This is a genomic window from Pseudomonas parasichuanensis (assembly GCF_021601385.1).
GTDB lineage: Bacteria > Pseudomonadota > Gammaproteobacteria > Pseudomonadales > Pseudomonadaceae > Aquipseudomonas > Aquipseudomonas parasichuanensis.
The window spans coordinates 54631-168977 of the sequence record NZ_BQHO01000008.1; the positions used below are offsets into that span (position 1 = coordinate 54631).

The 114347-nt window shown below is 65.1% G+C and carries 99 protein-coding genes and 3 pseudogenes (2 of these 102 only partly in view); 48 read left to right on the plus strand and 54 right to left on the minus strand.

Going from position 1 to position 114347, the window contains the following annotated elements:
- The 9 genes from L6D77_RS08930 to L6D77_RS08970 form a co-directional block, all read left to right on the plus strand.
- Positions 1 to 36 carry the final stretch of a fumarylacetoacetate hydrolase family protein gene (locus L6D77_RS08930; protein WP_232881337.1) on the plus strand. It extends 639 nt beyond the left edge of the window, so the window shows 36 of its 675 coding nt (coding positions 640–675); the start codon falls outside the window, past its left edge; its stop codon occupies positions 34 to 36.
- Positions 33 to 803, plus strand: coding sequence for a fumarylacetoacetate hydrolase family protein (locus tag L6D77_RS08935; RefSeq protein ID WP_232881350.1), 771 nt, complete (start codon positions 33 to 35; stop codon positions 801 to 803). Before L6D77_RS08930 ends, L6D77_RS08935 begins: the two co-directional genes overlap by 4 nt.
- 2 nt (positions 804 to 805) lie before the next feature.
- A complete protein-coding gene (hpaE, locus tag L6D77_RS08940) occupies positions 806 to 2266 on the plus strand; it encodes a 5-carboxymethyl-2-hydroxymuconate semialdehyde dehydrogenase (RefSeq protein WP_232881361.1) in 1461 nt (486 codons plus the stop codon).
- Positions 2267 to 2409: 143 nt separating this feature from the next.
- Entirely contained in the window at positions 2410 to 3333 is a 924-nt protein-coding gene (gene hpaD, locus L6D77_RS08945) for a 3,4-dihydroxyphenylacetate 2,3-dioxygenase (protein WP_232881363.1), read from the plus strand.
- Positions 3334 to 3343: 10 nt separating this feature from the next.
- On the plus strand, positions 3344 to 3754 hold the full coding sequence (locus L6D77_RS08950; RefSeq protein ID WP_232881365.1) for a 5-carboxymethyl-2-hydroxymuconate Delta-isomerase: 411 nt from the start codon (positions 3344 to 3346) through the stop codon (positions 3752 to 3754).
- 8 nt (positions 3755 to 3762) lie between these two features.
- Positions 3763 to 4566 carry a 2-oxo-hept-4-ene-1,7-dioate hydratase gene (hpaH, locus tag L6D77_RS08955; RefSeq protein ID WP_232881366.1) on the plus strand — a complete coding sequence of 268 codons (804 nt, stop codon included), beginning with the start codon at positions 3763 to 3765 and terminating at the stop codon, positions 4564 to 4566.
- 9 nt (positions 4567 to 4575) lie between these two features.
- Complete coding sequence (gene hpaI, locus L6D77_RS08960; RefSeq protein WP_232881368.1) at positions 4576 to 5379, plus strand: 4-hydroxy-2-oxoheptanedioate aldolase; 804 nt, start codon at positions 4576 to 4578, stop codon at positions 5377 to 5379.
- A 578-nt stretch (positions 5380 to 5957) separates the two neighbouring features.
- Complete coding sequence (locus L6D77_RS08965) at positions 5958 to 7256, plus strand: NAD(P)/FAD-dependent oxidoreductase (protein ID WP_232881370.1); 1299 nt, start codon at positions 5958 to 5960, stop codon at positions 7254 to 7256.
- A gap of 29 nt (positions 7257 to 7285) precedes the next feature.
- The gene (locus tag L6D77_RS08970) at positions 7286 to 7651 is read left to right on the plus strand and encodes a cupin domain-containing protein (protein ID WP_232881380.1); all 366 of its coding nucleotides are present in this window, start codon (positions 7286 to 7288) and stop codon (positions 7649 to 7651) included.
- A gap of 95 nt (positions 7652 to 7746) precedes the next feature.
- Here L6D77_RS08970 and feaR read toward each other — a convergent pair whose 3' ends face one another.
- The 7 genes and pseudogenes from feaR to L6D77_RS09005 all read right to left on the minus strand — a co-directional run bounded on the left by feaR (position 7747) and on the right by L6D77_RS09005 (position 14504).
- Positions 7747 to 8712: a transcriptional regulator FeaR gene (gene feaR, locus L6D77_RS08975; protein WP_232881382.1), complete on the minus strand. Its 966-nt coding sequence runs from the start codon at positions 8710 to 8712 to the stop codon at positions 7747 to 7749.
- A gap of 260 nt (positions 8713 to 8972) precedes the next feature.
- Entirely contained in the window at positions 8973 to 9554 is a 582-nt protein-coding gene (locus tag L6D77_RS08980; RefSeq protein WP_232881385.1) for a DUF3156 family protein, read from the minus strand.
- Positions 9535 to 11034 carry an APC family permease gene (locus L6D77_RS08985; RefSeq protein ID WP_232881387.1) on the minus strand — a complete coding sequence of 500 codons (1500 nt, stop codon included), beginning with the start codon at positions 11032 to 11034 and terminating at the stop codon, positions 9535 to 9537. Before L6D77_RS08985 ends, L6D77_RS08980 begins: the two co-directional genes overlap by 20 nt.
- A gap of 196 nt (positions 11035 to 11230) precedes the next feature.
- Positions 11231 to 11464: pseudogene (locus tag L6D77_RS08990) on the minus strand (methyl-accepting chemotaxis protein); the annotation flags it as partial.
- 54 nt (positions 11465 to 11518) lie between these two features.
- Positions 11519 to 12187 (minus strand): annotated as a pseudogene (locus L6D77_RS27340) (PAS domain-containing protein); the annotation flags it as partial.
- A 102-nt stretch (positions 12188 to 12289) separates the two neighbouring features.
- On the minus strand, positions 12290 to 13216 hold the full coding sequence (locus L6D77_RS09000; protein WP_232881389.1) for a p-hydroxyphenylacetate 3-hydroxylase reductase component: 927 nt from the start codon (positions 13214 to 13216) through the stop codon (positions 12290 to 12292).
- A gap of 118 nt (positions 13217 to 13334) precedes the next feature.
- The gene (locus L6D77_RS09005) at positions 13335 to 14504 is read right to left on the minus strand and encodes a p-hydroxyphenylacetate 3-hydroxylase oxygenase component (RefSeq protein ID WP_232881391.1); all 1170 of its coding nucleotides are present in this window, start codon (positions 14502 to 14504) and stop codon (positions 13335 to 13337) included.
- Positions 14505 to 14829: 325 nt separating this feature from the next.
- On the opposite strand from L6D77_RS09005, the gene L6D77_RS09010 reads away from it, so the two are divergent.
- The 6 genes from L6D77_RS09010 to L6D77_RS09035 all read left to right on the plus strand — a co-directional run bounded on the left by L6D77_RS09010 (position 14830) and on the right by L6D77_RS09035 (position 20881).
- Positions 14830 to 16317: an aldehyde dehydrogenase family protein gene (locus L6D77_RS09010; protein WP_232881393.1), complete on the plus strand. Its 1488-nt coding sequence runs from the start codon at positions 14830 to 14832 to the stop codon at positions 16315 to 16317.
- Positions 16314 to 16970, plus strand: a complete 657-nt coding sequence (locus tag L6D77_RS09015) for a helix-turn-helix transcriptional regulator (RefSeq protein WP_232881395.1) — start codon at positions 16314 to 16316, stop codon at positions 16968 to 16970. Before L6D77_RS09010 ends, L6D77_RS09015 begins: the two co-directional genes overlap by 4 nt.
- A 76-nt stretch (positions 16971 to 17046) precedes the next feature.
- Positions 17047 to 17865, plus strand: coding sequence for a molybdenum cofactor biosynthesis F family protein (locus L6D77_RS09020; protein ID WP_232881397.1), 819 nt, complete (start codon positions 17047 to 17049; stop codon positions 17863 to 17865).
- Positions 17862 to 18653, plus strand: a complete 792-nt coding sequence (locus tag L6D77_RS09025; RefSeq protein WP_232881398.1) for an SDR family NAD(P)-dependent oxidoreductase — start codon at positions 17862 to 17864, stop codon at positions 18651 to 18653. The genes L6D77_RS09020 and L6D77_RS09025 overlap by 4 nt, the downstream gene beginning before the upstream one ends.
- Entirely contained in the window at positions 18650 to 19417 is a 768-nt protein-coding gene (locus L6D77_RS09030; protein WP_232881400.1) for an SDR family oxidoreductase, read from the plus strand. The genes L6D77_RS09025 and L6D77_RS09030 overlap by 4 nt, the downstream gene beginning before the upstream one ends.
- 150 nt (positions 19418 to 19567) lie before the next feature.
- Positions 19568 to 20881: an alginate export family protein gene (locus tag L6D77_RS09035; RefSeq protein ID WP_232881402.1), complete on the plus strand. Its 1314-nt coding sequence runs from the start codon at positions 19568 to 19570 to the stop codon at positions 20879 to 20881.
- Positions 20882 to 21081: 200 nt separating this feature from the next.
- Here the strand turns inward: L6D77_RS09035 and gntR are convergent, their stop codons facing one another.
- Positions 21082 to 22101: an HTH-type transcriptional regulator GntR gene (gene gntR, locus L6D77_RS09040; RefSeq protein ID WP_232881404.1), complete on the minus strand. Its 1020-nt coding sequence runs from the start codon at positions 22099 to 22101 to the stop codon at positions 21082 to 21084.
- Positions 22102 to 22309: 208 nt separating this feature from the next.
- On the opposite strand from gntR, the gene L6D77_RS09045 reads away from it, so the two are divergent.
- The 3 genes from L6D77_RS09045 to L6D77_RS09055 all read left to right on the plus strand — a co-directional run bounded on the left by L6D77_RS09045 (position 22310) and on the right by L6D77_RS09055 (position 24717).
- Positions 22310 to 22849 carry a gluconokinase gene (locus L6D77_RS09045; protein ID WP_232881406.1) on the plus strand — a complete coding sequence of 180 codons (540 nt, stop codon included), beginning with the start codon at positions 22310 to 22312 and terminating at the stop codon, positions 22847 to 22849.
- 114 nt (positions 22850 to 22963) lie between these two features.
- A complete protein-coding gene (locus L6D77_RS09050) occupies positions 22964 to 24316 on the plus strand; it encodes a GntP family permease (protein WP_125464219.1) in 1353 nt (450 codons plus the stop codon).
- 107 nt (positions 24317 to 24423) lie between these two features.
- Entirely contained in the window at positions 24424 to 24717 is a 294-nt protein-coding gene (locus L6D77_RS09055) for a hypothetical protein (RefSeq protein ID WP_232881408.1), read from the plus strand.
- 149 nt (positions 24718 to 24866) lie between these two features.
- Here L6D77_RS09055 and L6D77_RS09060 read toward each other — a convergent pair whose 3' ends face one another.
- The 4 genes from L6D77_RS09060 to L6D77_RS09075 all read right to left on the minus strand — a co-directional run bounded on the left by L6D77_RS09060 (position 24867) and on the right by L6D77_RS09075 (position 30215).
- Complete coding sequence (locus tag L6D77_RS09060) at positions 24867 to 26294, minus strand: sigma-54-dependent transcriptional regulator (protein WP_232881410.1); 1428 nt, start codon at positions 26292 to 26294, stop codon at positions 24867 to 24869.
- A complete protein-coding gene (locus L6D77_RS09065; protein WP_232881412.1) occupies positions 26263 to 27756 on the minus strand; it encodes a sensor histidine kinase in 1494 nt (497 codons plus the stop codon). Before L6D77_RS09065 ends, L6D77_RS09060 begins: the two co-directional genes overlap by 32 nt.
- A 278-nt stretch (positions 27757 to 28034) precedes the next feature.
- Entirely contained in the window at positions 28035 to 29453 is a 1419-nt protein-coding gene (locus L6D77_RS09070) for a sensor histidine kinase (protein WP_232881414.1), read from the minus strand.
- 147 nt (positions 29454 to 29600) lie between these two features.
- Positions 29601 to 30215 carry a lytic transglycosylase domain-containing protein gene (locus L6D77_RS09075; RefSeq protein WP_232881416.1) on the minus strand — a complete coding sequence of 205 codons (615 nt, stop codon included), beginning with the start codon at positions 30213 to 30215 and terminating at the stop codon, positions 29601 to 29603.
- A gap of 174 nt (positions 30216 to 30389) precedes the next feature.
- On the opposite strand from L6D77_RS09075, the gene gspG reads away from it, so the two are divergent.
- Together gspG and L6D77_RS09085 are read left to right on the plus strand one after the other, a co-directional pair.
- Positions 30390 to 30815 carry a type II secretion system major pseudopilin GspG gene (gene gspG / locus L6D77_RS09080; protein ID WP_232881417.1) on the plus strand — a complete coding sequence of 142 codons (426 nt, stop codon included), beginning with the start codon at positions 30390 to 30392 and terminating at the stop codon, positions 30813 to 30815.
- 11 nt (positions 30816 to 30826) lie between these two features.
- Entirely contained in the window at positions 30827 to 32017 is a 1191-nt protein-coding gene (locus tag L6D77_RS09085) for a type II secretion system F family protein (protein ID WP_232881418.1), read from the plus strand.
- Positions 32018 to 32174: 157 nt separating this feature from the next.
- Here the strand turns inward: L6D77_RS09085 and L6D77_RS09090 are convergent, their stop codons facing one another.
- Positions 32175 to 33089 carry a site-specific integrase gene (locus L6D77_RS09090; protein ID WP_232881419.1) on the minus strand — a complete coding sequence of 305 codons (915 nt, stop codon included), beginning with the start codon at positions 33087 to 33089 and terminating at the stop codon, positions 32175 to 32177.
- Between the two features lie 210 nt (positions 33090 to 33299).
- On the opposite strand from L6D77_RS09090, the gene L6D77_RS09095 reads away from it, so the two are divergent.
- Together L6D77_RS09095 and L6D77_RS09100 are read left to right on the plus strand one after the other, a co-directional pair.
- Entirely contained in the window at positions 33300 to 34481 is a 1182-nt protein-coding gene (locus L6D77_RS09095) for an NnrS family protein (RefSeq protein ID WP_232881420.1), read from the plus strand.
- 175 nt (positions 34482 to 34656) lie between these two features.
- A complete protein-coding gene (locus L6D77_RS09100; RefSeq protein ID WP_232881421.1) occupies positions 34657 to 35304 on the plus strand; it encodes a DUF1345 domain-containing protein in 648 nt (215 codons plus the stop codon).
- Here the strand turns inward: L6D77_RS09100 and L6D77_RS09105 are convergent.
- Positions 35230 to 36459: a pyridoxal phosphate-dependent aminotransferase gene (locus L6D77_RS09105; RefSeq protein WP_232881422.1), complete on the minus strand. Its 1230-nt coding sequence runs from the start codon at positions 36457 to 36459 to the stop codon at positions 35230 to 35232. The two genes, L6D77_RS09100 and L6D77_RS09105, sit on opposite strands and share 75 nt — an antisense overlap.
- A 297-nt stretch (positions 36460 to 36756) precedes the next feature.
- On the opposite strand from L6D77_RS09105, the gene L6D77_RS09110 reads away from it, so the two are divergent.
- The gene (locus L6D77_RS09110) at positions 36757 to 37020 is read left to right on the plus strand and encodes a DUF1652 domain-containing protein (RefSeq protein WP_151030276.1); all 264 of its coding nucleotides are present in this window, start codon (positions 36757 to 36759) and stop codon (positions 37018 to 37020) included.
- Here L6D77_RS09110 and L6D77_RS09115 read toward each other — a convergent pair whose 3' ends face one another.
- The gene (locus tag L6D77_RS09115) at positions 37021 to 39099 is read right to left on the minus strand and encodes a putative bifunctional diguanylate cyclase/phosphodiesterase (protein ID WP_232881423.1); all 2079 of its coding nucleotides are present in this window, start codon (positions 39097 to 39099) and stop codon (positions 37021 to 37023) included. It lies immediately after the preceding gene.
- A gap of 339 nt (positions 39100 to 39438) precedes the next feature.
- Between L6D77_RS09115 and L6D77_RS09120 the strand changes: the two genes are divergently transcribed.
- A complete protein-coding gene (locus L6D77_RS09120) occupies positions 39439 to 39726 on the plus strand; it encodes a hypothetical protein (RefSeq protein ID WP_232881424.1) in 288 nt (95 codons plus the stop codon).
- Between the two features lie 4 nt (positions 39727 to 39730).
- Here the strand turns inward: L6D77_RS09120 and L6D77_RS09125 are convergent, their stop codons facing one another.
- From L6D77_RS09125 to L6D77_RS09185, 13 genes are all read right to left on the minus strand, one after another.
- Positions 39731 to 40414, minus strand: a complete 684-nt coding sequence (locus L6D77_RS09125) for an alpha/beta hydrolase (protein ID WP_232881425.1) — start codon at positions 40412 to 40414, stop codon at positions 39731 to 39733.
- Positions 40415 to 40538: 124 nt separating this feature from the next.
- Entirely contained in the window at positions 40539 to 41345 is an 807-nt protein-coding gene (locus tag L6D77_RS09130) for a substrate-binding periplasmic protein (RefSeq protein WP_232881426.1), read from the minus strand.
- Between the two features lie 318 nt (positions 41346 to 41663).
- The gene (locus L6D77_RS09135) at positions 41664 to 43154 is read right to left on the minus strand and encodes an efflux transporter outer membrane subunit (protein WP_232881427.1); all 1491 of its coding nucleotides are present in this window, start codon (positions 43152 to 43154) and stop codon (positions 41664 to 41666) included.
- On the minus strand, positions 43151 to 46261 hold the full coding sequence (locus tag L6D77_RS09140) for a multidrug efflux RND transporter permease subunit (protein WP_232881428.1): 3111 nt from the start codon (positions 46259 to 46261) through the stop codon (positions 43151 to 43153). The genes L6D77_RS09135 and L6D77_RS09140 overlap by 4 nt, the downstream gene beginning before the upstream one ends.
- Positions 46258 to 49356: an MdtB/MuxB family multidrug efflux RND transporter permease subunit gene (locus L6D77_RS09145; RefSeq protein ID WP_232881429.1), complete on the minus strand. Its 3099-nt coding sequence runs from the start codon at positions 49354 to 49356 to the stop codon at positions 46258 to 46260. The genes L6D77_RS09140 and L6D77_RS09145 overlap by 4 nt, the downstream gene beginning before the upstream one ends.
- A complete protein-coding gene (locus L6D77_RS09150) occupies positions 49353 to 50642 on the minus strand; it encodes an MdtA/MuxA family multidrug efflux RND transporter periplasmic adaptor subunit (RefSeq protein ID WP_232881430.1) in 1290 nt (429 codons plus the stop codon). Before L6D77_RS09150 ends, L6D77_RS09145 begins: the two co-directional genes overlap by 4 nt.
- A 208-nt stretch (positions 50643 to 50850) precedes the next feature.
- On the minus strand, positions 50851 to 51351 hold the full coding sequence (gene tpx, locus L6D77_RS09155; RefSeq protein ID WP_232881431.1) for a thiol peroxidase: 501 nt from the start codon (positions 51349 to 51351) through the stop codon (positions 50851 to 50853).
- 168 nt (positions 51352 to 51519) lie between these two features.
- Positions 51520 to 52800 (minus strand): serine/threonine transporter, encoded by a 1281-nt coding sequence (locus L6D77_RS09160; protein WP_232881432.1) that lies wholly within the window; start codon positions 52798 to 52800, stop codon positions 51520 to 51522.
- Between the two features lie 283 nt (positions 52801 to 53083).
- The gene (locus tag L6D77_RS09165; protein ID WP_232881433.1) at positions 53084 to 54280 is read right to left on the minus strand and encodes an amino acid aminotransferase; all 1197 of its coding nucleotides are present in this window, start codon (positions 54278 to 54280) and stop codon (positions 53084 to 53086) included.
- 117 nt (positions 54281 to 54397) lie between these two features.
- Positions 54398 to 55327, minus strand: coding sequence for an aliphatic sulfonate ABC transporter substrate-binding protein (locus tag L6D77_RS09170; RefSeq protein ID WP_232881434.1), 930 nt, complete (start codon positions 55325 to 55327; stop codon positions 54398 to 54400).
- A 3-nt stretch (positions 55328 to 55330) separates the two neighbouring features.
- On the minus strand, positions 55331 to 56374 hold the full coding sequence (mgrA, locus tag L6D77_RS09175) for an L-glyceraldehyde 3-phosphate reductase (RefSeq protein ID WP_232881435.1): 1044 nt from the start codon (positions 56372 to 56374) through the stop codon (positions 55331 to 55333).
- Positions 56375 to 56376: 2 nt separating this feature from the next.
- On the minus strand, positions 56377 to 57711 hold the full coding sequence (locus L6D77_RS09180) for an LLM class flavin-dependent oxidoreductase (RefSeq protein WP_232881436.1): 1335 nt from the start codon (positions 57709 to 57711) through the stop codon (positions 56377 to 56379).
- A 115-nt stretch (positions 57712 to 57826) separates the two neighbouring features.
- The gene (locus tag L6D77_RS09185; protein WP_232881437.1) at positions 57827 to 60031 is read right to left on the minus strand and encodes a TonB-dependent receptor; all 2205 of its coding nucleotides are present in this window, start codon (positions 60029 to 60031) and stop codon (positions 57827 to 57829) included.
- 240 nt (positions 60032 to 60271) lie between these two features.
- Between L6D77_RS09185 and L6D77_RS09190 the strand changes: the two genes are divergently transcribed.
- Positions 60272 to 61318 carry a LacI family DNA-binding transcriptional regulator gene (locus L6D77_RS09190; protein WP_236170037.1) on the plus strand — a complete coding sequence of 349 codons (1047 nt, stop codon included), beginning with the start codon at positions 60272 to 60274 and terminating at the stop codon, positions 61316 to 61318.
- Positions 61319 to 61338: 20 nt separating this feature from the next.
- Here L6D77_RS09190 and L6D77_RS09195 read toward each other — a convergent pair whose 3' ends face one another.
- Complete coding sequence (locus tag L6D77_RS09195; RefSeq protein WP_232881439.1) at positions 61339 to 62361, minus strand: Ldh family oxidoreductase; 1023 nt, start codon at positions 62359 to 62361, stop codon at positions 61339 to 61341.
- Positions 62362 to 62503: 142 nt separating this feature from the next.
- Here L6D77_RS09195 and L6D77_RS09200 point away from each other — a divergent pair, with 142 nt between their 5' ends.
- From L6D77_RS09200 to L6D77_RS09225, 6 genes are all read left to right on the plus strand, one after another.
- A complete protein-coding gene (locus tag L6D77_RS09200; protein WP_153788801.1) occupies positions 62504 to 63379 on the plus strand; it encodes a MurR/RpiR family transcriptional regulator in 876 nt (291 codons plus the stop codon).
- 26 nt (positions 63380 to 63405) lie between these two features.
- Complete coding sequence (locus L6D77_RS09205) at positions 63406 to 64158, plus strand: transporter substrate-binding domain-containing protein (RefSeq protein ID WP_232881440.1); 753 nt, start codon at positions 63406 to 63408, stop codon at positions 64156 to 64158.
- A gap of 142 nt (positions 64159 to 64300) precedes the next feature.
- Positions 64301 to 65020, plus strand: coding sequence for an ABC transporter permease (locus tag L6D77_RS09210; RefSeq protein WP_232881441.1), 720 nt, complete (start codon positions 64301 to 64303; stop codon positions 65018 to 65020).
- Positions 65017 to 65727 carry an ABC transporter permease gene (locus L6D77_RS09215; RefSeq protein WP_232881442.1) on the plus strand — a complete coding sequence of 237 codons (711 nt, stop codon included), beginning with the start codon at positions 65017 to 65019 and terminating at the stop codon, positions 65725 to 65727. Before L6D77_RS09210 ends, L6D77_RS09215 begins: the two co-directional genes overlap by 4 nt.
- A gap of 16 nt (positions 65728 to 65743) precedes the next feature.
- Positions 65744 to 66988, plus strand: coding sequence for an NAD(P)/FAD-dependent oxidoreductase (locus L6D77_RS09220; protein WP_232881444.1), 1245 nt, complete (start codon positions 65744 to 65746; stop codon positions 66986 to 66988).
- A gap of 24 nt (positions 66989 to 67012) precedes the next feature.
- Positions 67013 to 67804, plus strand: coding sequence for an amino acid ABC transporter ATP-binding protein (locus L6D77_RS09225; protein WP_269807370.1), 792 nt, complete (start codon positions 67013 to 67015; stop codon positions 67802 to 67804).
- A 30-nt stretch (positions 67805 to 67834) separates the two neighbouring features.
- Here the strand turns inward: L6D77_RS09225 and L6D77_RS09230 are convergent, their stop codons facing one another.
- The 3 genes from L6D77_RS09230 to L6D77_RS09240 form a co-directional block, all read right to left on the minus strand.
- Entirely contained in the window at positions 67835 to 69937 is a 2103-nt protein-coding gene (locus L6D77_RS09230; protein ID WP_232881445.1) for a putative bifunctional diguanylate cyclase/phosphodiesterase, read from the minus strand.
- A gap of 125 nt (positions 69938 to 70062) precedes the next feature.
- Positions 70063 to 70563 carry a GNAT family N-acetyltransferase gene (locus L6D77_RS09235; protein ID WP_232881446.1) on the minus strand — a complete coding sequence of 167 codons (501 nt, stop codon included), beginning with the start codon at positions 70561 to 70563 and terminating at the stop codon, positions 70063 to 70065.
- Between the two features lie 212 nt (positions 70564 to 70775).
- Positions 70776 to 71189: a RidA family protein gene (locus tag L6D77_RS09240; RefSeq protein ID WP_232881448.1), complete on the minus strand. Its 414-nt coding sequence runs from the start codon at positions 71187 to 71189 to the stop codon at positions 70776 to 70778.
- A gap of 186 nt (positions 71190 to 71375) precedes the next feature.
- Between L6D77_RS09240 and L6D77_RS09245 the strand changes: the two genes are divergently transcribed.
- Positions 71376 to 72386 carry a GlxA family transcriptional regulator gene (locus L6D77_RS09245; RefSeq protein WP_232881452.1) on the plus strand — a complete coding sequence of 337 codons (1011 nt, stop codon included), beginning with the start codon at positions 71376 to 71378 and terminating at the stop codon, positions 72384 to 72386.
- A gap of 4 nt (positions 72387 to 72390) precedes the next feature.
- Here L6D77_RS09245 and L6D77_RS09250 read toward each other — a convergent pair whose 3' ends face one another.
- Both L6D77_RS09250 and L6D77_RS09255 read right to left on the minus strand, forming a co-directional pair.
- The gene (locus L6D77_RS09250) at positions 72391 to 72945 is read right to left on the minus strand and encodes a thioredoxin family protein (protein WP_232881454.1); all 555 of its coding nucleotides are present in this window, start codon (positions 72943 to 72945) and stop codon (positions 72391 to 72393) included.
- Positions 72935 to 73210, minus strand: a complete 276-nt coding sequence (locus L6D77_RS09255) for a DUF2790 domain-containing protein (protein ID WP_232881455.1) — start codon at positions 73208 to 73210, stop codon at positions 72935 to 72937. Before L6D77_RS09255 ends, L6D77_RS09250 begins: the two co-directional genes overlap by 11 nt.
- A gap of 217 nt (positions 73211 to 73427) precedes the next feature.
- On the opposite strand from L6D77_RS09255, the gene L6D77_RS09260 reads away from it, so the two are divergent.
- Together L6D77_RS09260 and L6D77_RS09265 are read left to right on the plus strand one after the other, a co-directional pair.
- Positions 73428 to 74168, plus strand: coding sequence for a response regulator (locus L6D77_RS09260; protein WP_232881456.1), 741 nt, complete (start codon positions 73428 to 73430; stop codon positions 74166 to 74168).
- Positions 74165 to 75451: a sensor histidine kinase gene (locus tag L6D77_RS09265; protein ID WP_232881458.1), complete on the plus strand. Its 1287-nt coding sequence runs from the start codon at positions 74165 to 74167 to the stop codon at positions 75449 to 75451. Before L6D77_RS09260 ends, L6D77_RS09265 begins: the two co-directional genes overlap by 4 nt.
- A gap of 36 nt (positions 75452 to 75487) precedes the next feature.
- Here the strand turns inward: L6D77_RS09265 and ptrR are convergent, their stop codons facing one another.
- Complete coding sequence (gene ptrR / locus L6D77_RS09270) at positions 75488 to 76366, minus strand: putrescine utilization regulator PtrR (protein ID WP_232881460.1); 879 nt, start codon at positions 76364 to 76366, stop codon at positions 75488 to 75490.
- Positions 76367 to 76472: 106 nt separating this feature from the next.
- Between ptrR and L6D77_RS09275 the strand changes: the two genes are divergently transcribed.
- Both L6D77_RS09275 and panB read left to right on the plus strand, forming a co-directional pair.
- Positions 76473 to 77858, plus strand: a complete 1386-nt coding sequence (locus L6D77_RS09275) for an aldehyde dehydrogenase family protein (RefSeq protein WP_232881462.1) — start codon at positions 76473 to 76475, stop codon at positions 77856 to 77858.
- 153 nt (positions 77859 to 78011) lie between these two features.
- Entirely contained in the window at positions 78012 to 78827 is an 816-nt protein-coding gene (panB, locus tag L6D77_RS09280; RefSeq protein ID WP_232881463.1) for a 3-methyl-2-oxobutanoate hydroxymethyltransferase, read from the plus strand.
- Here the strand turns inward: panB and L6D77_RS09285 are convergent.
- Positions 78815 to 80212 (minus strand): aminotransferase-like domain-containing protein, encoded by a 1398-nt coding sequence (locus L6D77_RS09285; protein WP_232881464.1) that lies wholly within the window; start codon positions 80210 to 80212, stop codon positions 78815 to 78817. The two genes, panB and L6D77_RS09285, sit on opposite strands and share 13 nt — an antisense overlap.
- A 283-nt stretch (positions 80213 to 80495) precedes the next feature.
- Entirely contained in the window at positions 80496 to 81404 is a 909-nt protein-coding gene (locus tag L6D77_RS09290) for a helix-turn-helix domain-containing protein (protein ID WP_232881466.1), read from the minus strand.
- A 151-nt stretch (positions 81405 to 81555) separates the two neighbouring features.
- Between L6D77_RS09290 and L6D77_RS09295 the strand changes: the two genes are divergently transcribed.
- From L6D77_RS09295 to L6D77_RS09320, 6 genes are all read left to right on the plus strand, one after another.
- Positions 81556 to 82914 (plus strand): glutamine synthetase family protein, encoded by a 1359-nt coding sequence (locus L6D77_RS09295; protein ID WP_236170038.1) that lies wholly within the window; start codon positions 81556 to 81558, stop codon positions 82912 to 82914.
- A gap of 166 nt (positions 82915 to 83080) precedes the next feature.
- Positions 83081 to 84169 (plus strand): polyamine ABC transporter substrate-binding protein, encoded by a 1089-nt coding sequence (locus tag L6D77_RS09300; RefSeq protein WP_232881470.1) that lies wholly within the window; start codon positions 83081 to 83083, stop codon positions 84167 to 84169.
- Positions 84170 to 84182: 13 nt separating this feature from the next.
- On the plus strand, positions 84183 to 85478 hold the full coding sequence (locus L6D77_RS09305) for an NAD(P)/FAD-dependent oxidoreductase (RefSeq protein WP_232881472.1): 1296 nt from the start codon (positions 84183 to 84185) through the stop codon (positions 85476 to 85478).
- 449 nt (positions 85479 to 85927) lie between these two features.
- A complete protein-coding gene (locus L6D77_RS09310; RefSeq protein WP_232881473.1) occupies positions 85928 to 86605 on the plus strand; it encodes a DUF3313 domain-containing protein in 678 nt (225 codons plus the stop codon).
- Positions 86606 to 86955: 350 nt separating this feature from the next.
- Positions 86956 to 87549 (plus strand): DUF1842 domain-containing protein, encoded by a 594-nt coding sequence (locus tag L6D77_RS09315; protein WP_232881475.1) that lies wholly within the window; start codon positions 86956 to 86958, stop codon positions 87547 to 87549.
- A gap of 19 nt (positions 87550 to 87568) precedes the next feature.
- Positions 87569 to 88024 (plus strand): DUF1842 domain-containing protein, encoded by a 456-nt coding sequence (locus L6D77_RS09320; RefSeq protein ID WP_232881477.1) that lies wholly within the window; start codon positions 87569 to 87571, stop codon positions 88022 to 88024.
- Between the two features lie 64 nt (positions 88025 to 88088).
- Here L6D77_RS09320 and L6D77_RS09325 read toward each other — a convergent pair whose 3' ends face one another.
- Together L6D77_RS09325 and L6D77_RS09330 are read right to left on the minus strand one after the other, a co-directional pair.
- Positions 88089 to 89396 carry a serine/threonine transporter gene (locus L6D77_RS09325; protein ID WP_232881479.1) on the minus strand — a complete coding sequence of 436 codons (1308 nt, stop codon included), beginning with the start codon at positions 89394 to 89396 and terminating at the stop codon, positions 88089 to 88091.
- Positions 89397 to 89648: 252 nt separating this feature from the next.
- Positions 89649 to 91025, minus strand: a complete 1377-nt coding sequence (locus L6D77_RS09330) for an L-serine ammonia-lyase (protein ID WP_232881481.1) — start codon at positions 91023 to 91025, stop codon at positions 89649 to 89651.
- Positions 91026 to 91171: 146 nt separating this feature from the next.
- On the opposite strand from L6D77_RS09330, the gene L6D77_RS09335 reads away from it, so the two are divergent.
- From L6D77_RS09335 to L6D77_RS09345, 3 genes are all read left to right on the plus strand, one after another.
- A complete protein-coding gene (locus L6D77_RS09335; RefSeq protein ID WP_232881483.1) occupies positions 91172 to 92119 on the plus strand; it encodes a LysR substrate-binding domain-containing protein in 948 nt (315 codons plus the stop codon).
- Between the two features lie 149 nt (positions 92120 to 92268).
- Entirely contained in the window at positions 92269 to 92514 is a 246-nt protein-coding gene (locus tag L6D77_RS09340) for a hypothetical protein (RefSeq protein ID WP_125858502.1), read from the plus strand.
- A 197-nt stretch (positions 92515 to 92711) separates the two neighbouring features.
- Entirely contained in the window at positions 92712 to 93467 is a 756-nt protein-coding gene (locus L6D77_RS09345; RefSeq protein ID WP_110992647.1) for a hypothetical protein, read from the plus strand.
- A 37-nt stretch (positions 93468 to 93504) separates the two neighbouring features.
- On the opposite strand, the gene L6D77_RS09350 is transcribed toward L6D77_RS09345, so the two are convergent.
- From L6D77_RS09350 to L6D77_RS09410, 14 genes and pseudogenes are all read right to left on the minus strand, one after another.
- Complete coding sequence (locus tag L6D77_RS09350; protein ID WP_232881485.1) at positions 93505 to 94281, minus strand: hypothetical protein; 777 nt, start codon at positions 94279 to 94281, stop codon at positions 93505 to 93507.
- A gap of 165 nt (positions 94282 to 94446) precedes the next feature.
- Positions 94447 to 95865, minus strand: coding sequence for an undecaprenyl-phosphate glucose phosphotransferase (locus L6D77_RS09355; RefSeq protein ID WP_232881494.1), 1419 nt, complete (start codon positions 95863 to 95865; stop codon positions 94447 to 94449).
- Positions 95866 to 96252: 387 nt separating this feature from the next.
- Positions 96253 to 97026, minus strand: coding sequence for a WecB/TagA/CpsF family glycosyltransferase (locus L6D77_RS09360; protein ID WP_232881497.1), 774 nt, complete (start codon positions 97024 to 97026; stop codon positions 96253 to 96255).
- Complete coding sequence (locus L6D77_RS09365; protein WP_232881499.1) at positions 97026 to 98213, minus strand: glycosyltransferase family 2 protein; 1188 nt, start codon at positions 98211 to 98213, stop codon at positions 97026 to 97028. Before L6D77_RS09365 ends, L6D77_RS09360 begins: the two co-directional genes overlap by 1 nt.
- Positions 98210 to 99412 carry a glycosyltransferase gene (locus L6D77_RS09370; protein ID WP_232881501.1) on the minus strand — a complete coding sequence of 401 codons (1203 nt, stop codon included), beginning with the start codon at positions 99410 to 99412 and terminating at the stop codon, positions 98210 to 98212. The genes L6D77_RS09365 and L6D77_RS09370 overlap by 4 nt, the downstream gene beginning before the upstream one ends.
- Positions 99413 to 99486: 74 nt before the next feature.
- On the minus strand, positions 99487 to 101157 hold the full coding sequence (locus tag L6D77_RS27345; protein ID WP_309295652.1) for a glycosyltransferase family 4 protein: 1671 nt from the start codon (positions 101155 to 101157) through the stop codon (positions 99487 to 99489).
- A gap of 357 nt (positions 101158 to 101514) precedes the next feature.
- A pseudogene (locus tag L6D77_RS27350) lies at positions 101515 to 102453 on the minus strand (DUF535 family protein); the annotation flags it as partial.
- 7 nt (positions 102454 to 102460) lie between these two features.
- Complete coding sequence (locus tag L6D77_RS09380; RefSeq protein ID WP_232881514.1) at positions 102461 to 103438, minus strand: glycosyltransferase family 2 protein; 978 nt, start codon at positions 103436 to 103438, stop codon at positions 102461 to 102463.
- A gap of 37 nt (positions 103439 to 103475) precedes the next feature.
- Positions 103476 to 104000, minus strand: a complete 525-nt coding sequence (locus L6D77_RS09385; RefSeq protein WP_232881516.1) for a serine O-acetyltransferase — start codon at positions 103998 to 104000, stop codon at positions 103476 to 103478.
- Between the two features lie 8 nt (positions 104001 to 104008).
- Positions 104009 to 104965 carry a glycosyltransferase family 2 protein gene (locus L6D77_RS09390; protein WP_232881518.1) on the minus strand — a complete coding sequence of 319 codons (957 nt, stop codon included), beginning with the start codon at positions 104963 to 104965 and terminating at the stop codon, positions 104009 to 104011.
- Positions 104958 to 105575, minus strand: coding sequence for an acyltransferase (locus L6D77_RS09395; protein ID WP_232881520.1), 618 nt, complete (start codon positions 105573 to 105575; stop codon positions 104958 to 104960). Before L6D77_RS09395 ends, L6D77_RS09390 begins: the two co-directional genes overlap by 8 nt.
- 132 nt (positions 105576 to 105707) lie before the next feature.
- Positions 105708 to 107174: an FAD-dependent oxidoreductase gene (locus L6D77_RS09400; protein ID WP_232881521.1), complete on the minus strand. Its 1467-nt coding sequence runs from the start codon at positions 107172 to 107174 to the stop codon at positions 105708 to 105710.
- Entirely contained in the window at positions 107171 to 107389 is a 219-nt protein-coding gene (locus L6D77_RS09405; RefSeq protein ID WP_232881523.1) for a hypothetical protein, read from the minus strand. Before L6D77_RS09405 ends, L6D77_RS09400 begins: the two co-directional genes overlap by 4 nt.
- Before the next feature lie 85 nt (positions 107390 to 107474).
- The gene (locus L6D77_RS09410) at positions 107475 to 108851 is read right to left on the minus strand and encodes an oligosaccharide flippase family protein (protein ID WP_232881525.1); all 1377 of its coding nucleotides are present in this window, start codon (positions 108849 to 108851) and stop codon (positions 107475 to 107477) included.
- 95 nt (positions 108852 to 108946) lie between these two features.
- Here L6D77_RS09410 and L6D77_RS09415 point away from each other — a divergent pair, with 95 nt between their 5' ends.
- The 3 genes from L6D77_RS09415 to galE all read left to right on the plus strand — a co-directional run bounded on the left by L6D77_RS09415 (position 108947) and on the right by galE (position 114138).
- Positions 108947 to 110473 carry an O-antigen ligase family protein gene (locus L6D77_RS09415; protein WP_232881527.1) on the plus strand — a complete coding sequence of 509 codons (1527 nt, stop codon included), beginning with the start codon at positions 108947 to 108949 and terminating at the stop codon, positions 110471 to 110473.
- A gap of 7 nt (positions 110474 to 110480) precedes the next feature.
- A complete protein-coding gene (locus L6D77_RS09420; protein ID WP_232881529.1) occupies positions 110481 to 113081 on the plus strand; it encodes a glycoside hydrolase 5 family protein in 2601 nt (866 codons plus the stop codon).
- Between the two features lie 94 nt (positions 113082 to 113175).
- Positions 113176 to 114138, plus strand: coding sequence for a UDP-glucose 4-epimerase GalE (gene galE / locus L6D77_RS09425; RefSeq protein ID WP_232881531.1), 963 nt, complete (start codon positions 113176 to 113178; stop codon positions 114136 to 114138).
- 27 nt (positions 114139 to 114165) lie between these two features.
- Here the strand turns inward: galE and L6D77_RS09430 are convergent, their stop codons facing one another.
- On the minus strand, positions 114166 to 114347 hold the final stretch of the coding sequence (locus L6D77_RS09430; protein ID WP_232881533.1) for a CpsD/CapB family tyrosine-protein kinase. 616 nt of this gene lie beyond the right edge of the window; 182 of the gene's 798 nt are visible here — the last part of the coding sequence; its start codon lies off the right edge, out of view — the gene reads right to left on this strand; it ends in the stop codon at positions 114166 to 114168.

Consider the following 114347-nt stretch of genomic DNA (forward strand, 5'->3'; position numbering starts at 1 on the left):
AACCACCTCGTCGCCGAACAAGGACTCGCCCCATGAAACACGCCCGTATCCAGTTCGACGGCCAGGTCCACGCCGTCACGGTCGAAGACGACCACCTGCGCCTGGCCGATGGCCGCCTGGTGCACCAAGACCAGGTGACCTGGCTGCCGCCGGCTACCGGCAGCATGTTCGCCCTGGGCCTGAACTACGCCGACCACGCCGCCGAGTTGGCCTTCACCCCGCCCACCGAGCCGCTGGCGTTCATCAAGTCGCCCGGTACCTACACCGGCCACGACCAGGTCACCTGGCGCCCCGACAACGTCAAGTACATGCACTACGAGTGCGAGCTGGTGGCGGTGATCGGCAAGCCGGCGCGCAACGTCAAGCGCGAGGACGCCCTCGCCTACCTGGCCGGCTACACGGTGTGCAACGACTACGCCATCCGCGACTACCTGGAGAACTACTACCGGCCCAACCTGCGGGTGAAGAACCGCGACGCCACCACCCCGGTTGGCCCGTGGATCGTCGATGCCGCCGATGTGCCAGACCCGTCGAACCTCACATTGCGCACCTGGATCAACGGCGAGCTGAAACAGGAAGGCACCACCGCCGACATGATCTTCGACATCCCTTACCTGATCGAATTCTTCTCCAGCTTCATGACCCTGCAGCCCGGCGACATGATCGCCACCGGCACGCCGGAAGGCCTGGCCGACGTGGTGCCGGGCGATGAAGTGGTGGTGGAAGTAGAAGGCGTCGGCCGCCTGGTCAACCGTATCGTCAGCGAAGCCGAGTTCTTCGCCCGTAAAACCCAAGAGGCATGAGCATGATCAAGCACTGGATCAACGGCCGCGAAGTCGAGAGCCGTGACACTTTCATCAACTACAACCCGGCCACCGGTGAAGCCATCGGCGAAGTGGCCAGCGGCGGTGCCGAGGAAGTCGCCCAGGCCGTTGCTGCGGCAAAAGAGGCCTTCCCGAAATGGGCCAACACCCCGGCCAAGGAACGCGCCCGGCTGATGCGCCGCCTGGGCGAGCTGATCGACCAGAACGTGCCACAACTGGCCGAGCTGGAAACCCTGGACACCGGCCTGCCGATCCACCAGACCCGCAACGTGCTGATCCCCCGTGCCTCGCACAACTTCGACTTCTTCGCCGAAGTGTGCACGCGCATGGACGGCCACACCTACCCGGTCGACGACCAGATGCTCAACTACACCCTGTACCAGCCGGTGGGCGTGTGCGGGCTGGTGTCGCCGTGGAACGTGCCGTTCATGACCGCCACCTGGAAGACCGCACCGTGCCTGGCATTGGGCAACACGGCGGTGTTGAAGATGAGCGAGCTGTCGCCACTGACCGCCAACGAATTGGGCCGCCTGGCGGTCGAGGCCGGCATCCCCAACGGCGTGCTCAACGTGATCCAGGGCTACGGCGCTACTGCCGGTGATGCCCTGGTGCGCCACCCGGACGTGCGCGCCATCTCCTTCACCGGCGGCACCGCCACCGGCAAGAAGATCATGCAGACCGCAGGCCTTAAGAAGTATTCGATGGAGCTGGGCGGCAAGTCGCCGGTGCTGATCTTCGAAGACGCCGACCTGGACCGTGCCCTGGACGCCGCGCTGTTCACCATCTTCTCGCTCAACGGCGAGCGTTGCACCGCCGGCAGCCGCATCTTCATCCAGGAAAGCGTGTACCCACGCTTCGTCAGCGAGTTCGCCGCCCGCGCCCGACGCCTGATCGTCGGCGACCCGACCGACCCGAAAACTCAAGTAGGCTCGATGATCACCCAGCAGCACTACGACAAGGTCACCGGCTACATTCGCATCGGCATCGAGGAAGGTGCGCGCCTGGTGGCCGGTGGCCTGGAGCGCCCGTCGGGCCTGCCGCCGCACCTGGCCAAGGGGCAGTTCATCCAGCCAACGGTGTTCGCCGATGTGAACAACCGCATGCGCATTGCCCAGGAAGAGATCTTCGGCCCGGTGGTGTGCCTGATCCCGTTCAAGGACGAAGCCGAGGCGCTGCAGCTGGCCAACGACACCGAATATGGTTTGGCGTCTTACATCTGGACCCAGGACATCGGCAAGGCGCATCGTCTGGCCCGTGGCATTGAAGCCGGCATGGTGTTCATCAACAGCCAGAACGTGCGCGACCTGCGTCAGCCGTTCGGTGGGGTGAAGGGTTCCGGGACTGGTCGCGAAGGCGGACAGTACAGCTTCGAGGTGTTTGCCGAGATCAAGAACGTGTGTATTTCCATGGGTAGCCACCACATCCCGCGCTGGGGCGTGTAAAGCGGGGCTGCTGTGCAGCCCATCGCCGGCAAGCCGGCTCCCACAGGGATCACCGCACACTGTGGGAGCCGGCTTGCCGGCGAAACGAGGGCGAAGCCCTCGCCATGGACACCCAGAACAACAACCTTTAACAGGAGATTCCCATGGGCAAACTCGCTCTCGCCGCCAAGATCACCCACGTGCCGTCGATGTACCTGTCGGAACTGCCCGGCCCGCGCCAGGGCTTTCGCCAGGCGGCCATCGACGGCCACCTGGAAATCGGCAGGCGCTGCCGCGCACTGGGCGTCGACACCCTGGTGGTGTTCGACACCCACTGGCTGGTCAACGCCAACTACCACATCAACTGCGCCCCGCACTTCGAAGGCCTGTACACCAGCAACGAACTGCCGCACTTCATCGCCAACATGAACTACGGCTTCCCCGGCAACCCGGAACTCGGGCGCATCCTCGCCGAGGAATGCAACCGCCTGGGCGTGGAAACCATGGCCCACGACGCCACCACGCTCGCCCCGGAGTACGGCACCCTGGTGCCGATGCGCTACATGAACACCGACCAACACTTCAAGGTGGTCTCGGTCTCGGCGCTGTGCACTTCGCATTACCTCAACGACAGCGCCCGCCTGGGCTGGGCCATGCGCAAGGCGGTCGAGGACCACTACGACGGCACCGTGGCCTTCCTCGCCAGCGGCTCGTTGTCGCACCGCTTCGCCCAGAACGGCCAGGCCCCGGACTTCGCCACCAAGGTCTGGAGCCCGTTCCTGGAAACCCTCGACCACCGCGTGGTGCAGATGTGGCAAGACGGCGACTGGGCCGACTTCTGCGCGATGCTGCCGGAGTATGCGGTCAAGGGCCATGGTGAAGGCTTCATGCATGACACCGCCATGTTGCTTGGCGCGCTCGGCTGGTCGAAATACGACGGCAAGGCCGAAGTGGTCACGCCGTATTTCGGCTCGTCCGGCACCGGCCAGATCAACGCGATCTTCCCGGTCACCCCGCAGGATGGCAGCACCATCCCCGCCGCCCAGGCCTCCAACCCGGCCGGCGTCACCTCCACCAGCCGCCTGTAAGGAGCGCGCCATGCCCCATCTGGTTCTGCTCTACAGCCCGGACATCGAAGCCGACGGCAACATGCCCGGCCTGTGCCGCGCCCTGGCCGACTGCATGCTCGAACAGCGCGACGAAAACGGCCGCCAGGTATTCCCCACCGGCGGCACCCGGGTGCTGGCCTACCCCGCCGCCCACGCGGCCATCGCCGATGGCCAGGGCGACTACGGCTTCGTCTACGCCAACCTGCGCATGGGCAGCGGGCGCAGCGCCACGGTGCACCAGCAGGTCGGCGACAACCTGCTGGCTGTGCTGCGCCGCCACCTCGACCCGCTGCTGGAGCAGCGCCCGGTCGGCGTGACCCTGCAGATCGACGAAAGCCAGGCCCAGGTGTACGACGCCAAGCACAGCAGCCTGCACCCCCTGTTCAACCGGAACTCCTGAGGTCATCAATGCTCGACGCCCACATCATCCAGCAAGCCGCCGCCCGTCTCGACCAGGCCGAGCGCAGCCGCGAACAGGTCGGTCAGTTTTCCCTGGAACACCCCTCGATCAGCATCGAGGACGCCTACGCCATCCAGCGCGCCTGGGTGGCGCAAAAGATCGCCAGCGGTCGCAAACTGGTCGGCCACAAGATCGGCCTGACTTCACGGGCCATGCAGGTTTCCTCGAACATCACCGAGCCGGATTTCGGCGCGCTGCTCGACGACATGCTGTTCGACGAAGGCAGCGACATCCCCTTCGAACGCTTTATCGTGCCGCGGGTCGAGGTGGAGCTGGCGTTCATCCTCGGCAAGCCGCTCAAGGGCCCCAATGTCACCCTGTTCGAGGTGCTCGACGCCACCGAGTGGGTGATCCCGGCACTGGAAATCATCGACGCGCGTATCCAGCAGGTCGACCCGCACAGCGGCGCCACCCGCAAGGTGTTCGACACCATCTCCGACAACGCCGCCAATGCCGGCGTGGTCATGGGCGGTCGCGCCGTGCGGCCGGGTGATATCGACCTGCGCAAGGTGCCGGCGGTGCTCTACCGCAATGGCGTGATCGAGGAGTCCGGGGTGTCTGCCGCCGTGCTCAACCATCCGGCCAAGGGCGTGGCGTGGCTGGCCAATAAACTGGCCGCCTATGACGTGGGCCTTGAGGCCGGGCAGATCATCCTCGGTGGCTCGTTCACCCGCCCGGTGGCGGCCCGCCCCGGCGACACCTTTCATGTCGACTACGACCAGCTTGGCTCGATTGCCTGCCGTTTCGTCTGAGGACTGCCCATGGACATGCCCATCAACACCTTCAAGCAACGCCTGCGCAGCGGCCAGGCGCAGATTGGCCTTTGGCTCGGCCTGGCCGACCCGTATTGCGCGGAGCTGGCGGCCAACGCCGGTTTCGACTGGCTGCTGCTCGACGGCGAACACGCGCCCAACGACCTGCGCAGCCTGCTCGGCCAGTTGCAGGCCGTGGCGCCCTACCCCGGTCAGCCGGTGGTGCGCCCGGTGGTTGGCGATACCGCATTGATCAAGCAGTTGCTGGACATCGGCGCCCAGACCCTGCTGGTGCCCATGGTCGAAAGCGCCGAGCAGGCCCGCCAGCTGGTGCGTGCGGTGCGCTACCCGCCTTACGGTGTACGTGGTGTAGGGAGTGCGCTGGCCCGGGCTTCGCGCTGGAACAGCATTCCCGGTTACCTGGACCTGGCCGACGAGCAGGTGTGCCTGCTGGTGCAGATCGAGAACCGCGAGGGGTTGGCGAACCTGGACGAAATCTGCGCCGTTGAAGGTGTGGATGGTGTGTTTATCGGCCCTGCCGACCTGAGTGCGGCCATGGGGCACCGGGGCAACCCGGGGCATCCCGAAGTGCAGGCGGCTATCGAAGACGCCATCGTCCGGATTGGCCGGGCGGGCAAGGCGGCGGGGATTCTCAGTGCTGACGAGACGCTTGCACGGCGCTATATCGAGCTGGGGGCGGCGTTTGTTGCCGTTGGGGTGGACACCACCGTGTTGATGCGCGGGTTGCAGCGGTTGGTGGGGGCGTTCAAGGAAGGGGTGGTAGGTACGACTGCCCAGGGCGGGGTGTACTGACAGCAGCAATCACCCGGCGGCATTCCGGGCCCCTGTGGGAGCGGGTTTACCCGCGAAGCAGCCAACAAGGTAGATGGCACCGGCTTCGCCGGTGTTCGCGGGTAAACCCGCTCCCACAGGAGTTGCACAGCCCAAATGCTAGTCTGTCGCCAACAGCTCCTAGCTCAATGCGCCATCCCCAGCTCCACATCATCCATCAACGCCTTGGCCTGCGCACTCAGGTAGTGCGCAGGGAAAAAAGGCGCGCGCAGCATCTATGGGAAACGGACTACAAGAAAGTAGAAAAATCCGAGCTTTCCCCACTGTAGGAGCGGCCTTGTGCCGCGAAAGGGCCGCGCAGCGGCCCCGCAATTTCGGCGTCTACGCATCAATCGCCGGGGCTGCTTTGCAGCCCTTTCGCGGCGCAAGGCCGCGCCTACAGAAAAGCGCGGGTCCTGACCAAAGGCAACGTCACACAGAATCAAATCCCTGGCACACTCAGGCAAGACACCTACCGCGCGTTAGGTGCCCAATAGCTGCCACAGCCAGCGCTTGTGCAAGCCCTGCTTCCTAACAATTCCAACTGTCCAGGCTGCGCCATGATCAACATCGAAACGCCCACCTATTACACCGCGACCAAAAAATACAACCTCAGCTTCCCCACCCTTGAAGCCGACATCGAAGCCGATGTAGTCGTGATCGGCGGCGGTTTCTCGGGCATCAACACCGCCCTGGAAATGGCCGAAAAAGGCATCACCAATGTCGTCGTGCTCGAAGCCCGCTACCTGGGCTTCGGCGGCACCGGGCGCAACGGCGGGCAGATCATGGCCGGCATCGGCCACGACCTGGAGAAGATCAAGAGCAGCGTCGGCGAACAAGGCCTGCGCGAGATCTTCGAAATCAGTGAGCTGGGCGCCGGCATCATCAAGGACCGCATCGCCCGCTACCAAATCGACGCCGACTTCTGCCACGGCTACGGCTACATGGGCTTCAACGCCCGCCAGGAAAAAACCCTGCGCGCCTGGGAGAAAGACTTCAAGGCCATCAACGGCAAGGATGAAATCCGCTTCCTGGGGGGCTCCGAGGTCAAGCAGATCATCGGTTCCGACGCCTACAGCAGCGCCCTGCTGCACATGGGCGGCGGCCACGTGCATTCGCTCAACCTGCTGCTCGGCGAAGCCCAGGCTTTGGTGGGCCATGGCGCACGGATCTTTGAGCACAGCCCGGCGCTGGAAGTGCACTATGGCGAGCGCATCACCGTGCGCACCGGCCGTGGCTCGGTCAAGGCCAGCAAGCTGCTGTGGGCCTGCGACAGCTTCCTCAACAAGCTCGAACCCGAGCTGCATGCGCGCACCGTCAACACTTACGCCTTCCAGTTGATGACCGAGCCGTTGTCGGATGAACTGATCCAGCGCATCAGCCCGATCCGCGGCGCCTACAGCGATATCCGCCCGGTGATCGACTACTACCGCGTCACCCGCGAGAACCGCCTGCTGTTTGGCGCCGCCACGCCTTTCGTGGAGCACATCCCGAAAGACCTCAAGGCGTGGAACCGCAACCTGATGCTGAAGATCTTCCCGTACCTCAAGGACGTGCGCATCGACCTCGCCTGGGGCGGCCCGATGGCCACCAGCGCCAACCTGTTCCCACAGCTCGGCACCCTGAGCAACCGCCCCAATGCCTTCTACGTGCAGGGCTACTCGGGGTTTGGCGTCACCCCCAGCCACATCATTTGCAAGATCCTCGCCGAAGGCATGAGCGAAGGCTCCAGCCGCTATGACCTGATCAGCTCGGTCAAGCATGCGCGCATCCTCGGCAAGGACCACATTCGCCCACTGCTGCTGACTGCCGGTAAAACCGTGCATCAGCTGTCGGGCTTCTTCAACGGCCGCCGTTGATCTTTTTTGAACTGACCAGGAGAACCACCATGACCCTTACCGCCGTCCGCCAGGGTGTGCAATTGTCCGAACTCGACGCCTGGGGCACCGTTGCCGACCTGGGCTCGACCATCCTCGAAGGCGAGGTCAAGTGCTACGGCAAGATGACCCACGGCGCGCCGACCGACCCGGTCAGCAGCGCGTATTTTGGTACCACCCAGGGCAAGTTCCGCATGGTCTACCCGTTCAGTGAACAGGCGGTGATCGTGACGGGGGAGATTCAGTTGACTGACGAGTCCACCGGGCAGGTGACGCGCTACAAGGCGGGTGATGCCTGGTTCGTGGCCAAGGGCACGCCGGTGTTGTGGGAAGTGTTGAGCGAGACGTTTGTGAAGCATTACCTTGCGGTAGCCTGATCCATCCTCGGGGTCGCTTTGCGGCCCTTTCGCCGGCAAGCCGGCTCCCACAGGGATCGCATGACCCTGTGGGAGCCGGCTTGCCGGCGATGCTTTTAGCGCCCCGCCATCAACGCCATCGCCCGAAAGTCCTTCGGCGACTGCTCGAACTGCTTCTTGAACGCCCGGCTGAAATGCGCCGAGTCGGTAAACCCCCACTTGAACGCGATCGAGGTGATCGACTCGCGCTTGAGAAACGGGTTGGACAGGTCATCAGCACTACGCTTCAAGCGAGAACGCTGGATATAGCGGCAAACGCTGTCACCCTCCTCCTCGAACACCCGGTACAGATGCCGCACCGAGATGCTCAGCCGCTCGGCCAGGTTGGCCGGGGTCAGCCCAGGCTGGCCCAGCGACTCGTCGATGACCTTCTGCACATAGCCCCGCAGGTTGCCGCCGCCCACCCCGCCCAATGCGGCGGTATTGGGCTCGCCACGCTCGAAACCGGGCTCCAGCAGGGAAATGAACGCCGACTGCAGGGCATCGCCTTGCGCACCGCCTACGTCTTCCTCCTCGCGGCACAACTGGTCCATCAGCAAATGCAGCATGCGCCCGCAGGCGTTGGTCGAGGAGATCTTGCCGAAGGCGGCGCCCTGCCCGGTCACGTGCTTGCGCACCTGCTCGCGGGACAGCGACAGCGAGACGTGCTCGATCAGCCCGAATGGTGTGATCTCGCACGGGCCGACCGAGTCCATCAGCAGCAGGTCGCCGGGTGACAATTGCAGGCTCACACCGCCCTGGGTGATCCGCGAGTAGCCCATGCGCTGGCTGACCAGGAAGCAGTGCTGGTCGTCGTCACGGTCGGGGTTGTCGCCGAAGCGGCGGATATTGCCGGCATTGGTGCGCAGGTTGGCCAGGGCCAGGCCTGCGCGGTTGAAGGTGGCGATCTCGCCGATGAACAGCGCTCGGTTGAACGCAAGTTCAGTCTGGAAACGGCCGCACACTTGCTGCATGGCGGCGGTCCAGCGATCCAGGCCATCAGTGGCCGGCTGGGTGCTGCAGTGGGAAACGGGCTGGGGCATGGCAACCTCCACACGCGGGCATTGTTGTTATGGGTCAATTGTTAACATGTTATCCATTGACGCACAACTGTCATCTGTTGGCCGGTGTAGCGAGCAGGTTTTATGCCAAGGTGCGAGGGGTGTTCTGGGTTTGCGCATGGGTTGAGAATGCCGGGGCTGCTTTGCAGCTCTATCGCGGCACAAGGCCGCTCCTACAGGAGATCGCGTTCCCCTGTAGGAGCGGCCTTGTGCCGCGAAAGGAGCGCGGAGCGCTCCCGCTTTCAAAGCGCTAGAAGGATACGTTGCAGCGCTTCAAAGGCCTGCCAGAGATACCCGCGCTGCTCAGCGCTGAGCGGGATATAGCGGCGGAACGCTGGCACACGGTTGACCACTTCACTGGCCCCCATATGCTCCAGGCTGACCCGCCACAGGCCACCCTCGCAGCCAATGTTCAGGCGCTTGAAGTCCAGCGGCATCAATGCGGCCTGCAAGGCGCTGTCGCTGCCGATACGCGCCTGCAGCCTTTCGAACAGTGCCTTGTCACCACTGCGCTGGCGGCAAGCCAGGCCGGTGCGGCGCAATGCCCCGCGGTGATGCATCTCCAGCTGCACACTGCCCTGCCCCGAGGCAGGCACACACAGGCTGAACTCGCACATCACCAGGTGCATCAGCAGGTGGCTTTCGGTGCGTTCGCACACCTCGATCACCGGACCATCCTGCCGGTAGGTAAAGCGCAGCACCGCTGCTGCGGATTGCACATCCGTCATACCGAGGTTGCGCTGCAGCCGCGCCAGGGTCGCCCCCGACCGGTAGCCGGCCGGGGCGCGGGGCCCGGTCAGGCGTTCAAGCCAGCTTGCCGACATGCTGCACCTGCTCGCTGTGGAAGTGGCCGGGTTCGGCGCCGAACTCTTTCTCCAGCACATCCTCGACCCGCGCCGGCTTGAACGGGTTGACCTTCTGCACGCAAAGGGTCCAGAACAGCGCATAGGCCGCCGTGGCCCCCAGCATCACGGCAAACGGCACATACACATCGGCGGGGTTCATGCCCGGCGGGGTGATGAACCACATGCCCAGCAAGATGCCGATGCTGGAGACGATCTGCGGCAGCGGGAACAGTGGCGAGCGGTAGGCACGCGGCAGGTCCGGGCGGCGAATGCGCAGCACCACCACCGACAACGTCACCAGCAGGTACGCGGTGCTCCAGGCGCACACCGCGGCCAGCACCAGGTGCAGGATGTTGTCGGTGTTGCCACCCAGGTACCAGGCGTGCAGGCACGGGATCAGCGCCACCACCAGGATGCACAGCAGCGGCGTTTTGAAGTGCGGGTGCAGGTAGGTGAATACCTTGGGCAGCGCGCCGTCCACGGCCATGCCGTAGAGAATCCGCGGCACCCCGGCCATCAGCGTGTTGATGGTGGCGGCGCCGGCGAACAGGAAGCCGATGCCCAGCCACACCGGGCCGATATCGCCCATCACCTGCTCGGCGAAGCGCGGGATGGCCATGGGTGTATCCAGCAGGTGCACGCCGCTGGCGGCGTCGAGCAGCACGTTCTCCACCTGGCGTTTCATCGCCGCGCCGTAGATGAACATGCAGCTGGCCACGCCGAACAGGCCCAGGGCCATGGCCTTGGGCATCACCCAGGCCGAACGGCGCAGCTCCGGGGCCAGTGGGGTGACGAACTCGCAGCCGACGAACATGAACATGGCCATGCCCACCAGCGAGAGGATGGTCATAAGGTCCGTGCCGACCATCGACACACCGAACGGCCCCTCCAGCTGCACCGCCGGCGCGGCCAGCAGGCCGAGCACGCCGAACACCATCAGCGTGGTCCACATGCCGAAGGTCAGCACCACTTCGGCACGGCCGAAGGCACTCACGCCAAAGGCGTTGAGCACGCCGAACGCCAGCACGAAGCCCACCCCCAGCAGCCAGGAGCCACCGGCGGATTCGGCGAGGGTATTGAGGTGCTCGAAGTTCACCAGTGCCATCACTCCGGACAGAATGGTTTCGGCGGTGCCGGCGAACACATGCACGATCAGGTAGGCCGACAGGGTGCCGGTGATGGCGAAGAAGCGGCCCAGGCCGCAGTTGATGTAGTCGTACACGGAGCCGGTGGTCGGCAGGATCGCTGCCGCTTCGGCGAAGGTGGTCGACTGCGCGAGCATCATCACTGCGGCGATCACCATCGCTACGGCAAAGGCGCTGCCGCCGATGCCGAAGCCCATGGTGGCGGTGAGGATCACGGGGCTGGCCATGATCAGGCCGACGGTGCTGGCCAGCGCGGTGGGGAAGCCGACGCTGCCGCGGTTGAGGTGCTCGGTGAGCTTATTGTTGATTGTCATGGAGTGGGCCCTGGCTGGACGAGGGAAAGATGACGGCTTGCCGGGCGCGCCGCAAGTGCTGGCGATCGCCGCGAGTTCGGTAAGGGTGCCTGGCGATGGACTCGACACCACTACCCGATCACTTTGACTTTCCCCGCCACAGCGGTCTTGCCACTGCCTGCCGCCTTGCTTGTTGCTGGCTGCCAGTTCAGCCCTGCAGCATCGCCTGGATCTGCTGGGTGGCCTGGCGGGTGCTTTCGGCAAGCTTCTTGACCTCGTCGGCCACCACCGAGAAACCGCGCCCCACCTCCCCGGCCCTGGCAGCCTCGATGGCAGCATTCAGGGCCAGCAGGTTGGTCTGTTCGGCAATGCTGCGAATCACCCCCACGGCGGTGGCGATCCGCGCATAGGTGGCCTCGTTGTGCGCCTGCAATTGCTGGTGGCTGGCCTGGGCGTTGCGCTCGTCGCTGATGTCGCGCACCGCGCCCAGCACCCGCACCAGCACGCCGTGCTCGTCGCGCACCGCGCGGCCGCGTTCACGGCACCAGATGTAGCCGCGTTGCTTGTGGCGCATGCGGTACTCGAACACATACTCGCCACTGGCATGGGCGCCCAGGATCTCGCGCTCGAAGATGGCCATGATCTGCGCCAGGTCGTCGGGGTGGGTAATGCCGACCTGGGCATCCCAGCCATCGGCCAGCTCCTTGGGGCCGTAGCCCATCACCGCGCGGAAGGCATCGGACAGGCGCATGCGGCTGAGGGGGTGGTGTACGTCGCCTTGGGCAACCTCTATGTCCCAGGTGCCCTCGGTCAGGGTGGTTTGCAGCAGGCTCCAGAAATGCGCCTGGCGCTGGTGCACTTCACTGGCCAGCACCAGTTGACCCAGTTGTTCACGCAGCAGGTCGCATTCGCCTTGCAACTGCTGTTGTGCCGCTAGCTGCTGCGCGTGCATCCGTTGCTGGCTGGCCAGCGTTTCACCCAGTAACTGCAGCTCTTGTGCCTGCGCCTGCAACTGCTGCGCCTGGCCTTGGCGTTGCTGCTCCACCGTTTGCAGGGCCTGCAACAAGGGCGGGTGGCGGCGCACCTCCACCAGGCTTTCGGCAATCTCGCCCTGGCCAAAGCGGGTCAGCGCCTCGGCCAGCGCGGCCACCCAACGTTCATTGCGAAACAACATGCGCGCCCCCTTGAGCCGTCGAACAAAAGCGCGAGTTCAACCCAAGTCGTCGGCCGTCGTCTTGCGCCGGCCTGCCGTTGGCTTGACCTTGGCTGCCAGGGTTCAGTGGCTGATGATCGCCTTGAGCACGGTCTTGAAGGTTTCCAGCTGCGCCTCGCTGAACTGGCCGAACACCTGGTCCTGCTGGGCCTTGGCAATGCTCCACAGCCCTTCGGTCTCTTCACGCCCGGCCTCGGTCAGGCACACCCGGCCGTTGTCGTCGGTGACCAGCCCCTTGCGGGTCAGGTTGGCGATGGCTTCGCTCACCTCGCGCTCGGGCATCGCCACTTCGCCCAACAGCTCGGCCTGGGCCAGCCCAGCATCGTGTTCCAGCACCATCAGCATGCGTGCCTCGCTGGTGCGCAGGCCGGTGGCCAACTGGCGCGGCTGGTAGCTGGCCTGGTAGGCGCGCAGGGCCTGGGTCATCAGGTAGTACAGGTTGTGCTGCAAGCGGCCCTGAAAATGGCTGCTGGCCGGCGCGCCTTCGGCACGGCGGGTCATGCGCGTATGCGGCAGGACCATGGAATAGGCGCCCTGGTGGTACAGCAACGGCGAGCGGCCAAGGTCGTCGAAGGCCAGCACCTTGCCGACCAGGATCCAGTGGTCACCGCCGTCCAGTTGCTGGAATTTCTGGCAGTGGAAGCGCGCCGCGCAGTCGGGCAGCAAGGGCGCGCCGCCCTCGCCTGCCTGGTAATCGATACCGGCAAAGCGGTCGTCACTGGGGCGGGCGAAGGTGTTGGACAGGTCGATCTGGTCGGCGGCCAGCACGTTGACGGCGAAGTGCTCGGCGGCGTCGAACACGGCGTGGCTGCTGGAGCGTTTGTCGATGCTCCAGAGAATCAACGGCGGGTCGAGGGATACCGAGTTGAAGCTGTTGGCGGTGACGCCGACCTTGTTGCCGGCGGCGTCGGCGGCGGTGATCACGGTCACGCCGGTGGCGAAGTTGCCCAGGGCGCGGCGGAAGGCACGGGTATCGAAGGGGGTAGTCATGCAAGGCTCCGGTTCTTGTTATTGGGCTGAGGGCCTCATCGCTGGCAAGCCAGCTCCCACAAGCTACAGCGCAGCCCTGTGGGAGCCGGCTTGCCGGCGATGGGGGCGACACGGTCGATCAGGTCATCGCCGGATCCGGCTCCAGGCCCATCAGCTCACGGCCGAGGATCTGCGCGCAGACGTCGTAATCGGTGTAGGCATGGGCGCCGGTCATGTGCGCGTCGCGGAACAGCCGCTGCATCTCGCTGCTGTCGAACCAGGCGCCGCCACCGGCGGCTTCCATCAGCCGGTCCACGGCCTGGATGCACAGCTTGACCGCATAGCCCTGGTTGGTGCGCCAGTAGGCCAGCTCGGTACGAGTCGGGTACTGGTGGCGTGCGCTGTAGTCGGCGATCTGCTCCCAGCTTTTCTCCAGCAGCGCACGGGCCGCAGCGACCTGGTGGGTGGACTCGGCCAGGCGCATCAGCGCCGGGGTGGCCGCGCCGAGGGCTGCGCCGGTGTAGGCCCGCACGCGATTGCGGGTCTTGTCCTTGAAGGCTTCGAGCATGCGCTCGGCGATGCCGAGGCTGACGGTGGAAAAGCCACTGGCGAAGTACGGGCGGTACGGGTTGAAGTAGATCGCGCTGTCCGGGTACAGGCCAAAGCCCGCCGAGGCGCCCTCCATCATGTCCTTGGCCTTCTGGATACGGTGCTCGGGCACGAAGGCGCGCTCGACGATCAGCGTGCGGCTGCCACTGGCGCGCATGCCGGCGGCGAACCAGTCGTCGCGGATCTGGTAGTCGCTGCGCGGCAGCACGGCGAAGCAGTAGTCCTGGCCGCCCTGCGCATTGGCGCGGCGAAAGCCCATGATCGCCCACTCGGCGTGGTCGCAACCGCTGCTCCAGCCCATCTCGCCGCTGAACAGCACGCCGCCCTCGACCTCTTCGGTACGGCCGAAGGGGGCAATGCTGCTGCTGGCGGTGGCGTGCGGGTTGTCGCCCCAGACTTCGTCCTGTAGTTGCTTGGGGAACATTGCCAGTTGATGGCTGTGGGTGCACAGCAGGCTCATGGCCCAGGCGGTGCTGGCGCAGGCGCCGGCCAGGGCGGCAATGCATTCGGCGAACTGCGGCAGGCTGATTTCCAGGCCGCCGTAGGGCTTGGGCAGGAAGGCCTGGTGCAGGCCGATGCCCTTGAGCAGGGCGATGTTTTCGGCGGGCACGGTGCGCTCGCGCTCGGCCTGGTCGGCACGGGCGGCGATGGCAGGCAGCAGGGGCTTGAGGTCTTCGAGCAGGGAGTTTGGCTTTTTCATGGTCTGGCTCATTGTTATTGGACCCTGGCGAGCGGTGCCTGGTAGTGGCGGCTCACTGATGAATGCCGGGTCAGTATGGGAGCCTGGGAACGACTGGAAAATGCAACTTCCGCACCTCGGATTGTATTTTTCATGGGGTGGATGTGTGGCTGGCAGGCAGGGTCATGGGGGTGGCAGAGGGAGGCAAGCATCGAGGGGGATCGGCATTTAATCTGCGGGGTATTGAAACTTGCCGGGGCCGCTGCGCGGCCCTTTCGCGGCGCAAGGCCGCTCCTACACGGGGGCGGCGTGTGCCGCAAGCCATTCATTGCCCGGAGCACCCCGCATGAGCGACATCCCCCTCCTCCCCAGCGTCACTGCCTTCCTTGGCCGCCACCACGGCCTGTACCTCCACGGCCAGGCCGTCGCCAGCCAGTCGAGCGCACGGATCAAGGTGGTCAACCCGGCCAATGGCGAGGCCATCGCCGAGGTGGCAGACGCCTGCCAGGCCGATGTCGAGCAGGCCGTCGACTCCGCCCGCCAGGGCTTCAACGCCTGGTCGCGCACCAGCCCCGCCGCCCGCGCCGCGGTGCTGTTCAAACTGGCCGACCTGCTGGAGGCCAACCGCGAGGAACTGGCCCAGCTGGAAACCTTGCAGTCGGGCAAGCTGATCAACATTTCCCGCGCCTTCGAGGTGGAACAGGCGGCGCATTTCTTGCGCTACTACGCCGGATGGGCGACCAAGATCACCGGCCAGACCATCACCCCGTCGCTGCCCTCTTTCGCTGGTGAGCGCTACAGCGCCTTCACCCTGCGCGAGCCGATCGGCGTGGTGGTGGGCATCGTGCCGTGGAACTTCGCCACCATGATCGCCATCTGGAAGCTGGCCTCGGCACTGACCACCGGTTGCAGCATCGTGCTCAAGCCCAGCGAGTTCACCCCGTTGACCTTGCTGCGTATTGCCGAACTGGCCACCGAAGCCGGCCTGCCACCGGGCGCGCTCAACGTGCTGACCGGCGGCGGCCTGGTGGGCAAGGCGCTGGTCGAGCACCCGGGCACTGACAAGGTGTCGTTCACCGGCTCCGTGCCCACGGGCATCGCCGTGGGCCAGGCGGCCATGGGCGCCAAGCTGACCCGCGCCACCCTGGAGCTGGGCGGCAAGAACTCGGTGGCGTTCCTGCCCGATGTCGGCATCGACAAGGCGGTGGACGGCATCATCGAAGCGGGCTTCCTGCATTCCGGGCAGATCTGCGCGGCGGGTGAGCGCTTCTTCGTCCATCGCTCGCGGATCGAGCCAATGCTCGAAGCGCTGTCGCACCGTTTGGGCCAGCTGAAATTCGGCTCGCCGCTGGACGAGAGCACCCAGTTCGGCCCGGTGGCCAACAAGCCGCACCAGTTGAAACTGGCCGAGCTGTTTGCCACCGCCCGCGCCGAAGGCAGCCGGATCATCCATGGCGGCCGCATTGGCGACGGCCCGGGCTGCTTTGTCGAGCCCACGGTGATCCTCGCCAACAGCGCCGGCGACACCCTGCTCAACCAGGAAACCTTCGGCCCGGTGGCAACCTTCCTGCCCTATGACGACGAAGAACAGCTGCTGCACTTGATGAACGCCACGCCCTACGGCCTCTCCGCCAGCCTGTGGAGCAACGACCTGGGCAAGGCCATGCGCCTGATCCCGGAAATCCAGGCCGGCACGCTGTGGGTGAACATGCACACCCTGCTCGACCCGGCGGTGCCGTTCGGCGGCATCAAGGCCTCCGGCATCGGCCGCGAGTTCGGCTCGGCGTTCATCGACGACTTCACCGAGCTCAAGTCTGTGATGATTCGCTATTGAACCTGCACGACAACCTGGGCCGTTACTGCCTGCAGGCGTTCAGCCAGCAGGTGCCGGCGTCGCTGGCGGCGTTCTACCGCATCGACCCAGGCCTGCAGGCCTGCGACTTTCTGTTGCAGGACCTGCAGGCGCCCATGCATGCGCGCTACCTGCAGCACTATCGCGCCTACGACCCACTGCAACCGTCGCGCTGCCTGGCCATCGGCACGCCGGTGGTGTCGCTGCGCCAGGGCCTGGCCCACCTGCCGGAGGCCCAGGGCAACACCTACCGGGGCTTTCTGGCCCGGCACCAGGTGGTGGATGTGGTGGAGATCATCGCCCAGGTTGGCGGCCGGCCGCTGGCCGGGGTCTCGCTGTTGCGCTGCGCAAGCCAGGGCGAGTTTCGCCCGGACGAACTGCAACGCCTGCTGCCATTGCACGGGCTGATGCAATTGGCGGTGGCCAGCCAGCCCTCGGCGCAAAGGCCGGCAGCAGTCGAACTCACCCCCCGTGAACGGCAGATTGCCGAACTGCTGCGCCAAGGCCACAGCAACAAACTGATCGCCCGGGCGCTGGAGGTCGGCCTGCCCACCGTCAAGACCCACCTGATCAACCTGTTCCGCAAGCTCGGGGTGAGCAACCGCACCGAGCTGGTGGCGTTGCTGTACCTGTGACTCAACCTTCCGGTTGATACCGGGCCGCAGCGCCGCGTTGCACCCTGTGGGCACCTTAACCCCAGGAGTCACGCACATGTCCAAACCCTCCGACTGGATCACCGTAGGCGCCCTCGCCGAGGGCTTCGCCCCGCAAGCCTTCATCCTGCCGCAACGCGCCGACCTGAGCGGGCGCAGCCTCACCCTGCACTTCGCCAACGGCTGGCTGATCGAACACCGCTTCGACGCCGAACAGCTGCACTGGCACGCCGCCGACGGCCACAGCCAGGGCACTGCCAGCTACCGCGCCACTTCGGTTCGCGACGGTATCTACCTGGTGGATTTCATCAAGCACGAAGGCGGCCAGGCCTGGTCGGTGTCGCTGGTGCTCGACACCCTCAGCCAATCCTTCACCGCCGTGCTTGGCCGCCTGCCCGACCAGGCCCGCACCCAGCGTGGCCTGTACGACCTGGCCCTGGCCGGTGAAGTGCTGACCGGCGTCGAGGCCACCTTCCTGCACGGCACCCTCGACCGCCCCTGGCAGGACGGCGCCTGCCCACATGTACCGACTCGCGAGCTGGTGGGCCTGCGCAACCACTACCGCTACAGCCCCACCGAGGAATACGAGCACATCTACCTCAACCCCGACTACTACAGCTGGCAGTGCCTGAAGGGCGTCGAGCAGGGGCTGTGCGACACCGACCGCGCCCATTACTACAAGATCGCCGAGCAGCTGTACCTGTTCGTCTGGTGCGAGAAGATCGTGCCGACCCTGGGGCTGGTGATGATCGACCTGCAGCAGCACCGCAGCGACGGCAAGATCTTCGGCTACGCGGGCGGCAGCTTCGATGCCCTGGCCAATTTCCCGGTGTCGTCGTATTGCCGGGTAGTCAACCGCACGGAGTACCCGCAGTGAGCCGCAGTGTGTTGATCACCGGGGCCGGCAGCGGCATCGGTGAAGCCTGTGCCCTGCGCCTGGCAGCCCAGGGCTGGCAGGTGGCACTGGTGGGCCGCCGCCGCGAGGCGCTGGAGCGCGTCGCCCGGGCTACCAGTGGCCTGGTGCTGGCGGGGGATGCGGCCGACAGCGCCACCTGGCGCGGCTTCATCGAACAGCTGGAGGCGCGGTTCGGCGGCCTGGACGCGGTGATCGCCTGCGCCGGCGGCCATGGCCTGGGCCGGGCCACCGAGACCAGCGACGAGGCCTGGCAGGCGGCAATGCGCAGCAACCTCGACAGCGCCTTCCACACGGCCCGCGCCTGCCTGCCATTGCTGATGCGCCGGCAAGGCAGCTTGGTGCTGTTGGGTTCCATCGCGTCGTTGGCGGCAGGGCCCGAGGTGTGCGGCTATACCACGGCCAAGCACGCGCTGGTCGGCCTGAGCCGTTCACTGGCCCGCGACTACGGCCCGGCCGGCGTGCGGGTGAACTGCGTCTGCCCGGGCTGGGTGCGCACGCCCATGGCCGATGAGGAAATGCAGGTATTGATGGCCCATCACCAGGAAGACCTCGACGCCGCCTACCGCAGGGTCACGGCCGATGTACCCCTGCGTCGCCCGGCCGGCAGCGACGAGATTGCCGCCGTGTGCGAGTTCCTGGTCAGCCCGGCGGCAAGCATCGTCACGGGTGCGGTAATCACCGCCGACGGCGGCGCAACCGTGGTCGATGTACCCACCCTGGCCTACACCCGTCTGGAGCCACAGCCATGAGCGCCCGTCATGACTTTCAGGGGCACAGGGTGCTGGTGACCGGCGCTGCGGGTGGCATCGGCCAGGCCATTGTCGAGGGGTTTGCCCGAGCTGGGGCGCGCGTGCTCGCAGTGGACCTTGATCCGACTGCGCTGCGGCAGATGGTCAAGGTGCAGCTCGCCTTGGGCCATGAGGTCGAGGGGCTGGCCGTGGACCTCGCTGACGAGCAGGCAATCGCAACCCTGCTGGCCGGGCTGGATCGCCTCGACGTGCTGGTGCACAACGCCGCGTATTTTCCGCTCACACCCTTCACCGACATCACCCCGGCACTGCTGCAACGCACGCTGGCGGTCAACCTGGGCGCGCTGTTCTGGCTGACCCAGGCGGCGCTGCCGCTGTTCCGTCGCCAGGGCGGCGGCTGCGTGCTGGCCACCTCATCGGTGACCGGCCCCCGGGTGGCCTACCCGGGCCTGAGCCATTACGCCGCGTCCAAGGCCGGGGTCAACGGCTTCATCCGCAATGCCGCGCTGGAGCTGGCACCGCTGAACGTGCGGGTCAATGGTGTAGAGCCGGGCATGGTACGCACCCCGGCCATGGGCAACCTCGGTGACCCGGCCCTCAATGCGCGGATCGCTGCCGGGGTACCGCTCGGGCGCCTGGGCGAACCCGCCGATATCGCGGCGGCGATGCTGTTCCTTGCCTCGGACGCGGCGAGCTACATCACCGGCCAGACCCTGATCGTCGATGGCGGCGCCACCCTGCCCGAGACCCTGGCCAGCCCCTGATCTGCCCTGGCGGCGACGTGCAAGTGCGCTGGCAGCCACGGGCAAGACCCGCCCCGGTGATCCGCGCGCTAATGGCCCGTCGCTTCAGACACCCCTGCCTCCACAACAACGCGGCACCCAAGACCGCACACAACAAACGAGGAACGATCCATGCGTCTCACTCCACGCCGCACCGCGCTGGCCACCGCCCTGGCGCTGCTGGTCAACGGCCCGGCCACCTCGGCCTACGAGCTGTATGCCGACGACGACTCCCACCTGAACGCCGATGTGCTGGCGGTGTGGGGCATGTTCAACAGCCGCCACAACTACGACGGCACGCCCGGCGGCTCGACCTGGCGCGAAGGTTTCATCAAGTACGGACTGAGCGGCGACCAGGGCCTGGCAGGCAATGGCAGCCTGTATGGCGCGTTGAACTGGGTCAGCTCCGGCGCCTGGGGCGATGGCGATGCTGCCGGCAACCAGGATGGCTCGGAGCGCACCACCAAGATCGAGGATGCGTACCTTGGCTGGCGGTCGGGTGACTTGTTCCCGCTGCTGGGCAAGGATGGCGTGGATGTTTCCGGCGGTCGCCAGGTGATCAAGTTGGGCAACGGTTTCCTGATCAACGATGACGGCCCCAACCTTGGCAAGGGCCCGGCCGATGGCCAGCTGAACCGGGGTGGTGGTTTCTACCTGGGTGCCCGTCACGCGTTTGATCGCACGGCCATGTTGCGCCTTGGGGGTAACGAGGGGCTGCACGGCAGTGTGCTGTGGTTGAAGTCCGATAACCGAGCACAGGCCGAGACTGAGCTGGCTGCCGGGACCTTGGACTACACAAACGAACTTGGCACTTTGGGGATGACTTACATCCACGGTATCGATGTTGCCGATCAGTGGGCCAGTGAGTTCCAGAAGGCCCGCGAAGGCATGGACGTTTACAGCTTGCGTGGCGAAGGTAGCGCCGGGCTTGAGAACACTCGCCTTGCCTTTGAATACGCCTGGCAGGACAAGCGCGGCGGCCACGAGACGGCCTGGTACGCCGAGGCGGGTTACACCTTTGCCGAGGCACCCTGGGCGCCGCAGTTGACCTACCGCTACACGCGTTATTCGGCGGGCTGGGATCTTCTGTTTACCGGGCTTTCCAGTGGTTATGGCACGTGGATTCAGGGTGAGGTGGCGGGTAACTATGCCGGGCCGTTCAATACCAATAGCGGGATTCACCATGTCGGGTTGAAGGCTACGCCGCGGGACAATGTCACGGTTGGGGCGTTGTTCTTTGACTTCAATACGGTGCGTACGCGGGACACGCTGAACCTTGATGCGCAGGAGCTGGATCTGTATGTGGAATGGGCGGTGAATGAGCATCTGATCGTTACGCCGCTGGTGGGGTTGTTCAAGCCGCGCAAGGATGAGAGCAATGGGGGGAATCAGGTGGGGAGTGGGACCAATGTGTATAGCCAGTTGACGGTGGCGGTGCCGTTTTGAGGGTAGTGGCTTCGGCTTTCAGAGTGTGAGTTTTGATAGATATATGCGCATTCGGCGGCGATGGCGACTTTTAGTCACCTTTCCGCCCTTGCGTAAGGGCGGAAAGGTGACTACGCGTCGACATCACAAATGAATGCGCATAAAACTATCAAAACCAACACACAACAAAGCTCATGAAACTCGAAACTTGAAAACAACGATCAAGAACTCTCCCGCTGCATCAACTCAAACCCCAGATCCTGCTGCTCAGCAACCACCCGCTTACCATCAAGCATCGCCAGCAACGCCTGCGCCGCCCCCCGCCCAACCGCCGCCCGCGGCGTACGAATCGACGTCAACGGCGGCACCATATGCGCCGAAGCCGGCAAATCGTTGAACCCGATCATCGCCACCCGCCCAGGCACCGCAACCCCCTCACGCAACGCCTGCAGCACCGCCCCCTGCGCAAGGTCATCGTTACAGAAGAACACCCCATCGACATCCGGCGCCTGCGCCAGCAACCGGCTAAACAACGCCCCCCCCAAGCCAATCGACGAAGGCTGCGGGTCGAGCAATTCCAGCTCCGGCGCCTGCAAGCCAGCCTCCGCCAACGCCTGGCGGAAGCCCTCCGCACGCTGCATCACCCTAGGGTCCAGTTGCGCCGCAATGAACCCCAGCCGCCGCCGCCCACGTGCAATCAGGTGCTGCGCCGCCGCACGCCCAGCCTGGTGCTGGGAGAACCCCACCGACAAGGCCCCGGCCTCACCCCCCAGCTCCATCATGTGCACGCAGGGCACATGGCTGGCGGCAAGCAACTGCCGCGCCCCCTCGCTGCGCTCGAAACCAGTGAGCAACATGCCGCAGGGCTGATAGGCCAGGTAGTTGCGAATCAGGTTTTCTTCCTCGGCAATATCGTAGTGATAGTTACCGATCAGCACTTCCAACCCACGCGGGCGCATCACCTCGTGAATGGCTTCAAGGGTGTCGATGAACAGCTGGTTCGACAATGACGGGATCAGCACCACCACCGATTGGCTACGCGCCGAGGCCAAGGCCCGTGCCGCCGGGTTGGCAACGTAGCCCAGGCTGCCTGCCGCCGCCACGACCTTGGCCACCAGTTCCGGTGCCACAGTGCTGACGCCGCGCAGGGCGCGGGAAGCGGTAATCGGGGAAACCCCGGAAAGCCTGGCGACTTCCGCCAGAGTGGGACGACCTGTGGTACGCGAGCCGATGCGAGACATGAATGTTGTAATTTTACTACTTGCAGGAATGGGGAACGGTCACTAAGGTAGCGCTGTCTCTGGATGCAGGCAATGCAATCTTGGTAGCAGCCATGCATGCAGCGTCCATACTGCCTAAGACAAAATCAATAACACCCGGGAGGGTGGCGCTGGCACTCTCGTTACGCCTTGGCCGAGACAGCGCTATCTCACCCAGCAGGAGGTACCGATGAACTTTCCCCTGTCCGCGATAGTGGTAATGGGCGTGGCTGGATGCGGCAAAAGCAGCATCGGTGCCGCCATTGCTGCGCGCAGCGGAGGCCGCCTGGTTGAAGGCGATGCTTTCCACCCTGCCGCCAACATCGCCAAGATGAGCGCTGGCATCCCCCTCGATGATGACGACCGCGCCGGCTGGCTGGTGCGCCTGGGCGAAGAGCTGCAGACCATCATCACGGCCGGCGAGCGCCCGATCCTCACCTGCTCGGCCCTCAAACGCCGCTACCGCGAAACCTTGCGCCAGGCCGTGCCAGAGCTGGGTTTCGTGTTCCTCGAGCTGACCCCGCAGGAAGCCGAAAAACGCGTCCTCGCCCGCCCCGGCCACTTCATGCCGGCCAGCCTGATCGACAGCCAGTTCGCCGCCCTGGAGTCGCCCCGCGGCGAACCCTTGACCCTGGCGCTGGATGCCACCCGCCCGATCGAGGCCATCGCCGAGACCGTACACGACTGGCTAAAGCCCTGCGGTGAGCGGCCACTGGCGCGGACTGCCTGACCCGGCGGTTTTCCGGCTCACCAAAGATAGCGCTATCTCGCCACCTGAAAGCGGCGAACGTGCAAAAACCAAGCTACGCCAAAACAACAACGACAAGACCGAGGCTTACGAACCATGTTCGGACTGGCTACTGATACCTTCCTGTTGCTCGACGCGATGGTCACCATCATCGGGCTGATCCTGCTGATCACCCATTTCAAGGTCCACCCCTTCGTTGCCCTGACCCTGGCCGCTGGTTTTCTTGGCCTGACCTCCGGCATGCCGGTGGCCAAGGTGATGAAATCGTTCCAGGACGGCTTTGGCGGCGTGTTGGGCTTTGTCGGCATCGTCCTTGCGCTGGGCACCATGCTCGGCAAGCTGATGGCCGACTCCGGCGGCGCCGACCAGATCGCCCAGACGCTCATTCGCGCGTTTGGCAAGCAGAAGGTGCATTGGGCAATGATGTTCGCCGCTTTCCTGGTGGGCATCCCGCTGTTCTTCGAAATCGGCTTCGTGCTGCTGATCCCCTTGGTGTTCATCGTCGCTCGCCGCTCCGGGGTATCGCTGGTGAAGATCGGCATCCCGCTGCTGGCCGGCCTGTCGGTGGTGCACGGCCTGGTGCCGCCGCACCCGGGGCCATTGCTGGCGATCGGCATCTTCCACGCCGATATCGGCAAGACCATCTTCTACGGCCTGCTGGTCGCCCTGCCCACAGCGGTCATCGCCGGCCCGTTGTTCGGTAACTTCATCTCGCGCTACATCCCCGGCAACCCTTCCCAGGAGCTGATGGACCAGATCGCCCGCGAATCCGACCAGAAGAACCTGCCCAGCTTCAGCGTGACCCTGATCACCGTGCTGCTGCCGGTGGTGCTGATGCTGCTCAAGACTTTCGCCGACGTGGTGCTGCCGGCCGAGCACATCGTACGCCAGTGGATGGACCTGATCGGCCACCCGATCACCGCCCTGCTCGCCGCCCTGCTGCTGGCCTTCTATACCTTCGGTTCGGCGCGCGGCTTCAGCCGCCAGCAGATCATGAAGATGCTCGACCAGAGCCTGGCCCCCACTGCCGCGATCGTGCTGATCGTCGGTGCCGGTGGCGGCTTCAAGCAAATGCTGGTGGACACCGGCGTGGGCAACGTGATCGGGCAGATGGCGGTGCAGGCCGAGATTTCGCCGATCATGCTGGCCTGGCTGGTGGCGGCGGTGATCCGGATTGCCACAGGCTCGGCGACGGTCGCCACCATCACCGGCGCCGGCATCGTCGCGCCGGTGATCGACCTGGTGCCGGGCGTCAACCGCGAACTGCTGGTGCTGGCCACCGGCGCAGGCTCGCTGATCCTGTCCCACGTCAACGACGCCGGCTTCTGGCTGGTCAAGCAGTACTTCAACATGACCGTGGCCGAGACCTTCAAGACCTGGAGCATGATGGAGACCATCCTGTCGGTGGTCGGCATCATCTTCATCATGTTGCTGGCCCAGGTGGTGTGACCGTTGATCAGGGTCATGGCAACTTGCTGACGAGGGCGTGGCCCAAGTGAGACAGCGGCCCTGCGCAAGCGGGGCCGATGCCTTTTGGTCGCCAAGGAGCCTTCCCGATGAGCCGTTCCTTCCTGCTCGCCGCCCTCTTCGCCTCGCCGTTGGCGTTCGCCGTCGGCACCGGCGCCACCTACCCCGACGATCCGCACAACCCGGCACCACAACCGGGCGTGGACAGCACCCTGAACCCTATCGAGAAGCCCATGCCTCGGGATACCGACCCGCGGATCAAGGGCAATGACCCGGACAGCCCGGCGGCCGAGCAGAATGATGATCGCGATCTGCCGGGGTTGGGGGACAGTGGCTCAGAGGGCATGGGGCGCCAAGGTGAAGGCGCCAGCGGCAAGCCCTAAAGACTGGGCGAGCCTGTAGGAGCGGCCTTGTGCCGCGAACGGGCCGCAAAGCGGCCCCGGCAGTCCATGAAGTGAAGCTGATATCCTGGGGCCGCTTCGCAGCCCTATCGCGGCACAAGGCCGCTCCTACACAAGCACATGCCCACGGCTCACCACTGCCGCTTGTCCGGCCTGGTAAGCCCCAGCTTTTCGATCTTGTAGCGCAGCATGTCCCGCGACAGCCCCAGCAAGCGCGCCGACTTGGTGACATTCCAGTCGGTACGGTCGAGGGTCCGGCAAACCATGTCGCGCTCCATGTCCGGCAGGCTGCCGGCGGCTTCCGGCTCATGCCGGGGCAATTCGTACACGGTCGCTGACGCCGGTTGGGCCATGGGCTCATCGACCAGGGTCAGGCACAGGTTCAGCTGGTGCGCCCCGATGACCTCGCCGGGTGCCAGCAATACCGTCTGCTCAAGCATGTTGCGCAGCTCACGCACATTGCCCGGCCAGCTGTAGCCGAGCATCAATGCCTCGGCCTCGGCGGAAAAGCGCAGGCCAGGTTTGCCATAGCGCCGCCCGTGGTGGGCGAGAAAGTGCTTGGCCAGGCGCAGGATGTCCTGGCCGCGGGCATACAGCCGCGGCACCTTGACGGCAATGATACGCAGGCGGAAGAACAGGTCGCGGCGGAACTTGCCCTGCTGCACCATCTGCTCGAGGTTGCAGTTGGTGGCGCTGATCACCCGTAAATCGACCTTGCGCTCCTTCACCGCGCCAATACGGCGAATGCTGCGATCTTCAAGCAACTTGAGCAGCTTGGCCTGCAGCACCAGGTCCATCTCGCCGATCTCGTCGAGGAACAGGGTGCCGCCATCAGCCGCCTCGACCAGGCCAACGCGGCGGTCCTTGGCATCGGTGAAGGCGCCCTTTTCGTGGCCGAACAGCTCGGCCTCCAGCAGGTTGGCCGGGATCGACGCGCAGTTGAACTCGATGAAAGGCCCCTTGGCTCGACTGCCGTCGAAATGCAGGGCGCGCGCTACCAGCTCCTTGCCGGTCCCGGTTTCACCTTCGACCAGCACGGGCGGCAGGTCGTCGCTGGCCATGCGTCGCTCGGCATCGAGCACCTGGCGCAAGGTGTGCTTGAGCTCGAGCATGGCCGGTGACTCGCCGATCAACGCCTGCAAACCGGATTTCTGCGCCTCGCGCTCCTGATAGAACGACAGCGTGCGCTCCATGCGTTCGGTAGCCAGTGCCTTTTCCAGCATCAGCTTGAGTTCGGCCAGCACCACCGGCTTGGTGAGGTAGTGGAAGGCGCCCTCCTTCATGGCCAGCACGGCGTCCTCGACGTTGCCGTAGCCGGTCATCATGATCACCTTGAGCTCCGGCACCTGGGCCGCCAGGGTGCGCAACAGGTCATGGCCACTCATGCCGGGCAATGAGTTGTCGGTGATTACAGCGTCTGGCTGAGCCCGCTTGACCTGCTCAAGGGCCAGCTCGGCGCTGTGGCACACGGTTACCTCGAAGCCTTGGAGTTTCAGGTAGGTGCAAATGTTGTCGGCGAGGATTTCGTCATCCTCGACCACCAGGATGCTGTGATCCATGGTCCCCTCCCGCTGCAAGATTGAATGTAAGGCTGACGCGGGTTCCTTCCTCTTCGCGGCTGCTCAGTTCGACCGAACCGCCAAAGCGCTCCATGATGCGTTTGACCAACGCCAGGCCGACCCCAAGGCCGCCCTGCTTGGTGGTGAAAAAGGGTTTGAACACCATGCGTTTCTGCTGCTCGGTCATGCCCTTGCCGGTGTCGCTGAGCAACAGCTGGGTCTGCTGGCCGTCCAGCGTGAGCACCTCGGCACGCAGCTCGCCGCCCAGCGGCATGGCTTCCAAAGCATTGGCAAACAGGCTGTTGAGGATCTGGGTCAGTTGCAATGGCTGGCTGGCCACCCATTGCTCGGCGGGCCCGCTGAAGCTGAACTGCACACCGTTGCGCTGGATCTGCGGGGTGAACGCCTGCCGTGCATCCTCGATGGCGGCCATCAGGTCGACCGCTTCGGGCTCGTCACTGGCCGGGCGCAGCGACACCAGCAGGTCGCGCACCCATCGGGACATACGGTCGACCTGGGTAACGATGTCACCGATATTCTTTTGCGCCGCCGGGTTGGCGATCTCCTGGGCCAGCTCGGCGCTGGAACGGATGTTGGCCAGCGGATTGCGCAGGCTATGGGCCAATGCCGAGGACATCTCGCCAAGGGCGGCATAGGTTTCGCTCGCCACCAGGCGATCCTGCTGGTGATGCAGCATGCTCGCGGCCCGGCGCACGATCCAGAACAGCCCGAAGTAGATCAGCGCCCCACCTGCCAGGGTCGAGCCCCAGATCAGCACATAGCCACGCTGGATCCGCCGCACCAGGTCCTGGGGCTCCTTGTAGATCTCGACCATCGCCAGCACCTGCTCGCCCTGGCTGTCGAACAACGGGATGTAGTTTTCGATGAACAGATGGCGCGGCTCGCGCTCGAACTTCTGTTCTTCGCGATCCTCGTCGGCCTTGTGGTAGCTGGCCGAGACCGATTTACGCGAGCGAAAGGCATGCTCAAGGTCGCCATCTTCATCGATGCGCTTGCCGATCAGTTGCACATTGGTCGACCAGACCACCGTCCGGTCCCGGGCATAGACGTTGGCCAGCAGGGTATCGGGCAGGTGCTCGACATGGTCGAGGAACTCTACCCGGGTCGACTCGGCCAGTTGCGGGGTGAACTGCAGGTGCTGCTGGTCGAGCCGTGGGTCGAGCAGCTCGCCCATGGTGATGCCCGGCGGCAATAGCGAATGGCGAACCTCGGCCTGGGCCATGGCCTGGATGAACTGCGCAGTGAGCATGGCATCGCGCTCGACGCTGTCACGCACCACGAAACGCGTCGACACATAGCCAAGGCCAATGGCCACTGAAGCGATGATCAGCAGGCTGACCAACGAAAACCAGCGCAGCAGGTTGAACTCGCGTAGCGGCACAGCCAGGCCGGTCGAGGGCACAGCGGATTTGTCGGGGGCTTCGTCCTGCAGTGTCTGCATCGCCTGGTTCCCGCCTGAATGCTGCTGAGGATTGCCCCGCTACGCGCGGTAGCACATTGATAACCGCCGACCGTGACACTGGCCCTAGCCGACGGTTATTCAAAGGAAAAGCAAGATTTTGGCCAGCACTTTATATTATTAAATAATCGTTGTTTTTCAGGTGTTTATTAAATATTCATAATGTAGATTCAAGATATATTCCCCACATTTGGGTAATCTTCACCCAACATTTAACCTCAACACATCCACTGCTTTGTGAAACCCTGCCGGTATCGATGTCATGACTGGGCCAGGCGAAAACTCAACGACACCCGGGTGCCGACCCCTTCGTAGCTGCTCAACCTCACCGAACCGCCAAAGCGCTCCATGATCCGCTTGACCAGCATCAGCCCCACCCCCAGGCCACCCTGCTTGGTGGAAAAGAACGGCCGGAAGGCCAGGCGCTGTTGCTGCTCGCTCATCCCCCGGCCGGTGTCCGAAAGGCGCAGCGTCAGGCTGCGGCGGTCGTGCCGCACCAGCTCCACGCGCAGCTCGCCACCCTGCTCCATCGACTCCAGGGCATTGGCGATCAGGCCGTTGAAAATCTGCACCAGCAGCACCGGCTGCCCCAGCACCTGCACCGTCGGCAACTCGGCCAGGCGCACCTGCACGCTGCTGCGCCGCAGCGCCGCGTCGTAGGCTTGCAGGCTGGTCTGCAGGGCCTGGCCCAGGTCTACCGGCACCGCTTCTTCACTCAACGGGCGCAGCGACTGCAAGAGCTCGCGCACCCAGTGGGACATGCGGTCGACCTGCTGGATGATGTCGTTCACGTGGGTTTGTGCCGGGCCCTCGTCAAACGCCTGGGCCAGCTCGGCGCTGGAGCGGATGCTGGCCAACGGGTTGCGCAGGCTGTGGGCCACCGCCGAGGACACCTCGCCCAGCGCCACGAAGGTTTCGCTGCCGATCAGCCGCTTCTGCTGCACGGCCATCAAGCGGGCAGCCCGACGCATGATGCCGTACAGCCCGGCATAGACCAGCCCGGCCCCCACCGCGACGGCCAGCCAGATCAACAGCAGGCCATGCTCGATGCGCACGATCAGGTCATGGGGTTCCTTGTAGATTTCCACCATGGCGGTGACCTGATCGTTATCGGCATCGAACAGCGGGATGTAGTTTTCGATGAACAGCTGCTCAGGCGGGGTGACGAACTTCTGCTCACTGCGTGCCTTGTCGAAATCGTGGTAACTCGCCGACACCCGCATCTTGTACTCGAAGGCCCGGTCGAGGTCGTCGTCGCCCTCGATCAACTTGCCCATCAGCGCCGGATTGCTCGACCAGATCACCGTGCGGTCGGGGGCGTAGATGTTGGCCAGGAGCATGTCCGGCAGGTGGGCGATATGGTCGAGGAACTCGCCTCGGGCCTTGCGCCGGGCCTCGGGGTCGACATCCGGCATGCCGTGGTCGGTACGCGGGTCGAGCAGCTCGCCCATGGTGCGCACATTGGGGATCGACACATGGCGCACCTCGGCGTCGGCAATCGAGGTGATGAACTGGGCGGTCAACAACGCATCGCGCTCGACGCTCTCGTCGATGATGTAGCGGCTGGAGATCAAGCCCAGCCCCACGGCCACCGAAACGATGATCGCCAGGCTGACCCAGGCATACCAGCGCAGCAGGTTGAATGGCCGGCGCGCCGTGCTGGCCTCGGTGGCGGGCATGAGTGTGTCGGGACGGGGGCGAGGTCCATGGCGGGCTCCGCGGCTGGGCACCTGTTTCAAGGTTATAGCCCAGAGTTGGGGACACCATGATGGTTTTACGCCACTGCCCGGCGCTTTCGCGACCAAGGGGCCGGCCAGGCCTACCGGCTACAGCGGCGAATCTTCGGCCAACCCCCGCAACAGGCGGTAATCACGCAGCACGTTGGGCACATAACGCCGGGTCTCGGCGAACGGCGGCACCACCTTGCCGCGGCTGAGCACCGCTTCGGGGCCGGCGTTGTAGGCTGCCACGGCCAGGGTGATGTCGTTGTCGAACAGGGTCAGCATGCGTTTGAGGTAGCGTGCCCCGCCCTGCACATTGGATTTTGGGTCAAGCACGTCCTTGACCCCCATCTCTTTCGCCGTGTCCGGCATCAATTGCATCAGCCCCGCCGCGCCCTTGGGCGAGCGCGCCTTGGGGTTGTAGCCTGACTCGGCCTTGATCAGCGCATGCAGCAGGGCCTGGGGCACATCGTTGGCCAGGGCGGCGGCGGCCACCAGGTCGGCATAGGGCCGGCCGGTGACCAACTGCGCGTTGACCGGCCCGCCGACCGCCGTCGACTCGCTGATCACCCGCTCGTACTGCCGGCCTGGCCGGTGCACATTGGACAGGATGAAACCGCCTTTGCCGTCGCTGGCGATATAGATGTCGGCCACGGCATCCGGCACCACCGCCGCCGCCATCAATCCCGCCGCCAGCCCAAGAAGATTCAGTCCACGCATGCCGATCGCCTCCCACCGTGGCCCCCGATGTGGGGGAAATGCCCCGGAAAACCCGGGTGTGCACAGCACGACGCAAGCAGCGTGCCGCTTGCCATCCCGCATGGCGCAAGGCCCCGGCGCAGACGTGCACGGCTGTTGCATGGAGGCTGTGCACACGCAACGGAGGGTTTCCCCATGCAGCGCAGAATCCATGCACAACACGGTTTCACCCTGCTCGAACTGCTGGTGGTGCTGGTAGTGCTCGGCCTGTTGGCCGGTATCGTCGCGCCCAAGTACTTCAGCCAGCTCGGCCGCTCCGAGGCCAAGGTGGCGCGCGCACAGATCGAGGGCCTGGGCAAGGCCCTGGACCTGTACCGCCTGGAAGTCGGCCATTACCCCAGCAGCGAACAGGGCCTGCAGGCGCTGACCGTGGCCCCCAGCGGCGAGGCGCGCTGGTCCGGGCCGTACCTGCAGAAAGCCGTACCGCAGGACCCATGGGGTCGCCCCTACATTTACCGGCAACCCGGCGAGAACGGCGGCGAGTACGACCTGCTGTCGATGGGCAAGGACGGCCAGCCCGGCGGCGATGGTGAAAACGCCGAGATCACCAGCTGGCAATGAGGAGCCCGGCCATGCGCTATCAGCTCAAGGCCCTGGGCAGCCAGGGCGTGGTGCAACTGCAGGTGGAGGCCGAAGACCTCGAACAGGCACGCCGCCAGGCCGAGGACCAGGGCCTGCGGGTACTCAGCGCGCGCAGCATGGGCCTGGGGCTGCGCGCCCTGCCCTGGCGCCGCGCGCCGGCGTTCGACCTGGTGCTGTTCAGCCAGGAGCTGACCACCCTGCTCAATGCCGGCCTGCCACTGATCGACGCCCTGGAGAGCCTGGCCGAGAAGTCCCCCGCAGGCAGCGCGCGCAAGACCCTGGAGCTACTGGTGCGCCAATTGTATGAGGGGCGTTCGCTGTCCCAGGCCCTGGGCCAGCAGCCACGGGTGTTCCCCACGCTGTATGTGGCGCTGGTGCAGTCCAGCGAGCGCACCGGGGCACTGGGCGATGCCTTGACGCGCTATATCGGCTACCGCCAGCGCCTGGACCTGGTGCGCCAGAAGCTGGTGGGCGCCTCGGTATACCCCCTGCTGCTGTTGCTGGTGGGCGGTGGCGTGGTGCTGTTTTTGCTCGGCTACGTGGTGCCGCGCTTCAGCCTGGTGTTCGAGGGGATGGGCACCGAGCTGCCGTGGCTGTCACGGGTGCTGATGCAGGTCGGCCTGTTCCTGCACGCGCAGCAATTGCCCCTGGGGCTCGGCGCGCTGGGCGGCATCACGCTGCTGGTCACCCTGCGTCGCCACCCGGCCGTGCGCCGTTGGGCCAGCCGCCAGCTGCGCCGTGTCCCGGCCCTGCACCAGCGCCTGGTGATGTACGAACTGGCGCGTTTCTACCGCTCGCTAGGGATTCTGCTGCAAGGCGGCATCCCCATCCTCACTGCCCTGGGCATGGCCCAGGGGCTGCTGGGCAGCGCTGCCGCCGAGGGCCTGGCGCAAGCCAGCCGGCGCGTGGCGGAGGGTTTGCCGCTGTCCGATGCACTGGAGGCCGGGCAGCTGGTGACCCCAGTGTCGCTGCGCCTGCTGCGGGCGGGCGAGCAGTCGGGCAACCTCGGCGAAATGCTGGAGCGCTGCGCCGACTTCCATGACCAGGAGATCGGACGCTGGGTCGAGTGGTTCGTCAAGCTGTTCGAGCCGCTGCTGATGACCTTCATCGGCCTGCTGATCGGGTTGATCGTGATCCTGATGTACATGCCGATCTTCGAGCTGGCTTCAAGCATTCATTAAGGAATTGTCTTGTTGTAGGAGCGGTCTTGCCGGGGCGCCGGACCGGTCGGAAAGGGCTGCGCTGCAGCCCCGGTGATTACTGTAGCGTTGCTGAAAATATGGGGCCGCTTCGCGCCCCTTTCGCGGCACAAGGCCGCTCCTACAATGGAGCAACGCCTCAATAGTCGAAACGCTCCACCGCCCGCCGCCGCTCGTTGTCATCGCGCCGGTCATAGATGGCCGTGGTTTGGATATTGGCGTGGTGCGCCAGCTTCTGGGCGATAGACAGGTCGTGCTCCTCGATCACCCGGGTGATGAACGCCCGGCGAAAGTCGTGGGGCATGATCTTCACCCCCACCTGCGCCCCGCGCTGGCGGGCGATGTAGTAAATGGCGTGCTTGGTGATACGCGCGCGGGTGATGTGGTTGCCACGGCGGATGCGATTGAACAGGAAACTGTCGTCACGCTCCCCGGCCGGCAGCTGCTGGCGGCGCAGCTCGAGCCAGGCCGAGAGCTTGTCGAAGGCCCAGGCCGGGGCGTACTTGAGCAACTGGCGGTTGCCCTTGCCCAACACCTGCACGCAGCGCTCCTGGAAGTCCACCTGGGCCAGGTCGATGTCCACCGACTCCGACTTGCGCATGCCAGTGCCGTACAGCAGCGCGAGGATCGCCGCATCGCGCACGCCCTGGGGCCGCGGGTCGGCGGCGCAGACCTCCATCAGTTCGCGGATCAGGCTACGCCGCAGGTTACGTCCCGGGGGCAGGCGGCTGCCGCTGGCGGGCTTGACCTCGCGAATCTTCAGCAACCGCTCATGTTCGATCAGCTCCAGCCGCCAAGCCTCGTTCATCACCCCGCGCACGGCATTGACGTACAGCGAAGAGGTGTTGGGGGCGTAGCCGTCGGCCCGCAGGGCGGCGACCAGGGCGATCACATGGCCGGGCTCCAGGTGGTGCCACGGCACATCGGCAATGTCGGCATCGACGAACCCCAGGCGGTCGGCAGCGTCCTGGAGGATATAGCGCATGGTCAGCTGGCTGGACGGCGCCAGGCGGGCCAGGTATTGCAGCAGCGGGTTGCGCGCAAGGTCAATCACAACGGGGATCCTGTAGCGAAGCCTGGCCTGGGGTGAGGCAAGGCGCGTAGCGAGTCGTTATGACACGAAAAGATGTCACAACGACAACAAAATATTCTGGTCCATATGACTCGGTTAAGTGCCATCACCTTGATATTCAAGGGTTTGAGCGCTGGCACGGATCCTGATGTTACCCCATTCAACCTCTCCGATCGAACCAAGGGTCCCGCCATGCTAGTCCAGCCGATTGCCGCCCGTCCGCGCCAGGCCCTCTGGGCCCTGGCTTTTCGTCCGTTCTTCCTCGGCGGCAGCGTGTTCGCGCTGCTCGCCCTGCTGCTGTGGGCCGGCGTGCTCACAGGCGCCGTGCATACCGCAGCCCCTGGCGGCATGCTCGCCTGGCACCGGCACGAGATGCTGTTCGGCTTTGCCGGGGCCATCGTCGCCGGCTTCCTGCTCACGGCGGTACAAAACTGGAGCGGCCTGCCCGGCTTAAGCGGCCGCTGGCTGCAAGGGCTGTTCCTGCTCTGGCTGCTGGGCCGTGCCAGTTGGTTCCTGCCGCTGCCGGCAGCGCTGCTGGTAGCCGTGCACGGCGCATTCCTGCCACTGGTGGCGCTGGCCCTGGCCCGGCCAATCATCCAGCGGCGTTTGCGCAACAACTACCCGATCGTGGCGCTGGTGCTGCTGCTCGCCACCTGCCAGTGGATCACCCTGCTCGGCTGGCTGAACCAGGATGAGACGTGGCAACGGCGTGGCGTGCTCGCCGGGCTGTGGCTGGTGGCGGCGATGATGAGTGTGATCGGCGGGCGGGTCATCCCGTTCTTCACCCGCCGCGGCCTGGGCAACATGAGCCCCGCCCCGGCCCGGCCCTGGCTTGACCGCGCCTGCCTGCTGGGCAGCGTGGCCCTGCCGGTCAGTTATGTGCTCGGCCTCAATGACACACCGCAACCCGCAATGGCAGTGCTGTTCGGCGCCCTCGCCGTATTGCACGCGGTACGCCTGACGCAGTGGCATGACCGTGGCTTGTGGCGGCTGCCGCTGTTGTGGTCGCTGCACCTGGCCTATGCCTGGCTGATCCCGGCCTGCCTGGGCCTGGCCCTGTGGCATACGGGCGTTGCGCTCAATCCCAGCCTGCCAGCCCATGCGCTGACGGTGGGGGCGATGACCGGGCTGATCGTGGCGATGATGGCGCGGGTCAGCCTGGGGCATACCGGGCGGCCCTTGCAGGTGCCGCGCAGTATCGGCTGGGCGTTTGCCTTGATCCAGTTGGCCGCGGTTGCACGGGTGCTGGTGACACCCTTCACATCTCTGGGGCTGGGGCTCTCGGTGCTGTTCGGCTGCGCGGCGTTGCTACTGTTCGTTTGGCACTACTTGCCGATGCTGCTGCGGCCCCGCGTGGATGGGATGCCGGGTTAGCCCTACTGCTGACTAGTCAAGCCAAATTGGGGCTGCCCGCGAAGGGCCGCAGAGCGGCCCGAATGCACATGATGGCGCACTGACTGATCAGCATTAGGACCAAGACTGAATTTGCCCCGCGAGCGCCACTGGGTGGGCTACAGTTGCACGCATCCCACTTCAGCAACGAGACCGCATGGCCTTCCACCACCTCACCCGCACCCACCCCCGCCTCACCTTCGCCACCTTGGCCGGCCTGGCCGGCGCCTGGCTGATCCCGGCCGACGACACCGTGCAGCACATCCTCGCCGGCTGGAACCTCGGGGTTTGGCTGTACCTGCTGATGGTCCTCTGGCTCAGCCTGCGGGCAACGCCGGACAGGGTGCGCAAGGTGGCCCGGGTCGAAGACGAAAACGCCGGCCTGGTGCTGATCACCGTGAGCGTCGCCGCCATCGCCAGCCTGGCCGCGGTGACCCTGCAACTGGTTTCCAGCCGAGGGCTTGCCGGCAGCGCGCTGGCCCTGCACTACCTGTACACCGGCCTCACCATCGCAGGTTCGTGGCTGCTGATCGGCTGCATCTTCAGCCTGCACTACGCCCGGTTGTTCTACACAGGCGCAAGCCACGAGCCACCGCTGCGCTTCCCCGACGGCGAGCGCAACCCCGACTACTGGGACTTCCACTATTTCTCGTTCACCATCAGCGTCGCCGTGCAGACCTCGGACGTGGGGGTCGCCGGGCGCACACTGCGCCGGGTGGTACTGGCCCACTCATTGGTAGGCTTCGTGTTCAACACGGCGATCCTCGGTTTCACCATCAACATCGCCGCTGGCCTGCTGGGCTAGCAGGCGCCGGGCACAGGCGCCGATCCGCTGGCACACCTGCTCCAGCACCTGGGCCTCCAGTACCAGGCCCAGGCGTACATGCCCGGCGGCGCTGGGCCCAAAGGCATCCCCCGGCAGCAACGACACGCCTTCCTCGTCGAGCAGGCGCTGGGCGAAGGCCTGGGCGCTGAGCCCGGTGGCGCGAATGTCCAGCATCACGAACATGCCCCCGGCCGGCCGGTGGGCCTGCACGCCCGGGCAACCTTCGAGCACCGCGCACACCCGGTCGCGCCGCTGGCGGTACGCCTCGCGCATGCGCGCCACTTCAGGCAGTTGCTGCTGCAACGCCACACAGGCTGCCTGCATGACGAACTCCGGCAGGCCGAACAGCATGGCCATCGCCAGGTTGGTCAGGTGCTCGGCCAGCGCCGGCGGCCCGATCACCCAGCCAATCCGCCAGCCACTCATGGCATGGGTCTTGGACAGGCTGTCGATCACCACGCAGCGCTCGGCCATGCCCGGCAGGCCCAGCGGACTGGGCGCCTCACCTTCATACAGCAGGCCACGGTAGACCTCGTCGCACACCAGCCACAGGTCATGCTGGCGGCACAATTGCGCCAGGCGACGCAGGTCTGCCAGGGGAATCACCGCACCAGTGGGGTTGTGCGGGCTGTTGAGCAGCAGCCCGCGGGTGCGCGGGGTGATGGCCCGGGCCACCGCTTCGGGGTCGAGGCGAAATCCTTGCTCCGGGCGCACGGCCACCTGCACAGCCTGTGCCCCGCAGGCAGCGAGCACGCCGTGATAAGTGACATACATGGGTTCGGCGACGATCACTTCATCACCCGCCTCGAACAGGCATTGGAAGGTGGCGTACAAGGCGCATTGGGCACCGGCGGTAACCACCACCTGGTCCGGATGCAGTGCCAGCCGGCGTTGGCGCACGATCGCCTCGCGCAGGGCCAGGCTGCCGCGCACATCGCTGTAATGGGTGTCGCCCCGGCGCAGGCTGCTCACGGCGGTTTCAACCACCGCTGCGGGGGTGTCGAAGTCCGGGTCGCCCACCGACAGCAGGAATACCTCGCGGCCTTGCTTGCGCAGGGCCTGGGCCTGGTAGTGGATGTCCCAGGCGGCAGCCGCGTCGCCGGCGATACGTTGGGTGAGCGTGGCGTAACGCATGACTGTCTCCCTGTCTGCCCGGCAGCGCCGCTGGTCCGAAACGCGCTGTCGGTAAACATAGCAGAGCAAGCACCGATACCAGCCCCCGCCCCAGCGGGAAAACGTTTGCCCTGGCCGGCGGCCGCCAGCCGGTCGTCACCAGGCACTGTGACGGCCGTCATGCATTAACACATTTGTCATGTTTTGCGCAGAACGTTGCCCTGGCGGCTGCTATGGTTAGATTCCGACGGCCAGGTAAGGCCTGTCTGACTCACCACGTCGACATCACCCCGTTCAGCAACGAACAAGGAGGCTGGCATGAACAAGATGACGTTCCCCAACGCCTGCCAGGTGATGCGTTGGCATTTCCATCCATTGGGTTTCGAAGCCAGCATGGATGCGCCACGCAGCATGGTCGCCCGCCTGTTTGACCGCGCCAGCGGTGAAACCCTGCTGGCCATCGCCGGCATCCCCTGCGCGGCGATCATGGCCGCCACCGACGTCGAGCGCATCATCGAGGCGGTGGAGGCCGAGATGGAAACCTTCGACCTGCGTTTCAACGTGCTGCGCGACGCCGTGTAGTCAGTTCACCTGCTCACGCCGCGCGTCAAGCCTGCTGATGAACTGCTCCGCCGGCACCGGCTGGCCCAGCAGGTAGCCCTGCAGCGAGTCACAGCCCAGCCGGGTGAGGAAATCCTGCTGGCGGTCGGTCTCAACCCCTTCGGCGACGATCCGCAGCCCCAGCGCCTGGCCCAGTGCGACGATGGCCGAGACGATCGCGGCGTCATCGCTGTCCTGCTCCAGGTCGCGGACGAAACCACGGTCGATCTTCAGCTCGTTGGCCGGCAGGCGCTTGAGGTACATCAGGCTGGAGTAGCCGGTGCCGAAGTCATCGATGGACAGGTCCACGCCCATGTCCGACAGGCGCTGCAGCACCATCAGGCTGGCATCGGCGTCGCGCATGGCGGTGGTTTCGGTGATTTCCAGGGTCAACCGGTTGGCCGGCAGGCCGTTGGCGGCCAAGGCCTGGGCGACGCTGTCGACCAGCCCGGCATGGCAGAACTGGATCGCCGACAGGTTGACCGCGATACGCCAGTTCTCCCGCCCCTCACCCAGCCATTGGCGCATCTGCCGGCACGCTTCGCCCAGCACCCATTCGCCGATGGGGATGATCAGCCCGGTCTTTTCGGCCAGGCCGATGAAGCGGTCCGGCAGCATCAGGCCATGTTGCGGATGCTCCCAGCGCAACAGTGCCTCGGCACCGATGGGCTGGCGTGCGACGGCATCGAACTTGGGCTGGTAATGCAGGCGGAACTGGCCATGCTCCAGCGCCGAGCGCAGGTCCTGAAGCAATTGCAGCTGCTGGCGTGCGTTGCTGTTCATCGACGCGTCGAAGAAGCTGTAACCGTTCTTGCCGGCGCTCTTGGCGTGGTACATCGCCGCATCGGCATTGCGCAGCAGCTCATGCTGGTCCAGTCCGTTGCCCGGGTAGAGCACGATGCCCAGGCTGGCCGACAGCAGCAGGTCATGCTCGGCCACCCGGAATGGCTTGGCCATCAGGTTGACCTGCTTGGCCGCGACGTTCATGGCATCGTCCGGCTCGCCGAGCTCGACCAACAGCACGAACTCGTCACCGCCGATGCGCGCCAGGGTGTCCTGGCTGTGCAGGTGGCCGCGCAAGCGAGCCGCCACCGCCTTGAGCAGCAGGTCGCCGACATGGTGACCAAAGGCATCGTTGACCGGCTTGAAGCCGTCCAGGTCGATGAACATCAGGGCGAAGCAGCCGCCTTGCTCCGCCACCCGGCCGATGGCCTGCTCGATGCGGTCGGCCAGCAGTGTGCGGTTGGGCAGCCCGGTCAGGGTGTCGTGCAGGGCCAACTGGGTCAGTTCCTGGTTGGCCAGCGTCAGCGAGCGCGCCAGCTCCGCCGTGCGCGCCTCCAGGCGCGCATCCAGCACCGAGGTGAGCAGCGCCACGGCCAGTACCGCCAGGGTGGTGATCAGCACCAGGTAGTCAAGGCCGTCCCCCGCCAGGCCATCGGCCAGCGCACCGCAGAAGCTGCCCTCGGGGAAGTTCGCCGCGGCCATGCCGGTGTAGTGCATGCCGACGATGGCGACCCCCATCACCACCGCCGCCACACCCCGCACCTGCCGTACATACGGGGTGTGCTGGCGCAGACGGAAGGCGATCCACAGGGCCGCCGCCGAGGCGCCCACCGCTATGGCCAGGGAGGCGCCGAACAGGGCCGGGTCGTAGTCGATCCCAGGCTCCATGCGCAGCGCGGCCATGCCCATGTAATGCATGCAGGCGATACCGGTGCCCATGATCAACGCACCGAAGCCCAGTTGCAGCCACGGCAGCTTGGGCTGGCTCACCAGCCACAGGGCAAAGCCCGACGACAGCACCGCGATCAGCAAGGACAGCGCCGTCAACCCAGTGTCGTAGCCCAGGCTGATCGGCAGGCTGAAGGCCAGCATGCCGATGAAGTGCATCGACCAGATGCCGATACCCATGGCCAGTGCCCCACCCCCCATCCACAGATACACCGCACGCCCCTTGGCCGTGGCGATGCGCCCGGTCAGGTCGAGGGCCGTATAAGAGGCAAGAATGGCCACGCACAGCGAGATCAACACCAGCGAGGAGGAGTAACTACCGATCAGCATGTGCACTTCCAGGAGCAGGGCGAGGGAGGGCCCGGAAAAGCCGATGATTGTACTCAAGCTTTGACGAAACGCACGGGGTTTTCGCGAATGGGAATGGATCCAATGGAGAGCTGAAAGCCGCGTGATCACTGCACCAGAGCTTTTCAACCAGCAGATACCGGCAGATTGCCACTGGTCGCATGCTGCACCACGTCCATTGCCAGGCCAAAACCTTCCGCCATTCCCGGGCTTGCCCGTGGCGGCGTTGGCCGGGCAACCTCGAACCCGCGCCAAGCGGAACGACTGCGGCTAATCTTTACAAGCCGACACAACCCACTACCACTGATTCAGGAGCTCGCGATGGCCACCCGGTCCGGGCACATACCTTTGCTCGCCCTCCCCCTGCTCGCCCTGAGCCTGGCATTCACTGGCGGCTGCTCGAGCAAACACACCAATACCCGCTACGCCACCCAGGGCGCCAACTGCTACGCCAAGGCCATGCCCCAAAGGGGCGAAGGCGGCCTAGCCTTCGGCCCGACCCTGGCCACGGCCAGCCGCAAGTCTTTGGACAACTGCATGCGCTACGCCGGCCGCTCCGGCGGTGCCCCGAACACCTGCCAGGTGGTGGTGGCCAAGTGCAAGAGCTGAACGGTTAGCTCAACGCCTCTTCGATCAGCGCAGCCACCTCCCGCGCGTGGGACGCCAGCGAGGCATGGCTGGCGGCGAGGGTGATGACCTTCCTGGCCTTCATCCGCGCTGACATCATCTGCTGATTGGCCGGTGCGATCATGTGGTCCTGGCTGGAAATCTGGTACCACGCTGGCTTGTGCTTCCACGCCGGGTCGCTGATGGTGTCGCCAAAGGTACTGGCCAGCGGCGCCTTCTGCGTCACCGCCATCACCAGTGCATCCTCTGCCGACAGGTCCTGGCAGAAGCTCTCGTGAAACTTGTCGGCCTTGATCCACAGGTAGCCATCGCTGTCCGGCGCAAGGTTCGGCGCCGCCACCGGCAGGTGCTGTTGCGTGAGGCCGCCGGGGCTCTCCCCGGCATCGGGGGCGAAGGCAGCGATATACACCAGCCCCATCACGTTCGCTGCATTACCCGCCTCGGTTATGACCGCCCCGCCATAGGAATGCCCCACCAGCAGCACCGGCCCCTGTACCTGCGCAACCATCTTGCGTGTGCGCTCGGCGTCATCGGCCAACGAGGTCAGCGGCAGCTCCACGGCCCGCAGCTCGCTGATCCCTTTGCGTGACAGTTCGACGATCACCCTGCCCCAATGGGCGGCGCCGCCCCAGAAACCGTGGACAAGAACGACTGTAGGCCTGGTGCTCATGGGCTTGCCTCTTCACTGATTGATCAAGGGACTTGGATATAGCTGGAACAGCATAGGCGACTGGCAGCCACGCTTTAGACCAAAGGTAACAGCCGCCAGCGCGGCTCATGACCAAAGCGCTGCTTCACTCCTCGGCCTGCTGGCGTTTCCAGCGCTCCAGGTTCTCGGTCATGAGTTGCTCGGGCAGCGGCCCTGCAACCAGCGCCTTGAGCTTGAGCGCCAGTTGCTCACGCAACTCGGGCGTGTTGCAGGGGGACTTGTGCGACAGCGCCAGGTACAGCCCTTCGCTGGAGACTGGCGGTTCCAGTACCTCCAGCTGCTGTTCCTTGCCCAGCGTGCGGGCCAGGGCCAGGCCTGGGTAACGCTCGAAAATCACGTAGTCGTTGCGTTTGCGCAGCAGCTTCTCGAAGGCCTGGGTGGCGCTGGGCACCGCTTCGAGGTTGAGCTGTGCGCGGGCATAGTCGTCGAAGGCCTGGCCATGGCTGTTGTTGACCAACGTCCCACCGCGCCGCCCCTTAAGGTCCGACCAGTCGCTATAGGCGAAGCCCTCGCCCTTGCGGACCCAGACCACACTGGAGTTGAACAGGAACGGCGGGCTGACGTAATCCACCCACTGCTCGCGCGCCTGGGTATGGAAGTAGCCGGCCATCAGGTCGATACGCCCGGTGTTCAGCTCCTCCTGGGCCCGCGACCAGGGGCCGGTGTAGAGGAGCTCCACCGTGAGTCCAAGTTCCTTTGCCACCTGCTTGAGCAGGTCGGCATTGGCGCCGATCAGTTGCTGGGGATTGTGTGGGTCACGCCAGAGGTAAGGGGGGTATTCCGGGTTGCCGGTGGCGGTAAGTTGCCGGCACGGCTCATCGGCAAGGGTGAAGGTCGGCAGCAAGGCCAAGGCGAGCCATAACACCGACCGGTACCGACGTTGTGCGCTCATTGCGACCCTCTCGCTCCTGCGTGCCTGACAGAAATGGCCCTGTGGCGCTCCCTGCGCCGGCCTGGTCAATGCGCCCTGACTGCAGTGGCAGCAAGTCAACACTGGCTCGATACAGTGTGCACCAGAAATGGCAGATCGCCACGCATTCATTTGGATTGGCGGGGGGTTCCAGACTTGATGGAGCTGGAGGCTGCCAGGTGTTCGCCGCTAGAGGTTTGGCGCCTATGGGATCGAGCGCCGCGCGGGCGGCGCTCGATCTCCAAGTCGCTGCCGCTCGCCCGTCATGCACCAGGAAGCAGTCCCTTTACTGCGATCAACTCAGTCCCCTTGGTCCGCGAGCGCCTGCCGCTCATCCCAACCCCCACCCAACGCCGCAATCAACTGCACACTCGCCAACAACCGCCCCTGCAGCAGCGTCAGCACACTGCGCTCATTGCTCAGCGCCGTGGTCTGCACGCTCACCACATCCAGGTAGCCGATCAACCCGGCCTTGTACTGGTTCTCGGTCAGGCGCAGCGATTCGCGGGCCGCGTCCAGCGCTTCCTGGCGCACCACGGCCTCGTCGCCATACACCTTGAGCTGCACCAGGTAGTTTTCCACTTCCTTGAAGCCATCCAGCACGGTCTGCCGGTACTGGGCCACGGTCTGGTCATACACCGCCACGGTGCGGTCCACTTCGGCGCTGCGCTTGCCGGCATCGAACAGCGTCAACGCCAACTGCGGCCCCACCGACCAATAACGGTTGGGCAGCTCGATCCAGTTGTTGAAGCTGCTGCTGGAGTAACCGCCGTTCATGCTCAACGACAGGTCGGGGAAGTAGGCCGCGCGGGACACGCCGATGTTCGAGTTGGCGGCCATGACCTTGCGCTCGGCCGAGGCGATGTCCGGGCGGCGCTCGAGCAGTTGCGACGGCAGCGACACAGGGACCTCGGGCAATGCCGGGATGTCGTTGCTCGCCGCCAGGGCGAAATCGGCCGGCGCCTTGCCCATCAGCACGGCAATGGCGTTCTCATACTGCGCCCGCTGCCAGGCCAGGTCGATCAGGTCGGCCTGGGTGCTCTTGAGCTGGGTGCGGGCCTGGGCCACGGCGTCGGGCCCGGCGACGCCTGCGCGGTACTGGTTTTCGTTCATCTTCAATGAACGCTCATAAGCGGCGACAGTGGCTTCGAGCAGGCGCTTCTGCGCATCGATCACCCGCAGCTGCAGGTAGTTCTGCACCAGTTCCGACTGCTGGCTGAGGCGGATCGCGGCCAGGTCGGCGAGGCTGGCCTGGGCGCTGGCCTCGTTGGCATTCATGGTTTCGCGCAACTTGCCCCACAGGTCGATCTCCCAGCTGACACCGAGCTGGGCGTTGTAGGTGTCGCGGATGCCGCTGCTGTTGTTCGACAGGCTGGAACTGGAGCTGCCGGTGCCCTGGGCCGAACGGTTCTTGCCAACGGTCAGGTCCAGCGACGGGAACAGCGACGCCCGGCTGCTGCGCACCAGGGCCTGGGCCTGGCGGTACTGGGCGGCCGATTGCGCCACGGTCTGGTTGCTGCGGTTGAGCTCCTCGACCAGCGCATTGAGCTGCGCGTCGCCGTAGATCTCCCACCAGGCGCCGCGGGCGATGGCGTCGGACGGCTTGGCCTGGGTCCAGCCTTCGGCCTGCTTGAACTGCGCCGGGGTGCTCATTTCGGGGCGGTGGTAGTCGGGGCTCAGGGTACAGGCGCTGAGCATCGCCACGCACAGGCCGGCGCCAACCAGGCGCGAACCGCGCCCCTGGGTCAGGCGCATGAGGGCACGGTGCAGGCGGGTATGGGCAAAGTTCATAGCGGGGTATCCAGGGCAGCGTCGGTGCGCACGCCGCGCCAACGGTTGAAACGGTGGCGCAGGCGGTCGAGGTACAGGTAGACCACAGGCGTTGTGTACAGGGTGAGCATCTGGCTGAAGACCAGGCCACCGATGATGGTCAGGCCCAGCGGCTGGCGCATTTCGGCGCCTTCGGCCTGGCTGAGCAACAGTGGCAGCGCGCCGAGGATGGCCGCCAGGGTGGTCATCAGGATCGGCCGCAGGCGCAGCAGGCAGGCGCGGCGGATCGACTCTTCAGGCGACAGGCCGTCGTTGCGCTCCAGCTGCAAGGCCAGGTCGATCATCAGGATGGCGTTCTTCTTCACTACACCAATCAGCAGGAACAGCCCCAGCAGCGAGATCAGGCTGAACTCGCCGCCGGTCAGGTACAGCGCGAGCAACCCGCCGACGCCGGCCGAGGGCAAGGTAGACAGAATGGTCAGTGGGTGAATGTAGCTCTCGTACAGGATGCCCAGCACCAGGTACACCAGCACCAAGGCGCCGAGAATCATCAGCGGTTGGCCCTCGGTGGTCTTGGTGAAGGCGTCGGCAGTACCACCGAGCTTGGCGATCACCGACTCCGGCAAGCCCAGCTTGGCCACCGCGCGCTCCAACGCAGCCAAGGCCTGGTCGGGGCTGTAGCCTTCGGCGACGTCGAACGAGATGTCTTCGGAGGCGAACTGGCCTTCGTGGCTGACGCGGTCGTTGGCCAGGCTGTTCTCGTAGCGGGCGAAGCTGGACAGCGGCACACGGGCACCGTCGGCGGTGATCACCTGCACCTGCTCCAGGGTGCTCGGGTCCCAGGCGTATTTGGGGTTGATCTCCAGCACCACCTGGTACTGGTTGAGGCTGTCGTAGATGGTCGAGATCTGCCGCTGGCTGTAGGCGTTGTTCAGCACCGAGGTGACCATGCTCATGTCGATGCCCAGGCGCTTGGCCTGGTCCCGGTCCACCACCAGGGTCACCTGCTGGGTGCCGGCGCCGTCGCGGGCGTCGATGGCGGTGAGCTCGGGCAGCTTGCGCAGCTCGGCGGCCACCTTCGGGAACCACTCGCGCAAGGCGGCCAGGTCACCGCTCTGCAGGGTGTAGAGGTACTGCGAGGTACTTTGGTCGCGGCCACCGCCGCCCAGTTGCAGGTCCTGGTCGGCCATCAGATACAAACGCCCGCCGGGCACCTTGGGCATTTCCTTGCGCAGGCGTTCGATGACTTTTTGCGCGTTCTCCTTGCGCTGGGCGATGGGCTTGAGCCGCACCAGCATGAAGGCGTTGTTGGTGCCGCTGTTGCCGCCGATGAAGCCGGCGACGCTCTCCACGGCCGGGTCCTTGAGCAGCGCGCGGCGGTAGATCTCCATCTTCGGCTGCATCACGCTGAACGACAGGCCGTCGTCGCCGCGCACAAAACCCTGCAACTGGCCGGTGTCCTGCTGCGGCATCAGCGTCTTGGGCACCACCACATACAAGGCGACGTTGAGGCCGATGGTGGCCAGCAGGCTGAACAGTGTCAGGCGCTTGTGACGCAGCGCCCAGCCCAGGCTGCGATCGTATCCGGCGACCATGCGCTGGTGGATGCGGTCGCTCAAGCGCTGCAGGCGGGTCTGCTGCTGCGGGCCGTGCGCCTTCAGCCAGCGCGAGCAAAGCATCGGCGTAAGCGTGAGCGACACCACCAGCGAGACGATGATCGCCGCCGCCAAGGTGATCGAGAACTCCTTGAACAACCCGCGCACGATGCCGCCCATGAACAGGATCGAGACGAACACCGCCACCAGCGAGACGTTCATCGACAGCAAGGTGAACCCGACCTCCTGCGCGCCCTTGTAGGCAGCGCGCAGGGGGTTCTCGCCGTTCTCGATATGCCGGGAGATGTTCTCCAGCACCACGATGGCGTCATCCACCACCAGGCCGGTAGCGAGGATCAGCGCCATCAGCGACAGGTTGTTCAGCGAGAAGCCGCACAGGTACATCACCGCGAAGGTGCCCACCAGCGATACCGGCACGGCCAGGCTTGGGATCAAGGAGGCGCGGAAGTTGCCGAGGAACAGGTACACCACCAGGATTACCAGCGCCACGGCAATCAGCAGGGTGTGCTCGGCCTCCTTGAGGGTGGCCTTGATCACGGGTGAGCGGTCCATGGCCACGTCCAGCTTGACGCTGGCCGGCAGCAACGACTGCAGGGCCGGCAGCTCGGCCTTGATCTGCTCGACGGTCTGGATGATGTTGGCGCCGGACTGGCGGTTGACCACCAGCAGCACCGCGCTCTGGTCGTTGAAGAAGCCGCTGTTGTAGCGGTTCTCCACGCCATCGGTGACCTTGGCCACGTCGGACAGGCGCAGGATCGCGCCGTTCTGCTGGCGGATCACGATCGGCTTGTAGTCTTCGGCTTTTTCCAGCTGGTCGTTGGCGCGCACCTGCCAGTTGCGCTCCTTGTCTTCGACAAAGCCCATGGGCCGACGCTGGTTGGCATTGGCCACGGCGGTGCGCACATCGTCCAGGGCCAGGCCGTACTGGTTGAGCAACTGCGGTTCCAGCTCGATGCGCACGGCGGGCAGCGAACTGCCGCCGATCTGCACCTCCCCTACCCCGCTGACCTGGGACAGGCTCTGGGACAGGATGGTATCGGCCAGGTCGTACAACTGCCCCTTGGACAGCACTGAGGAAGTCAGCGACAGCACCATGATCGGCGCTTGCGAAGGGTTGATCTTCTTATACGTGGGCATGCTGCGCATGCCGCTGGGCAACAGGTTACGGGTGGCGTTGATCGCCGCCTGCACTTCGCGCGCGGCGCCGTCGATGTCACGGCCCAGGTCGAAGCCGATGATCACCCGGGTCGAGCCCTGGTTGGAGCTACTGGTCAGGGTAGTGACACCGGCAATCGCACCGAGCTTGCGCTCCAGTGGCGTGGCCACGGTGGAGGCCATGACCTCGGGGCTGGCGCCGGGCAGGCTGGCCTGCACCACGATCACCGGGAAGTCCATCTGCGGCAGCGGCGACACCGGCAACAGGCCAAAGCTCACGCCGCCCAGCAGCATGATCGCCAGGCTCAGCAGCATGGTCGCTACCGGCCGGCGAATGAACGGACCGGACAGGTTCATGCGTCGGCCTGCTGTGCGTCAGCCGCTGGGCGCCAGCGGCGGGCCAGGCGATCGAAGTACAGGTAGATCACCGGGGTGGTGAACAGGGTCAGCACCTGGCTCACCAACAGCCCGCCGACCATCACCAGGCCCAGCGGCTGGCGCAGTTCGGCGCCGGAGCCGGTGGCGAGCATCAGTGGCACGGCGCCGAACAGCGCGGCCAGGGTGGTCATGAGGATCGGCCGGAAGCGCAGCAGCGCCGCCTGGTAGATCGCATCGCGCGGGCTCATGCCCTGATGGCGCTCGGCCTCCAGGGCGAAGTCGATCATCATGATCGCGTTCTTCTTGACGATACCGATCAACAGGATGATGCCGATGATCGCGATCATGCCCAGGTCATTGCCGCTGAGCAGCAATGCCAGCAAGGCACCCACCGCCGCCGACGGCAGCGTGGAAAGGATGGTCACCGGGTGGATATAGCTCTCGTAGAGCACGCCCAGCACGATGTACATGGTCACCACGGCGGCCAGGATCAGCAGCAAGGTGCTCGACAAGGAGGCCTGGAACGCCTCGGCCGCACCCTGGAAGCGGGTCTGCACGCCAATCGGCATGCCGATCTCCTGCTGCACCTGCTCGATCACCTGCACCGCCTCGCCCAGGGACGCGCCATGACCGAGGTTGAACGACATCATCACCGCCGGGAACTGGCCGATATGCGAAATGGCCAGCTGCGCCTGGCGCTGCTCGATGCGCGCCAACGCCGACAGGCGCACCTGGCCGCCGTCGGTGGCCTTCACGTGGATCGACTCCAGGGCCTGCGGGCCAAGGCTGGCGGCGGTCTGCGACTGCAGCACCACGCGGTACTGGCTGGCCTGGGTGTAGATGGTCGAGATCTGCCGCTGGCCGAAGGCGTCGTACAGCGCGTTGGTGATCTGCGACACACTGATACCCAAACGGCTGGCCATGTCGCGGTCGATCACCAGGTACACCTGCAGGCCCTTGTCCTGCAGATCGCTGGCCACGTCCTGCAATTCGGGGCGCTGCTGCAGGGCCTGCACCAGCTTGCCGCTCCACTGCGCGAGCAGCTCGGCGTCGGGTGAGCTCAGGCTGAACTGGTACTGGGTCCGGCTGACCCGGTCCTCGATGCTCAAGTCCTGCACCGGCTGCATGAACAGGCGGATCCCCACCAGGCGGTCGAGCTGCGGCTGCAGGCGGCTGATCACCTGGCTGGCGGTGACGTCGCGCTCGCCGTGGGGCTTGAGGTTGATCAGCAGGCGGCCGCTGTTGAGGGTGGCGTTGTCGCCATCCACGCCAATGTAGGAGGACAGGCTCTGCACCGCCGGGTCCTTGAGAATCACGCTGGCCAGGGACTGCTGGCGCTCGCTCATGGCGGCGAACGAGGTGGACTGCGGGGCTTCGGAGATGCCCTGGATCACGCCGGTGTCCTGGGCCGGGAAGAAGCCCTTGGGCACCATCAGGTACAGCACCACGGTCAGTGCCAGGGTGGCCACCGCCACCAGCAAGGTCAGCGGCTGGTGTTTGAGCACCCAGGTCAGGGCGCTGCCATAGTGCTTGATCAGCCAGTCGATCCAGGCGCCGCTGGCACGGTAGAAGCGGCCCTGCTCTTCTTCCTTCGGCTCGTGCTTGAGCAGGCGCGCGCACATCATCGGCGTCAGGGTCAGCGATACCACCAGGGAAATCAGGATGGCCACCGCCAGGGTGATGGCGAATTCGCGGAACAGCCGGCCGACCACATCGGCCATGAACAGCAGCGGGATCAATACCGCGATCAGCGAGAAGGTCAGCGAGATCAGGGTGAAGCCGATCTGCTTCGCGCCCTTGAGCGCCGCCTGGAACGGTGTATCACCCTCTTCAATATGCCGGGAGATGTTCTCCAGCATGACGATGGCGTCGTCCACCACGAAACCGGTGGCGATGGTCAGGGCCATCAGCGTGAGGTTGTTGACCGAGAACCCGGCCAGGTACATCACCCCGAAGGTGCCGATCAGCGACAGCGGCACAGCAATGGACGGGATGATCGTGGCGGAGACCCTGCGCAGGAACAGGAAGGTGACCATCACCACCAGGGCGATGGCGAACAGCAGCTCGTGCTGCACATCGCGCACGGCGGCGCGGATGGTCTGGGTGCGGTCGGTGAGCACCATCACGTCCAGGCCCGCCGGCAGGTTGTCGGTGATCGACGGCAGCAGTTCCTTGATCCGGTCGACCACTTCGATGACGTTGGCCCCAGGCTGGCGCTGGATATTCAGCAGCACCGCCTCGTTCTGGTTGGCCCAGGCGGCCAGGCGTTCGTTTTCGGCACCATCGACGATCTCGGCGACGTCCCTCAGACGCAGCGGTGCACCGTTGGTGTACTTGAGGATGAGGTTGGCGTACTCCTCGGGCGAGCGCAGCTGGTCGTTGGCGTCGAGCATCGACACCCGGGTGGGGCCGTCGAAGTTGCCCTTGGGCTGGTTGACGTTGGAGGCGCCGATCAGGGTGCGCACGTCATCCAGGTTCAGGCCGTTGGCGGCCAGGGCATCGACGTTGACCTTGATCCGTACCGCCTGGCGCTGGCCGCCGGCGATGCTGACCATGCCCACGCCGCTGATCTGGGCGATCTTCTGCGCCACGCGGGTGTCGACCAGGTCGTTGAGCTTGGGCAACGGCATGGTTTTCGACGAAATCGCCAGGGTCAGCACCGGGGTGTCGGCCGGGTTGACCTTGTTGTACACCGGTGGTGCCGGCAGGTCGCTGGGCAGCAGGTTGCTGGCGGCGTTGATCGCGGCCTGCACCTGTTGCTCGGCAACGTCCATGTTCATGTCGAGGTTGAAGCGCAGGGTGAGTACCGAAGCGCCACCGGAGCTGGTCGAGGCCATCTGCTCCAGGCCCGGCATCTGCCCGAACTGGCGCTCCAGCGGTGCGGTGACGGCACTGGTCATCACCTGTGGGCTGGCGCCGGGGTACAGGGTCATGACCCGGATGGTCGGGTAGTCGACCTGGGGCAAGGCCGCCACCGGCAGCATCTTGTAGGCGATCAGGCCGGCCAGGACGATGGCCAGCATGCTCAGCGTGGTGGCGACCGGCCGCAGGATGAACAGGCGGGAAAGGTTCATGCGCCCGCCTTGGAGCTCGATTCACCGGTCTTGGCCGCACCCTTGGCGTCCTGGCCCTGCAGATGCTGGCCGGGGGTGGTGGGCACTTGCGAGCTGTCTTCGACCACATCGACCTTGGTGCCCTCGCGCAGGCGGTCGGTGCCTTCGAGCACCAGGCGGTCGCCGGCGGACAGGCCTTCGAGGATCACGCTGTGCTGGCCATCGCTGGCCCCTACCTTGAGCATGCGGATGTTGACCTTGCTGTCCTGGTTGACCACGTAGGCGAAGGTGCCGTCGTTGCCGAACTGGATCGCCGCAGCCGGGGCCAGCACCACGTGCTTGAGGGTGTCGGCCAGCAGGCGCACGTTGACGAACTGGTTGGGGAACAGCACGTGGTCCTTGTTCTGGAACGCGCCCTTGAACTTGAGGGTGCCGGTGGTGGTATCGATCTGGTTGTCGAGGCTGCCCAGCACGCCGGTGGCCTGCAGCTTGCGATCACCACGGTCCCAGGCTTCGACCGGCAGGCTGGCGCCGCTGCGGTAGCGGGCGAGCACGGTGTCCAGTTCGGTTTCCGGCAGGGTGAAGGCGACGTTGATCGGCTCGGTCTGGGTGATCACCACCAGCGCGGTGGTGTCGTTGGCGGCGACCAGGTTGCCCAGGTCCAGCTGGCGCAGGCCCAGACGGCCGTTGATCGGTGCACGGATCTGGGTGAAATCGAGGTTCAGGCGGGCGTCGTTGACAGCGGCCTGGTTGGTCTTGACCAGCCCCTGGAACTGCGCCACCTGGGCTTCGGCAGTGTCGAGGGTCTGCTTGGCAATGCTGTCTTCGGCGTACAGGCCTTTATAGCGGGCCAGGTCGACCTGGGCGTTCTTCAGTTGCGCCTGGTTCTGCGCCAGGGTGCCTTCGGCCTGCTGCAGGGCAATACGGTACGGGCGCGGGTCGATCTCGGCGAGCAGGTCGCCGGCCTTGACCTGCTGGCCTTCCTGGAAGTGGATCTTGACCAGCTCGCCGGCCACCCGGCTGCGCACGTTGACCGTGTTGGTCGCGGTGACCGTGCCCAGGGCCTTGTAGTACAGCGGGAAGTCGCCGACACGCACCGGCTCCACGCGCACCGGTACCGGGTCGCTCGAAGCACCGAAGCCCGGGCGCCCGCCCATGCCCATGCCTTTGCCCGGGCGGCCGCCGCCGGCCGCGTCCTTGTGGACCGGCGCTGCGGGCCACAGCCACCAGGCCAGCAGGGCCACCAGCAGCAGGATCAGCAGGCCGAACAGCCAGCGACGGGGAGAACGGGAATTGGACACTTGCATGGGACGAACGAACCTTGTTCAGAGAAAGACGGCGAGAAGAGCGTGAACGATAAGCACTGGCATCGGATTAGCAAAGGAGCTTTACCCGTGCTTTACCTTTGGCTGACGTTGGCCAGGGGGGTGAACTTTAAATGAAAACGGCCTGGAGCGCTGTCCAGGCCGTTACCGGGTGTAACCCGCTGGGGCTGCTGCGCAGCCCCACTATCACTTACTTCAGAACAGCCAGCGCCGCATCGTAGTTCGGCTCGTCGGCGATTTCGCCCACCAGCTCGGCGTGCAGCACCTTGTCGTTTTCATCCAGCACTACCACCGCACGGGCAGCCAGGCCGGCCAGCGGGCCGTCAGCGATGGCCACACCGTAGTTTTCCAGGAACTCGCTACCACGCAGGGTCGACAGGTTCTTCACGTTATCCAGGCCTTCAGCGCCGCAGAAGCGTGCCTGGGCGAACGGCAGGTCGGCGGAGATGCACAGCACCACGGTGTTGGCCACGTCATTGGCCTGGGCGTTGAACTTGCGTACCGAGGTGGCGCAGGTCGGGGTATCGACGCTTGGGAAGATGTTCAGCACCTTGCGCTTGCCGGCGAAGTCTTTCAGCGAGGTGTCGGCCAGGTTGCCGGCAACCAGGGAGAAAGCAGGCGCCTGGGCGCCAACTTGCGGCAGGCTGCCGTTGACCTGAACCGGGCCGCCTTTGAGAGTCACTTGAGCCATGGGAAATCATCCTTAGTACGGGGTTGGTAAAAGACCCCGAGTTAAGCATGAAGCCGCGCAAGTGCCTATAAGCAAACATGAAATTGTTCTATTGCCAGACAATTTCTGTGGACAAGAAAATGCCCGGGTGGCGACAACCAACCCGGGCATTTTCGTTTCAGCAGCGCATTACGGGATCAGGCCGTACACCACCGAAGTCAGGGCCACCAGGCCGATGACCACTACGAACACATTGGACAGCGCGCCGCTGTACTTGCGCATCGATGGCACGCGACGGATGGCGTACATCGGCATCAGGAACAGCAGAACAGCGATGATCGGCCCGCCGAGGGATTCGATCATGCCCAGGATGCTCGGGTTGAGGGTGGCGACAATCCAGCACACCACCAGCATCAGCGCGGCAACCATGCGGTCCAGGGCCTTGGCGCCCGGGCGCAGGCCGGTCTTGACGATCATGCCCTTGAGGCCTTCGCTGGCACCGATGTAGTGGCCCAGGAACGACTTGGCGATGGCGATGAAGGCAATCATCGGCGCGGCAAAGGCGATGGTCGGCTGGTCGAAGTGGTTGGCCAGGTACGACAGGATCGACAGGTTCTGCGCCTTGGCTTCGGCCAGTTGGGCGCTGCTCAGGGTCAGCACGCAGCTGAACACGAAGAACAGTACCATCAGCACCATCAGCAGGTGGGCCCGGCGCAGGATCTGGCCGCTGCGCTCGTCGGCATGGTCACCGTAGCGGCGCTTCTGGTCGACGGCGAAGGCCGAGATGATCGGCGAGTGGTTGAACGAGAACACCATCACCGGGATGGCCAGCCACACGGTGTGCAGGAAGGCAGAACCCGACGGCACTTGCGTCGCGGTGTCGAGGATGCCGCCGGTCCAGTGCGGCACCAGGTACAGGGCCAGCAGCGCCAGGGCGACGATGAACGGGTAGACCAGCAGGCTCATGACCTTGACCGTGGCCTGCTCACCGCAACGCACGATCGCCAGCAGGCCGAGGATCAGCACGAACGACAGGATCGCCCGCGGCGGCGGCGCGATGTGCAGCTGGTGCTCCATGAAGCTGCTGACGGTGTTGGTCAGGGCCACGCTGTAGATCAGCAGGATCGGGAAGATGGCAAAGAAGTACAGCACGGTGATCAGCGCACCGGCCTTGATGCCGAAGTGCTCTTCCACTACCTGGGTGATGTCGCCGCCGCTACGCCCGGACAGCACGAAACGGGTCAGGCCGCGGTGGGCGAAGTAGGTCATGGGGAACGCCAGCGCCGCGAGGATCAGCAGCGGCCAGAAGCCGCCAAGGCCGGCGTTGATCGGCAGGAACAGGGTTCCGGCGCCGATGGCTGTGCCGAACAGGCCCAGCATCCAGGTGGTGTCGTGACGCGACCAGCTGCCAAGGGTGGCGGGGGTCGATTCTGCAAAGCGTTGTTCAACGCTTGGGGCCTGCTCATTCATTCCGGGTGAAGCTCCACTCGCAAGACTGCAACAGGCTGAGAATGGCGAAATAGACGTTTCGCCCAACTCAACCGGGGAAGAGGGGCGCGATTGTGCATGCAAAGGTTGCACTTGGGGAAGCCCCGTCCGAGGGACGGTTGCACTTGTCTTTACAAGAGGGTTGTGCTGAATGGGGGCTGCTTTGCAGCCCGTTCGCGGCACAAGGCCGCTCCTACAGGGCTACGCGAACCTTTGTAGGAGCGGCCTTGTGCCGCGAATGGGCCGCAACGCGGCCCCAGGCAGTTTACTTCTGCACCGCCGCAAACGCCTCGGCCACCTGGCGCAGGTTGGCCGGGCGCAGCCCGGACATGCACACCCGGCCGCTGTCGATCAGGTACACGCCGAACTCGTCACGCAGGCGACGCACCTGTTCGACGCTCAAGCCTGTGTAGCTGAACATGCCGCGCTGACGCAGGAAGAACTGGAAGTCCTGGCCCGGCAGCAGCTCGCCCAGCAGGTCGACCAGGCCCTGGCGCATGTCGAGGATGCGCTTGCGCATTACTTCCACTTCCGCCGCCCACTGGGCGTTGAGCGCGGCATCGCCGAGCACGCCGGCCACCAGCTGGGCGCCGAACGCGGGCGGGCTGGAATAGTTGCGGCGCACGGTGGCCTTGAGCTGGCCGAGCACGCTGACGGCGGTGGCGGCGTCGTCACAGACCACCGACAGGCCCCCTACCCGCTCACCGTACAGCGAGAAGATCTTAGAGAACGAGTTGCTGACCAGGCACGGCACGCCGGCACGGGCCATTTCGCGGATGGCATAGGCATCCTCCACCAGGCCTTCGCCGAAGCCCTGGTAGGCGATGTCGAGGAACGGGATCAGCTGGCGTGCCTTGACCACTTCGACCACTTGCTGCCACTGGCTCTGGTCCAGGTCGACGCCGGTGGGGTTGTGGCAGCACGGGTGCAGCAGCACGACGCTGTTGGCCGGCAGGGTCTGCAGGGTGGCCAGCATGCCGGCGAAGTCGACGCCACGGGTTTTCTCATCGAAGTACGGGTAGGTATGCACCTTGAAGCCCGCGCCTTCGAAGATCGCCCGGTGGTTGTCCCAGGTCGGGTTGCTGACCCAGACATCCGAGCCCGGGAAGTAGCGCTTGAGGAAGTCGGCACCGACTTTCAGCGCGCCGGAACCGCCCACGGTCTGCACCGTGGCCACACGGCCATCGGCCACGGCCGGGTGATCAGTGCCGAACAGCAGCGCCTGGATCGCCTGGCGGTAAGCGGCCAGGCCTTCCATCGGCAGGTACAGCGACGCTTCATGGGGCTGGCCGGCCAGGCGTTTCTCGACTTCGCCCACCGCCGCCAGCTGCGGCACCACGCCGGCTTCGTCGTAGTACAGGCCGATACTCAGGTTGACCTTGTCGGCGCGCGGGTCGGCCTTGAAGGTTTCCATCAGCGAGAGGATCGGGTCGCCGGCATAGGCATCGACATGTTTGAACACAGCGTGCAGCTCCTTGGGGATCAGGACAGTTCGGGAAAGGCTGCAGCGAGGATACCCGCTGTTCGCCCGCAGGAACATCACTGATCTGCAAGGGGTGACGTGCAGCGCCGCAAAGCTTCAGGGCCGGCGCCAGACGGCTGCGCTGATGTCCACCGGCCGTGGCAACAGACGGTTGGCGTAGAACAACTGCACAGTCTGTTGCTGCGCAGCGACGATCGCGTCGCTGACCGGCAGTACCGGCGAGGCCGGGCGATGGCTGAAGCTGCGCCGCACCACGGCCTCTGGCAGCCCCATGAACCCGGCCAACAACTGGATACTGCCCGCCTCGTCGCTGCGCGTCAGGGCTTCGGCGCGGCTGATCTCGTCGAGCAACTGCTGGACGAACTGCGGGTTGGCCTCGACGTAGGACCGTGCGCCGAGGGTGAAGGGCCCGATCAGCCCCAGCCCCTGGCCGTCGGCCAGCAGGCGCGCCTTGCCCTCCAGCTCGATGGCCGAATAGAACGGGTCCCAGATTGCCCAGGCGTCCACGCTGCCGCGCTCGAAGGCAGCGCGTGCATCGGCCGGGGCCAGGTACACCGGTTGCACGTCGCGAATGCTCAGGCCCGCCTTGGCCAGGGCACGCAACACCAGGTTGTGGGCGCTGGAGCCTTTCTGCAGGGCGATGCGCTTGCCCTTGAGCGCGGCCACCGTGGTAATCGGGCTGTCCTTGGCCACCAGGATCACCTCGGCCTGGGGCTTGGGCGGCTCGGCGCCGATGTACAGCAGGTCGGCACCGGCGGCCTGGGCGAAGATCGGCGGGATGTCCCCGGTCGAGCCGATGTCCAGGCTGCCGATGTTCAAGGCTTCGAGCATCTGCGGGCCGGCGGGGAACTCGATCCACTGCACCTGGGTGTTCGGGAAGCGCTGCTCCAGCAACCGATGCTGCTTGGCCAGCACCAGGCTGATCGAGCCTTTCTGGTAACCGATGCGCAGGCTGGCCGGGTCGGCGGCCTGGGCGCTACCGGCAACGGCCAGCAACAGCAGCACGGCAAGGCGTATCAAGGCCATGGTTCACTCCTTCCAGTCGGTCGAGGCTTGTTGCCACAGGTTGATGCCGCCTTCCACGGCATGCTGGTCGATCTCGGCCAGTTCCTCGGCGCTGAATGCGAGGTTGTCCAGGGCGGCGACGTTCTCGCTGATCTGCTCGGGGCGGCTGGCGCCGATCAGTGCCGAGGTCACCCGCGGGTCGCGCAGGGTCCAGGCCAGCGCCAGCTGGGCCAGGCTCTGGCCACGGCGCTGGGCAATGCGGTTCAGCGCCCGGGCCCGCTCCAGGTTGGCCTCGCTCAGGTGTTCGGGGCGCAGCGAACCGCCGCCCACACGGTTGACCCGGGCATCATCGGGGATGCCGTCGAGGTACTTGTCGCTGAGCAGGCCCTGGGCCAGGGCGGTGAACACGATCACCCCGGCGCCCAGTTCATCGGTGGCCGTCAGCAGGTCGCGCTCGATCCAGCGGTTGAACAGGTTGTAGGCCGGCTGGTGAATCAGCAGCGGCACCCTGAGTTCGTCGAGCAGTGCGGCGATCTCGCGGGTCTTGCCGGCGGAATAGGACGAGATGCCGATGTACAGCGCCTTGCCCTGGCGCACGATATCGGCCAGGGCGATGGCGGTTTCCTCCAACGGCGTGTCGGCATCGAAACGGTGCGAATAGAAGATGTCGACGTAGTCCAGGCCCAGGCGCGCAAGGCTCTGGTCGAGGCTGGCATGCAGGTACTTGCGCGAGCTGCCGCCCTGCCCGTAGGGGCCGGGCCACATGTCCCAGCCGGCCTTGCTGGAGATGATCAGCTCGTCGCGGTAGCCGCGCAGGTCTTCGCGCAGCAGGCGGCCGAAGTTGCTTTCGGCGCTGCCGTAGGGCGGGCCATAGTTGTTGGCCAGGTCGAAATGGATGATGCCTGCGTCGAATGCGGTGCGCAGCAAGGCGCGCTGGGTCTGCAGCGGGGTGGCATCACCGAAGTTGTGCCACAGCCCCAGGGACAGGGCCGGCAGCCGCAGGCCACTGCGGCCGACGCGGCGGTACGGCATGCGCGCATAGCGCTCGGGGTGTGCGGTGTAGGTCATGCTTAGCCTCGTGGGAAGAACGGATTGGCGGGCCGGGCCAGGCCCAGGTGGTCACGCAGGGTGCGGCCCTGGTACTGGGTGCGGAACAGCCCGCGGCGCTGCAGCTCGGGCACCACCCGGCGGGCAAAGTCGTCCAAGCCCTGGGGCAGGTGCGGCACCAGGATGTTGAAACCGTCGGCGGCACGCCCTTCGAACCAGGCCTGCAACTGGTCGGCGATCTGCACCGCGGTGCCAACCAGGCTGAAGTGCCCTCGCCCGCCGGCAATGCGCTGGCCCAGCTGGGCCAGGGTCAGGCGCTCGCTGCCGGCCAGCTCGGTGAGCAGTTGCTGGCGGCTGCGCTGGCCGTCCTCGGTGGGCGGCAGTTCGGGCAGCAGCCCGTCCAGGGGGTAGCCGGACAGGTCGAAGTTGCCGAGCATGCGCCCGAGCAAGGCCACCCCCACGCGCGGGTCCACCAGCGCCTGGAACTGCTCGGCCTTGTCTTGCGCCTCACCCTCGCTCTGCCCCACCACCACATACACGCCCGGCATGATCTTCAGTTCATCCTCGCTGCGCCCATAGCGCGCCAGGCGCCCCTTGAGGTCGGTGTAGAACGCCTGGGCACGGGCCAGCGACGGCTGCGCGGTGAACACCACCTCGGCGGTTTCGGCGGCCAACTCGCGGCCAGCCTCGGACGAGCCGGCCTGTACCAGCACCGGACGGCCTTGGGGTGAGCGGGCGACGTTGAGCGGGCCTTTGACCCGGAAGTGCTCGCCGGCATGCGCCAGGGTGCGTACGGCCTCGGGGTGGTGGAACTGGCCGCTGGCCTTGTCACGCACGAAGGCATCGTCCGCCCAGCTGTCCCACAACCCCTGCACCACCTGCTGGAACTCACGGGCCCGGGCATAGCGCTCGGCGTGGGGAATGTGTGCCTCGCGGCCGAAATTGCCGGCTTCGGCGGCGGCATCGGAGGTCACCAGGTTCCAGCCAGCGCGGCCAGCGGACAGGTGATCGAGCGAAGCGAACTTGCGCGCCACATGGTACGGCTCGTTGTAGCTGGTGGTGGCGGTGGCGACCAGGCCGATGCGCTCGGTCACCGCGCTCAAGGCCGACAACAGCGTCAGCGGCTCGAAGTACACCGAGCGGGCACTGTGGCTGGCCAAGGCGTCACTGGGCGCGGCCACGCTGTCGGCCACGAACAATGCGTCGAAGCAGGCACTTTCGGCGATCTGCGCGGCCCGGCGGTAGCTGCTGAAGTCCAGCGGGTCGGCCGGTACGTCCGGATGGCGCCAGGCGGCGACGTGGTGCCCGGTGGCCATGAGGAAGGCGCCGAGGCTGAGTTGGCGGGTGGCGGTGGTCATGAAGTCCCTCTTTGACGGTTAGATTGCCGGGGCTGCCGTGCAGCCCATCGCGACACAAGGCCGCTCCTACAGAGGCCGTAATCGGCTTGTGGAAGCCGCCTCTACCAGCACGCTGTTAGAAATCCTTGCGCAGCTGCACGCCGAAGTAGCGCCCGTCGTCTCGCGGCACCGCGCGGTAGATGTAGTCGCCACCGCTGGCCAGCATCTGCGCATAGGACTTGTCGCCCAGGTTCTTGCCCAGCAGCGCCACGCGCCAGCCGTCGTTGTAGTCGGCCAGGGCAATGCTGGCGTTCCAGATGCCGTAGGCGCCCTGCACGGTGTCGGGGTTCTGGTCGAGGCTGAACTGCACCGCGTCCTGCCAGCTGTAATCGCTGGACAGCTCCACATCCAGGCCGTTGTCCAGCGGGATGCTGTAGTCGGCCCGCAGGTAGGTTTTCCAGTCCGGGGTGAACGGCAGGTGGCCGCCATCGATATTGCAGTTGGCCGCCGCGCCCACCGGGCAGTTGAAGTGATCGACCCGCGCCTTGGTGTAGGCCACCGCCGCCGACAGCTTGAGCTGGCGAGTGGCCTGGAAGCTGGCGTCCAGCTCGACGCCCTGGGTCTTGACGGAGCCTGCGTTGACCAGGCGGGTCACCACCTGGTTGGCCACGGTGTCGAAGAAGTTGGCCTGGTAGTCGTCGTAGTCGGTGTGGAATACCGCAAGGTTGGCCACCAGGCGGTTGTCCAGCGCGATGCTCTTGAGGCCGATCTCGTAGGCGTCGGAGGTTTCCGGCTTGAGCGCCTCGGTGTCGCGCGGCTGCATGTTGAAGAACACGTTGTACGCCGGGCCCTTGTAGCCGCGCGAATAGGTGACGTAACCGGTGAGGTTGTCGTTGAAGTCATATTGCAGCCCGGTACGGCCGCTCCAGCCGTCCTCGTCCACCGAGCCTTCGCTGCGGGTCGAGGGCTGGATGCCGGTGACCGCCGTGGCCGAGCTCGATACCCGACGGTGGTCGTACTCGAGGTCGTCGTGGGTCCAGCGCAGGCCGAAGATCGCGCGAAAATCATCGGTGAAATTGAAGGTGTTCTCGCCGAACAGCGCCACGCTGTCATTGGTTGTGGAGTAATCGGCGCGGCCGTTGTTGGCCACCCCACTGTTGACCGACAGGCGCTGGTACACCTCGCTCGAGGTGCCGTGCATGTAGAAGGCGCCCAGTACGTACTCGTTGAACTGGCCCTTGGGCGAGGTCAGGCGAAACTCCTGGCTGTACTGGTCGTAGTCCACCGTGCCCTTGTCATGGGAGGCGGTCACCGGCAGCAGCGCCCGGCGGTCGCCGTCCTGGTACTGGGTGTTGTCCCAGCCGCGCCAGGCGCTGATCGAGGTCAGGGTGTAGTCGCCCAGTTGCCAGTCGAGCTGCGCCGACAGGCCCTGGTTTTCGTCGATGACGTGGGTCTTGTAGTCGCTGTTGATGTCGCGGTTATGAGCGCTGGGCACCACCGGGCGCAGTTGTTGGGTGAACGCCGTGCTGGCTTTGCTGATGACGCCACTGGGCAGGCTGTCCTCGCCCTTCATGTAGTCGGCGATCAGGGTCAGGCGCAGCTCGTCATTGGGCTCGAACTCCAGCTTGCCGCGCACGCCCTTGCGCTCGTAGCCGTTGACGTCATGGCCGTTGGCGACGTTCTCGACGTTGCCGTCGTAGTCGCCCCACAGGGTGCTCAACGAGCCCTTGAGCTGCTCGTTCAGGCGCCCGCCGAGGCCGAAGCGCAGGCGGTTCTCGTCGCCCCCGCCGAAGTGCGAGTAATCGACATAGCCGCGGGTCTGCTCGGGGATGGCCTTGCTGACCACGTTCAGCACGCCGGCCGAGGCGTTCTTGCCGAACAGCGTGCCCTGCGGCCCGCGCAGCACCTCGATGCGCTCGAGGTCGAGCAGGTCGAGGGTGGATTGGCCCGGGCGGCCGAATACCACGCCGTCGACCACCGTGGCCACCGTCGGCTCTACGCCCGGCGAGGTGGAGATGGTGCCCACACCGCGAATGAACAGCGACGTGTCCTTGTTCGAAGCGCCGGCACGGTAATTGAGGGTCGGCACCTGTTGGACGATGCTGGCGACATTGTTGCGGTTGTCGCGCTCCAGCTGCTCACCGTCGACCACCGAAACGGCCACCGGCACTTTCTGCAAGGGCGCTTCACGGCGGGTGGCGGTGACGGTTACCGCTTCGAGCGCTGCCGGCTCGGCCGGGGTGGCGGCCTGGGCCGCCTGGCCAATGGCGGCCAGCAATACCGCCGTGGCCAAAGGCCCACGGCGAACTGGAGGGAACGACGGATTATGGCGTTTGTGCATGATGCTGACTGCCCTGAAAGAACCAGACGGAAGATGACGCTGTGGGTGTCTGGTCTCGCTCGTGCGAGTGGCAGCCGCTTGCCAACAGCAGCGCTTGGTAGCGCTAACATGAGCGAGTATCAGAGCAGGCTGCTTAGCAGGTCAAATACTGAAAAAGCACTTTTATATGCATTAAAGCTATTTGCAAAACCTGGTGCAGTTAGCGCTAACATCGCGCCATTTCCATCCGGAGGCGGCCCCGTGAGCCAGTCCAGGGACAACCCGCGCAAGCGCCGCGGCGCCGGCCGCGTCACCCTCGCTGACGTGGCGCGGATGGCGGACGTGTCGGCGATCAGCGTGTCACGCTACTTCAACCAGCCCGAGCAGGTCTCCGGCCCCCTGCGCGAGCGGATCCAGGCGGCCGTGCAGCAACTGGGCTACGTGCCCAACCTGGTGGCCGGTGGCCTGGCCTCGGCACGCGGGCGCATCGTCGGGATGGTCATCCCGAACATCTCCGGGCCGATCTTCGCCCAGACCATCCAGGCGTTCAGCGACACCCTGGGCAAGCACGGCTACCAGTTGCTGCTGGCCTCCAGCTATTTCAGTGAGGAGCAGGAAGAAAGCGCGGTACGGGCCTTTCTCGGTTGGTCGCCGGCAGCGCTGGTGGTGACCAGCCACTTCCACAGCCCAGCCACCGAAAAGATGCTGGCCGAGGCCGATGTGCCGGTGGTGGAGATCTGGGACTACGTACCGGAGCGCGCGCCACTGCAGGTGGGTTTCCTGCACTTCGAGGTGGGCGTGCAGGCCTGCCGCTACCTGCTGGACAAGGGCCATCGGCGCATCGCCTTTGTGCAGAACAGTGCCGCCGGCGACTTCAGCGCCCTGGAGCGGCGTGACGGCTATACCCACACCCTGCGCGAGGCGGGGCTGGAGCCCTGGGTGTTCGTGCCCTCGGCGGGCACCGCACCGTTCGAGGCAGGGCGCCAGGCCATGGAGGCACTGATCCGCCGCCAGCCCCGGCCGGACGCGATCATCTTCGCCAACGACAACCTCGCCGCCGGCGCCCTGCTCGCCGGCCAGCGCGCCGGGCTGCGGCTGCCCGAGGACATGGCCGTGATGGGCTTTGGCGATTACGCCTTCGCCGAAATGCTGCTGCCCAGCCTGACCACACTGCGCCCGCCGTCACGGCAGATTGGCGAGGTGGCGGCCTTGCGCGTGCTCGAACACCTGGGTGTGCTGGAACATGACGGCGAGGTGCAGCGCCTGAACCTGCTGCACTGCGAACTGATTGCCCGCGAGAGCGCGTGAAGCGCCGCACCCCCGGTACGTCACGCCAGGGCTTTGAGCCCCTGCCACTCCTGCTCGGTCAGTGCCACCCCTTCGCGCCCGGCCACTTCACGCTCGCGGTAGCGACGCTCACCTGGCATGCGCGACAGCCCCACCGCCTGCATCTGCTCCACCAATTCCCGGCTGCGCTGGGCAAAGCGCTCGCCCTCGGCCTTGCTCGGGTCGATCACGATGATCAACTGCCCGGTCCACGGCGTCTTCGCCCCGGGGTGCCCGGACCAGTCGAACTCCCAGGAGAAGTGGCCACCGGTCAGCGCCGCCGCCAGCAGCTCGACCATCATCGACAGCGCCGAGCCCTTGTGCCCGCCAAATGGCAGCAACGCACCACCTTCGAGAATGGCCTTGGGGTCGGTGGTCGGCTGCCCATCGGCATCCACGCCCATCCCTTCAGGCAACTGCTGGCCGGCACGGGCAGCGATCTGTACGTCCCCGTGGGCCATGGCGCTGGTGGCCATGTCGAACACGATCGGGTCGTGCCCGGCGCACGGCGCGGCAAAGGCGATGGGGTTGGTGCCGAACAACGGCTTGCGCGCACCGTGGGGCACCACGCAGGTCATGCTGTTGACCACGCTCAGGGCCACCAGGCCTTCATCGGCGAACGGCTCGACATCCGGCCACAGGGCGGCGAAGTGATGCGAATTGTGGATCGCCAGCACGGCGATACCGGCGCTGCGGGCCTTCTCCACCAGCAGCGCACGCGCCGCCGCCAGGGCCGGCTGGGCAAAGCCGCCGCCGGCATCGACCCGCACATAGCCCGACGCCACGTCGGTCACCTGCGCCGAGGCCTTGCCATCGACCCAGCCGCTGGCCAGGGTCGAGACGTAGCCGGGAATACGGAACACACCATGGCTGTGGGCGCCATCGCGCTGGGCGCTGGCGCAGTTATGGGCAAGCACGGCGGCCACCGCTGCGCTGCAGCCATGGCGTTGGAGGATCGCTTGCAGCAGCGCCTGCAGCTCGGCAAAGGGCACGCGCACGGCAGGGCTGGTGGACGGTGCGGACATCTGAAGCTCCTTTCTTGGTATTGGAATGGCTACAGCGCAACGCCCTGACTTTCCCGTGAATGACAGCTATCTGTCAAATATTGACTTGATGACAGAAAACAGCCATTTTCTTCTCCACGCCAGAAATCAGCCGGAGCGCTACATGAGCCAATCGATCAAGCAACGCCTGGAAAGCAGCCTCGACAGCGCTGCCGCCTCTGGCCGCAAGATCGCCAGCTACATGCTCGCCAACCTGCACGAGCTGCCGTTCCAGACGTCGGCGAGCATCGCCGCCAAGCTGGATGTCAGCGAATCCAGTGTCGGCCGCTTCTGCCGCGCGCTGGGCTACGCCCACCTCAAGGCGCTCAAGCAGGACTTGCAGAACGACCTCGGTGATGGCCCCTGGCTGGTGGGTGATCGCCTGCAGGAGTTTCGCCAGCAACCCGAAGACGACCGCGAGCACGCCGGCAGCCTGGAGCTGGAAATGGCCGCCCTGGTGCGTGTGCACGAACACAGCCGCAGCGAGGCCTGGCGCCAGGTGGCCCGGCGCCTGGCCGATAAACCCCAGGTGTTCATCGCCGGTTTCCAGACCGAGCGCGGCATCGCCCTGTGCATGACCCACCTGCTGCAGTACCTGCGCAATGGCGTGCACTGCGTGGATGGCAGCGCCGGGCACTTCGGCGAGGTGCTGCTGGGCAAGCCCGAGGACCTCACCCTGGTGGTGTTCGAAGCCCGCCGCTACTCGCGCCACGCCCTGCAGCTGTGCCAGAAAGCCCGCGCCCTGGGCATCCCGGTGACGCTGGTGACCGACACCTTCTGTGACTGGGCCGATGCCAACGCCGACGAGGTGTTCCGCATCCCCACCGAATTCAATCTGTTTTGGGACTCCACGGCGGCGATGCTGTCGTGGGTGCACCTGATGGTCAACGAGGTCTGCAAGAAGCTCGGGCCGGATGTTGAAAAACGCTTGGAAGCAACTGCCGCTCTACATAACGAGTTCGTCGGCTACACCTCGTGGCCGGCGGGCAAACAACAATAGAAAGCGTGTAGATACAGAGGTGCGAGATGAAAAGATCCATGGCTGTGGTGGGTGCGTGCGCCCTGCTGCTGGCGGGTGCCGCCAGTGCCGAAACCCTGCGTTTTGCCACCGAAGGCGCCTACCCGCCCTTCAACTATGTGGATGCCGATAACAAGCTGCATGGCTTCGATATCGACATCACCCACGCCCTGTGCGAGCAGATGAAGGTCGAGTGCACCCTGGTGGCGCAGGACTGGGAAGGCATCATCCCGGCCCTGATGGCACGCAAATACGACGCCGTGGTGGCCTCGATGATCGACACCGAGGAACGGCGCAAGAAGATCGCCTTCACCGACCACTACTACCGCACCCCGCTGACCGTGGCCGTGGCCAAGGACAGCAAGATCACCGACGCGCAAACCGACTTCGTCGGCTACACCGTCGGCGCCCAGTCCTCCTCCACCCAGGCGATCTACGCCGAAGATGTGTACGGCAAGGCCGGCGCCGACGTGAAGCTGTACCCGACCATGGACGAAGCCAACGCCGACCTCGCCGCCGGGCGCCTGGACGGGGTGATCGCCGACAAATTCCCGCTGCACGAGTGGCTGAACAAGAACGGCCAGGACTGCTGCAAGATCCTTGGCGACGTCAAGGACACCAAGGCCGATGCGGCAATTGCCGTGCGCAAGGATGACGAGGCGTTGCGCACGCGGTTGAACCAGGCCCTGGCGGCGATCGTGGCCAATGGCACGTACCAGAAGATCGCCAGCAAGTATTTTGCCTTCGATATCTATAACTGAGGCGGTCCCTGGGGCTGCTGCGCAGCCCTTTCGCGGCGCAAGGCCGCTCCTACAAAGTGGCCGAGCTGCCCTGTAGGAGCGGCCTCGTGCCGCGAAAGGGGCGCAAAGCGCCCCCAGATTCGCCGACCCCGAGGGCTCCCACATGCTCGATCAACTGTCTCTACTGTCTTTCGCCAGCGGTGGCTGGGGCCAGGCGCTGCTGGCCGGCGCCCTGGTAACCGTGTCGCTGGCCCTGGCCTGCCTGCCCGTCGGCCTGCCACTGGGGCTGCTGGTGGCGCTGGCCGCGCGCTCGCGCAAACGCCTGCCACGGGCCTGGGCCACCACCTTCTCCACGGTGTTCCGCGGCCTGCCCGAACTGCTCACCCTGCTGATCATCTACTACGGCTGCCAGATCGCCGCGCAGAAGATCCTTGCCGCCCTGGGCTACCCGGGCGAGGTGCTGATCAATACCTTCCTCGCCGCCATGGTCGCCTTCAGCCTGGTGTTCGCCGCGTTCTCCAGCGAGATCTGGCTGATGGCCTTCAAGACCCTGCCCAAGGGCCAGCTGGAGGCCTGCTCGGCCCTGGGCCTGAGCAAGCGCACCGGGTTCTTCAAAGTGGTGCTGCCGCAGCTCACGCGCATCGCCCTGCCGGGGCTTTCGAACAATTGGCTGAGCCTGCTCAAGGACACCTCGCTGGTGTCGACCATCTCGCTGATCGACCTGATGCGCCAGACCAACCTGGCGGTCAGCGTGACCAAGGAGCCGATGTTCTTCTACGGCGTGGCCTGCCTGGTCTACCTGCTGTTCTCGGCAGTCTCGGGCCGGGTCTTCGCCTTGCTTGAAAAACGCAGCAACCGCCACCTGCAAGGAGCCCGCACATGAGCCTCGAACAACTGCTGGCCTACGTGCTCGACCCGGGCCTGCTCGAACGCTACGGCCCACGCTTCGTCGACGGCCTGCTGGTCACCGCCAAGCTGGTGGCGATCTCGTTCACCCTGGGGGCGTTGCTGGGCATGCTGCTGGCCCTGGCGCGGATGTCGCGCAACCTCGTGCTGCAGCGCCTGGCCGCCGGCTATGTGTACTTCTTCCGTGGCTCGCCACTGCTGGCCCAGCTGTTCCTGCTGTACTACGGGCTGGGCTCGCTCAAGGGCTTCTGGCAGGACGTCGGGCTGTGGTGGTTCTTCCGCGAGGCGTGGTACTGCGCCCTGCTCGCCTTCACCCTGAACACCGCGGCCTACCAGGCGGAGATCTTCCGCGCCAGCCTGCTGGCCATTGCGCCGGGGCAGTACGAGGCGGCCAAGGCGCTCAACCTCAAGCGCTCGACCACCTTCTTCAAGGTGATCCTGCCGCAGTCGCTGCTGGTGGCCATCGGCCCGCTGGGCAACGAGCTGATCATGATGATCAAGGCCAGCGCCATTGCCTCGCTGGTGACTATCTACGACCTGATGGGGGTGACCAAGCTGGCCTTCTCGCGCAGCTTCGACTTCCAGATCTACCTGTGGGCGGCGGTGCTGTACCTGCTGATCGTCGAGATCGTCCGGCGCACCCTGAAACACCTGGAGGCCCGCCTGGGCCGCCACCTGAACTGATTGAAGGATACGTTCCATGCATTGCCAAACCATCGTTCTGGGCGCCGGTATCGTCGGCGTCAGCACCGCGCTGCACCTGCAGGCGCGCGGCCGCCAGGTGATCCTCATCGACCGCGACGAGCCGGGCAGCGGCACCAGCCACGGCAACGCCGGGCTGATCGAGCGCTCCAGCGTGATCCCCTATGCATTCCCCCGGCAGTTCGGCGCGCTGCTGCGCTACGGCCTCAACCGCCAGCCCGACGTGCGCTACAGCCTGCTGCACCTGCCCAAGGCCGCGCCCTGGCTGCTGCGCTACTGGCAGCAATCGGCGCCGGGCCGCGTGGCCGAAGCCGCGGCGGACATGCTGCCGCTGGTGCAACGCTGCGTGGAGGAACACGACGCCCTGATCGAGGCGGCCGGGCTGCAAGGCCTGGTACAGGCCAAGGGCTGGATCGAGGTGTACCGCGACGCCGCGCTGTTCGAGCAGGCGAAACAGGATGTACTGGGCCTGGCGCGCTATGGCCTGAAATACGAATTCCTCGACCGTGGGCAGCTGCAAGCCCGCGAGCAGGGGCTGGACGGCGGCGTGGTCGGCGGCATCCACTGGCTCGACCCGAAGACCGTGAGCAACCCCGGCGGCCTCACCCGTGGCTATGCCGCGCTGTTCGTCCAACGGGGCGGCCAGTTCCTGCACGGCGACGCCCGCACCCTGCAACGCACCGAGGGCGGCTGGCAGGTCAACACCCAGCGCGGCGCGGTCACCGCCGACGAAGTGGTGGCCTGCCTCGGCCCGCAGTCGGGCGAACTCTATGAGCGCCTGGGCTACCACTTCCCGCTGGGGATCAAGCGCGGCTACCACATGCACTACAACACCCGCGACGGCGCCGAACTGCAGCACTCGGTCTGCGACACCCAGGGTGGCTACGTACTGGCGCCGATGGCCCGGGGCGTGCGCCTGACCACCGGCATCGAGTTCGCCGCCAGCGACGCCGCCGGCAACGAGATCCAGCTGCGCCGCTGCGAGGCCCTGGCGCGCAAGCTGTTCCCGGCGCTTGGCGAGCGCCTCGACGACAAACCCTGGCTGGGCCGCCGCCCCTGCATGCCGGACATGCGCCCGGTGATCGGCCCGGCACCACGCCATAAGGGCCTGTGGTTCAACTTCGGCCACGCCCACCACGGCCTCACCCTGGGCCCGGTCAGCGGCCGCCTGCTGGCCGAGATGATGACCGGCGAACGTCCTTTCACCGACCCTGCGCCCTACAGCGCCACACGCTTCGACTGAACCTTGAGCGGGAGAACAACAACGATGTCCGCACCTTCCAGTCTTGCCAGCCGTGCCACCGTGCAACCCACCCCCGACCTGCGCCCGGAGCTGATCCGCATCGAGGGCCTGAACAAGCACTACGGCGCGTTTCACGTGCTGCACGATATCGACCTGTCGGTGCGCGAAGGCGAGCGCATCGTGCTGTGCGGCCCGTCGGGCTCGGGCAAATCGACGCTGATCCGCTGCATCAACCGCCTGGAAATCGCCCAGCAGGGCAGCATCCAGGTGGCCGGCATCGACGTGGCCGGCACCGACCGCAAAGCCACCCAGGTGCGCAGCGAAATCGGCATGGTGTTCCAGCACTTCAACCTGTTCCCGCACATGAGCGTGCTCGACAACTGCCTGCTGGCCCCCACCAGCGTGCGCGGCCTTTCGCGCAAGGACGCCGAGGAACGGGCGCGCATGTACCTGGCCAAGGTCGGCATCGAGAACCAGGCGCACAAGTACCCCAGCCAGCTCTCCGGCGGCCAGCAACAGCGCGTGGCCATCGCCCGGGCGCTGTGCATGAAGCCGCGGATCATGCTGTTCGACGAGCCCACCTCGGCGCTCGACCCGGAAATGGTCGCCGAGGTGCTGGATGTACTGGTGCAGTTGGCCGGCACCGGCATGACCATGCTCTGCGTCACCCACGAAATGGGCTTCGCCCGCCAGGTGGCCGAGCGCGTGCTGTTCCTTGAAGGCGGGCAGATCATCGAGGACAGCCCGCCCGAGGTGTTCTTCGGCCAGCCGCGCACGGCCCGGGCGCAGGCGTTCCTCAAGCAGATCCTGCACTGAGGCCGCAGGCGCGGGGCATGCCCGCGCCGCTTATGCGCCGGTCGGCGCGAGCTGTTTAAGCCGCTCGCTGGCCGGCGCCGGGCGCCCGTACAGGTAGCCCTGGAAGTGCGAGCAGCCCTCGGCCATCAGCCGCTGCATCTGCTCCTGTGACTCCACCCCTTCGGCCGTGGTCTTGATCATCAGGCTGTTGGACAACTCGGTGATGGCGCGGATGATCGACATCGCCTCGCGGCTGTCGCACATGTCGTGGACGAACGATTTGTCGATCTTGATCCGGTCGAACGGGAACGAGCGCAGGTAGCCCAGCGACGAATAACCGGTGCCGAAGTCGTCGAGGGAGATCGACACCCCCAGGTCCTTCAGGGCGCGCAAGATGCGCACGTTCTCCTCGCTGTTGCCCAGCAGCACCGACTCGGTGATTTCCAGCTCCAGGCGTGTGGCCGGCAGCCCCGAGTCGGCCAGGGCCAGGGCCACGGTGTGGACCAGGTTGGCGTTCTTGAACTGCACCGGTGACAGGTTCACCGACACCGTCTGCTCGGTGCCCCAGCTGGCCGCTTCCTGGCAGGCCAGGTTGAGCGCGCGCACACCGAGTTCATGGATCAACCCGGTTTCTTCGGCAATCGGGATGAAGTCCATGGGCATGATCATGCCGCGCACCGGGTGCTCCCAGCGCAGCAGCGCCTCGTAGCCGGTGACGCTGTTGCTCTGCTGGTCGACCACGGCCTGGTAGTGCAGCTGCAGCTGGCCCAGGTGCAGGGCCGTGCGCAGGTCGGTCTCCACCAGGCGGCGCTGGCGTGCGGCCACGTCCAGTTCGACGTGAAAGCTTTCGTAACGGTTGCGGCCGTTGCGCTTGGCCTCGTACAGGGCCATGTCGGCATAGCCGAGCAGTTGTTCGGCGTTGTCGTGATCGTCGGGGGCAATCGCCACACCGATGCTCACGCCCACGCTGAACTGGTGGCCTTCGATATGGAACGGCGGGCAGATCGCATCGATCAGACGCTGTGCGGTGTTGCGCGCGGCCTCGCGGTTATCCAGCCCGACCAGCACCACGGCGAACTCGTCCCCCCCCAAACGCGCCAGGGTGTCGTGCTCGCGCAGCTCGCGGCGCAGGCGCTTGCCGAGGGCACGCAACAACTTGTCGCCGAAGGCGTGGCCGAGGGTGTCGTTGATGTTCTTGAAGTTATCCAGGTCCAGGCACAGGGTGGCGGTCAGCTTGCCGCTGTCCTCGCCACGCAGCAGTGCCTGCTTGAGCCGTTCATGGAACAGCGTGCGGTTGGGCAGCCCGGTCAGCGCGTCATGGTGGGCCATGTGGTGAATCTGGGCGTGAGCGGCCAGCTCTTCGGTGGCATCCTCGGCCACATACAGCACGTAGTCGCCCTGCCCGGCACGCCCCTCGCAGCGCAGGGTGCGGCTGCGCAAGGTACGTGGGCCGCTGGCGGTATCGACGCGGGTTTCGGCGACATGGCCCTTGCTGCTGCGCGCGCCGCGGGCCAGTTGCTGCTCAAGGTACTCTGCCGCTTCCGGGGCCAGGCCCTGCCCGGGCAACTGGCCAACCAGGCTGACACCCTGGCCACCGAACAAGCGCTCGGCCTGGGGGTTGGCCAGCAGGATCTGCTCGCTTTGCAGGTCCTGGACGATGACGCTGGCCGGGATGTTGCCGATTACCGAGTCGAGGAACTGCGACAGGGTGGTCATCTCCTGGCTGTATTGCTCGGCCAGTTCCTTGGCCTTGAGCAGCTCCAGCTCCTGCTGGCGGCGCTCGGAGATGTCGCGGGTGATCTTGGCGAATCCGATCAGCTGGCCGCTGCCTTCGTCGACGATCGGCTCGATCACCACGCTGGTCCAGAAGTGCGAACCGTCCTTGCGCTGGCGCAGGCCGTCGGCCTGGAAACGCCCGTCTTCCAGGGCGGTGGCCAGGCTCAAGGCCGGCAGGCCGGCGTCGCGGTCGGCGTCGGTGTAGAACACCGAGAAATGCTGGCCAACGATTTCCTCGGCGTGATAGCCCTTGGCCCGCTGCGCCCCCGGGTTCCAACTGGCGACAACACCCTCGGGGGTCAGCAGGTAGATGGCGTAGTCGACCACACTCTGGATCAACAGGCGGGACAGGGTGTCTGGGCTTGCAGCTAGCGGCATGGCATGTACCTGAGCAAGGAAGCTTCCGGACTTCGCGTCAGACAAGTCCGAAAATACGAATTGCTGGCATTATGCCGCCAGACGAACGGTTTTTGTGAAGTGCGTCACAAAAAAATCGTGGTCATTCAATGGCGATACGGCGTGACCAAAAAGTTGCGCAGCTGCGGCTCGTCGTCCAACGCGATCTCCCGTACCGGGCGCGGCAGGTCGGCCAGCACGGCCTGGCAGAAGCTCATGGCCGGGGCATCGCCGGCATAACAACGCACTAGCCAGTCGACCCGGCCGTCACACAGCAGTTGCCGGGCCACCGCGCGGCCTACGCCCTGGCGCCGATAGCGCCTGAGGATGAACAGGTCGGCCAGCTCCAGTGCATCGATGCCTGGCAGCTCGCTGCGTTCGATCAGCACGAAACCTGCGATGAAGCCATCCACCAGTACCAGGTGAGCGGCCCAGTCGGGGGACTGCCAATAGCGCTCGAAGTGCGGCTCGTGGAGGTAGAAGCGCCCGTCCACCTCGACATCCTCCTGCTCCCAATCGGACGATTCATAGGCATAGAACTGGTAGAGGTTGCGTACCAGATCGGCCTGTTCGGGGCTGGTCTGGAGCAGTTCGATGGGGGCAGGCATCACGGGCGCTCGGGCTTAAGGGAAGCGCGAGTCTAGCGCCAAGCTGGCGACTGTGCAGCACGCGGGTCTTGCACGGTCACTGTAGGAGCGGCCTTGTGCCGCGAATGGGGCGCGAAGCGCCCCCGCAACCGGTGCATGCCACACAATTGCTGGGGCTGCTGTGCAGCCCATTCGCGGCACAAGGCCGCTCCTACAGCGATCGCGAAATTCCGCTAGATCACCGCCGCCACCGCATCGATTTCCACCAGCATGCCGTCCAACGCCAGGCGTGGTACCGGGATCAGGGTGCAGGTTGGAGTCATGTTGCCGTCCCAGGCGCGGGTGGCTGCGGCCACCCACTGCTGCAGCCGGGTTTCGCTGTGGTCGACCACCAACAGGGTGAGCTTGAACACGTCCTGCAGGCTGGCACCTTTGGAAGCCAGGGCGATCTTCAGGTTGATCAGCGCCTGACGCACCTGCGCCTCGAACTGTGGCGACAGCGCGCCATCCAGGCCCTCACCGCCCTGCCCGGCCACATACAGCAGGCGGCTGCCGGCGCGTACTTCGGCGACATGGGAATAAGCGTTTGTGCTTGGGTCGTAGAGCCCTTCGGGATTGGACAGGGTGAAGGCGCTTGGCTGGGTCATGGACACGCTCCATCGTGGGGAAGAGCGGGCAAGTATCAGACCTCAGGTTAAGTCGAGGTCAAGCGAGTTCGGTGTTGCCGGGTGTTCGGCGGATGATATGCAGCGCCGTACCCCCGGCCACCCCAGTTGTCTTTACCTGCCACACCCCGCACACTCACTGCCGCCAGCCAGGAAACGGAGTCCGCAGTGCCCACGCCACGCCAGTTCAGCAAGAAGACCAGCACCAGCAACATGCTGCGGCTCAAGACCAGCGACGGCAGCGCCCAACGCCCCTATCGGGTCGACTTCGTCCTGCTCGAACATTTCTCCATGGCCAGCTTCACCGTGGCCATGGACGTGCTGGTCACCGCCAACCTGCTGCGGGCCGACAGCTTTGCCTTCACCCCCCTGTCGCTGGGCGGCGGTGACCGGGTGCTCAGCGACCTGGGCCTGGAGCTGGTGGCCAGCCCGCTGCTGCCCACCGACCTGCACGACCTCGACCTGCTGGTGATCTGCGGCGGCCTGCGCACCCCGCTCAAGTACCCATCCCTCGACCGCCTGCTCGGCGACTGCGCCGCCCACGGCATGACCCTGGGCGGCCTGTGGAACGGTGCCTGGTTCCTCGGCCGCGCCGGGGTGCTCGACGACTACGGCTGCAGTGTCCACCCCGAGCAGCGCGCCAGCCTCAGCGAATGCAGCCCGCAAACCCGCATCACCCCGGCCAGCTTCACCCTCGACCGCGACCGCCTCACCGCCGCCAGCCCCAACGGCGCCATGGAGCTGATGCTCGGCCTGGTCCGCCGGCTGTACGGCGATGCCCTGGCCGAGGGCGTGGAAGAGATCCTGTCGTTCTCCGGGGCGCGCTATCGCCAGGTCGGGCCGGGGGCGAAGAAGTCCATGAGCCTGCACCTGCGCACCATCGTCGAGCTGATGGAAAACAACCTTGAGGAAACCCTGAGCCTCGACCAGCTTGCTGCCTACTCCGGGCGTTCGCGACGGCAGATCGACCGCCTGTTCCAGGCCCAGCTCGGCACCTCGCCACGGCGCTACTACATGGAGTTGCGCATCACCAAGAGCCGGCGGTTGCTGCAGTACTCCGACCTGTCGGTGATGGAAGTGGCGGTGGCTTGCGGGTTCGTTTCGGTGTCGCACTTCAGCAAATGCTATGCGGCGTACTTCGGGTACCCGCCGTCACGCGAACAACGTTTGGGCGAGTGACCCGCTAGCCCTGCTCATCGAGCAGTTGCCTGATCACCTGCTCCTGCCCGTCGTAGTCGCCTTCGCCGAAATGCACATGCCGCACTTGCCCCTTGCGATCGACAAAGTAGTGCGCCGGCCAGAACTGGTTACCCCAGGCATTCCAGATCCGGTAGTCGTTGTCCACGGCCACCGGGTAGCCGATGCCCAACCGGTTGACCTGCTCGCGCAGGTTGGCCACATCATGCTCGTAGTCGTATTCCGGCGTATGCACCCCCACCACCACCAGCCCCTGGTCGGCATAGCGCCGCGCCCAGTCGTTGACGTGGGGCAGGCTGCGCCGGCAGTTGATGCAGTCGTAGGTCCAGAAATCCACCAGTACCACCTTGCCCTTGAGCTGTTGCCCCTCCAGCGGTGCTGAGTTGAGCCATTGTTCGGCGCCGGCCAGCGACGGCATCGGGCCGTAGCTGTCGCGTGCCAGCAGGTGGCCGGCCAGCCCCAGCCCGACCAGGGCCAGGACCACGCCGCCGGCCTTGAGCAGGCGGCGTTTGGTCCCGTTACCGCGCGGATCAGTTGTCATGGCAGCCACTGGTGGCGTAAGTACGGTACTCGACGCTTTGCGGTTTGCCGTGGGAGTCGAGGTAATCCATGCGGGTGTTGACCAGGCCACAACCGCTGCGCTGGTCATCCTTTACCGACAACACCTTCTGAATGTCCAGATGGTCGCCGTAGCGATACTGCATCACGCTGCTGTCGTTCATCGAGGTGCTGCTGGCCTGGGCGGTGATGGCACCCAGGCCAAGGATGGCGAACAGGGCAGCGCTGGTAAAAGTCTTGACGGTCATGGCATCTCTCCTGGTACGGCTTCTTGGGTGGGGAGGCGTTGCTCCCCGGTCGAGAGCCATTTCAACGCTGCCAGGTATCGCGCTTGTGTCCGCCCAGGCACCGAAGTGCTTGCGCCTGTATCTGCAGCCGCGCCAGATACACTGCAATACAAACCGCCGCAGGCAAGGCCGAACGCGCTCTGTACACTGCGCCCACACCCAAGACAAGGAGCCCCCGATGGAACACGTCGATCACATCCTGGTCGTTGACGACGACCGCGAAATCCGCGAGCTGGTCGGCAACTACCTGAAGAAGAACGGCCTGCGCACCAGCATCGTCGCCGATGGCCGGCAGATGCGCGCCTTCCTAGAGAACAACGCCGTCGACCTGATCGTCCTCGACATCATGATGCCCGGCGACGACGGCCTGCTGCTGTGCCGCGAGCTGCGTGCCGGCAAGCACCGCAATACACCGGTGCTGATGCTGACCGCGCGCAACGATGAAACCGACCGCATCATCGGCCTGGAAATGGGCGCCGACGACTACCTGACCAAACCCTTCTCCGCCCGCGAACTGCTGGCACGGATCAACGCCGTGCTGCGCCGCACGCGCATGCTGCCGCCCAACCTGACCATCAGCGAAAGCAGCCGCCTGATCGCCTTCGGCCCCTGGCGCCTGGACACCACCTCGCGTCACCTGCTGGACGCCGAAGGAACGCTGGTGGCGCTGTCCGGCGCCGAGTACCGGCTGCTGCGGGTATTCCTCGACCACCCGCAACGGGTGCTCAGCCGCGAACAATTGCTCAACCTTACCCAAGGCCGCGAGGCCGACATCTTCGACCGCTCCATCGACCTGCTGGTCAGCCGCCTGCGCCAGCGCCTGGGCGACGACGCCCGCGAGCCCACCTGCATCAAGACAGTGCGCAGCGAGGGCTATGTGTTCTCGCTGGCGGTGCAGCTGCTGGAGTCGCCGGCATGAAATGGCCCCGCACCCTCGCCTCGCGCCTGGCGCTGATCTTCTTCACAGGGCTGGTGCTGGCGTACGGCCTGTCGTTCAGCCTGCAGGCGTATGAGCGCTACGTCAGCAGCCGCTCGATGATGCTCAGCAACCTGGAGCTGGACGTGTCCACCTCGGTGGCCATCCTCGACCGCCTGCCCGCCGCCGAGCGCCCGGCCTGGCTGCCGCGCCTGGAGCGGCGCACCTACCGCTACCGTCTCGACGACGGGTTGCCTGGTGAGGCTATGCCCACCGCTGAAGCGCCCATGGCCGCCGAGTCGATCGTCAAGGCCATTGGCGACCGCTATCAGTTGACCTTCCTCGAGATCCCCGGCCCCAACGCGCACTTCCAGGCCCACCTGCGCCTGGCCGACGGCGCGCCACTGACCATCGACGTGACCCCGGCGTCGGTGCCGGTGGCCACCTGGCTGCCGGTGGTGCTGCTGATCCAGTTGCTGGTGCTGCTGCTGTGCACCTGGCTGGCGGTGCGCCTGGCGATCGGCCCGCTGACCCGCCTGGTGCAGGCGGTGGACAACCTCGACCCGAACCACCCCGGCCCGCTGCTGGACGAAAGCGGTCCGCGCGAGGTGCGTGATGCTGCAGTCGCCTTCAACGCCCTGCAGGCGCGCATCGCGGCCTACCTCAAGGAGCGCATGCAACTGCTCGCGGCGATCTCCCACGACCTGCAAACACCGATCACCCGCATGAAACTGCGGGTCGAGCAGATGGACGACGGGCAGGAAAAGGACAAGTTGTGGCACGACCTCGATGCCATGGAGCATCTGGTGCGTGAAGGCGTGGCCTATGCCCGCAGCATGGACAGCGGCACCGAGGCACCGTGCAAGGTCAACCTGGATGCCTTCCTCGACAGCCTGGTGTTCGACTACCAGGACAGCGGTGCCCGGGTGGAGCGCCGTGGCAACACCCAAGCCACCCTGCAGGCCCGCCCCCACGCCCTGCGCAGGGTGCTGGTCAATCTGGTGGACAACGCCCTGAAATTTGCCGGTGCCGCCCAGCTTGAAGTCGGCCATGAGGGCGGTGTGACGCTGATTCGTGTACTCGACGACGGCCCGGGCATCCCTGACGCGGAGCTCGATGAAGTGCTCAAACCGTTCTACCGGCTGGAGAGCTCGCGTAATCGCAGCACCGGCGGCACCGGGCTGGGCCTGGCGATTGCCCACCAGTTGACCCAGGCCATGGGCGGCAGCCTTACCTTGCGTAACCGCGCAGAAGGCGGGCTGTGCGCGCAGGTAGAGCTGCGCTGAGCTTTACACGCGATTCTTGGGCGCTACCGTTGTCTCTCAACCCGCCACCGGCTCGGCCCGGCGCTCTTCGAGCAACTTGATGAACATGCTCAGGCTGCGCGACACCGTGCCCCGGCGCCACACCAGCCAGGTCTTGAGGTAACGGAAATCCTCGGCCATCGGCCAGGCGCTGACCGTGCTGCAACCGGGCATGTTGTCGAGCATGCTGCGCGGCATCATGGCCAGGCCTGCGCCTGCGCTGACGCAGGCGAGCATGCCGTGGTAGGACTCCATCTCGTGGATCTTGCCCGGCACCGCCTGGTCGTGAACGAACCAGCTCTCGAAGTGATGGCGGTACGAGCAGTTGGCGCGGAACGCATAGATGCTCGCCCCGTTGACGTCACGGGCACGGGTGACCGGTGCATGGTGCAGCGGCGCGATGACCATCATCTCCTCTTCGAACACCGGCATGCCTTCCAGCGTGGGATGCAACACCGGGCCATCGACAAAGGCGGCCACCAGACGCCCGGACAGCACGCCTTCGAGCATGGTCCCCGACGGGCCGGTGGACAGGTCCAGGTCCACCTTGGGGTAGCGCTGGTTGTAGGCCGCCAGCAGCGCAGGGATGCGCACCGCGGCGGTACTTTCCAGCGAGCCCAGGGCGAAGGTGCCCTGCGGGTCCTCCCCCGCCACCGTAAGCCGCGCCTCGTGCACCAGGTCAAGAATGCGCCGGGTGTATTCGAGGAAGTTCCAGCCGGCCGGCGACAGGCGCAGGCGGCTCTTCTCGCGGATGAACAGTTCGACGCCCAGGTCTTCTTCGAGCTGCTTGATACGGGTGGTCAGGTTCGACGGCACCCGGTGGATGTGCTGGGCGGCAGCGCTGATGCTGCCGTGCTCGGCCACCGCCTTGAAGATCTCCAGTTGCACCAGGTCCACAGGTCATTCTCCAAACGTGAATGTTTCGCTCATTATTATTCAGTTTTCATTAAAGCGCGCCACCACTAGTCTGGGCTCACCCCTTCAAAACAATGAGAGTCCTGCCATGAGCGAGATCAGCAGCCTGACCCACGCCATCTCCGTCGACCCCTACACCGGCGAGCAGATCGGCCACTATGCCTTCGACACCGACGCCGCACAGGAAGCGGCGCTGCAACGTGCCAAGGTTGGCTACAACCAGTGGCGCAAAGTGTCGCTGGGTCAGCGCAGCGAATACCTGATCGCCCTGGCCAATGCCCTGCAGGCCAACGCCGAAGCCTTCGCCCAGATGATCGCCCGCGAGATCGGCAAGCCGATCAGCCAGGCCCGTGGCGAAGTCGCCAAGTGCGTCGGCCTGTGCCAGTGGTACGCCGAGCACGGCCCGGCCATGCTCGCCGCCGAACCGACCCAGGTCGAGAAAGCGCGCATCGAATACCGCCCGCTGGGCCCGATCCTCGCCGTGATGCCGTGGAACTTCCCGATCTGGCAGGTGCTGCGTGGCGCCGTGCCTGCCCTGCTGGCCGGCAACACCTACGTGCTCAAGCACGCCCCCAACGTGATGGGCAGCGCCTACCTGCTGGCCGACCTGTTCAAGCGCGCCGGCCTGCCGCAAGGCGTGTTCGAAGTGCTCAACGTCACCCCTGAGGGTGTCACCCGCGCCATCAACGACCCGCGCATCGCCGCCATCACCCTTACCGGCAGCGTGCGCGCCGGCATGGCCATCGGTGCACAAGCCGGTGCCGCGCTGAAGAAGTGCGTGCTGGAGCTGGGCGGCTCGGACCCGTTCATCGTGCTGGCTGACGCCGACCTGGACGCCGCCGTGAAGGCTGCCGTGATCGGCCGCTACCAGAACACCGGCCAGGTCTGCGCCGCGGCCAAGCGCCTGATCGTCGAAGCGAGCATCGTCGAGGAATTCACCCGCAAGTTCGTCGAGGCCACCCGCGCCCTGACCATCGGCAACCCGCTGGACGACGCCACCTACATCGGCCCGATGGCCCGCTATGACCTGCGCGACGAACTCGACGGCCAGGTCCAGGCCACACTGGCCGAAGGCGCCACCCTGCTGCTGGGCGGCCACAAGGTCGAAGGCGCGGCCAACTTCTATGCGCCGACCGTGTTCGCCAACGTCACCCCGGACATGACCGCGTTCAAGCAGGAGCTGTTCGGCCCGGTGGCGGCGATCATCACTGCCCGCGACGCCGACCACGCGGTGGAGCTGGCCAACGACAGCGAGTTCGGCCTGGCCGCGACCATCTACACCGCCGACTACGCCCTGGCCGAGCGCATGACCAGCGCGCTGGACACCGGTGGCGTGTTCATCAACGGCTACTGCGCCTCCGATCCCCGTGTGGCTTTCGGTGGCGTGAAGAAGAGCGGTTTTGGCCGTGAGCTGTCGCACTTTGGTGTGCGTGAGTTCACCAATGCCCAGACGGTGTGGCTGGATCGCAACTGATCTGAGCGCTGTTCGCCGGCAAGGCTGGCTCCTACGGGGGCCGGCCTTGCCGGCGAATGCCTTCTGGGCTGCAAAATCGCCCGATCCTGTGCCTTGAATCACCCTGCATCGGGTGAATAATCGATGACCTCCCGACCACCCCGGAGGTAACCGATGAGCACACAGATCCCCACCCGCCGCTTGACCATCCCCGACCTGGCCGCCATGAAAGGCCGACAGAAGATCGTCGCCCTCACCGCCTACAGCGCGCCAATCGCCCGCCTGATCGACCCCCTGGTGGATTTCATCCTGGTCGGTGACTCGACCGCCATGGTCGCCTACGGCCGCCGCTCCACCCTGGCCATGCGCCTGGAGGAGACCATCAGCCACACCCGCACCGTGATGAACTGCACCGAACACGCCTGCGTGATCGCCGACATGCCCTTTGGCAGCTACCAGGCCTCACCTGAACAGGCCTTTCGCAACTGCGCGCAAGTGCTGGCCGAGACTGGGTGCGACGCGGTGAAACTGGAGAGCAACCTTGCGCTGGCACCGACCGTGGCGTTCCTGGTGGAGCGCGGGATCCCAGTGATGGCCCACGTTGGCCTGATGCCGCAGTTCGTCAATGTCATGGGCGGCTACAAGGCCCAGGGGCTGACCGAGTCCAGCGCAGCAGCGATCGTCGAGGACGCCCGCGCCAACTTCGCCGCCGGAGCCTTTGGCCTGTTGCTCGAAGGTGTGGCCGAACCGGTGGCACGGCGGATCAGCGAACAGAGCGCACAGCCGTGCATAGGCATTGGCGCCTCACCCGCCTGTGACGGGCAGATTCTGGTGACCGAGGACCTGCTGGGCCTGGGTGGGCCGCGCAAACCGCGCTTCGTCAAGCAATATGCCGACCTGAGTGCGGTAATCCGCTTGGCATGCGCCCGCTACGCCAATGAAGTGCGCCAGGGCGAGTTCCCCGAGCTTGAGCACTGCTACGGCAACTGAGGCGCCCGGCTGATCGCCTGGGCCAAGGCGATCAGCGCGCCCTCGATGTTCTGTTGCCAGTCGACGGTGACGCTAAGGCGCAGGTGATCGCGCCAGTGACCGGCTTGGCTGAACAGCGAGCCCGGTGCGATGACGATGCCCTGGGCCAGCAGTTGTTCGCAGACCGCGTCCATATCCACAGGCCGTGTTGCCTGCAACCACAGCGAAGCCCCCGCCACGGGCATGCTCAGGTGTAGGCAATCCGCCGCATGGCTCTTCATCAAGGCGACCATGCGTGTGGCACTGGCTGTCAGCTTCCTGGCCAGCGAGGCCTGGTGACGCTCGACGCGCCCGGAGCCGAACAATTGCGCAATAGCCCGCTGGCGGTAACCCGGCAGGCGCACGCCACGGGCATAAAAGGCTTCGGCCAAGGTCGCCGCCGCGCCACGGCACAACAGGTAGGCAAACGGGGCTTCGGCACCGATGTGCTTGTCGAAACTGGCGAACACCAGCAGGCGCAGTGGGTCGGCATAGTCGCGGCAGGCCGGCTGCCGTGGGCACAAGCCGCCGTAGCTGTCGTTTTCGAACAGCCACACCTGATGTTCAGTGAGCAACTCGCACAGGCGTTGTTTATCCGCTGCAGGCATTGCACCACCCTGAGGGACGTTCACGCGGGACGAGAACACCGCCACACGTACGGGCGTCGCAGTCAGCAACCGGGCAATTGCCTCCAGGTCCAATCGCCCCTCCCTGTTCAACGGTGCCTCGACCACGTGCAGCCCGGCAGCCTGCAACTGCCGTAACACCAACCAGGAACAGGGTGATTCGACCAGCGCCAGCGAGCCTCGCGGTACCAGTGCGGCCAGGGCAAGGTCAAGGACGCTGCGCAGGTCCGGGCCGACAAAGACTTGGTCGGCCTGCCACAGGTGATCCATGCCACGGCTGTAATGACGCGCAACGGCCTCGCGCAGTTGCGGTTCGCCCAAAGGCAGGTAAGGCGGCAGGTTGGCCTTTGGCGAGCGTCGTACCAGGTCGCGTTCGAGCATCAGCAAGGGACCGTCGAGCGAGCCCAACAGGGGCGGCGAATCGCTGCTCAAGGCCAGCATCCCCGGCTGCCTGGCACTGGCAAAGACACGGTCCAGCAGGCTGGCCGTGCTCGGCAGCACTGCGTGGGGCGCCTGGATGACGCTGAAGTAACCGACCTTGGGCCTGGCGTGGACGCGCCCTTGTGCCTCGAGCAAGGCAAACGCCTGTTTGCAGCTGGTCAGCGACACTTGCAGTTGCCGCGCCACATCGCGCAGCGATGGCAGGCGGTGTGACTGCCCCGGCGCACGGGCGTCGAGCCAGTCGCTGAGGTAGCGGTGGACTTTCTGGTAGGTGAAACGAGGGGGTTGTTCGGTATCCATACCTGACCTGGACGAGGGCTGCGGTGGGCACCCTAGCAGTTTTTACCCTGGCCAGCTGCGGTGCCCAGAACAGTGATCACATTACCTGTGGGGGCGGCGGAGTCTGGCACGGGCTACGCCCGTGTTCGCGGGCAAGCCCGCTCCCACAGGGATCCCACCAGGTCTTTGAATTGTGAGCAAGACCGTTGCTCCCACAGGGCCGGCGCTGGTACCTGTGGGAGCCGGCTTGCCGGCGATGAGGCCAGTGCAAGCAACACAACATAGTTGCTCTCACCCAGATCGGTTATGCGCGGCCTGGCCCGCGAGCACGCTTGAGCGTCTCGCTCGGCAACTCCTGGAACAACTGCCGATAACTCTCTGAAAACCGCCCCAGGTGCCAGAACGACCAGCGCATGGCCACCTCGGCCACGGTCGCATCCCCCGCCAGCAGATCCCGCCGCGCCCCGTTGAGCCTGCGCAGGCGCAGCCAGTGCGCTGGCGGCAGGTTGGTGAACCCCTTGAACGCCTGCTGCAGCTGCCGCACGGAAACCCCGGCAACCTTGGCCAACTGCACCAGGTTGAGGGTCTCGTCGGGGCAATCGGCCGCCCATTCACTGACCCTGCGCATGATCGCCCGCTCCTCGTCGCGCCGCCCCAGGGCATCGCCCTGTAGCCGCTGCCCGGCGTTGTCGAGAATGAACAAACAGTCCTCCAGCAACTGCTCCGCCAGCGCCCTGCCCTCCATCGGACAATCGGCCTGGCCCAGGCGGGTCAGCGTGGCGCTCAGCCAGTTGCCGAACAAGGCGTTCTGTTGGCAGCTCAGCGGCACCATGAACAAGCCGCGCAGGCGCTCTACATCCAGCCCGTGGCTGGCCAGGAACGGCTGCTCGAACACCACCGCCACTTCCTGGTAGTTCTCCGGGGTGATCCAGATATTGCGGCTGTCTTCGTTGAGCAGGTACAGGCTGTTCTCGCTACGGTCGAAGCAGAACGCCAAGGCGCCGCTGGGGGCACGGAAGAACTGTTCGACACGGGTGTTCAGGCGCTCCTCGTACACCTCCACGCCCTCAAGCCCCAGCCAGCGCAAGCGGCCGTCGAAATGCCCGGGGGACATCTGCCGGTACTGCTGCTGCCAGCCAGGGGTGGCGCGGGTTTGTTCGGTCACATCGGTGGTACGGAAATCCTGAACCTGCAAGGCGATTGGCGTTGTCACGCGCTGTCCTAGTTGCACTCTTTTGGTGCATTGACTGACGAAGAAAGTGGATAGATCAGCCCAGGGGGCTGCGCCCAAGATAGTCCTCAGCGTCACCTGTGGGAAGTGCCCTACGTGCTGACCACCACAACTACCCAACCAAGAGGTTTGTATGAACGCCCCCTTCGATCAGCTGTCCACCTGGCTGAAAGAACACCGGATCACCGAAGTCGAATGCGTGATCAGCGACCTGACCGGCATCGCCCGCGGCAAGATCGCGCCTACCGCCAAGTTCCTCCACGAGCGCGGCATGCGCCTGCCCGAGAGCGTGCTGCTGCAGACCGTGACCGGTGACTACGTCGACGATGACATCTACTACAGCCTGCTCGACTCAGCCGACATCGACATGGTCTGCCGCCCCGACCCCACCGCGGTGTACCAGATCCCTTGGGCCATCGAACCCACCGCAATCGTGATCCACGATACCTTCGACAAGCTGGGCAACCCCATCGAGCTGTCGCCGCGCAACGTGTTGAAGAAAGTGCTCAAGCTGTACGCCGACAAAGGCTGGCAGCCGATCGTCGCGCCAGAGATGGAGTTCTACCTGACGCAGCGTTGTGAAGACCCGGACCTGCCGCTGCAAGTGCCGCTGGGCCGTTCGGGCCGCGCCGAGAGTGGCCGTCAGTCGTTCTCCATCGACGCCGCCAACGAGTTCGACCCGCTGTTCGAGGACGTCTACGACTGGTGCGAACTGCAAGGCCTGGACCTGGACACGCTGATCCACGAAGACGGCCCGGCGCAGATGGAGATCAACTTCCGCCACGGCGACGCGCTGGACCTGGCCGACCAGATCACCGTGTTCAAGCGCACCATGCGCGAGGCGGCGCTCAAGCACAACGTCACCGCCACCTTCATGGCCAAGCCGATCACCGACGAGCCGGGCAGTGCCATGCACCTGCACCAGAGCGTGGTCGACATCGCCACCGGCAAGCCGATCTTCGCCAACGATGACGGCAGCATGAGCGAGCTGTTCCTGCACCACATTGGCGGGCTGCAGAAGTACATCCCCAAGCTGCTGCCGATGTTCGCCCCCAACGTCAACTCGTTCCGCCGCTTCCTGCCCGACACCTCGGCGCCAGTGAACGTCGAGTGGGGTGAAGAAAACCGCACCGCGGGCCTGCGCGTGCCGACCTCCAGCCCCGAGGCCATGCGCGTGGAAAACCGCTTGCCGGGCGCCGATGCCAACCCGTACCTGGCCATCGCCGCGAGCCTGCTGTGCGGCTATATCGGCATGGTCGAGAAGCTCGAGCCGAGTGCGCCGGTGCAGGGCCGCGCTTATGAACGCCGCAACCTGCGCTTGCCGATCACCATCGAGGACGCGCTGCAGCACATGGAAGACTGTGAAGTGGTGCAGCAGTACCTGGGCCAGCAGTTCGTCCAGGGCTATGTGGCGGTCAAGCGCGCCGAGCACGAAAACTTCAAGCGGGTGATCAGCTCGTGGGAGCGTGAATTCCTGTTGCTGAGTGTCTAGCCCATTGGGGGCGCTTCGCGCCCCTTTCCGGCCGGTCCGGCGCCCCGGCAAGGCCGCCCCAACAGAGGCCGCGTATTTCCTGTAGGAGCGGCCTTGTGCCGCGAACGGGCTGCAAAGCAGCCCCTACACCACCGAATTCGAAGAACAAGACCAACGAGGTGTCGACATGCGTCATCGCAAAGCCCTGATCCCCGCAACTTTCGCCCTGCTGTTCGGCGCCGCCGCCCAGGCCCAGCCAACGGTAAGCGTGTACAACTGGACCGATTACATCGGTGACACCACCCTGGCGGACTTTCAGGCCAGCAGCGGGATCAAGGTGGTCTACGACGTGTTCGACTCCAACGAAACCCTGGAAGGCAAGCTGCTGGCCGGGCGCACCGGCTACGACGTGGTAGTGCCGTCCAACCATTTCCTCGCCCGCCAGGCCCAGGCCGGCGCGTTCCTGCCGCTGGACCGCAGCCAGCTGCCGAACTGGCAGCACCTGGACCCGAAACTGCTCAAGCAGCTTGAGCAGAACGACCCGGGCAACCAGTACGCCGTGCCTTACCTGTGGGGCACCAACGGCATCGGCTACAACGTCGATAAAGTGAAGGCGGTGCTGGGCATCGACAGGATCGACTCCTGGGCCGTGCTGTTCGAGCCAGAGAACCTGAAGAAGCTCAAGCAGTGCGGCGTGGCGTTCATGGACTCGCCCGACGAACTGTTCCCGGCCATCCTCAACTACATGGGCATGAACCCGCGCAGCGAGAAGGCCGACGACTACAAGAAGGCCGAGGCGCGTCTGCTGGAGCTGCGCCCCTACATCACCTACTTCCATTCCTCCAAGTACGTTTCCGACCTGGCCAACGGCGATGTCTGCGTGGCCTTCGGTTACTCCGGCGATGTGTTCCAGGCCGCCCACCGTGCCGAGGAGGCCGGCAACGGCGTCAAGGTCGCCTACAGCATCCCCAAGGAAGGCAGCAACCTGTGGTTCGACCTGCTGGCCATCCCCAAGGATGCCAAGAACCCCGAGCAGGCCCTGGCGTTCATCAACTACCTGCTCGACCCCAAGGTGATCGCCAAGGTCAGCGCCACGGTCGGCTATGCCAACGCCAACCCGGACGCCAAGGCCGACATGGACCCGGCCCTGGTGAACAACCCCGAGATCTACCCGCCCCAGGAGGTGCTGGACAAACTGTATGTCTCCACCATGCCGAGCCCGCCGATCCTGCGGCAGATGACCCGCTCCTGGAGCAAGATCAAGTCCAACCGCTGAGTCGAGCACACCCATGCCTCACATGACTGAACATACCGCTTCCTACTACGCCGCCACGGCGCGCAAGGCAGCCCCCTACCCTGTGCTCGACCAGGACCTGCACGCCGACGTGTGCGTGGTCGGCGGCGGCCTGACCGGGGTCAACGCCGCCCTGGAGCTGGCCGAACGTGGCCTCACGGTGATCTTGCTGGAGGCCCGGCGCATCGGCTGGGGCGCCAGCGGGCGCAACGGCGGCCAGCTGATCCGCGGCATCGGCCATGACGTTTCGGGCTTTGCCCGGCACGTCGGCCAGGATGGCGTGCGCTACCTCAAGCAGGCCGGCATCGACTCGGTGGCGCTGGTGGCCCGGCGTATCGAGCAGTACGGCATCGACTGCGACCTGCGCTGGGGCTTCTGCGAGCTGGCCAACACCCCGGCGCAGTTCGCCGCCTTCGAAGACGAACAGCGCGACCTTGCCGACCTCGGCTACCGCCACGAAACCCGACGGGTTGGCGCCGACCACATGCGCGAAATCGTCGCCAGCGACCTGTATGCCGGCGGCCTGGTGGACATGGGCTCGGGCCACCTGCACCCGCTCGACCTGGTCCAGGGCGAAGCCCGCGCCGCCCATGGCCTGGGCGTGCAGATCTTCGAACAAAGCCCGGTGCTGCGCATCGAACATGGCAGCACCGTGACCCTGCACACCGCGCGCGGCAAGGTCCGCGCCCAGAGCCTGGTGCTGGGCTGCAATGCCCATCTCGACGAACTGGAACCGCGCCTGAGCGGCAAAGTGTTGCCTGCCGGCAGCTATGTCGTGGCCAGCGAACCGCTGCCCGAGCACCTTGCCCGGGCGCTGATCCCGCAGAACATGGCGCTGTGCGACCAGAAGGTCGGCCTGGACTATTACCGCCTCACCGCCGACAACCGGCTGCTGTTCGGCGGCGCCTGCCACTACTCCGGGCGCGACCCGAAGGACATCGGCGCCTATATGCGGCCCAAGGTGCTCAAGGTGTTCCCGCAACTGGCCGACGTGCGCCTGGACTACCAGTGGGGCGGCATGATCGGCATCACCGCCAACCGTTTCCCACAGGTTGGCAGGCTCAGCCAGCACCCCAATGTGTTCTATGCCCAGGGCTATTCCGGGCATGGCCTGAACACCACCCACTGGACCGCGAAACTGCTGGCCGAGGCCATCGCCACCCAGGCCAGCTACGGGTTCGATGTGTTCAGCGCGGTACCCCACCTGACCTTCCCCGGCGGCAAGGCCTTGCGCTCGCCGCTGCTGGCACTGGGGATGTTGTGGTACCGGCTGCGCGAGGCGCTGGGCTGACGGACAAGGGGGAGTACTTCGAATGTGTCCGGAGGGCCAGGCGCATGGCGGGGCATTAGCGCCGCCTGCAAAATCGAGCGCCGCCCGCGCGGCGCATCGCTGGCAAGCCAGCTCCCACATTTACTTCTGGCCAGTTACTCCTGAGCTATCTCCACTGTCCGCCTTGTTGCCATGACGCGGTATCGAGGGAAGACTGCTGGCCTCTGACAAGGCTTGAGGCATGCGCCAGGGCGGGCACCGGTACCCTCGCAGGCATGATTGGCCCGAAATAAATGTGGGAGCTGGCTTGCCAGCGATGCGCCGCGCGGGCGGCGCTCGGTCTGGCAGGCGCCGCAGCTTCCTCGGCGGACTACCCCGGCCAATTCTCGCCCCAATATCTTTCACCACTGGCCAAGTGCCAAGCACCTGCTAGCGTTGTTCTGGCCAATTCACTCATGGACACCGCCATCATGATGCAACTGCCTCGCACCACCCTGTTGTGCGCAGCCCTGCTTGCCCTGGTTGCCTGCTCCAGCAACCGCGTCGACCCCAAGGATTACTCCGGTTTTCTCAAGGACTACAGCCGCCTGAAGCCGGCCGAAAGCGTCTCTGGCGCGCCGGTGATGCGCTGGGTCGACCCGAACCTGAAAGCCAGCCAGTACACCAAGGTGTTCATCGAGCCGAGCCAGTTCTACCCCAAACCACAACCGACCGACGTGATCTCGGCGCAGACCCTGCAGGAGATCACCCGTTACTTCAACGAAGCCCTGCGCCGCGAACTGGGCAGTGTGCTGACACTGGTCAAGGAGCCTGGGCCGAACACCATCGTGGTGCGCCCGGCGATTACCGCGGTGGCAACCAGCAACGAAGGCCTCAAACCCTATGAAGTCATCCCCATCGCCCTGGTGGCCGCAGCGGTCAACACCGCCGCCGGTGGGCGTGACCAGGACGTGAACATCGCGGTAGAGGCAGCCTTCCTCGACGGCGCCAACCAGCAGGTGCTGGCCCAGGTGGTGCGCAAAGGCAGCGGCAAGGAGCTGGAAAACGACACGCAAAAGCTCACCCTGGCCGACGTCAAACCGGTTCTCGATGGCTGGGCCAGCGACATGCGCCGCAGTTTCGCGGCGCTGCAACACAAAGCCAAGTGAGCTGAACAAGGCAAGCCCCATCGCCGACAAGCCCTCTCCCACGGGTCAACGCACTTCCCGTGGGAGTCGGGTCGCCGGCGCTGGCGTCATGTAGCAACCCGCTGCAGGCACCACTCGTCGGACATGCTGCAAAAAGGCCATCATTGATGTTTTTGCCTGCTTAACTCAAGCGGGCTGCCAGGCAGGCGGCACCGCACATCAGGGATGGCTGCACAAGACGGCTGCTAACAGCCGCTCGCACCGGGCACGCCAACACTGCGCCCGTCTACTCGCCTCTTCCCCCTCTCCTCCGCCCGCCTGCGCAAGCGTTGGTCACGGTATTTCATTCATTGAATGCAACGGAGGCAATCATGTCTGTATCGCTGCCCGCACCGTCGGAAGGCCTGTTCCCGGTGTCTTACGTCATTGGTACCAATGCTCCGGGCGCCCAGCGTCTGCAGCTGGACCTGCTGGTCTATACCCCCGACCGCAGCCTGCGCGGTAACGCGCTGATCACCCAGACCACCAACCCGCCCCTCGAGCTGCACCTGGACACCTGGGGTGCCTACAGCTACCTCACTGTGCAGCCGCCGAGCGAAGGCAAGATCCTGCTCACCCTGCGCGGCAACCAGGGCGGCCCACATGCCAACTCGCCGCTGCAGCTGGAACTGCGGGTGCTGCTCGACCTCGACTGGCAGCGCGGGGTGGCCAGCTACCGCTACTTCAACGGCCAGCGCTGGCAGGAAGTGGACAACGTGCCGGTGGTGCTGCAAACCCAGCACATCCAGACCCTGGCCAATGTCGACCTGCAACGCGACCTGCATAACGCCACCCTGGACGCGGTCATCGCCACCCAGGATGTCGCGCAGCTCAAGCAGCTGGCCAGTGGCGCCGTGGGCAAGGCACTGGACCAAGCCCTTGCATCGACCAAGAGCCCGGCCGCCAAGGCCGCCAAGAAAGCCTGAGCAGACAAGGAGCATCAGCATGGCAATCGGACTTTTCCACACCCGCCTGAACGTCAGCAACGGTTTGCTCGGGGCACCTGTCCTGACCCTCGATCTGTTGGTCAATACCGTGCACAAGAAGGTCACCGGCACGGCGCGTACCTTCCAGGCGACCCACCCGGTGCAGGTGTTCAACGCCAACGTCTGGGGCAGCTACAGCGAACTGCCGTTCACCCCGGCCGGCAGCCCTTCGATCATCCTGCACCTGGACGGCAGCCCCACCGGCCCGCTCAGCCAGATCGCCCAGACCTTCCATCTGCAAGGCCTGCTCGACCAGGGCTGGAATAACGGCACCGCCAGTTACCGTTTCTTCAGCAACGGCCATTGGGTCGATCAGCATGGGCGGGTGCGCAAGGCGCCAGACATCACCCATCAGGACCAACCGCAACCTGCGGAGCGCCTGAAGGCAGCGATCAGGCACCTGGAAAGCGCCTGACCTGAATGCATCGCGGGGCACGTTGGCGCAGCGAACACTGCGCCAACGTGCCCCGCGATCTTTTTTAGGCGATGAAGCTGTAGACGATCGCCGACAGCGTGATCAAGCCAATCAACACGACGAACACATTCGACAGTTTGCCCGAGTACTGACGCAGCGCCGGCACCTTGTGCACCGCGTACATCGGCATCAGGAACAGCAGGCAGGCAATCACCGGGCCACCCAGGCCTTCGATCAGGCCAAGGATGCTCGGGTTGAGCGTGGCCACCGCCCAGCAGGTCACCACCATGAACAGCGCCGTGGCACGCTCCAGGCGTTTGGCTGGCCAGACTTTGCCACGCCCACGCAGGCTCTTGACGATCATGCCCTGGAAGCCTTCACTGGCGCCGATGTAATGGCCCAGGAACGATTTGGTGATCGCCACCAGCGCGATCAATGGCGCGACAAAGGCGATCACCGGCGTCTGGAAGTGGTTGGCCAGGTACGACAGGATCGAGATGTTCTGCGCCTTGGCCTCAGCCAGGTTCTCTGGGCTCAGGGCCAGCACGCAGCTGAAGCAGAAGAACATCACCGTCAGCACCATCATCACGTGGGCAGTGGCCAGGGTGCGGCCGCTCTTGCGGTCGGCGTCAACGCCGTAGCGATGCTTCTGGTCGACGGCAAAGGCCGAGATGATCGGTGAGTGGTTGAACGAGAACACCATCACCGGGATCGCCAACCACAAGGTCAGCAGCAGGTTCGAGGCACTGAGGCCCTCATTGGCCTGGGCGAAGAACGCGCCGTTCCAGTTGGGGATCAGGCTCAACGCCAGCAACAGCAGCGAAGCGACGAAGGGGTAGACCAACAGGCTCATGGCCTTGACGATGAGCTGCTGGCCGCAGCGCACGATGATCATCAGGCCGCAGATCAGCAGCAGCGCCAGCAGCGCCCGGGGCGGCGCGCTGATGTGCAACTGGTGTTCGAAGAAGCTGGTGAGGGTGTTGGTCAGCGCCACGCTGTACACCAGCAGGATCGGGAAGATGGCGAAGAAATACAGCAGGGTGATCAGCTTGCCGGCACCGACGCCGAAATGCTCTTCCACCACCTCGGTGATGTCCTCGCTGCCACCCTTGCGCCCGGACAGCACGAAGCGGGTCAGCGCGCGGTGGGCGAAGAAGGTCATGGGGAACGCCAGCAGCGCCAGGATCAGTAGCGGCCAGAAGCCACCGACGCCGGCGTTGATCGGCAGGAACAGGGTGCCGGCACCAATGGCGGTGCCATAGAGGCCCAGGGCCCAGGTGGTGTCGTGGCGGTTCCAGGTGGTCGAGCCTGCGGCCGTAGCCGGGGCAGCCGAATCCGCACGAAGGGTCGTGGTGCTTTGTACATCAGTCATGGGTATCGCCTTGTAGTTGTTTTTGTCGCAGGTACAGCGGGTGTTGCAGTGTGGGTGTCGCCCCTGTGGAGCAACTGTCTTGCTCAGAATCCGAAGCGCTGGCGCGTTCCCTGTAGGAGCGGCCTCGTGCCGCGAAAGGGCTGCGTAGCAGCCCCCGATATTGGCGTCACCACATAGCTCGCGGGGCTGCTTCGCAGCCCTTTCGCGGCACAAGGCCGCTCCTACAGGGTCAAGTGCTTGCCTGTACCTGTATCAGCACTCGACGAACGCCACGGCCAGGCCGCCGCGCGAGGTTTCCTTGTAGTTGGCGTGCATGTCGGCACCGGTATCGCGCATGGTGCGGATCACCTGGTCGAGGGAAATGAAATGCTCACCGTCGCCACGCAAGGCCATCTGCACGGCATTGATCGCCTTGACCGCAGCGATGGCATTACGCTCGATGCACGGTACCTGAACCAACCCGCCGACCGGGTCGCAGGTCAGCCCGAGGTTATGTTCCAGGGCAATCTCGGCGGCATTTTCCAGCTGGGGCGGCGTGGCGCCCAACACTTCGGCAAGGCCCGCGGCAGCCATCGAGCAGGCCGAACCGACCTCGCCCTGGCAGCCCACTTCGGCGCCGGAAATCGAGGCGTTCTTCTTGCACAGGATGCCCACCGCCGCCGCCGCCAGCAGGAAGGTCACCACGTCATCGTCGCAGGCGCCGGGGTTGAATTTCATGTAGTAGTGCAGCACCGCCGGGATAATCCCGGCCGCGCCGTTGGTGGGTGCGGTGACCATGCGCCCGCCTGCGGCGTTCTCTTCGTTGACCGCCAGGGCGAACAGGTTGACCCACTCCATGGCGCTGAGGGTCGAGCCGATCACGTTGGGCTTGCCCAGCTCCTGCAGGCTACGGTGCAGGCGCGCGGCGCGGCGCTTGACCTTGAGCCCGCCGGGCAGGATGCCTTCGTTGCGCAGGCCATTGACCACGCACTCGCGCATGGCAGCCCAGATGTTCAGCAGGCCTTCTCGTATCTCGCTTTCCGAGCGCCAGGCGCGCTCGTTGGCCAGCATCAGCTGGCTGACGCTCAGCCCATGCTGCTTGCACAGCGCCAGCAGCTCCTCTGCACTGGAGAACTCGTAAGGCAGTTCGACCTCGGCGTTGCCACCCTGGGGCGCGTCGATCTCGCCTTGCTCGACGATGAAGCCACCGCCGACCGAATAGTAGGTCTGGCTGAACTGGCTGCCCTGCCCGTCGAAGCTCTCCAGCGTCATCGCGTTGGGGTGGTACGCGAGGTTCTCGTCGAGCAGGCGCATGTCACGGGCGTAGTGGAACTCGATGGGGTGACTGCCGTCGAGCATCAGGCACTGCTCCTGCATCAACTGGTCGATGCGTGGCTCGATGCTCTGCGGGTCGATGCGGTCCGGCCATTGGCCCATCAGGCCCAGCAGGCAGGCACGGTCGGTGGCATGGCCAACCCCGGTGGCCGACAGCGAGCCGTACAGACGGACCTCGACCCGGCTCACCTTGGCCAGCAGGCCACGCTCGCGCAGGGCCAGGGCGAAGGTTGCCGCGGCGCGCATGGGGCCGACGGTGTGGGAGCTCGATGGGCCGATGCCAATCTTGAAAAGGTCGAAAACACTGATAGCCATGCTAATGCCTGACCGTGGCAGCCATACAACGCGCACCACGGATCTCCGGAAAAATTGAACGGTATTACAAAGTTGGGCGATACTGACGCGCTCCGGTCGGCATGACCAACGAAAATTCCTACACAAGCCTTTAGCAGGACTAAACAATGAAGGGGCCACTCAACGGCCAGGTGTATGTCTGGCTGCATGTATTCGCCTGCGCGGCCCGACACTTGTCATTCACCCGCTGCGCAGAAGAGCTGCACATCACCCCCGGCGCCGTCAGCCAGCAGATGCGCCAGCTGGAAGAGCGCCTCGGCTACCGCCTGTTCCTGCGCCGAGCCCGCGGCGTAGAGTTGTCGGCCGAGGGCCAGCGCCTGGCGCAGACCGTGGCCGAGGCCTACGGCAGCATCGAGGCCGAGCTGCTACGCCTGGCTGCCGGCGAGATCCGGGGCACCTTGCGCCTGCGCTCGATCCCGTCGTTCCTGGCCAAATGGCTCACGCCGCGCCTGCCGCGCTTCCAGCAGCGTTACCCGGACATCGAGCTGCGCCTGGTGGCCGAGGACAGCAACCAGGCTTTGCACCCGGATGACTTCGACCTGGCCATCGACCTCAACGACGGCAGCTACCCGGGCATGCTGTCCACCCCGCTGCTGGATGAACAGATCTTCCCGGTCTGCTCCCCTGCACTGCTGCGCGGCCGCCCGCCGCTGCACGGGCCGACAGACCTTGTGCACTATCCGTTGCTGCACGACATCACCGCCTGGCGCGGCAGCTCGGAATACGCCGAGTGGGAGTTCTACCTGGACGGTATCGGCGCCGGCGGGCTGGACGTTCGCCGCGGCCACACCTTCAACCGCAACCACCTGACCATCGAGGCGGCAATTGCCGGTGTCGGCGTGGCCATTGCCCGGCGCACCCTGCTCAACGATGAGCTTGAACGCGGCGCTTTGATCGTGCCGTTCGGCGTACCGATCGCCAACCACAAGCGCTACGTGCTGCACTACCCGCCCGGCGGGCTGACCCAGCCCGGCGCCCGGGCGGTGCATGACTGGTTGGTGGAGGAGGCGCAGGGGTTCAGGGCGTTGCACCCGTTGACACTGCCCCGCGCATGAGGCCACCTGGGTATCCGCCATGAAGTTACGCCCTGTTACTTCGGCGCCTGCCTTGTAACTTAAGCCCCTGCCCACCACGCGCCTACAGTGTGCCCCTCGGCCTGCGCGCCGCGCCGTGCCGAGGCTCAACCCACACAGGAGGTGTAACCATGCATTTCGTAACCGTCGAGAAGAACCAGGCCAGCGCGCCATCCGCGGAAGACCTCAAGAAAGCAATGATCCTGAGCAATGGCACGCCGGGCGAAGTCACAGGCAACAACAGCGCACGCACATTGACGTTCACCGGCGAGATCAGCCATACGACCTACGAAAACAAGCTCATCGAAGTGGCCAAGGGCAAGCGCACCAGTTGGAACTTCACCTGGGCCGACGCCAACGTTAAGAGCACGGCCTAAGCCTTGCTTGCGTACTTGCACGAGTAACAAGGGCCGCATTGCGGCCCTTGTTCATTGGAATGGGCGGCATCACAGCCACTGCCTTGTAACACCGTGATACTTCACCGGCTCTCCTGCCCTGCCTAGAGTGGCCTGGTCGACACGCCGGCACAGGCCGGAATTCGGCAATCATCACTCAACAAGGACAGAGGGACACCATGAGCAATTCGAATGCCGCAAGCAAACAACAGCTCGCCGTCGCCCAGCAGCGCCAGGAACAGGTGCAACAAGCGGTCAAGGCCCTGCTTGGCCGAACCCAGCCCCTGGAGCAAAGCCACTACGCCAATCTGTTCCGCACCATCACCGATGCCGTTACCAAATCGGTGAACATCCAGATTGCCGCCGATGACCTGCGGACTCTCAAGGACGGGAAGTACAAGCTGTGCTTCGCCAAGAAGGTCGGAGACGCTGCGTACAACGTGGTCTGGCAGTCCTACGACAAGTACCTGATGAACAACACTTTCAGCTGGACGCCCCAGTACCAGCTGTTTGGCACCAACACCTTCCAGGACAATGTCACGGTGACCACGGCCACCAATATCGTCACCATCGGCCTCGGGCAACAATCGATCCTCGACGATGCAGGCATACTCGGGGCGCCTTCCACCGGCGGACCGGAAACGGCGGTCACCTTGATCAACAAGTACGGTTCGATCCATCCGGGCGTCAACCAGCTGTCCACCGGCATCGACGGCAAGCAGGTGAGCACGCCGATCTACGTGGCCACCAGTGCGGTCGTACAGGGCAGCACCAGCCTCACGCCGAAGGAAAGCATCCTGGTGTGGTTCCAACAGGACGTGCAGACCAGCACCATGTTCAGCAGCTCACGCTCCAATGCCCAGGAGATCGACCTGACCTTCGCCAACAGCGCTACCTACATGTACTCCGACCAGAAGTGGATCATCCCTTCCTGAGCCTTGGCCGCCGGGGTACGCCCCGGCGGTTTCACCCCTAATGCCGGGTGAAGCGCACGACCAGGCTGCGGCAGATGGCCTCGGCCAGGTCCTGCTCGGTGTCGATCAGCAACGGCCCACTGCGGTCGAAGCGGGCCGACCAGAACAGGCTGCCCGCCCCCACATCCACCACCCGCACCGCCACCCGCACCCGGTTGGCTTCGGCCCTGACGCTGCCCTCCAGCACATAGGCAGGCTCATCCATCGGACCGCTTGCGACGGGCACACCACGCGGCAGGCGGACACGCACAGAGGCGTTGCCAAGCGCATGGAACAGCAGGTCGCACAACTCTTCACTCAAGCCCCTGGCAAACACACCGCCCAGACTGGTCAGGCAACTGAACGGCCTCACGTACAGCACTGCCGGCCGGCAATCGACCAAGGGCCTGTCCTGTGGCACGCAACACAAACGGTAACCGCCCGGCGGCACGCTCAGGCGCAGCGCTTCATGTACCCCAAGGGTTGCGTAATAGGCAGCGAGCTTGCGTCGCAGGCGGCCGACCTGCACCCGTACCACCGGGTCGTCGCCGGTGCAGTACACCGCCGGATCACGGCGAAACACCGCGATGCCGATATCGTATTCGCTGGGGCTATGCTCGCCTTCCTGCTGGCTGTGCTGGGCCAGGTAGCTGAGCAGGCTGCCCAGGCGTCGCGACCTGACAAACAACGGGCTGGCCAGCAACCCATCGACAGCGCCTTGCAGTTCACCGGCAAGCTTCGTCAATTTGCGCGCAGGGGTGTGCACGCAAGCCTTGTTCGTTCGCTTGATGACCATCGACCTGCGTCTCCTTGCAGGACACGGCCGGTCCAGGCTACGGACCGACCATGGTAGGGCCTTTCATCCTTGAAGGGGCGAACCGGCCAATGCAGGCAGGTCGCCATCACCGGGGCAAGTGTAGTGCTGCGTGCGCGGATGTGTGACCGGCCGCCTGCCCGTTGGTCAGTAGGCGTGCTTGCCGGTGAACGCATTGAGCGTACGCACCAGAATCACGAAGTCGAGCCACAGCGACCAGTTGTTGATGTATTCGATATCGGAGTTCACGCGCTGGACCATCTGCGCGATGTCCTTGGTTTCCCCCCTGAAACCACGCACCTGGGCCAGGCCAGTCATGCCGGGCTTGATGTTGTGGCGGGCAAAGTAGTCGACGATGTCCTGGGAGTATTGCGTGTCGTGTTGCAGTGCATGCGGGCGCGGGCCCACCAGCGACATCTCGCCGGTCAGCACGTTGAACAGCTGGGGCAGCTCATCCAGGCTGGTACGGCGGATGAAGGCGCCCACCCGGGTCAGCCGCGGGTCGTTCTTCTGGGCCTGCTGGAGCACGCCGGCCTCGGGTTGGTGCACATGCATGCTCCTGAACTTCCAGATACGGAACGTCTCGCCGGTCCAGCCCATGCGCGCCTGGCGGAAAAACACTGGCCCTGGGCTGTCGAGCTTGATTACCAGGGCGACCACCAGCAGTACCGGCGAAATGCACAGCAGGATGAGCGCCGCCAGCACCCGGTCCTCGACGTTCTTGAGGAACAGGCTCATGCCGGTCAATGGTGTTTCGGACAGGGTCAGTACCGGAATGCCGGCGATTTCGCGAACGCTGTGGTTGATCAGGCGCAGCGAGAAGATATCCGGCACCCAATTCACGGCAATGCACTTTTCCAGCAGTTTCAGGTAGATATCGTTGATCACTTCGGAGCCGCCGAGTGGCGTCACCAGGTACACCGTGCGTATGGCGTGCTGCGCGACAATCTCGTCGAGCTTGGAAATATGCCCAAGTACCGGCGGGCCCTGCTGCCCGTCCGTCCGCTGCGCTGCATCGGCTTCGTCAAACAGCACGCACCCCACCACCCGCTCGCCGAACCAGGGGTTGTTGCTGATTTTGCGGTACAGGAAATCCGCCAGTTCACCGTTGCCGATGATCAAGGCGTTTTCCATGCGGTACGCGTGGGCCATGAAGCGTTTCTGCACTTCGCGCACGGCAATGTGCAGGAATAGCTGGACGAAATAACCGATGACGAACAGCTCCCCGACCAGCAGCCGTGAATACGATTCGCTCTGTTTGGTGAGAAACGCCATCACCACCAGGAAGCAGAACGTCGCCGACCAGGCCTTGAACAACCTGAACGCCTTGACTGTCAGGCCGACGTTGGTGCGGTAGATGGCGTAGTGGTCGTAGATCACCGCCAGCGCGCCGATCAGCAACAGCAGCATGATCACGTAGTCGGAGGTGATGTAGCCAAACTGTTCGTAGATCAGGTACCAGGCGACACCGGTCACCGCAATACCGTCAAGGCCCGCCTGCACGGCGTTGCTGACGTTGCTTCTGCGCTGGAGCACGGGACGACTGCTTCTGGGTTCCAAAACCATTGTCAGGCCTCATCAATGTGAGCGTGGCGAACACCGTTGCATCAGGCTGAACACACTGGCAAAGCAACGGTTGCAGTGGCCGGCCCGCCTGGGGCATCGGCGTGGTCACTGGCAATAGCCGTCGCACCCCGGCGAGCCTGCCAGGGGTGTATTTCACTGCGGTGATTGAGGTGCCACTGGTGGCGAACGCGAGCGCGCACTGTCGATCCCTGCATGCGGCAAGACCCCCTGTGTCAAGAGCCCGCCTGAGCGTCCGGCCACCACGATGGCGTTCATTCAGGGGCTGCTACTGCTATTCGCCTGTTTATTGTTGTTGCTGTCTGGCGGCGATTGATATCACTGTAGCAGTAGTGCGCCATCGGTGCGGCACGCCACCCCTTGGCCCGCTCAGGGGTCACTGTCCGGCACACCGGAACGGGCTGTGCCAGGCTTCCTGCTGAAGGCCAGGGTACGCAATACAAACAAGGGGTTACCCAATACGTATCGGCCGAACAAGCGCCTGGGTTCCTGCAGCAGGCGGTACAGCCATTCCATGCCCAGCCGCCGTACCCAGCGTGGCGCCCGCGTCACCCCGCCCCCCAGAAAGTCCAGGATCGCCCCGCCGCACACGATCAGGCACGGCCCGGCAACGGCCATCAGCCGGGCGGCAACCAGTTCCTGCCTGGGCATGCCCATGCCCAGCACGATGAGCTCGGGTTTCTGCTCACGGGCAAGCTGCAGGTAGGTCTGCACATCGGCAAAACCATCGTGCACCGATACAGGCAGCACCCCGAAGCGGGCTTCGCAGTGCTGCGCCGCCTGGGCCAGAGCAGGCTCGCGGGTGCCCCACAGGGCTACCCGTCGGCCTTCGAAGGCCGCCAGCAGGCGGGGGATGAAATCGGTGCCGTTCATGTTCAACCCCGGGGCAAGGCCCAGACGGCGGTACAGCAGCCCCATGCCCGAACCGTCTCGCAGCAACACGTCGGCAGCCACCAGCGCTTCATGAAATTCACCGTTACCCGCCACCAGGTTCATGCCGTGGGCATTGACAAAGCCGAGTACGGTGGGCGCTTGCGGTGACGACAAGGTATCGAGCAGCCGTTGCTCATCAGCCGCGTCAGCCACCACCTGCAAATTGTCGACGACGCAGGCCCAGCGCCGTTGCCATGCACGATCTGCCATCAGCTTTCATCCCGTTTCGAACGTACCCATTCCACCTGGCGTCGGACCAGAAACCCCAGGTACAGCGGGATCTTCTTCGCCGCGTAACAGGGCGCATACAGCAATACCGAAAAGGGCATCTGCTCGCGGCAGAAGCGCGCCCAGGCCAGCAGCACCGCACTCCCCAGTAGCACCACGGCCAAGGTGGCCAGCATTGCGGGGAGCAACACGCCAAACACCGCATACGCCAACCAGGTAATGCCGAGCAATGCCATCAATGTCAGCACCAGCAGGGCCAGCGGCGGTACCAGCAAGTCCATGGCCATGGCCAGCAAGCGCCCGTTGCGCCGGGCCAGCGCGCCCAGCAGCAGCCGGGGAGCGTCGGCCAGCAGTACGCCTAGGTGGCCATGTTCCCAGCGAGTACGCTGGATGGCCAAACCTTCGTCGCTGCCTGGAAACTGGCTGTAGACCTGAGCCTGCGGGCAGAACAAGGGGGGTTTGCCGTTGCGGCACAGGTCCAGCCCCAGCTTCAGGTCTTCGACGAGGTGCCCGTTGGCCAGGTCGATCTGCGCCAGGTCGCGCCACTGGAATGCCATGCCGGAGCCCATGAGCTGGCAAGGCAGGCCCAGCCACGCCCAGCCACGCGGACGCACCAGGTTTTTTACTCGCCAGGCAAACTCGGCGATCTGTACTTTCAGCCCGGCACCCGCTGGCGCATGCATCAGGTAGAGGGCTTGCACCGGTCGCGCTGCTGCGCTGCAGCAACGCGTCAAATACTCGATAGCGCCCTTGTCCGCCAGGCAGTCGGCGTCGATTACGATCAGCACCTGCGGCGGGTCGTCCGCCAGGTGGCGCACACCGCAATCCAGTGCGTAACCCTTGCCTCGCAACTGCTCATTCTGCCGCTCGACCACCTGCGCGCCAGCCTGCAGGGCAAGCGCGGCGGTGTCATCGCTGCAGTTGTCCGCCACCACCAGCAGGCGATCACCCTCGGCCAGTTGCGGGGTAATGCTGGCGAGGGTGGCACCAATGACCGAGGCCTCGTTGTGCGCCGGTACCAGCACAGCCACCCGTGCCCGCTTGCCTGTGGCCAGCGGCAGCTGCCTGGCGGGCAGGCTGCCCAGCAACACCTGGACGAACAGCACCAGCACCGGTAACAGGATCAGCAGCGCTGCGGCGGCCAACAGCCAGCTCAGTAGGATAATCATGCGGATGCCTTGAAGTAGCTGGCCAGCCGGGCCGCTTCGGTATCGATGTCATGACGCTGCAGCACGCGCTGATACGCCGCCTCGCCCATGCGCTGCAGCACCTGCGCAGGTTGCGCCAGGCACTCGGCCATGGCCGTGGCCAGTTCCTCCACGGCCCCCGCCGGAAACAGCCAGCCGTTCTCGCCTGGGGTTACCAGCTCGGGGATACCCGCCACATAGGTGGTCAGCACCGGGCGGCGCAAGGCCATGGCCTCCATGATCACCACCGGCAAGCCCTCGGCGAAGCTTGGCAAGACCAGGGCGCGGGCGGCGAGGATCTCCTCGCGTACCTGGGCGCTGCTGATCCAACCGGTAATACGCACCTGCGCCTGCAGGCCGTGCCGGGCGATCAGGGCTTGCAGTTGCTCGCGCATTTCGCCGTCCCCGGCCAGCACCAGCTCGAACTCCACCGCCTGCGCCGCCAGCAGCCGTGCGGCCTCGAGCAACAGCAACTGGCCCTTCTGCTCGCACAACCGGCCAACGCACACCAGCCGTGGCGCGCTGGGCGCCGCCACCGCAGGCACATCATGGAAGCTGCGCTCCAGGCCGCAGTGCACCACCTTGACCTTGCCCCAGTGTTCGTGAGCCACCCAGCGAAACAACTGGCTGCGCCCATAGGAGCTGACCGCCGCGACGAACGCGGCGCGCCGCACTTTCTCGCCCACATGCAGAAACTGCGGTTTGTCGAACTCTTCGGGGCCATGCACGGTAAAGCTGTAGGCCGGCCCGCCCAAGGCTTGGGCCAGCATCACCACCTCGGTCGAGTTGGTGCCGAAATGCGCATGCACATGCACGGCGCCCGACGCCTGCAACCACTGCACCACACGGCATGCCTCGGCCAGGTAGACCAGGTGATAGGGCCACGCCCGGTCCGCCCGCCGGCCCAGGCGCAAGGCCAGTCGCAGGCTTGCGAAAAAGCGCCCGGGTTGCTGGCGCAGTACCTGCAGCGTTGGCTTGAGCAGCGCTTTCACGCCGCCTTGCAGCACGTACTGGGTCTTGCCCTGCTCACGCACATCCTCGTCATCCTGCAGTTCGGCATCCCAGCCTCGCAGGGCAATTCGCTGGATCTCGAAACCCTGGCGCTCGAGCGCGAGGATTTCGCGGCGAATGAAGCTGTGGCTGACCTTGGGGTACTGATTGATGAAGTAAGCAATACGCATAGGAACCCGAATCCATACCCGCGTGATGAATGAGCTGGCCACCCCCGGCGGCATCCAGCCTCCTGTATCAGGCTTCACATGGCTGACGGTGCCGTGTCTGCCGTTGCGTGGCCCTCGATGACGTCCGCATAGATGCCCTGGAGCTCCAGGGCCTGGTCGCTGCACAGCGTGATGCTGCCCTTGAAGGCGTTGTGTGGGTGTGCAAAGCGCTCCGGGTGCTCGAGGGCATCGGCCAGTGCCTGGCGCAGATACCGCGGATCTGAGCTCAACGGAATGATGGTGCCGTTGACCCCATCGACGATGTCCTCGACCGTGCCGCCGGCATCGGTGCTGATCACCCAGACATCGCGTACCAGCGCTTCGCGCACGGCAAGGCCGAAGGTCTCCTTCCACTGGGTCGGGAACAGCAGCACGTCGATGCCGGAAAAGAACGCATCGATGTCGTCCTGGGTGTAACCGGGGATGATGCTGACACTCCCCGGGATCTTCACGCTGTGACGGTTGAATGAGCGGAAACCCAGGTGCAGCAGGTTATCGACTACCTTGAGTTCATAGTCCGAACGGGGCAACCCGGCAAACGCCTGGGTGATCAGGTTGATGCCCTTGATCGCGGTGTTGCCCCCGACAAAACCGAAGCGCAGCAATGCCCCCGGCTGCTTGTGGTAGCCCGCACCGGGGGCCAGGATGCCGTTGCGGTTGATGCGGATCTTCGCCGCATCGAAGCCATTGGCCACGTACAGGTCCCGGGCGAAGCGGCTCGGTGCCAACAGCAGGTCGGCCTTGCGCAGGGTGGCGGCCAATGCCTGCTGGCGGTAGGCGTTCAGGGGCGCGTCGTCGACACAGGCGGCGCACACTTCGGTGCGAATGCGCGTTTGCCCGCAGTACTGGCCGTGGCCGTTGATCATGAACTGGCGCCCGCAGATCCACCACGCATCATGCAAGGTCACCACGAAGGGTATGCCCGCCCGCGCGCAGCTGTCGGCCAGCAGCGCTCCCAGCCCCTGGATCGAATGCAGGTGCACAAGGTCCGGGGCGACGCGCTCGAGCACGGCGTCGAACAGCGGCAGGGTTGCACGGTTTTCGAAGTCCTCGAGGGCCGAACGCTGCTCTGGCAGGCCGATGCCGAGCACCGCGGCCTGCTGCGCCTGGTACCTGAACAGGCTGTAGGGGGCCGTATCGGTCGGCGGTAACGATGTGAACACGAATTGCTGCCAGGGCGACGTGGCCGCCAGCAGCCGCGCCATCTGCTCGGCGACAACCGTGGCGCCACCGAAACTGCGGGGGGCGAAGAAAATGTTCGCCGACAGCAACCTGCGTGGGCGAACGCTGGCAGGTGCCGGGAAAACCTGGCCCAACTGCTGGCTGCACTCGACCACCGTGACTTGCCGGGCCCCCGCTTCTTGCATCGCCGCCGCCAGTACCGCGCTTGAGGCGATCGCGCAATCGCACGCCAACAGTGCCTGGCGGTGCAGCGCCACGGCCGCCATCAGCTTGCCCACGTCTGCGTCGCTCAAACCGTCCAGGTCGTTGCCCTGGCGATACGCCTGCGGGTCGAAGATCAGCGCGTCGGCATCCCAGCACGAGGTGACCTTGAGCCGCCTGGCCTCCTCGACCAGCGTCGCCAACTGCGGGCAATAGGGCAGCCGGTGCAAGATGACTGCGGCACAGGTTTGCAGGGCATTCAGGCACGCTTGTGGGTTGCGCCAATCCACAAGCGTGCAGGTGTAGCCAAACTCGACCAGCATTTGCCGCAGTTGCACAGGGCGGCCCTTGAGCGCCTGTGCCGGTTCAGTCTCGCTGATCAACAGAATGTGCCCGGGGAACAGCGTGGCGGCCGCCACGCCCGGGGCGTCCAGCGGCAGTTCGTGACGCTGCTCGGTGGGCGGCTTCCAAAGCAGCGCCGGGCCATGGCGCAGCAACTCCCGCCAAGCCTTTCTCAGGGTCGGGTACAGCCCGGCCTTGCGTATATACGCCACAAAACGCTGATCCGCCCGGGGCTCACGCAGGGCCTGGCGGAACAACACCGCAGCTCTGGCCAGCGATGATTGCGGTGCTGTCGGCGCAGTGGCCTCCTGCAGCGCCAGGGCGTAGCCCAGCCGTTGCCGATGTGCCTGCAACCGGCACTGGCCAGCACTGGCCGGCAGCACCGCTTCGAGTTGCGCGAACAACGCCTCGAGCAAGGCCTGGCGCCTGCGGTACATGGCCCGTTTCTTCGGTGCGATGTCCTCGGCCGCACGTTGCGCCGCCGCCAGCGGGAGGCTGAAGAAGTCTTCGCGCTCGCTGGGCTCTGCGCCATGCTCCAGCCAGATGGCGTCGTAGTTGGCGGCCAGGTCCTGGGACTTTTCGGCGCCAAAGTAAGGGTGCCGATGATGCCGATAGGCGTCGCCCACCGCATACAAGCGTTCAGCCCCCATCGCCCGGGCCATGCACTTGAGCGCCTCGAGCAGCAGGCTGCGCGGGCGCAGGCCTTCGAAGTCCTTGGTCAGGTCACGGTAGATGGCCAGCGAGCGCTCGCTGTCGATCCCCTTGTGAATCCCCTGTACCGCGCCGATGAACAGGTACAAGCCGGCCGCAGTGCGCTGCAGGGTGAAGGCCAGAGACGCCACACGCAGGTCGCCCTGGAACAGGTTCAGCACCAGCTCGCCTTCGCGCTTGAACCAGATCGGCCGGTCCAGCACCAGGGTGCAGCCGGGGGAACTGGCGGACAGGTCGCACAGCGTACGCTGCTCGTCGCGGCCCAGCAGCAACAGGCTCGGGAACTGCGCTGTCACCACCTGGTAATGCGAAGCCACGGCGTCGAGGCGTTCACGCACCGACCAGCATTTGCTGATATAGGGCCACTGCACCATGCCGATGCAATCGACACCGAGCTTGTCGAAGCCGTCCTTGCCCAGCACGGCTTCCATCTGCCGCAGGAACGGTTTGAGGTCCGCCCACTGGGTGCAGATCAGCACCAGCAACTTGAACTTGTTGTTCAACGCCCGCAATGAATAGCCGGGTTGCAGAGTGAGCACACTCTTGAGTAACGATCTGAACGCCATGGGCCTCTCACTTGTACTCGATCAACACCGTCTTGCCGGCAGTGAACCTGTTCAACAGAAACCGCACCTGCCCGACCATCTCCGGGAATTTCCCCAGTACCAGAAACCCTGCCTGCAGCCAGTTCTCGCGTACCGAACGGCCACCACGGCGCGCCAGGCGCATAGCCTGCAGCGGGTAGACCAGCAACAGCAGCAGCCCCCAGCCGCCCAGCAATGCACACGCGACCACGATCACCAGCGGTATGCCCAGCCCCCACAGCCAGGCACGATGCGACTCACGGCGCCAATGCCGCTCTGGAGGCGCGCCATGCAGGAAAGCGCCTTCGGCGAAGGCGTAGCCTGCGCGCAGGCTGCGCCGCCACCACTGGCTGAAACGGGTCATGGCGGCATCATGCAGGGTCATTTCCTCGGGCAGGCGCCAGATCTTCCAGCCGCGGCCACGCAGGCGCACACACAACTCAGGCTCTTCGCCGGCGATCAGCCCCGCGCGAAAGCCGCCAACGGCCCTGAACGCATCGGCCCGCATCAACGCATCACCCCCACAAGCCCGGGCTTCGCCCACCGGGGTGTCCCATTCCAGATCGCACAGCAGGTTGTAGACCGAATGCTGCGGGTAGCGCTCGCGGCGCCGTCCACACACCACCGCCACCTCCGCCCGCGCATCGAGAAAGGCGCACGCCTGCTGCAACCAGCCGGCCACGACTTCGCAATCGCCATCGACGAACTGCACATAGCGCAGTGTCGGCAACAAAGATTGCAGGCAGGCGAAGCCTTCGTTACGAGCACGTGCGGCGGTAAAGGGCCGGGTCATGTCCAGCGCCAGCACCTCGACACCCAGGCCCCGGGCCAGGGCTGGCGAGCCATCGGTCGAGCCCGAATCGACATAGACCACCCGCTCTGCGCAACCGCCCAGCGACGCCAGGCAGCGCTGCAGGCGCTGGCCTTCGTTGCGGCCGATCACCACTACGCCAATCCCTGTCAGCATGTCTCCCTCCCGCTGGCGTTGGTCAGTGCCGCCTGCCTCATGAGCACGGCACGGCCTCGGCCGGCTTGCGCGCCTTGACGGTCGCCGGCACACCCACCGCCAGGCAGTTGTCCGGCACGTCAACCAGCACCACGGCGTTGGAGCCGATGACCACGTTGTTGCCAATGCGGATGTTGCCCAGCACCTTGGCACCGGCGCCGATATCGACGTTGTTGCCGAACACCGGGGCGGTCGGTTCGCTGACGTTCTTCAGCCCCACCACCACACCATTGCGGATCCGGCAATCGTCGCCAAAACGCGCATAGCCGCTGATGACGATGCCGCCAAAGTGGTCGATGACGAAGTTGCGGCCAATCTGCACCTCGCAGGGCAACTCGATGCCGGTCAGTATCTGCACCCACTTGAACAGTACCTTGTAGACCAGCGACAGCGGTTTGCGCAGCAAGGCCGGGCGCACCCCGTAGCGCCAGCGGCCGAAGCGGTACACCAGCAACACCCAGAAGCCCTGGGCCCCCCAGTCACCGCCGTGGGCCCGCAAATCGGCACGAATATTCTCGAACATGGCATCACCTACCGTGTGGGTTGGCTGGCAAAACGGGTGTCGAACAGCAACGCCCAGGTGGCCCGGCAATGCCGCCAGCAGGCGCTGATGGCCGCCCGCCCCCGTCCTTTGAGCAAGGCCTTAAGCGCCAGCACCAGGTCGCCAAGGGTCACCAGCAGCATGTGCAGGATCAAACCCGGGACCCCATGGTGCTTGCGGAAATACAGCAGTTCGCTTTCGATCTGGTAGGCCGATATCTGCCGGCTGGCCGCCTCAAGCTCAGCGACCGACTTGGAGCTTTCGCCGCCGATATGCACCACCGTGGTGTGCGGATAGAACACCACCTTCCAGCCGGCCTGCTTGACCCGCTTGCAGTGGTCGACCTCCTCGTAATAAAGGAAGTAGCGCGGGTCGAACAGGCCCACCTGGTCGAGCACCTCGCGCCGTACCAGGTAGAAACAGCCAGGCAACCAATCGCACTCGCGCACCGAGCCATGGTCCCAGTTCATCTCATCGACCATTTTCAGCCCCGGAAAGAAGCGCCCGAGGCCCGTGCGTGCCACGAACACGTTCAAGGGCGTCGGGAAGTAGCGACAACTAGGTTGCAGGTCGCCGTCGCGCCCCTCCAGTCGCACGCCCAGCACCCCGCATTCAGGGTGTGCGTCCATGTATTCGAGGGTCTTGTCCAGGGTATCCCTGGCGACGAAGGCGTCGGTATTGAGCAGCAGCGCGTACTTACCGTTCAGGTGCGCCAGCAACTGGTTGTTGGCCCGACCGAAACCGACGTTCTTCTGGTTGCTCACCAGCACAGCCTCGGGGCAGACCTTGGCCAGGCGCTCGACCGAATCGTCGACCGAGGCGTTGTCCACCACCAGGTAGCTCGCCAGCTTGTCGCCGTCGGCCTGGCGCAGGGCATCGAACATCGGCTGCAACAAGCCGGCGGTGTTGAAGTTGACGACCATCACATCGACAGGTTTGCTAGCCATTGCTGCCATCCCCGAAGAAATACTGGCCTCTGGCCGCGGCCAGCGTCGGCTCCAATGCCGGGTCATAAGCCCCCTGGCGTTGCTTGACCAGGTCTATCCAGGGGTAGGCGGCGCAGCGCTCCTCGACACGCTGGATCAGCGCCTCGGTGGTGCAGATGAACTTCGCCGGGTTGCCTCCGACCACAGTACCGGGCGGCACATCCTTGGTGACCACGGCACCGGCGGCAACCACCGAGTCCGGCCCTATGGTCACCCGCGGCATGACGATCGCGCCATGGCCGATGAAACAGTTGTCGCGGATGTCGATGAAGCCCACCGAATCGAGTTGCTTGCCATAACAGATCTCGATCAGCGCAACCACGCCGTCGTGCCCGATCAGCGTGCAGTCCGAGAGCCCGACATTGCTGCCAAGGCGCACCAGCCGCGGGTCGGTGACATTGCACCCCGGGTTGATATGGACATTGCTGCCCACGGAGTAGAACTTGCCCCAACGGGTCAGGTAAGCGCCCCAGTCACGGGCATTCGGGTTGCAGAACTTCTTGTAGGTCGCGCCGCCGCGTCCGGTCGAGTTGGCGTAGTTGGCCATGGCCTTGCGTATCCATCCATACATGCTGCTAGCCTCGCAAATGAAGCAATCCTGGACTGTCCCTGAGGCGATCACGGTCTCGTTCTTGTTGATGCTGACCGCCCCGCACTCACTCCCTTGCCCGCCCTACTGTCGCCATGACACCGCGCGATACGCTCAGGCGGGCGCGCCACGTGTCGATTTCAACCTGCCATCTAGGTGATCCGCCAGCCGCAGGGCGAACTGCAACAGCGGCATGGTGGGGTTGGAGGCGCCGCCGGTGGCGAAGATGCTGCTGCCGGCGACATACAGATTGTCGGTGCCGAATACCTTGCAGTCGCGGTCGACGACACCGAACTGGGCCGAAGCGGCCATGCGCGTGGTGCCCATGTGGTGCGCGTGGGGCTCCATCTTCAGCGGTATCGCGGCGTCGTAGACGTATTCGTTCAGTCTGACGAAGCCAAGGCCCGTCTCGACGAACTGTTTGGCCAGCTCGCTGCCGATGCACTGGATGGTGTGACGATCGTTGGGGGTCAGTGCCCAATTGACGTTGGCCTTGTACACGCCCAGTTCGTCCTTTTCATCGAGCAGCGAAAGGCGGCTTTGCGCATTGGGGTACTGTTCGATCATGGTGCTGAGCACCCCTTCGCCCGGGCAGCTGAAATTGGCGATGAAATCGAATTTGTGGGCCAGGTCCATTTCGCACAACAGGTTCTCCAGGAAGTGCTTGACCTCGGCGGTGCGGCCGAAGGTGCGCACTTCATCGAGTACCGTGGCGGAAACATTGCCCTTGCCGGCCTTGTACTCGCTGACGAAGGCATCGGTGGTGTAGTACTGGCGCGGTTCGCCATCCTGGCCATCCTCGAGGATGAAGGTGCCCATCTCGACATTGAGGTGCTCCATCAGGCAGCGCCCCACCAGCCCATCGTGGGTGACCACGCCGGCCTTGCGCAGGGTTGCGCTGTTGAGCAATTGCCGGGCGTTCTCCAGTGCCCCTGTGGCCAGGATGTAGTGCTTGGCCACGAGCCGCTGGCGTTGCAGGTCATAGTCGGACACCACCGCTGCCGCCAGGCGCCCCGTGGCCTGGTCGAATTCGAGGTCGACGCAGTTGCAGTTGATGAAAACGTCCAGCCCTGGGGTGTCGTTGAGCGCCGAGGCGTATTTTTGCGCAAAGCGCGTCGGCGGGCTGAGCAGGAACTGGTCCGGTTCGAAGTCCCCCCCCTTGAGCCCTGCGTTTTCTGCCTGGAATTGCGCGCCTGGCGGCAGGTCGACGATTTCCATGGCCGCTGCCAGGTAAGGCTCGACCTCGGCATAGGCGATAGGCCACCCAGGCAGCTCACTCTGGGGCGCGACCGCGAAGTCGGACGGCGTGAAAGGCCGGCAACGGCCTGCCCAATGATTGGAGGTGCCACCCAGGTAGCGCAGACGGGTTTCCTGGGGATACATTTCGAGGCCGGTCGAGGTGCACTTGTACAGGGCCTGCGAACGCGGCGAATACTCGTGCCCGCCGCCTTCTGCCAGCACCACCTTCCAGCCAGCTTGCGCCAGGCGCAGCGCCAGCGTGATGCCTGCAGGCCCGGCGCCAATGATGCAGACGTCATAATCCTCGCGCAGGGTCTTCTGCGCCTGGTAATCGCGGATCATGCCTGCCCGTCCCGAAAATAGTGCGAAGGCAGGACCCAGCCGTTGATGACCACGAATCCACCCGGGGCGGTGCTGCCGGCAGGCTCACCTGATGAGGTGACAGGCGCTTCGGCCATCACCTTGCCGAACACCGCCGCGCCGATACCCAGCACGGCACAGTTACGCAGGAACACCCTGCGCCCCGACAGCTGTGTACAAAACAGAAGCTTGCCCATGATCCCCAGCCCCCACCATTGTTGTGCCAACACCAGGTAAACCGCTGTCGCCGACGCCTGGGCACCGCGCGTTGTTGCAAGGGGTTCAAAGCCAGTTGAAGAAACGCGTTGCCAACTCACCGAACAGCGCACCCACGGCGATCATCGGTAGCACCATGAGCTCGCGCCAGATACTGAAGATACCGAGCTTGCGGTTGACATACACAATCAGTACCAAGGTCGGGAACGTGTGCAGGGCAACCCCCCAGATAGCCCATTGCACGCCACCGATGGCCAGTAACAACGGCAACCCCAGCCACAGCGCGACAAGGCGGATGATGTTGTCCATGGCCTGGTACTTGGTCAGCCCCTGGGCGATCCAGATCTGATGCGCCAGGGTGTAGCGCAGCGTGAAGAACGACCACGACAGAATGCTGAGCATAGTGCCTGCGGCGGCATAGCGCTCGTCGTACATCCAGCCGATCAGCAGTGGGCTGGCGGTGATGAAGACACCGCAGGTGAACAGCATGGCCAGGTCCACCAGCAACCTGAAACGGTAATACAGCGCCTTGAGCCGCGCATGGTCACCTTCCCTGGCGGCCTCGCTGAACGCCGGCAGCGCCACCGTGCCGACCAGTTTCAACAGGCCGGTCTGCAGCGAGCCCAAGATCAGCACGGCGATCGAATACACCCCCAGCTCGGCGGCGCTCATGCTGGCGCCGAACCACATACGGTCGCCGTACATGGCCAGCACGCCAACGACCGAGGACAACAGGATCCAGCGACCGAACGACACCAGCTCATTCAGCGCGCCGCGGTCCCATTGCAGGCGGTTTTTCGGGCCCTGGAACACCAGGTGGCCCAGCACCGTGCCGGTCAGGGCGCCCGCCAGGCCGGCAATCACCAGCGACCAGATGGAGCGGGTGAAGTAGCCGATCACCAGCATGACGATCAGCCCGACGATCTGCGATGCCAGCTCAACCAGCACCACGCGCTTCTGCTGGAAAGTGCGCACCGCCACATCTATGTTGGTTGATTGAAAACCGTAGATGATCGCCGAAACGCCGGTCACCGCCAGTACGATTGGCAGCTCGGGCGCCGCGTAGGTGGAGTCTGCTGGCCACAGGTTGCCCAACTGGGCGAACCAGGCAGCCAGGGCCAGCAGCAAGGTCAGCGCGAAGAGCACGAAACCACGGACGATCTGCACGCTCCAGGCCGTATTGAGAAACAGCGGGTCGTCGCCACGGTGGCTCTGGATGATGTTCTGCCGCAGGCCGACATCGGAAAGCAGGTGCAGCAGTACCGAAACGGTGGTGGCGATGACCATCACCCCGAACATTTCCGGTAACAGCAAACGGGCCATGATCAGGTTGCCGCCCAGGCGCATCACCTGCGAGGCGACCAACGACACCAGGTTCCAGGCCCCGGCCCCCAATGCACGCTTGCGAAGACTCACCGATGCTGACACATCAATAGACGGCATGGCTTCAATCCCTGACTGGATGTCTAAGAAGTCACTATAGTTTCAATTAGCCATGATGCTAGCTGTCCTCCACCAGCGGATAGGTGCCGTAGCCAATGCCTGAACATTTTCGTGCGCTGATCGTCATTCTGTTCCTCGCCACCGTGGTGTTCGTGCTCGCGCGCGGCCCCGCCAGCGACCTGATCCCCGAGCGCGATTTCAAGCGGCGGCGCAACCTGTGGTTCGCCCTGACGCTGCTGGCCTTCGTCTCGTACAGCTTCTGGGTATACGCCGCGGCGGCGGCGGTCATCATGTACCTGGCGGGACGGCGCGAGCGCAACATCATGGCGCTGTTCTTCATGCTGCTGTTCGTGATGCCCCCGGCCACGGTACCGATACCCGGCTTCGGGGTGATCAACTACCTGTTCGACCTGAACCACGTCCGCCTGCTGTCCCTGTGCGTGCTGCTGCCTGCGGCCCTGTCCTTGCGCAGGCAAGCCGACACGCCCGGTTTCGGGCGCCTCTGGCCAGACCGCCTGCTGGCTGCCAGCATCGTCCTGATCGGCGCGCTGTACCTGCGCGAAACCACCGTCACCGATACTCTGCGCCAGGCCTTGTACCTGTACATCGACGTGTTCCTGCCCTATTACGTGGCCAGCCGTGCCCTGCGCCAGGTCAGCGATTTCAAGGACGCCTTGCTGGCCTTCGTGCTGGCCGGCTTCGTCCTGGCGCTGATCGGCGTGGCCGAATTCGTCCGCCACTGGCTGTTGTACAACGCCCTGCTGGAGGCCATGGGCGTGCAATGGAGCATGGCCAGCTACCTGAGCCGCGGCGGCTCGCTGCGTGCCAGCGTCACCACCGGCCAGGCGATCGCCCTGGGTTATGTGATCAGTGTGGCGATCGGCCTGTTCCTGTTCGTCCAGGGATATGTGCGCAGCACCCTGCAACGTGCCATGGGGGCGCTGTTGCTGGCGGCCGGGCTGGTTGCACCGCTGTCACGCGGCCCGTGGATCGGCGTGGCGATCATCGTTGCCGTGTTCATCGCCACCGGCAAAGGCGCAGTCAAGCGCCTCACCCTGCTGGCCCTCGCCGGCGTGCTGGCCATTCCTCTGCTGACCGTAATGCCGGGGGGCGAGAAGGTCCTCGACATGCTGCCGTTCATTGGCAACCTGGAAAAAGAGAACATCACCTACCGCGAGCGCCTGCTCGACAACTCGTGGATCGTCATCCAGCGCAACCTGCTATTCGGCTCGTTCGATTTTCGCGACACCCCGGAAATGCAATCGATGATCCAGGGCGACGGCATCATCGACATCGTCAACACCTACCTCAACCTTGCGCTCAGGGTTGGCCTGGTGGGGCTGGGACTGTTCGTGGCGTTCTTCGCCTGCGTGCTGCGGGGGGTTCGCAAAGCCATGCTGGCATTCCCGGACAAGGATGACGAACAGCGCCAGCTCGGGCGGGCGCTGCTGGCTACCCTGGTGGGCATCCTGGTGATCATCTTTACCGTCAGCAGCATCACGGTGATCCCCGTGGTGTACTGGTCCGTTGCCGGCATGGGGGTGGCCTACATCCAGATGGTCCGCAGGCTCCGCGCCACCCAGTCCGCCGGCATCCCTCAGCGCGGCCTCCAACTCAGGTAAAACGACAATGAAGTCATCTGCACTGCGCCCGTTGCTGCGGGCCTCGCTCCTGGCTGGCCTGACGATGCTGCCGCTGGTGGCATACGCTGAGGCCTGGACGGTCAAGGTGGAGGAACAGAACGGCTTGCCGACCGTGACCCGCGGTGGCGGGCCGGCGATGATTGCCAAGTTCGACTTCTGGGGCGCTGAATGGGACTGGACTGGCTTTTATGCCGCACTAAAGGTCAACGCTCCCTATCGCTACACCCTGGAGGGCAGGAACAAGGACCTGGACTTCGACCTCAAGGCGGACATCGGCAAGCCCGGCGAACGCACCCTGGCCTGGAACTTCGACCTCAATGCCCATAGCCGCAAAGCCAAGGTAGAGGGCGGTGGCGTGGTCTTTCAGTTCGACCCGGCACTGGTCGCCGGTGAGATGGGCGCTCCGCAACTGTTGCCCGGCAATCGCGGATGGTCATGGGGCAATGATGCGCAAGGGCGCCGGCTTCAGATGAGCTTCGAGCCGGCGTTGGCCAGGGTGTACTTCGAACGAGGCAACCCCAGCGAAATCCGGGCGTTCTTCTACAGTGGCGCGATAGAGCCCGGCCGCCAGCAGGTCAAGGCGCAGTTGCAGGTGAGCGGCGACATCGCCATTGCCCCGACGCCCACCGAGCGCTTCGGCCTGGCCGACCCGGCCAGCTGGCCCGACGATCAGCTCGACTGGCGTACGTCACCGGTCGACCTGTCGTTCCTCAACGCGCAGGAAATACCGGCGGGCAAGCGCGGCTTCGTCAAAGCGGTGGGCGAGCAGCTGCAGTTCGCCGATGGCACGCCGGCACGCTTCTGGGGCACCAACCTCACGGCCTACGCCCTGTTCGGCACCCCGGACGAGGAGATCAAGGTGCAGGCCAGGCGCCTCTCGGCATTGGGCTTCAACCTGGTGCGCCTGCATCATCACGACTCGCCCTGGGTCAGCCCGAATATCTTCGGCGACATGACCCGCCTGGCGAACACCCAGCAGCTCAGTGAGGAGTCGCTGCGCAAGCTCGACCTGTGGATCAAATGCCTGAAAGACGAAGGGATCTATGTGTGGCTGGACCTGCATGTGGAGCGCCCGCTCACCGCAGGTGATGGCATCGATAACTTCGATGAGCTGCCCAAGGCACACGGCGCCGCAGGGCTCAAAGGCTACGCCTATGTCAACACCAGCCTGCAGCGGGCGATGAAACGTTTCGCCGAGCAGTACCTGACCCATCTCAATCCGTATACCGGCCTGGCCTACAAGGAAGACCCGGCCGTTGCTGCGGTGCTGATTACCAACGAGAACGACATCACCCAGCACTTCGGCAATGCCCTGTTGAAAGACAAGAACGTGCCCGAGCACTACAAATGGTTCAAAGCCAAGGCCGAGGGCTTCGCCAAACGCCAACACTTGAATGTCGACGAGATCCAGATGACTTGGCTGCATGGCCCATCCAAGCTGTTCCTCAACGACCTGGAGCACCGCTTTGACGTCGACATGATCCAGCACCTGCGCGGGCTTGGTGTAAAGGTGCCGATCGTCACCACCAGCACCTGGGGTGGCAATGGCCTGAGCGCGCTGCCGGCACTGACCACGGGCGATGTGATCGACGCTCACAGCTATGGCGGCGGCGGGCAGCTGGAGCGCAACCCACTGACCAGCGACGGCCTGGTCGACTGGCTCGCAGCGGCCCAGGTGGTCGGCAAGCCGATGACGGTTACCGAGTGGAACGCCGAGCCGTTTCCCACCCCCGACCGCCACTCATTGCCGCTGTACATCGCCGGTACCGCCAGCCACCAAGGCTGGGACGGGCTGATGCAGTACGCCTACAGCCAGCAGAAGTTCATTGAAGGTTGGCGCACGGCTGACAACTGGCACGCCTACAACGACCCGGCGATGCTCGCCACCCTCCCCGCCGCCGCCCTGCTCTACCGCCGCGGCGATGTGCGCAAGGCCACCACGCGCTATGTGTTTGCGCCTACGCCCGAGACCCTCTACAACCGTGCCATCACACCAAACAGCTCGGCCCTGCTGCGCACGGCCTGGGGCCAGGGCCGGCTGCAGATCGCCATGCCAGCCACACCACAACTGCCGTGGTTGCAGGCCAGCACCCTCCCGGACGGTGCCAAGGTGCTGCTCGACCCTGACCAGCCGCTGTTGGGGGCCAACGCCAGCGAATCCGTCAGCGACACCGGCGAGCTCAAGCGTAACTGGCAGCAAGGCCTGTACACCATCGACACTGCGCTGACCCAGGTGGCCACTGGCTGGCTGGGTGGCCAGTCGATCCAGCTGAGCGACATCCAGGTGCAGTTGCAGACCCCCTACGCCAGCGTCGCGGTGCAAAGCCTCGATGCCAAGCCATTCGGCCAGTCGCGAGCGCTGCTGATCTCACTGGGCACCCGCGCCGTACCCCGCGAAGATGACAAGACACCCTTCCATGTCGAGCCCCTGAGCGGCACGTTGAGCATCAAGGCCTCGCCCGGTTTGAAACTGTTCACCCGCAACGCCGCAGGGCAGGAAACCCAGCTCCCGGCACGCTACGAGAATGGGCGGTACACCATAGCGTTCGATGGCCAACGCATGTCCAATTGGCTGTTCCTCAAATAGCCATCTAGAGTCTGCAAAGGCCTGTTGCGGCAATCGGCGAGCCCGGTTGCCGTCAAAGGACGTCCACACGGGCAGCAGCTTCCAGGAGGTTTGCATGAAGTTCTTGGTGGTCGGTGGTGCAGGCTACATCGGTTCGCACATGGTCAAGCATTTGCTGACGGCGGGGCATGACGTGGTGGTGGCTGACATCGCACCCACCCGCCCCGAGATCAAATGGGTGGAGCTCGACATTGCCGACGCGCCTGCGCTGGACGCACTGTTCGCCGAATACACCTTCGATGCGGTGTTCCATTTCGCCTCGTTCATCCAGGTGGGCGAGTCGGTCATCGAGCCTGGCAAGTACTATCAGAACAATGTGACGGCAACCCTGGTGCTGCTGCAGGCTATGGTTCGCGCCGGGGTAAGGAGGCTGATCTTCTCTTCCACCGCCGCCGTCTATGGCAACCCGCAGTATGTCCCGATCGACGAACAGCACCCCAAGGCGCCGATCAACCCCTACGGCTGCAGCAAATGGATGGTGGAGCAGGTCCTGCAGGACTTCGACCGCGCCTACGGATTGCGCTCGGTGTGCCTGCGTTACTTCAATGCCGCCGGGGCGGACCCCGAGGGTGAATGTGGCGAGCGCCACGAGCCGGAAACCCATCTGATCCCACTGATCCTGCAAGCGGCCTCGGGACGGCGCCCTGCCATCACCGTGTTCGGTCGCGACTACGACACCCCGGACGGCACCTGCATTCGTGACTATATCCACGTATCCGACCTGGCATCGGCCCATGCACTGGCGGTGGACTACCTGCTTGCCGGGGGTACCAGCACGGTGCTCAACCTGGGCAACGGCCAGGGGTTTTCCGTGCAGCAGGTAATCGACACCGTGCGCGATGTGACGGGCCGCGAGGTCTGCGTCGAGGACGCGCCACGCCGCGCTGGCGACCCTCCTCGCCTGGTGGCGGACGCCGCCAGGGCCAGGCAGCTGCTCGGCTGGCAACCGGCCTATACCTCGCTTGACGCGATCGTGCGTCACGCCTGGAACTGGGAAAAAAAATACCCCTGGGCTTGATCCCAGGGGTACGGGTCCCAACCCCATTCAGTAATAGTCTCGGGTCTCAGGCTCAGCCTTGTTCAACACGGCGCCGATCATGTTGGCGGTGGCCAGGTGGTACAGGCAGTCTTCGATATCCTTCTTGCTGTTCACCCCGTTGGCAACCACCAGCAGCACACAATCGATCTTGGGCAGTACGGTGATTGCGTCATCAGAGCTGAGCAAAG

Excerpts from the sequence above, each read along its gene's own strand:
- galE (WP_232881531.1), top strand. The coding sequence starts at position 113,176 with ATGAAGTTCTTGGTGGTCGGTGGTGCAGGCTACATCGGTTCGCACATG.
- L6D77_RS09260 (WP_232881456.1), top strand. The coding sequence starts at position 73,428 with ATGGAACACGTCGATCACATCCTGGTCGTTGACGACGACCGCGAAATC.
- L6D77_RS08935 (WP_232881350.1), top strand. The coding sequence starts at position 33 with ATGAAACACGCCCGTATCCAGTTCGACGGCCAGGTCCACGCCGTCACG.
- L6D77_RS09115 (WP_232881423.1), bottom strand. The coding sequence starts at position 39,099 with ATGCTGATCGGTAGTTACTCCTCCTCGCTGGTGTTGATCTCGCTGTGC.
- L6D77_RS09200 (WP_153788801.1), top strand. The coding sequence starts at position 62,504 with ATGAGCCAATCGATCAAGCAACGCCTGGAAAGCAGCCTCGACAGCGCT.
- L6D77_RS09000 (WP_232881389.1), bottom strand. The coding sequence starts at position 13,216 with ATGACTACCCCCTTCGATACCCGTGCCTTCCGCCGCGCCCTGGGCAAC.
- L6D77_RS09365 (WP_232881499.1), bottom strand. The coding sequence starts at position 98,213 with ATGATTATCCTACTGAGCTGGCTGTTGGCCGCCGCAGCGCTGCTGATC.
- L6D77_RS09020 (WP_232881397.1), top strand. The coding sequence starts at position 17,047 with ATGTCCAAACCCTCCGACTGGATCACCGTAGGCGCCCTCGCCGAGGGC.
- gntR (WP_232881404.1), bottom strand. The coding sequence starts at position 22,101 with ATGTCTCGCATCGGCTCGCGTACCACAGGTCGTCCCACTCTGGCGGAA.
- L6D77_RS08950 (WP_232881365.1), top strand. The coding sequence starts at position 3,344 with ATGCCCCATCTGGTTCTGCTCTACAGCCCGGACATCGAAGCCGACGGC.
- feaR (WP_232881382.1), bottom strand. The coding sequence starts at position 8,712 with ATGCCCCAGCCCGTTTCCCACTGCAGCACCCAGCCGGCCACTGATGGC.
- L6D77_RS09285 (WP_232881464.1), bottom strand. The coding sequence starts at position 80,212 with ATGGATACCGAACAACCCCCTCGTTTCACCTACCAGAAAGTCCACCGC.
- L6D77_RS09055 (WP_232881408.1), top strand. The coding sequence starts at position 24,424 with ATGAGCCGTTCCTTCCTGCTCGCCGCCCTCTTCGCCTCGCCGTTGGCG.
- L6D77_RS08965 (WP_232881370.1), top strand. The coding sequence starts at position 5,958 with ATGATCAACATCGAAACGCCCACCTATTACACCGCGACCAAAAAATAC.
- L6D77_RS09355 (WP_232881494.1), bottom strand. The coding sequence starts at position 95,865 with ATGGTTTTGGAACCCAGAAGCAGTCGTCCCGTGCTCCAGCGCAGAAGC.
- L6D77_RS09070 (WP_232881414.1), bottom strand. The coding sequence starts at position 29,453 with ATGCCCGCCACCGAGGCCAGCACGGCGCGCCGGCCATTCAACCTGCTG.
- L6D77_RS08980 (WP_232881385.1), bottom strand. The coding sequence starts at position 9,554 with ATGTCGGCAAGCTGGCTTGAACGCCTGACCGGGCCCCGCGCCCCGGCC.
- L6D77_RS09295 (WP_236170038.1), top strand. The coding sequence starts at position 81,556 with ATGAACGCCCCCTTCGATCAGCTGTCCACCTGGCTGAAAGAACACCGG.
- L6D77_RS09345 (WP_110992647.1), top strand. The coding sequence starts at position 92,712 with ATGAGCAATTCGAATGCCGCAAGCAAACAACAGCTCGCCGTCGCCCAG.
- L6D77_RS09005 (WP_232881391.1), bottom strand. The coding sequence starts at position 14,504 with ATGAAAAAGCCAAACTCCCTGCTCGAAGACCTCAAGCCCCTGCTGCCT.
- L6D77_RS09335 (WP_232881483.1), top strand. The coding sequence starts at position 91,172 with ATGAAGGGGCCACTCAACGGCCAGGTGTATGTCTGGCTGCATGTATTC.
- L6D77_RS09385 (WP_232881516.1), bottom strand. The coding sequence starts at position 104,000 with ATGTTCGAGAATATTCGTGCCGATTTGCGGGCCCACGGCGGTGACTGG.
- L6D77_RS09265 (WP_232881458.1), top strand. The coding sequence starts at position 74,165 with ATGAAATGGCCCCGCACCCTCGCCTCGCGCCTGGCGCTGATCTTCTTC.
- L6D77_RS09010 (WP_232881393.1), top strand. The coding sequence starts at position 14,830 with ATGAGCGACATCCCCCTCCTCCCCAGCGTCACTGCCTTCCTTGGCCGC.
- L6D77_RS09255 (WP_232881455.1), bottom strand. The coding sequence starts at position 73,210 with ATGACCGTCAAGACTTTTACCAGCGCTGCCCTGTTCGCCATCCTTGGC.
- L6D77_RS09140 (WP_232881428.1), bottom strand. The coding sequence starts at position 46,261 with ATGAACCTGTCCGGTCCGTTCATTCGCCGGCCGGTAGCGACCATGCTG.
- L6D77_RS09250 (WP_232881454.1), bottom strand. The coding sequence starts at position 72,945 with ATGACAACTGATCCGCGCGGTAACGGGACCAAACGCCGCCTGCTCAAG.
- L6D77_RS09330 (WP_232881481.1), bottom strand. The coding sequence starts at position 91,025 with ATGGCTATCAGTGTTTTCGACCTTTTCAAGATTGGCATCGGCCCATCG.
- L6D77_RS09065 (WP_232881412.1), bottom strand. The coding sequence starts at position 27,756 with ATGCAGACACTGCAGGACGAAGCCCCCGACAAATCCGCTGTGCCCTCG.
- L6D77_RS09030 (WP_232881400.1), top strand. The coding sequence starts at position 18,650 with ATGAGCGCCCGTCATGACTTTCAGGGGCACAGGGTGCTGGTGACCGGC.
- L6D77_RS09360 (WP_232881497.1), bottom strand. The coding sequence starts at position 97,026 with ATGGCAGATCGTGCATGGCAACGGCGCTGGGCCTGCGTCGTCGACAAT.
- L6D77_RS09205 (WP_232881440.1), top strand. The coding sequence starts at position 63,406 with ATGAAAAGATCCATGGCTGTGGTGGGTGCGTGCGCCCTGCTGCTGGCG.
- gspG (WP_232881417.1), top strand. The coding sequence starts at position 30,390 with ATGCAGCGCAGAATCCATGCACAACACGGTTTCACCCTGCTCGAACTG.
- hpaD (WP_232881363.1), top strand. The coding sequence starts at position 2,410 with ATGGGCAAACTCGCTCTCGCCGCCAAGATCACCCACGTGCCGTCGATG.
- L6D77_RS09105 (WP_232881422.1), bottom strand. The coding sequence starts at position 36,459 with ATGCGTTACGCCACGCTCACCCAACGTATCGCCGGCGACGCGGCTGCC.
- mgrA (WP_232881435.1), bottom strand. The coding sequence starts at position 56,374 with ATGACCTACACCGCACACCCCGAGCGCTATGCGCGCATGCCGTACCGC.
- L6D77_RS09045 (WP_232881406.1), top strand. The coding sequence starts at position 22,310 with ATGAACTTTCCCCTGTCCGCGATAGTGGTAATGGGCGTGGCTGGATGC.
- L6D77_RS09400 (WP_232881521.1), bottom strand. The coding sequence starts at position 107,174 with ATGATCCGCGATTACCAGGCGCAGAAGACCCTGCGCGAGGATTATGAC.
- L6D77_RS09275 (WP_232881462.1), top strand. The coding sequence starts at position 76,473 with ATGAGCGAGATCAGCAGCCTGACCCACGCCATCTCCGTCGACCCCTAC.
- L6D77_RS09240 (WP_232881448.1), bottom strand. The coding sequence starts at position 71,189 with ATGACCCAGCCAAGCGCCTTCACCCTGTCCAATCCCGAAGGGCTCTAC.
- L6D77_RS09110 (WP_151030276.1), top strand. The coding sequence starts at position 36,757 with ATGAACAAGATGACGTTCCCCAACGCCTGCCAGGTGATGCGTTGGCAT.
- L6D77_RS09225 (WP_269807370.1), top strand. The coding sequence starts at position 67,013 with ATGTCCGCACCTTCCAGTCTTGCCAGCCGTGCCACCGTGCAACCCACC.
- L6D77_RS09050 (WP_125464219.1), top strand. The coding sequence starts at position 22,964 with ATGTTCGGACTGGCTACTGATACCTTCCTGTTGCTCGACGCGATGGTC.
- L6D77_RS09410 (WP_232881525.1), bottom strand. The coding sequence starts at position 108,851 with ATGCCGTCTATTGATGTGTCAGCATCGGTGAGTCTTCGCAAGCGTGCA.
- tpx (WP_232881431.1), bottom strand. The coding sequence starts at position 51,351 with ATGGCTCAAGTGACTCTCAAAGGCGGCCCGGTTCAGGTCAACGGCAGC.
- L6D77_RS09390 (WP_232881518.1), bottom strand. The coding sequence starts at position 104,965 with ATGGCTAGCAAACCTGTCGATGTGATGGTCGTCAACTTCAACACCGCC.
- L6D77_RS09135 (WP_232881427.1), bottom strand. The coding sequence starts at position 43,154 with ATGAACTTTGCCCATACCCGCCTGCACCGTGCCCTCATGCGCCTGACC.
- L6D77_RS09340 (WP_125858502.1), top strand. The coding sequence starts at position 92,269 with ATGCATTTCGTAACCGTCGAGAAGAACCAGGCCAGCGCGCCATCCGCG.
- L6D77_RS09170 (WP_232881434.1), bottom strand. The coding sequence starts at position 55,327 with ATGGCCTTGATACGCCTTGCCGTGCTGCTGTTGCTGGCCGTTGCCGGT.
- L6D77_RS09235 (WP_232881446.1), bottom strand. The coding sequence starts at position 70,563 with ATGCCTGCCCCCATCGAACTGCTCCAGACCAGCCCCGAACAGGCCGAT.
- L6D77_RS09130 (WP_232881426.1), bottom strand. The coding sequence starts at position 41,345 with ATGAGCGCACAACGTCGGTACCGGTCGGTGTTATGGCTCGCCTTGGCC.
- hpaE (WP_232881361.1), top strand. The coding sequence starts at position 806 with ATGATCAAGCACTGGATCAACGGCCGCGAAGTCGAGAGCCGTGACACT.
- L6D77_RS09300 (WP_232881470.1), top strand. The coding sequence starts at position 83,081 with ATGCGTCATCGCAAAGCCCTGATCCCCGCAACTTTCGCCCTGCTGTTC.
- L6D77_RS09120 (WP_232881424.1), top strand. The coding sequence starts at position 39,439 with ATGGCCACCCGGTCCGGGCACATACCTTTGCTCGCCCTCCCCCTGCTC.
- L6D77_RS08970 (WP_232881380.1), top strand. The coding sequence starts at position 7,286 with ATGACCCTTACCGCCGTCCGCCAGGGTGTGCAATTGTCCGAACTCGAC.
- L6D77_RS09325 (WP_232881479.1), bottom strand. The coding sequence starts at position 89,396 with ATGACTGATGTACAAAGCACCACGACCCTTCGTGCGGATTCGGCTGCC.
- L6D77_RS09370 (WP_232881501.1), bottom strand. The coding sequence starts at position 99,412 with ATGCGTATTGCTTACTTCATCAATCAGTACCCCAAGGTCAGCCACAGC.
- L6D77_RS09195 (WP_232881439.1), bottom strand. The coding sequence starts at position 62,361 with ATGTCCGCACCGTCCACCAGCCCTGCCGTGCGCGTGCCCTTTGCCGAG.
- L6D77_RS09395 (WP_232881520.1), bottom strand. The coding sequence starts at position 105,575 with ATGTATGGATGGATACGCAAGGCCATGGCCAACTACGCCAACTCGACC.
- L6D77_RS09320 (WP_232881477.1), top strand. The coding sequence starts at position 87,569 with ATGGCAATCGGACTTTTCCACACCCGCCTGAACGTCAGCAACGGTTTG.
- L6D77_RS09095 (WP_232881420.1), top strand. The coding sequence starts at position 33,300 with ATGCTAGTCCAGCCGATTGCCGCCCGTCCGCGCCAGGCCCTCTGGGCC.
- L6D77_RS09405 (WP_232881523.1), bottom strand. The coding sequence starts at position 107,389 with ATGGGCAAGCTTCTGTTTTGTACACAGCTGTCGGGGCGCAGGGTGTTC.
- L6D77_RS09160 (WP_232881432.1), bottom strand. The coding sequence starts at position 52,800 with ATGAATGAGCAGGCCCCAAGCGTTGAACAACGCTTTGCAGAATCGACC.
- L6D77_RS09085 (WP_232881418.1), top strand. The coding sequence starts at position 30,827 with ATGCGCTATCAGCTCAAGGCCCTGGGCAGCCAGGGCGTGGTGCAACTG.
- L6D77_RS09145 (WP_232881429.1), bottom strand. The coding sequence starts at position 49,356 with ATGAACCTTTCCCGCCTGTTCATCCTGCGGCCGGTCGCCACCACGCTG.
- L6D77_RS09420 (WP_232881529.1), top strand. The coding sequence starts at position 110,481 with ATGAAGTCATCTGCACTGCGCCCGTTGCTGCGGGCCTCGCTCCTGGCT.
- L6D77_RS09075 (WP_232881416.1), bottom strand. The coding sequence starts at position 30,215 with ATGCGTGGACTGAATCTTCTTGGGCTGGCGGCGGGATTGATGGCGGCG.
- L6D77_RS09125 (WP_232881425.1), bottom strand. The coding sequence starts at position 40,414 with ATGAGCACCAGGCCTACAGTCGTTCTTGTCCACGGTTTCTGGGGCGGC.
- L6D77_RS09060 (WP_232881410.1), bottom strand. The coding sequence starts at position 26,294 with ATGGATCACAGCATCCTGGTGGTCGAGGATGACGAAATCCTCGCCGAC.
- L6D77_RS09315 (WP_232881475.1), top strand. The coding sequence starts at position 86,956 with ATGTCTGTATCGCTGCCCGCACCGTCGGAAGGCCTGTTCCCGGTGTCT.
- L6D77_RS09310 (WP_232881473.1), top strand. The coding sequence starts at position 85,928 with ATGATGCAACTGCCTCGCACCACCCTGTTGTGCGCAGCCCTGCTTGCC.
- hpaI (WP_232881368.1), top strand. The coding sequence starts at position 4,576 with ATGGACATGCCCATCAACACCTTCAAGCAACGCCTGCGCAGCGGCCAG.
- L6D77_RS09035 (WP_232881402.1), top strand. The coding sequence starts at position 19,568 with ATGCGTCTCACTCCACGCCGCACCGCGCTGGCCACCGCCCTGGCGCTG.
- L6D77_RS09215 (WP_232881442.1), top strand. The coding sequence starts at position 65,017 with ATGAGCCTCGAACAACTGCTGGCCTACGTGCTCGACCCGGGCCTGCTC.
- L6D77_RS09305 (WP_232881472.1), top strand. The coding sequence starts at position 84,183 with ATGCCTCACATGACTGAACATACCGCTTCCTACTACGCCGCCACGGCG.
- L6D77_RS08985 (WP_232881387.1), bottom strand. The coding sequence starts at position 11,034 with ATGACAATCAACAATAAGCTCACCGAGCACCTCAACCGCGGCAGCGTC.
- hpaH (WP_232881366.1), top strand. The coding sequence starts at position 3,763 with ATGCTCGACGCCCACATCATCCAGCAAGCCGCCGCCCGTCTCGACCAG.
- L6D77_RS09350 (WP_232881485.1), bottom strand. The coding sequence starts at position 94,281 with ATGGTCATCAAGCGAACGAACAAGGCTTGCGTGCACACCCCTGCGCGC.
- L6D77_RS09220 (WP_232881444.1), top strand. The coding sequence starts at position 65,744 with ATGCATTGCCAAACCATCGTTCTGGGCGCCGGTATCGTCGGCGTCAGC.
- panB (WP_232881463.1), top strand. The coding sequence starts at position 78,012 with ATGAGCACACAGATCCCCACCCGCCGCTTGACCATCCCCGACCTGGCC.
- L6D77_RS27345 (WP_309295652.1), bottom strand. The coding sequence starts at position 101,157 with ATGCTGGTCGAGTTTGGCTACACCTGCACGCTTGTGGATTGGCGCAAC.
- L6D77_RS09100 (WP_232881421.1), top strand. The coding sequence starts at position 34,657 with ATGGCCTTCCACCACCTCACCCGCACCCACCCCCGCCTCACCTTCGCC.
- L6D77_RS09230 (WP_232881445.1), bottom strand. The coding sequence starts at position 69,937 with ATGCCGCTAGCTGCAAGCCCAGACACCCTGTCCCGCCTGTTGATCCAG.
- L6D77_RS09180 (WP_232881436.1), bottom strand. The coding sequence starts at position 57,711 with ATGACCACCGCCACCCGCCAACTCAGCCTCGGCGCCTTCCTCATGGCC.
- L6D77_RS09210 (WP_232881441.1), top strand. The coding sequence starts at position 64,301 with ATGCTCGATCAACTGTCTCTACTGTCTTTCGCCAGCGGTGGCTGGGGC.
- L6D77_RS09185 (WP_232881437.1), bottom strand. The coding sequence starts at position 60,031 with ATGCACAAACGCCATAATCCGTCGTTCCCTCCAGTTCGCCGTGGGCCT.
- L6D77_RS09150 (WP_232881430.1), bottom strand. The coding sequence starts at position 50,642 with ATGCAAGTGTCCAATTCCCGTTCTCCCCGTCGCTGGCTGTTCGGCCTG.
- L6D77_RS09380 (WP_232881514.1), bottom strand. The coding sequence starts at position 103,438 with ATGCTGACAGGGATTGGCGTAGTGGTGATCGGCCGCAACGAAGGCCAG.
- L6D77_RS09415 (WP_232881527.1), top strand. The coding sequence starts at position 108,947 with ATGCCTGAACATTTTCGTGCGCTGATCGTCATTCTGTTCCTCGCCACC.